A 99,365-nucleotide genomic window follows, 5' to 3' on the forward strand; every position below is an offset into this window, starting at 1 on the left:
TCGACGAGGCGGTGATCCTCCCAGAACTCGCCGCCGCCTAAGCTAGAACAACTGACCCGCACGGTGTTGAGAAACTCCACCACTCAGCGGGACGTGACCAACCAAGGCCCACTCTGCACTGTGGTGGTCCCTTCTCCTCGCAGGGGTGGGGCTCCGGTTCGGTGTGAATGCTGGGGCCGGGGGCGTCTCGCGCCGGCTTCAGTGGGCGACATCGGGGCGCTGGGGGTCCGGCGCGGAGTTGCGCCCGCGCATAAATGAGCGTAGTCATTAATGAGTCAACTCATTGGAGGCGTCATGGCCGGTCTGCCGGAGTACACGGACGCGAAACGCACCCCTTTCCGAGGCCGCCGCGAACGAAGCATGCAGGACAAGCAGTTGCGGATCTTCGCGGCCGCAGCCGCTCTCTTCGCCGAGCGCGGGTTCGACGCGGTGGGGACGCAGGAGATCGCCGAACGCGCCGACGTGGCTGTCGGCACGGTGTTCCGGTACGCCTCGTCCAAGGCTGAGCTGCTGCTCATGGTCTACAACGGCGAACTGCGCGATGCGATCAACACCGGCGTGCGGGCCGCGGCCGTGGCCGCAGACCCGGTCGAATCGGTGAACGCGCTCGTCCAGGCCGTGCTGGAGAGCTCGGCGTGCAACCCTGCCACCGTCGTCGCCTACCAGCGTGAGCTGCTGTTCGGTTCGGCCACCGACGAGCACCGGACCGCGGGCCTCGCGCTCGTCGGCGAGCTCGAGGACGCGATCGCGTCCCGCCTCGCTACGGCGGCCCGGTCAGCCGGGGTCGATGGCGAGCCGGTCCTGCGCGAGGGACAGCGCGCCGCCCGCACAGTCTTCGCGGCGCTGTCGCTCCTGCTCGCTGGGCCGTCCACGGGCGCGCATCCCGGAGCGGACCCCATCGAAGAGCTTCGCGGGCAGGTCACGCAGATCGTGCGCGGCTTCCTCGCCACGTTGCCATCAACCATCGAAACATACTAAGGAGACTGACTATGTATTACAGCAGCGGCACTATGGAGGCGTTCGCGCGTCCCCGCAAGCCTGAAGGGGTCGAGAACAAGACCGCGTGGTTCGTCGGCGCCGGCCTGGCGTCGATGGCCTCGGCGGCGTTCATGATCCGCGACGGACAGATGGACGGGTCGAAGATCACCATCCTCGAACGGCTGAAGCTGCCCGGCGGGGCTCTGGACGGGATCGATGAGCCCAAGAAGGGCTTCGTGATCCGCGGCGGCCGTGAGGTGGACGACCACTACGAGTGCCTGTGGGACCTGTACCGCTCGATCCCCTCGATCGAGGTCGACGGCGCTTCTGTGCTCGACGAGTTCTACTGGCTGAACAAGGACGACCCGAACTTCTCGCTGCAGCGGGCCACCGTCGAGCAGGGCAAGGACGCCGGCACCGGCACCCTCTTCACTCTCTCGAAGCAGGCGCAGAAGGAGCTCACCGGGCTCTTCCTGGCCACCCGTGAGTCGCTGGAGAACAAGCGGATCAACGAGGTCTTCGGCACGGAGTTCTTCGCCAGCAACTTCTGGATGTACTGGCGCACCATGTTCGCCTTCGAGGAGTGGCACTCTGCGCTGGAGATGAAGTTGTACGTGCACCGCTTCGTCCACCACATCAGCGGCATGCCGGACTTCGCCAACGTGCGGTTCTTCAAGTACAACCAGTACGAGTCGATGGTGCTGCCGCTGTACCGATGGCTGCTCGACCAGGGAGTGACGTTCCAGTTCGACACCGAGGTCACCGACATCGACTTCGCGATCACGGCCGACCGAAAGCAGGCCACCGCGATCCACTGGATCCGCGAGGGTGTCGTCGGTGGCGTCGAGCTCGGCGAGAACGACCTGGTGCTCGCCACCATCGGCTCTCTCACCGAGAACTCCGACAACGGCGACCAGCACACCGCGGCGAAGCTCGACGAGGGACCGGCCCCGGCCTGGGACCTCTGGCGGCGGTTGGCCGCCAAGGACCCGTCATTCGGGCACCCGGACGTGTTCGGCGCACACATCCAGGAGAGCAAGTGGCAGTCGGCCACCGTCACCACGCTCGACACGCGCATCCCCGCCTACATCGAGAAGATCGCCAAGCGTTCGCCGTTCGGCGGCAAGACCGTCACCGGAGGGATCGTCACGGCCCAGGACTCCGCCTGGCTGCTCAGCTGGACAGTCAACCGCCAGCCGCACTTCAAGAAGCAACCCGAGGACCAGATCGTGGTCTGGGTGTACTCGCTGTTGGTCGACGTCCCCGGCGACTACGTGAAGAAGTCGATGCAGGAGTGCACCGGCGAGGAGATCACCCAGGAGTGGCTTTACCACATGGGTGTCCCCGTGGCCGACATCCCCGAGCTCGCGGCGAATGGTGCCACCTGCGTGCCGGTGATGATGCCCTACGTCACGGCGTTCTTCATGCCCCGGCAGGCGGGTGACCGGCCCGACGTGGTCCCGGCCGGCGCCGTCAACTTCGCGTTCCTCGGCCAGTTCGCCGAGACACCCTCCCGGGACACGATCTTCACCATCGAGTACTCGGTGCGCACCGCGATGGAGGCGACCTACCAACTGCTCGGCATCGACAGAGGCGTGCCGGAGGTCTTCAACTCCACCTACGACGTGCGTACGCTGCTCGCCGCCGCCAGCCTGCTGCGTGACGGTAAGGAGATCGAGGTGCCCGGCCCAGCCATGGTCCGTGATCTGCTGATGAAGCAGATCAAGAACACCGAGATCGGCGAGCTGCTGAAGGAGTACGGCCTGCTGACCTGACCGAGCCGGCGAACCATGCGCGGGGCCCGGGACACGACGTCCCGGGCCCCGTCGCGTTGGCCGATCTGGGGCTCATTGACGAGCACGAGTTCGTTGTTCAGCCGGTCCGTGCGCACCCAAGATACACAACTGGGAATGTATTTGGCGGATGAGCGGTTACAGTCATCGTTACGCAGAACATACATAACCAGTCATGCAGTCAAGCCGCTCGGCTCCCCGGGCAGAGGAAAGGAACCGACGATGCAGTTCGGCATCTTCGCGGTCAGCGATATCACCCAGGATCCCACCACCGGATACACGCCCAGCGAGGCCGAGCGCATCGATGCGTCGGTGAAGATCGCCGTCAAGGCTGAGGAAGTCGGCCTCGACGTCTTCGCGATGGGCGAGCACCACAACGCCCCGTTCTTCTCCTCATCGCCCGTGACCCTGCTCGCTCACATCGCGGCGCTCACCCACCGGATCATCCTGTCGACGTCGACGACCCTGATCACGACCAACGACCCGGTGCGCATCGCCGAGGAATACGCGATGGCCCAGCATCTGGCCAAGGGCCGTCTGGACATCACCCTCGGCCGCGGCAACACCGTCCCCGTCTACCCGTGGTTCGGCAAGGACATTCGTCAGGGATTGCCGCTTGCCCTGGAAAACTACAACCTGTTGCACCGCCTGTGGTCCGAGGACGTCGTCGACTGGGAGGGAACGTTCCGCACTCCGCTCCAGGGATTCACCTCGACCCCGCGGCCTCTGGATGACGTGGCCCCGTTCGTCTGGCACGGCTCCATTCGCACCCCCGAGATCGCGGAGCAGGCGGCGTACTACGGCAATGGCTTCTTCGCGAACAACCTGTTCGCGCCCAACGGCCATTTCAAGCCGCTCGTCGACTTCTACCGCAAGCGCTTCGCCCACTACGGCCACGGCACGGAGGAACAGGCCATCGTCGGTCTCGGCGGTCAGGCCTTCATCGCCCACCGCTCCCAGGACGCCTTCGACGCCTACCGTCCCTACTTCAACAGCGCTCCCGTCTACGATCACAGCAACTCCCTCGAGCAGTGGGCCGAGGCTTCACCGCTCAGTGTCGGCAGCCCGCAGCAGATCATCGACAAGACGCTCGAGTTCCGTGACATGTTCGGCGACTACCAGCGCCAGTTGTGGCTGATGGACCACGCCGGGCTCCCGTTGGGGATGGTGCTCGACCAGCTCGAACTCCTCGGTTCCGAAGTCGTCCCCGTGCTCCGCAAGGAAATGGCCGCACGCCGGTCTCCCGGCGCCGCAGAGGCGCCCACCCACGAGAGCCGGGTCCGGGCGAAGTACGGCGATGCCGAACCGCGCCAGCCCCGCCCGAACGCCAACCGCGGCGACAACGTCACCGGCACGTCGCCCTACCAGGACAGCGACCCCGAGCGTCCCGCCAACTACCCTGTGCTGCTGTGAGCAGCGAGACCCGGTTGGCCAACGAAGCCTGGGAAGCGATGTTTCGGGCCCAGGTGGCGCTCCTCCGCACATTCGGCGCAGACGACGTCTGGATCGAGGTCTCCCAGAACGAATACGACGTGCTCTATACCCTGTCCAAGTCGGCCAACGGGATGAGCATGGTCGAGATCAACCGCGGCATCCTGATGACCCAGGCCGGCATCTCCCGCCTCGTCGCCCGACTCGAGACACGCGGACTTCTCGAACGCTGCGCGGACGATCACGATCGCCGGGCCGTCCGGATGATCCTCACACCCGAAGGCGCCCGCATTCAGAAAGTCGTCGGCCGTCGCCACGCGTCGGCCATCACATCAACCATGACCCGAGCCCTCAGCCGCGAGCAGCTGGAGCAGCTGCGCGACATCTCGCGCACGATCACGTCCGTGATCCACCCCACGCACACCGACCACGAAAGCCCGCGAATCCACGCATGAGCACCACAGCCCAGAACCTCTCCGATACCCCTGATGAGCCGCGGCGCATCGTCATCGTCAACGCAGGCACCAGCGACCCTTCCTCGTCACGGATGCTCGCAGATCGGATTGCGCAGAAGACCATCGATCAACTTGGTGCCCAGGGCATCCCGGCATCGGTCAGGCTGATCGATCTCGGCCCACTCGCCGGGGAGGTCGCGCACGCCATCGTGTCCGGGTTTCCCGAGGGCAAGCTCCTCGACGCCGTGCACCAGCTCGCCGCTGCCGACGGAGTGATCGTGGCCACGCCTGTCTACAAGGCCGGGATGAGTGGCCTGCTCAAGTCGTTCGTTGACATCCTCGACAACGACCTCCTGATCGCCAAGCCCCTCGTGCTCTCCGCAACAGCGGGCACGGCGCGCCACGCCCTCGTCATCGACGACCAGCTGCGCTCCCTGTTCGCGTTCATGCGATCGCTCACGACGCCGACCTCGGTCTTCGCAGCACCGGAGGACTGGGCAGACCCCTCTCTGCTCGGCAGGATCGAACGGGCGGCGAACGAACTGTCCGCCATGATCGCGACCGGCATCAGCGCCGCCATCACCGGCAAGATCTGGGACAAGTATCAGCATTCCTTCGGCAGCAATGCCCGCCCCGATGGAGCTGCTGCCGAGTTCAATTTCGACACCGACCTGATGCGCCTCGCGACCGGCGGCAGCTCAATCGCGGCACGCAGCTGACGGCGTGCGCCCGTGACGCGCGCCGAGAGCACTACGCGGCACCGGCGCACGGATAGGGTCAGGGCGAGGAATCACTCTCGTTGGTCAACGAGCGTCTTTGTGACCATTCTTGAGGTCGGATGCGGCGGGCCCCTGGTACGCGTTGTTCGGGCCCGCCGAGGGCTCTGCCTGCAGTTGCGCCGTTGCCGGGCGGACGCCTTGACGCAGCCACTCGTTGAAGAAGGTGGTGAGCGATTGGCCTGACGTCTTCTCCATCACGGCTTCGAAGTCTGCCGTGGTCGCCGTGGAGCCCTTGTACCGGTTCAACCACAAGCGGGCGCCCGCGAAGAACGCCTTGTCGCCGACCTTCGCGCGCAACGCCTGCAGTGCGGCCGCTCCCCGCAGGTACACCGGTGCCGCGAAGAGTTCGTCGCGACCGGGGTCTGCGATGTTGAGCGTCCAGCCGTTGTTCGCGTCCAGGTATGACACCGCGTCGGCAAACTGCGCAGGAATCGTTGCGGTGCCTTGATGTTCAGCCCACAGCCATTCGATGTAGGTGGCCCAGCCTTCGTTGAGCCAGATGTCCTTCCAATCGGAGGGCGTCACCGAATCGCCGAACCATTGGTGTCCGAGTTCATGGACCACTGTGGATTCGTCCGCGACCTGTGAGTAGACGGGCCGGGTTTGAGTCTCCAGGGCGTAGTCGACTGAATCGTCGTCGACAATCGCGCCGAACGACTCGAACGGGTACCGCCCGAACGTGCCCTCGAGGAAGGCGATCATCTGGGGCTGAAGCGCGAGTGACGCCTTCGTCTCCGCGAGGCCCGGGCCCGTTACGCCGGTGTCGATGGCATTGACGATCGGGAGTCCGTGTGGGCCCTTATCGGTGGCCAGGGTGAAGTCGCCGACCGTTGCCGTCGACAGGTAGCTGGACATCGGGTCCGTAGCTTCCCACGACCAGGTGGTCCACCCGGCTTTGGTCCGTGGCCGGCCGTCGGTCAGACCATTCGCAATGGCCGTCTTTCCGGCCGGCACCGTGATGTGGAACGAATACGTGGCCTTGTCTTGAGGGTCGTCGTTCACGGGATACCAGGTCGAGGCTCCATCGGGCTCGTTGACCACCATCGCGCCATCCGCAGTCGTGACCCACCCATAGAGTGCCCCGGTCGTGTCGAGCGGACGCCCCGTGCTTCCCCCGTACTCGACGATGATCGTTGTGGACTGTCCCTCCCTGAGCTTCGGCAGCAGACCGACGGTGAGCTCCCAGTACCGATTCGCGTCGTCCTGCTTCTGTGACCACTCGGCGCTGCCGGTGCCCGGCGATTTCCCGTGCGCCGCCGCCTTGCCGTCCACGCGGACCGACGTGACGTCGAGACCGCGCAAATCGAAGTTGAGCGACTGCAGGTTCTGCTTCGCGCGGAGTGTGATGGTCGCGACGCCACTGAGCTTTCCCACGAGTGCAGCGGGGTCCGTCGGCGGCGCATAGCGCAGGGCGAGGTCGTAGTGCAGCACGTCGTAGCCGCCGTTGCCGTCGTAAGGAAAGTACGGGTCGCCGCTCCCGGGAGCCCCGGCCGTGTAGGCGACGCCGTCTGTGCTTGCTGTGCCCGGGTGCGTACTGAGGGCCGCAGCGCTTCCCGCCCCGATGGAAGTGAGTGCCAGCACGGACAGCCCCGCGACGGCGGCGGTGTGGAGCCTTCTGAATGACTGCACGGAACATCTCCTTTGATGGACGGACCAGCGGCGCTCACGTGTCAACCTACTTCGGTCGCGCACAAGCGGCTAGCGTGATTCACCGGAATGGCCGGTCGCTCCGGCTGTGCATCGTCAGGCGCGCTGTGGAATATCAGGCGAGAGCCCTCCTGCGGCGTCGGACGAAGCCGAGGATGATGGCGGGCAGCATTCCGACGCCGAGCGCAAGCAGGAGGCCGAGAACCAGTAGCAGGGAAGTGCGTGCTTGCGCGATCAGCGGTGCCCTCTCCTGTCTGACCCGATCGAGGGGGTACTCGATCATCTTGGACACGGACTGGACGACCGACGAACTGCTGCTCCTCGACAGTTGTTCGAAGGCGGCGTCGAAGCCCTGCGGGCTTCCTGGTGCACCGAGTTCGCCGGCAACCACCGTGCTCGTCGCGCCATCGAGAACCGAGGTCTTCACGACGAGGCCGTGCTTGGTCGTGACGAACCCTTTCGCCGACAGGGCGGAGGTGGTGGCACCTTGCGAGTAGCCATAGACCTCGAAGAGTGCAGCAGCATCGATCTCCTCGACGCCGTCTTTCAGCTCGACGGCAACCCTCGGTCGCCCCCACGGGAAGGCCGTGTTCATGAGGAAGGCAGCGTCTTCGAACCCAAAATTCTTGACGGGCATCTCCGTCGGGCCACCCAATTTCCAGCCTGGGTAGCCGATGGATTCGCCGACCCGGTTGGCTTCCGTGTCACCTGCCATGTCGGCGATGACTTTGAGAGAGCCGGGGATGCCGGAGGTCACGCCACCGGTAGTGGTCACGCGGCCGTCCTGGACGTAGCGCTGTCCGGTGACCCAGGAAACTTCGGGGTTCGAAGTCCTGAGCGCGGCGATTCGGGACCAATGGGACGTCGCGCGAAGCCCATCGAGGACTCCGGAGGCGGCGAGCAGCCGGGAGCCCGCACAAATTCCGAGGATGCGGGCGCCCGCGTTGTACTGGTTGACGATGAACTCGCGCGCCGCGGCCTCCTCGGGCCCGGCAGGACTATTCACGGCCGGCACCACGACCAGGTCAGGCGTGGGTGCGGCACCCGCCGCCACCTCGCCAAAAGTGTGGGTCGGCACGACCCATATACCGCCGTCGACGACCGCCGGGGCGGCGGAGGCGGCAATCGTGTAGACGAAGAAGTCGGGTGAACTGGCCAGAACGTCATAGGGCGCGAGAACGTCGGCAGTGTCGGATCCGGACCGGCCGAGAACGACCGCAACGACGAACTGACCAGGGAGCGGCACGGCGCCAGGCCCAGGGGGTGGCGCCCCGATGCTTGCCGCGGAGGCCGTCTCAGCGCCCGATTGGGACAACCCGGTGACCGCGATGGCCGCGAAGGCGGTGATAGTGAGGGTGGTGGCGAGTGTGATGCTGCCGATTCGGCGGGCGATTCGTGACACGACGATCTCCTGGTGAGCGGGGGTTAGCGGCTGAGGTGGGAAAGGAACTCGGAGATGATCCGGGCAAGCGCCGGGGACTGTGTCCAATGCAAGTAGTGGCTTCCTTCGAGCACGGTGATTTCGTGTGTGGTGACGTTCTCGAGTTCGGCCTCGTGGTTCGGCAACCACTGGGGCATCGTCCGAACGCTGTCGCTCGAGAGGATCTCGAGCACCGGCAGGTCCGTGGCGAACGGCTGCATCGCGGCTTTGGTCGAGTTGGCGCCGATGCGGCTCCATTCGTCGGAGACCGACGCGTTGCCGTAGTTCCAGTTGGTCATCACGGCGATGCGGTGCCGCTCCTCCGCCGTATAGGCAGACCCTGGAGGCTGAACCAGGTCGGGGGCGATCGTCGTGACGAGGCGGAAGAGCCCGGTCGCGGCCTGCATGCTCTCGACGGTCGAGGGTGCACCCTCATCAAGAGACGACGACAGGGCGGGGGTGGGGTCGACGCCAACGATCGCCATCACCTCGTCCGGGTAGGCGTTCGCGTAGAAGCGGGCGTAGATGCCGCCGACTGAATGGCCGACCAGGATCACCGGCTCATCTACCCGAAGCTTGGCCAGGACCTCGTGCAGCTCGCGGGTGATGTTCTCGACGGTGCGATCGCTGACGTTGAGGTCGCTGTAGCTGTAGCCGTAGCCGAAGCCCTCGACCACGATGACGTTGAACGCGTTCAGCTGGCGGATGAGCGGGGCGAAGTCGATTGCCGGTGCCGGCGTCCCATACCCGCTGAGGAGCACCATCGTCGGCCCGGTCCCGCCGTTGCGGTAGACATTGATGTCGCCGGCGTCGATGGCGACCTTTTCCCCATACGGCACGAGGTCGGCGTGTTCCGAGGTATTGAGTGCCCCATTGACGGTCGTCGAGACGGCCGTGAGAGCCAGGACGACAGCGAGGCCGATGCCGGCGGCGCGTGCGATTCTGGGGAAGTTCATGTCAGGCTCCATTCGGATTCGGGAGGTAGGGGAGTCGCGGATTCGCCGCGCCCACGTCGTGTTTGTGGGTATGACTTCACGGTAGGGTTCGGTTGTCGGCCCACCTAGGACACGCTGTTGACGATCTCGGCCACGGAGGAAGACAGTGAGCGAACCACGCATCGTGATCGTCGGGTTCCCGTCCGTGCAGATCCTCGACGTGACCGGGCCTCTTGAGGTGTTTTCCACCGCCTCACGATTCCTGCCGATCGCTCGGTACGCCACGGAACTCGTGAGTACCGATGGCGGGCCGGTGCTATCGACGAGCGGCCTCGAATTCGCGACGGGACCGATCGATGCAGTGGCCGGAAACATCGACACTCTCGTGGTCGCCGGAGGCCGGGACATGGAGGAAGCCGCAGGTGATCCGAGGCTGGTCGACAGCATCCGGCGGCTGGCGTTGGTCTCGCGGCGGGTCGCATCCATGTGCTCAGGCGCGTTTCTGCTCGGTGCCGCGGGCCTTCTGGACGGTCGCCGCGCGACCACCCACTGGGCCGAGTGCGAGGTGCTTGGGCGGGCCTACCCGGAGGTCACGGTCGACCCCGATGCCATCTATGTGCAGGACGGCAACGTCTGGACCTCGGCCGGCGTCACGGCCGGAATCGACCTGGCCTTGGCGTTGGTTGCCGACGACCATGGCCGCAAGGCCGCTGCGACCGTAGCGCGGCGCCTTGTCGTGTACCTCCGCCGCTCGGGCGGCCAGGCGCAGTTCTCAGCGCTGCTGGCCGCACAATCCGCGAACGACGAGCCCATCCGTGACGTGTTGGCCTGGCTCCCTGACAACCTCACCGCCGATCTCTCCATCTCCGGTATGGCTACTCGCGCCCACCTCTCGGAGCGCCAGTTCAGTCGTGTGTTCAAGTCCGAGGTAGGCGTCACGCCGGCCGAGCATGTCGAGGCGGTACGGATGGAGGCAGCGTGCAGCCTTCTCGAGACGACGACGCTGACAGTGGAGGAGATCGCGCGAGCATGCGGATTCGGCACCCCTGAAACCATGAATCGAGCGTTCCGGCGCCGCCTCAACATCACCCCCACCAACCATCGAGATCACTTCGGGTCAGACTGACCGTGCCAGGTCGCTTACGTTGACCGAGTGGTCATTGACCGCGCGATCAATGTAGAGTCGGAGCATCGCTTCTCCCTGGCCTCTCCCGACGAAAGCCGCAGCATGAACCTTCTCGCACCTCAGAAAAAGCGCACGACCGTGCTTCGCACCATCTTCAGGATGACGCTGGGAGCCTTCCTCCTGCTCGCGGGCATCAGCCATCTCACCGTGAACCGGGAGGCCTTCCTCGCCCAGGTGCCCACCTGGCTGCCGATCGCAGGGGACTTCGTCGTCCTGGCTTCTGGCGTCGTCGAGATCGTCCTCGGCGCTTCCCTGCTGGCCCTCGGCCGGTACCGGGTGCAGGTCGGTTGGATCGTAGCGGCGTTCTTCGTCGTCATCTTCCCGGGAAACATCTCGCAGCTAACGACGCACACCGATTCCTTCGGGCTGAACACCGATCTCGAGCGCAGCGTCCGGCTGCTGTTCCAGCCCGTGCTGGTGTTGTGGGCGCTCTGGTCCTCTGGCGCCTGGCTCGCGTTGCGTCGGTATCGCGCCTCCCGGCGCACCGGGGAAGACGCCTGATCGATGGGCGGCCCCAAGAAGCCCGAACAGGAGCGCTGCGACGCGATCCTTGCCGCGGCGTATGAGATCGCCCTCGCCGAGGGTCTCGATGCCGTCACCGCACGTCGGGTGGCCACCGCGGCCGGCATCTCGACGGGCCTCGTGTTCTTCCACTTCCAGTCGAAAGACGGTCTGCTGGAGGCGTTGCTCGGCGTGCTGCTCGACGGCACGCTCGACGCCCTGTCCGACTCCGGCCTGGCCCGGCTGGAGCCGTGGGACCGCCTGGAGCGGATGATCCGGGTCGAGCTGGAGCGACTGGTGGAGTACCACGATGCGGTCGAACTGATCTTCGCTTTCTACTTCTCCCGACGTGACGACTTGTTCCGCGCCCGCATCGAATCAAGCTTCGGACGCTACCTCGCGGCGTTCTCGCCGGTCTGTCGTGAGGTCGCCGCCGGGACCCGTATCCAGGGTGACGAGCTCGCGGCGACGGTGGTCGCCCTGGTCCAGGGTGCCTCGATCCAGGCGATCCGCAACCCGGAGACCTTCAACCCGGAGTCGATCCTCGCGACGCTCCGCGCGGTGCGCCCGGCCTGATCGGACCGGCCAGAGCGCGTGATCCGGGCTGGTGGGCTGCGCCGCCCTTAACGAACGGATCGCCTGACCGCAAGCGGCCAGGCGATCCGTTCTCAGGTTCCTAGGTTCAGAGGCCCTGGGCCAGACGGTAGTACGCCGCGTTCCAGCGGATCCCCTGTTCGAAGCTCCGCAGGTCGGTCGTCTCGTCGATGACGAGAAGCTCCGTCTTCGCGATGTCAGCGAAGTCAGTGAAGGCCTCGAGGCCGACCGCGGTCGACATCACGGTGTGGTGCGCCGCACCGGCGGTGAGCCAGGCGGCCGCCGAGACAGCGAAGGACGGTGCGGGCTTCCAGACGGCGCGGCCGACCGGCAGCTTCGGCAGCGGCTCTGTGGGCTCGACAACTTCGACGACGTTGGCGACGAGGCGGAACCGGTCGCGCATGTCGCTCATCGCGACCACGACGGCGGGTCCAGGATCGGCCGTGAACACGAGGCGCACGGGGTCTTCCCGGCCGCCGATACCGAGCGGGTGGATCTCCAGTGTCGGCTTCGCGGTCGTCAGGGCCGGGTTGACCTCGAGCATGTGGGCACCCAGGATGACTTCCGCCCCGGGGGTCAGGTCGTAGGTGTAGTCCTCCATCAGGGAGGCGCCTCCGGGGAGCCCTGAGCCCATGACGTTGGCGGCGTGCACGAGGATGGCCGTCTTCCAGTCGCCTTCGGCGCCGAAGCCGTAGCCGTCGGCCATCAGGCGCTGCACGGCGAGGCCGGGGAGCTGGCGGAGGGCTCCGAGGTCTTCGAAGCTCGTGGTGAACGCACCGAATCCGCCGGCTTCGAGGAAGGACCGGAGTCCGATCTCGATCGCTGCGCCGTAGCGCAGCGACTCGTGACGCTCGGCGCCCGCCCGCAGCTCCGGAGCGACGTCATAGAGTTCCTCGTACTCGGCGACGAGGGCGTCGATCTGGTCCTCCGTGGCCGCGGCGACGGCCTCCGCGAGTTCGTTGACGCCCCACGTGTTGACCTGAACGCCGAACCGCAGCTCGGCCTCGGTCTTGTCACCCTCGGTGACGGCGACGTAACGCATGTTGTCGCCGAACCGGGCGAGCTTGAGGCTCTTGGTCGCAGCCCAGCCGGCGGCGGCACGGGTCCAGGTGCCGATCTGCGCGGTGACGGCGGGGCTCGAGGCGTGGCCGACGACGGTCTTCCTGGCGACGCCCAGGCGGGTCTGGATGTAACCGAACTCCCGGTCGCCGTGTGCGGCCTGGTTGAGATTCATGAAGTCCATGTCGATGTCCGCCCACGGCAGTTCGACGTTCGCCTGGGTGTGGAAGTGCAGCAGGGGCTTCTGGAGGGCGTCGAGCCCGGAGATCCACATCTTCGCGGGAGAGAACGTGTGCATCCACGCGATCAGGCCGATCACGTTGTCGGCGGCGTTCGCGTCGAGGATCGCGCGCTTGATCGACTCCGAATCCTTCAGCACCGGCTTCCACACGATCGTGACCGGAATGTCGGATGCTGCTGCTAGCGTGTCCGAGATGGCGCGCGACTGCTCCGCCACCTGACGGAGGGTCTCCTCGCCGTACAGGTTCTGGCTTCCGGTGAGGAACCAGACCTCGTAGGAGCGAAGGTCGGGAGTGATGCGGTTGCTCATAGGGTGCTTTCCTTCAGTGAGAGTGCTTCAATGGCGATGCGTTCGACGGCGAGGCCGTCGGAATAGCGCGCAAGGTAGGTCGTGAATCCGGCGACGTCTGTCGGATCGGGCTGGGCAGTGTCGAACGCGGTGTTCGCGAAGACCCGTTCGGCGAGGTAGTCGTCGAGGTGCTGGCCGTGCTCGGCGGCCCGCAGGTAGGACGCCAGTACTGCGATGCCCCAGGCGCCGCCTTCCGATGCCGTTTCGGTCACGGTGACGGGGGTGCCGAGCGCCCCGGCGAGGAATCGCTGGGCGACCCCTGCGGTGCGGAACATGCCGCCGTGGGCGAACATCTCCTCCATCACGACGCCCTCGTCGGCAAGGACGCGCATCCCGAGGCTGAGCGTGCCGAAGACCCCGTAAAGCTGGGCCCGCATGAAGTTCGCGAGCGTCAGTCGGCTGTCCGGCGTGCGCACGACGAGGGGTCTGCCCTCGCTGAGGCCGGCGATCGGCTCGCCCGCGAGGTGGTTGTAGGCCAACAGCCCACCGGCGTCCGCCTCGCCCTCGAGTGCTTCGCGGAACAGCGCGCCGAAGACCGCGTCGCTGGCGAGCGGCTGGCCGGCGACCGTGGCGAACCGGGCGAAGAGGCCGACCCAGGTCGCGAGTTCGCTCGCACCGTTGTTGCAGTGGACCATCGCGACGGGGTCCCCGGCGGGAGTCGTGACAACGTCGAGCTCGTGGTGCACATTCTCGAGCGGCCGTTCGAGCACGACCATGGTGAAGATGCTCGTGCCCGCACTGACATTGCCCGAGCGGGGGGCGACGGACCGGGTCGCGACCATTCCCGTTCCGGCATCACCCTCGGGCGGGCAGAGGGCCGCGCCGGGCTTGAGCGTGCCGGTCGGGTCGAGAAGCCGGGCACCCTGTTCTGTCAGGGCCCCTGCGGGCTGCCCCGCCACGAGCACCTCCGGCAGCAGGTCGACGAGGCGGGAACCGGGGGTGCCGGCCGCGGAGAGCCCGTCGTATCGCGCCAGGAGCTCAGTGTCGTAGGTCTTCGTGAGCGCATCGATCGGGAACATGCCCGAAGCGTCGCCGACTCCCAGGACTTTCCGACCCGTGAGCCGCCAGTGCACATAACCGGCAAGGGTGGTGAGAAAAGCGATCTCGGGGACGTGCGGTTCGTCGTCGAGGACCGCCTGACGGAGATGTGCAATGGACCAGCGCAGCGGGATGTTCACGCCGAACAGGTCGGTGAGTTCCGCGGCAGCAGGGCCGGTCGTCGTGTTCCGCCAGGTTCTGAAGGGTGCGAGGAGGTCGCCGGCCGCATCGAACGCGAGGTATCCGTGCATCATGGCCGAGACGCCGATCGCCGCGAAGCTGTCCGGGCGTACGCCGTAGCGTGATTCGGCATTGTCGATGAGGTCGGCGTAGGCCGCCTGCAAGCCAGACCACACGTTCTCGAGCGAATAGGTCCAGACCTGTCCGACGAACTCGTTGTCCCACTCGTGACTGCCGACCGCGATCACCTCGGACGGGTCGTCGCCGATCAGGCACGCCTTGATCCGGGTCGACCCCAGTTCGATCCCGAGCGAGAGGCGCCCAGCACGGAGGTCGTCTCGTGCGGAATCACCGGGGGAAACGGTACTCGATGTCGACACAAGACTCCTTTGACTTACGCATGTGATCGATCACATTGACGATCGTATGAAGTCTACGACATCGGCATCCCGTATGTCGACCGTCAGTATTCGGGTCGCGGCCGCTCCGGCGGGGCTCCGGTGGACGCCCGCTCGATGAGCTCAGGGCCGACGGCAGGACGCACGTCCGCTTCTCCGAGGAGAAGGGCCACGGCGCGCCGCCCGGCTTCGGCCAGGTCCTGCCGAACGGTCGTCAGCGCGGGCTGGTAGTACGCGGCCTCGGGAACGTCATCGAAGCCGACGATGCTGAGATCCCCCGGCACGGTCAACCCCAGGGAGACCGCGGCGCTCAGGGCGCCGAGCGCCATCTGGTCGTTACCGGAGAAAATGGCCGTCACGCCGTGTTCGATCAGCGCACGGGCGGCACGATGACCTGACGCGGCGCTCCAGTCGCCGATCTCCACGAATCGCGGATCCAGCTGGCGCGATCGAAGCTCCTCCTGGAAGCCGGTCAGGCGCTGTTGCGCGTCGAGCCACTCTGGCGGGCCGGCGATGTGGCCCACGCGCTGATGGCCGAGATCCAGGAGATGTGAGGTCGCCAGCCGGGCCCCCCGGATCTGGTCCAGCATCCCGCCGTGCAGCCCGCTCGCCGCTGCCGTCTGCAGCGTCACATACGGCACCGGGATCGTCAGGCCTTCGAGAGCGACGAGCACCTGGGTCTGCGGGGCCACCACGATCAGCCCCTCTGCCGAGAGGTCGGCCAGATGGCTGAGAGCGTCATCCACTGATCTCCGGTCGAGTCCGTCCGCGTTCGCGATCGTCACGCTGTAGCCGCGACTTCGCGCTGCCGCCCCGATGGCGGCGACGATGGTCGCAGGGCCGTACTCTCCACTCGAGGTCGACAGAATTCCGATCAGTCGTGATCGGCTCGAGGACAACGCGCGGGCGGCGGCGTTCGGCCGGTAGTTCAACTCCCGCATGGCATCGAGCACCTTCTGGCGCGTGGCCGCGCGGAGGCTCGGGTGATCATTCAGGACGCGGGAAACCGTCTGGTGCGACACTCCAGCGACCCGGGCCACATCGAACACGCTGGCGGCACGCGGTCTGGCCTCCTCGTTGTCTCGATCTGCGTCCATGGTCTGATTATCGCCGTGCGTGGGGGTCGCGCTGGTCACGGGGCCGCTATCCTCCGCCCGGATGACTAGGTCGGGGCCCGCCCGGGCAGAGGTGTACAGTTCGGCGAGTCGGCCACCGCGGTGAAAGGTTGGGACATGACGATCAATTTCGGCGCTCGCGGACACGACGTGACGTGGGCGTCAACGCCCGAGGAGCTGGCGCGTGGCCTGGCGGGATACGGGGTGCACAACGTGCAACTGGCCCTGGGCCGGTCCTTCCCCGAACTGAGCGGCGCCCGCGCCATCAACCCCGGCCTGGGCGCATACTTCCGCCGCGTGATGGCCGCCCAGGGCGTGGATATCGCCGTGCTCGGCTGCTACGACAACATCATTCATCCGGATGCCGATCGCCGGGAGGCGATCCTGCGGAAGTTCGAGGCCTACCTGCGCAACGCCCGGCATTTCGGTGCCCCGATGGTGGCGACCGAGACGGGGAGTGTCAATGCGGACGGTTTTGCCTATACCCGGGCGAACTTCACGGATGAGGCGTACCGGGAGGCCGCAACGGTGATTCGGCGGCTCGCGGAATTCGGCGAACGCGTGGGGACCATCGTCGCCATTGAGCCGGGCATCAACCACCCGATCTACAACCTCGATCGGGTCGAGCAGCTCCTCGACGACGTCGACTCACCCTTCCTCGGCATCGTGTTCGACGCCACGGCGCTGCTCGACCCGAACGAACCCGTCGACCTTGCGGCATTGACGAACGACGCCTTCGAACGGTTCGGGGGACGCATCGTCGCGGCCCACCTCGACGACTACCGCCTCTCGGACGGTCGCGTCGTCCGCTGCGACATCGACGACGGGGTCCTCCCGGTCGCCCGGATTCTGGCCACGATCGGCGCGCACGCTCCCGGTCTCGCCGTCATCATGGAGGAAACCGTCAACGACGCGATTGCCAGGACCGTGGATCGCTACACGGAATCGGGATTCTCGAAGTGAATGCCTTCGGGGTTGCGACTCCGGCGGATGAATTCCTTGGTCGTCATGCCGAACTCATCCTTGAAGCAGCGGAGGAAGTGCGTGTACGACGAGAACCCGGCGATCCGATAGACGTCCAGGGCGTTCCCGTGCGTGCTCAGGAGGTCCTTGCTGTGCAGTAGCCGCTTCTTCAGCGTGTACTGGTGGAAATTGAGTCCGGTGTTCGTCTTGAACTGGCGCGACAGATAGTACTTACTGATGAAGAACCTGCCCGCGACGGCATCGAGTGACAGATCCTCGTCCAGGTTGTCGGCGACGTAGCCCATGACCGCCGAGATGAGGGCTGACACGGGAAGGTCGTGGGGAACGACGGCGTTCTCGGAGCCGAAGACCGCCTTGTTGAGTTCGATCAGGAACTCGATCAGCCGGTTCTCCCGCACGAGGTCCGCGCCGAAGCCCTCCTGATCGGGCTCGTCCAGGCGAGAGATCTGTGCGCGCAACCAGTCGGCATCCACCCGGATGACCTGGCTGGTCGGGGTGCCGTCCTTGGCGAACAGGAGGTTGAGGTTGGTGCTCTCAGAGGAACGGCTCGTGAGGAATTCCTCGCGAATGTGGATGTACGCACGTTCGTAGTACTCGCTGGACTGCCTGACGATGTTGTGCAGGTCGTTCCTCCGCACGAAGGTCACGGTTCCCGGTTCCGTGGAGTACTCGGTTCCGCCGAGCCGGAAGACACCCGTGCCGCTCAGTACGCAATTGATTTCGTGGAAGTCGTGATAGTGCAGGTTTGCGTGCTCACGGACGGCATTGTCGACGTGGTAGAGCTCGAAATGCCCGGACACCATCGTGTTCACGATCACTGCGCGGCGAGGCTCCATAGGCGCCTCCTCTCCGTGAGCTCAGGCGACAGTCTGGCACGCAGCCTCCCCTGCAAGAAACGGCAGTTTTTGAGCAACGGTCGACAACGCGGGGCCTATATGGACGGATTCCTGGGTTGTAACGTTTCAAATACAAGGAATCAAAGAAGATTGTGAAGAGAAACCATGCATCTAGACACTGCCGTCAGCAGAGAGCAGATCGTTCAAAAGATCGATGCCATGATCTCCAACCTGACCACAATCAGGGACGAGTCAGGTAAGTTTTTACTCCATTTCAGTGATGTCGTCGTCGACGACAAGAGCTGGAATGTCTGGAATTGGCCCCAGGGTGTCGGTCTCTACGGGATCTACAAGAACTACCGGATCACCGGAAACCCCCTGGCAGCGGATGTCGTCCGCGAGTGGTTCGACACCGCGCTCGCCGCGGGCGCTCCGCCGAAAAACGTCAACACGATGGCACCGCTGCTCGCCATGGCCTGCCTGTATGAGGACACCAAGGACAGCAGGTACATCCCGTACCTCAACCAGTGGGCGCAATGGGCCATGCACGACATGCCGCGCACGCACGGTGGTGGCATGCAGCACATGACCTATGCCGGGCCGAACTCCCAGCAGCTCTGGGACGACACCTTGATGATGACGGTGCTGCCCCTCGCGAAGATCGGTCGCCTCCTGGACCGGCCGGAATACATCGAGGAAGCCAAGTACCAGTTCCTCATCCACGCCCAGTACCTCATGGACAAGAAGACGGGCCTCTGGTTCCACGGCTGGTCGTTCGAGCGCCGTGACAACTACGCAGACGCGCTCTGGGCTCGTGGCAACTGCTGGATCACCATCGCCATTCCGGAACTCATCGGCACCCTGGGACTCAAGCCCGGAGACCCGATCCGGGAGTGGTTGCTCGAAATTCTGAACAGCCAGGTCTCCGCACTCGCGGAGCTGCAGGACGAGTCCGGCATGTGGCACACGCTGCTCGATGACCCGACCTCCTACCTCGAGTCGTCCGCGACCGCCGGTATCGCCTACGGGCTGCTCAAAGCGGTGCATGAGCGTTACATCGACAAGAGTTATGCGGCCGTGGCAGAGAAGGCCGTCGCCGCACTGTACGACCGGATCACCGACGAGGGCGAAGTCCAGAACGTCTCGGTCGGAACCGGGATGGGTGACGACCTGGACTTCTACAAGAACATCGACCAGACGGCGATGCCGTACGGCCAATCGCTCACGGTGCTGTGCTTCGCCGAATATCTCGTCTCCTTCTGCTGAGACGACCATGCCTTCCACGAAAAGAGTAAGAAAATGACCGAAAAGTTTGACACGGAGAGCTTCTCCCTGAGCGGAAAAGTCGCCCTGATCACCGGCGCGAGCTACGGCATCGGGCTCGCAATCGCCTCGGCGTATGCCGCAGCCGGCGCCCGGATCGCCTTCAACGATCGCGACCAGGCTGCCGTGGACCGGGGGCTCGCCGCCTACAAGGAAGCCGGGATCGAGGCTCACGGATATGTCGCGGACGTCACAGACGAAGACGCGATCGTCGCGATGGTCAAGCAGATCGAGGACGAGGTCGGCACCATCGACATCCTCGTCAACAACGCCGGCATCATCAAGCGCGTCCCGATGCTCGAGATGAGCGTCGCCGACTTCCGCCAGGTGATCGACGTCGACCTGAACGGGCCGTTCATCGTCGCCAAGGCCGTGCTGCCGGGAATGATCAAGAGCGGCCACGGAAAGATCATCAACATGTGCTCGATGATGTCCGAGCTCGGCCGCGAAACCGTGTCGGCCTATGCCGCAGCCAAGGGTGGCCTGAAGATGCTCACCCGCAACATCTGCTCCGAATTCGCCGAGGCCAACATCCAGTGCAACGCCATCGGCCCTGGCTACATCGCGACGCCGCAGACGGCCCCGCTCCGTGAGCTCCAGGACGATGGCTCCCGGCATCCCTTCGACCAGTTCATCATCGCAAGGACCCCGGCCGCGCGCTGGGGAACCCCCAAGGACCTGATGGGGCCGGCCGTGTTCCTGGCCTCCGGCGCGAGCGACTTCGTCAACGGGCTGGTCCTCTATGTCGACGGCGGCATCCTCGCCTACATCGGCAAAACCCCTCAGTAACGCGGGACTGCCCGCACCATTTCGTGAGCACCATCAATGAAAAAGGTCGAAGAACCAATGAAGATTGCTTTGATAAACGAGAACTCCCAGGCTTCCAAGAACGCCGTCATCTACACGGCGCTCAAGGATGTGGCCGACGAGAAAGGCTACGAGTCCTTTAACTACGGGATGACCGGGAAAGAGGGCGAGAGCCAGCTGACCTACGTTCAGAACGGTCTCCTCGCCTCGATCCTGTTGGGCACAAAGGCCGTGGACTTCGTCGTCACCGGCTGCGGCACCGGCGTGGGGGCCATGCTCGCCTGTAACAGCTTCCCCGGCGTGGTCTGCGGCATCGCCATCGAACCGACGGATGCCTACCTCTTCTCCCAGATCAACGGAGGCAACGCGCTCTCCATCCCTTATGCGAAGGGCTTCGGCTGGGGAGCCGAGCTCAACCTCACGCTCATCTTCGAGCGCCTGTTCGCCGAGCCGATGGGTGGCGGGTACCCCAAGGAGCGGGTGGTCCCTGAGCAGCGCAATGCACGCATCCTCAACGAGGTGAAGGCGGTCGTGTACAAGCCCCTCATCCAGGTGCTCAAGGAAATCGATCAGGACTTCCTGAAGGAGACCATCGCCACCGAGAACTTCACGGAGTATTTCACCGCAAACGCCGAGCCGGGGGAGGTGCGGGACTACATCCTCGCGTCACTCGCCTGACCGGCGAACTGCACTCTGCACCACGAACGATCACACTAGAACCACTTATCAAGGAAGATCAAGGGTTTCGTCATGAGCGAAAACACGGCAACGTCACAGAGGACGCCGTCGAACGACAAACAGGTTTCATCCCGCAATCTCAAGCGCGCCGCCTTCAGTGGGTGGATCGGAAGCGCACTGGAGTACTACGACTTCACGTTGTACTCCCAGGCAGCAGCACTCGTTTTCCCGACGGTGTTCTTCCCCACCTCGAGCCCGGCCGTCGCCATCGTCGCCTCGCTGGCCACGTACGGCGTCGGCTATGTCGCGCGGCCCATCGGCGCCATCGTCCTGGGCAACCTGGCCGACCGCCACGGGCGGAAGCACGTCCTCGTCATCGCGATGATGATGATGGGCCTGGCCACGCTCCTCGTGGGCGTTCTGCCGACGTACTCCCAGGTCGGCATTCTCGCGCCGATCCTGCTGGTGGTGCTCCGGCTCGTCCAGGGCTTCGCCGTCGCCGGCGAGCTGGGCGCCTCGAACGCCCTCATCGTCGAGCACTCGCCCGACTCGAAGCGCGGCTTCTTCGCGAGCTTCAGCCTGCAGGGATCCCAGATCGGCAGCATCCTCGCCCTCGCGTTCATGCTTCCGCTGGCATCCGCGCTTCCCGCCGAGGCCTTCCAGACCTGGGGCTGGAGAATTCCGTTCCTGCTCAGCGCGGTCGTCATCCTCGCCGGCTACCTGATCCGCCGCAACATCGAAGAGCCGCCCGCCTACCTGAAGCAGTCCCAGGTCAAGGAGTTCAAGACCCCGGCGATCGAACTGTTCCGTCGCTACCCGCGCATGCTCCTCATCTGCGTGATCAGCACCCTCGCCAACGTGATCGGCACGGCGACCCTGGTCTTCGGTGTCACCTACGGAAAGCAGGAGAGTTACGGTGTCGGCTTCACGACGAGTGAGTTCCTCTGGATCATCCTCATCATCAACACGGTCTCGGCCCTGACGATCCCGCTGTTCGGGAAACTGTCCGACGTCTTCGGCAGGAAGGCGCTCATGATCACGGGAGCCCTCGGCGGTGGCCTCACCTCGATCCCGTTCCTCTTCGCGGTGCAGGAGAAGAATTTCGCCCTGGTGCTCATCCTCGGAGTGCTCGCCATGTCGATCTTCTTCCAGATGTGGAACGCCACCTTCGCTACGGCCTACCAGGAACAGTTCCCCACCCGGCTGCGCGTCACCGGCTTCGCCGTCTCGCAGAACGTCGGCCTGATGCTTGCCGCGTTCGCGCCGGCGATCTTCACCCTGATGGCTCCTCCCGGAACGAGCAACATCCCGATCGTGATCGGCATCACCACCCTGGTGGTCACCGTGATCGCAGCGGGCGCCACCCTGCTCCTCCGCAACGGAGCCGGCGAGAGCCTGGCTGAGTAACGGGCACGACAAAGCCCCCTGCCTCCCGTATTTGACCGGGAGGCAGGGGGTTTTGTCGTGAGCCGCCCCGGCACCCGCCCGGCCGGCCGAGAGCCGAGCGGACGGATGATGGCGGTTGCGAGAGCAGGGCGCAAGCGGGATGAACGCGTGTTGCGCACATGACCGTTCGTGTCGACATCCGCTCGTCCACGAGCACATCGAAACTAGCCTCAGGGACATGACGACAGACACGATTTCCCCGGCCATCGATCCCACAGGCTTCGTTTCGGACTGGGAGGACTGGCATGCGGCGCACGAGACCCAGCGCGCGGCCGCGGACGGTTTCCTGGCCATCACGGGCCTGCACTTCCTGACGACCGAACCGGAGCGCTTCGGAGACGCACCCGGCGCCTGGTCGGTCGACGAGGTCGGCCCGGTCGTTGAACTCGCCGCCGACGAACAGCTGAGCCTCGACGGCGTCGAGCTGACGGGTCGGCACTCCTTCGGCGCGATCGCTGAACGCGACGGCGTGAACGCGCGGGCCGGTGACGCGGTCATTGAGATCGCCCGGCGCGGCGGCGAGCTGATCGTGCGCCCGCGGCACCCGGACACCCAGTTCCGTGCTGCCTACTCCGGCACGCCGACGTACCTGCCGAACCCGGGCTGGCGCGTCGAGGCGCGCTTCCTGCCCTTCGATCCGCCGCGCGACGTCACGGTCGGTGCCGCAGTCGAAGGATTGCAGCATGTCTACTCCGCGCCCGGCGAACTGGAATTCGCCCACGATGGCGCGCCCTACCACCTGACTGCGTTCAGCGGCCACGCGCCGGGCTCCCTCCTGGTGGTCTTCACGGATGCGACGAGCGGCCTCACGACCTACGCCGCGAACCGGGCGCTGACGGTCGCCGCCCCTGACGCCGAGGGACGCACAACCCTCGACTTCACCCGCGCCGTCAACCTGCCCTGCGCGTACACCGACTACGCGACCTGCCCGCTTCCGCCCGCGGAAAACCGGATTCCATTCGCCGTCGAAGCCGGCGAGAAGATTCCCGTGGCCCGCGTGGCCGTCACCCTCTAGCCTCGCCGTCCCTGGCCGCCGCCGAATCGGTTCGGGGCATGCGGCAGGCTGCCGCACGTGTTGTGCACAAAGAGTTTGTGTGCAAAGGTTATGAGATGACCAGTCCTCTGAGTGAGATGCCGTGCTTCGCCCTGTACGCGGCCTCCCGCGCCGTGACCCAGGCGTACCGTGCCGTGCTGGCCGACGAGGACCTCACCTACCCCCAGTTCCTGGTGCTCGTCGTGCTGGCGTCCGAGGGCGAGTCCTCGGTGAGTGCGCTCGCGAGCGCCATGTTCCTCGACTCGGGCACCCTGTCCCCGCTCCTGCAGCGGCTCGAGGCGCGCCAGATCCTGACCCGGGAACGTCGGAAGGGTGACGAGCGCACGGTGATCGTGGCGCTGACCCCCGAGGGTCGGCTACTGCACGACCGGGTCACCTCAGTCGTACGCTGCCTGGATCCTGCCTACGGGATCACGACCGTCGAGGAACTGCGCGACCTGCTCGGGAGCCTGCACGGCATCACCTCGGGTATGTCCGCCCTCACCGACACCCTGCGCTCGTCGTCGCGAAGCGAGCTCACGCGCTAGCTGCGCTCGTCACCGAGCGGTCGTGCTACTTCTGGCCGGGCAGCCGCCATCCGCGACCCACCGTTCCGCCACCAACGTTCCGTCACCCACTGTCCCTTCACCCACTGTCCCGTCACCCAGCATCCGCGTACGACCCAACCGGAGGAATCACATGCCAATCGAAATCGGCTCCACCCTGAACTTGCAGCTTCGGGAGGCTGGCGGGGGAGACCTGAACCTCGCCGACTACCGAGGAACCTCGAATGTCTTCGTCTACTTCATGCGCGCACTGTCCTGCGCCCAGTGCAACGCAGCAGTTCGCACCCTCACCACGCAGCAGGATGAGCTGGCGGCAACGGGCGTTCAGGTCATCGTGGCTGTGCCGGAAGACGAGGCCTCGGCGACAGCGTGGAAGGCGAAGCGCGGTGTGCCGTTCCCAGTCGTGATCGGCAGGGACGGAACGGCACACGCCGAGGCGGGATTGCTCCGCAAGGTCTTCGGCGCCATCCAGCAGTCCGGCGGCGTTCTGCTCGACAAGGAGGGCACGGTCCGCTACTCCCACATATCGACCAATCCCGGCGCCAGCTACAACAAGGCCGACCTGGCTGCGGCGATCGCTGCGCTGACGGCGAGTACGTCCGCCTAGTACTTCTTGTTTGCGGGGGTCGTGGCCACGTGGTCACGGCCCCTTTTTTTCATGTCTCTGCGGACTCAATTTCAGAATGGTATTCCGTGGAACGGAATCAAACGGTCACAGTGAGCCTCGGCAGACCTGAAGAATGCTTGCGATTGGCTGAGAATTCCCACTAGTATGGCAGTGACTGATGGAAGTCTGTTCCGCCACGCGGACACTCCCCACAAATCAGCAATGACGCTCAGAGTGGAAAGAGGAAAGCGACCATGACCATCCAAGAGAACGCGGAGGTTGTCTCCGCCGAGGAGCCCACCCCGGCCATCTTCGGTTCCGAAGCCCGGCTCAATTCCAAGGAGAAGGTCGCCTACGGATTCGGCGACCTGGGCAACGGGTTCATGTTCGACCTCGGCCAGGCCTACCTGACCAAGTTCTGGATCGACACCGCGGGCATCGGCCCGGCAGTCGTCGCCCTGATCTTCGTGCTCGTCAAACTTTTCGACGCCGTGATGGACCCGCTCGCCGCGATCTTCATCGACAGCCGCAAGATCGGCAAGCGCGGCAAGTTCCGCCCGGTGATGATGGTTAGTGCGTTCCTCCTCGCGATCATGACCGTCGTCACCTTCACCATGCCCGACGTGGAAATGGGCTGGAAAATCGCTTTCGCCGCCGGGTCCTACGCGATCTGGGGCGGGGTCTACTCCTTCGTCAACGGCCCGTACGGTTCGCTCGCCTCCGTGATGACACGCAACATCAAGGAACGCGCCCAGCTGGCCACCTCTCGCCAGGCGGGTTCGCTCGGCGCCCAGTGGATCTGCGGATTCGCCTTCATCCCGATCATGATGATGCTCGGCGGAATGACCGCAGAGAACTACATGTGGGCCTCCCTCGCGATGGCACTCCTCGGCATGGTCTCATTCGTGCTCTGCTACCGGGGCACGAAAGAGAACGTCGTCATCAACCGGGCAGCCAGCTCGAGCAAGAACGGCATCAAGGACTACGCCAGGGCAGTTCTCACCAACCGCCCGCTGCTCGGACTCGTGTTGATGTCCCTCTTCACGATCTCGTCGATGAACGTCAACAACATGATGATGATCTTCTTCGCCCAGTACAACCTCGGCAACATCGCCCTCCAGGCCGTACTGAACCTCGTCATGATCGGTGCGTCCATCGTCGGCATCATGTTCATCCCGAAGCTCGTCATGCGCTTCGGTAAGAAGCGCACCGTGATGGGCAGCTTCATTATCGCGATCGTCGCCAACGGGCTGAACTTCATCATCCCGACCAACCTGTGGACGTTCATGATCCTCGTCACCATCGGCTACGCCGCACTGGCCATCCCGAACGGCATCACCTGGGCGTTCGTCTCCGACACGATCGACTACGGCGAATGGCACACCGGGGTGCGCAAGGAAGGCATGACCTATGCCGCCTTCAGCTTCTCCCGCAAGCTCGCCCAGTCCCTCGCCGCGGTCGTCGGTGCCGGCATGCTCGCCGTCACCGGATACGTGGCCAAGGCCACCAGCCAGTCTGGTGAGACCCTCGAAGGAATCAAGGCGGTCATGACGCTGTACCCGGCCCTCGCGCTGGCCATCGCCGCCATCATCATCTACTTCATCTACAACGTGTCCGACGACAAGTACCGCAGGATCGCCAACGACCTCGACGAGGGGCGTTGGGAGCACGGCATTATCGGCGAGAGCACGAACGCAACCCTCCGCAAGCAGTAACGGGGCCCTCGGGGCGTCCGCAGGCATCCGCCGGCGGGCGCCCTTCGGAGTTTCGGCAGTCGCGAAGAGGGTGCGGGACGACGGGTGACTAGATCAGCTGGCGCTTCTCGATCTGTTCGAAGGTGCTCGTCGCATCCCGGAGTCCACCCCACAGGACCACCTCTCCGGCGGTCAGGGACGCGGGGACGTCGATGATCCGCTGGTTGCTGCTGCCCCGGAACTGCAGTTTCAGGTCACGTTTCGCGAGCTCGAACCGACCGTCGACCAGAACGTCGATTCCGCGGAGCATGGCGAGCTTGTCCGGGCTCTCGAGCAACAGCTCCTCGAAGGTGTATCCGGTCCAGGACCACACGTCCTTCGACGAGCCGAACTCCCGGCGCACCCGGTCGATCAGCCCGAGGCAGACCCCGGTGTTGAGGAACGGTTCGCCGCCGAGCAGGGTCAGGCCCTGGACGTACTCCTGGCCGAGGTCGGCCAGGATCTGGTCTTCGAGCTCCTGGCTGTATTCCTGGCCGTAGCGGAAGCTCCAGGTGGCTTCGTTGAAACAGCCCTCGCAGGCGAACAGGCATCCGGACAGGTACAGGCTGCACCGCACGCCTTCGCCGTCAACGAAGACGAAGGGCTTGTAGTCCCCGACGTAGTGCTGGCTCAGCTTCTCAGACAGCCACTCGCCGGGCCGGGGGTTACGCATCCTCGGAGACCGGTGCTGGGGCATCCTCCCCGCTGATGCCGGTGGCGCCCGCCATGTGCTTGACCCGGGAGGTGATCTCCATATGCCGGCCGTGCACCATCGGACGGGCCTGCGGGTTGCCGAGGTAGCCGCACGTGCGCTTGACGACGTCGCAGGTCATCGGGTCGGCGTTGCCGCACTCGGGGCACTCGAAGCCGCGCTCCGTCGCGTCGAAGTCGCCCGAGAAGCCGCAGGCGTAACAACGATCGATCGGGGTGTTGGTTCCGAGGTAGCCGATCCGGTCGTAGGAGTAGTCCCAGACCGCCTCGAGTGCCTTGGGGTTCTGCTGCAGGATCGGGTATTCGCAGTAGTGGATGAACCCACCGGAGGCGAACTGGGGATAGACCGTCTCGAAGTCGAGCTTCTCGAACGGCGTCGGGCTCTTGCGAACGTCGTAGTGGAAGCTGTTGGTGTAATAGTCCTTGTCGGTGATGTTGGCGACCGAACCGAACTTCGCGGTGTCGAGCCGGCAGAACCGGTCGGTCAGGCTCTCGCTCGGGGTCGAATACACGCTGAACTGGTAGCCGTACTCATTGCTCCACTCCTGGGTGCGGTCGTGGAGCGTGCGGAGGATGTCGACGGTGAAGTCTTTCGCCTCGGGGTTCGATTCCCAGGCTCCGCCGTAGAAAGCCGCGGCCACCTCGTAGAGGCCGATGAAGCCGAGCGACACGGTGGCGCGCTTGTTCTTGAACAGGGTGTCGACGGACTGGCCGGCCTCCAGGTGCTGGCCGAAGGCGCCGTAGACATAGAGGATCGGTGCGTTCTCCGGGGTCGCTTCCTTGCAGCGCTCGATCCGGAAGAGCAGGGCGTCGCGGGCGATGCTCACACGTTCGGCGAGGATGCTCCAGAACTTGTCCTTATCGCCGGCGGCCTCGAGGGCGATCCGCGGCAGGTTGAGCGTCACGACTCCGAGGTTCATCCTGCCCTCTGAGACATCGTTGCCGTCTTCGTCCCTCCAGCCCTGGAGGAAGGACCTGCAGCCCATCGGCACCTTGAAACTGCCGGTGAGTTCCACGATCTTGTCGTAGTTCAGGATGTCGGGGTACATGCGCTTGGTGGAACACTCGAGCGCGAGCTGCTTGATGTCGTAGTTCGGGTCGGTCGGGTCGAGGTTGAGACCGCGCTTGACCGTGAAGATCAGCTTCGGGAAGATCGCGGTGCGCTTCTCGCGGCCCAGACCCTCGATGCGGATCTGCAGGATCGCCTTCTGGATCTCGCGTTCGAACCAGCTGGTGCCGAGGCCGAAGCCGAGCGAGGTGAACGGGGTCTGCCCGTTCGAGGTGAACAGGGTGTTGATCTCGTATTCGAGGCTCTGCATCGCGTCGTAGATGTCCTTGAGGGTCTTCTCCTCCGCGAACTGCTGGTGCTGGGACTCGTCCGCTATCCACGTCCGGGCGTCGGCGAGGTGCTTCTGGAGGTTCTTCTCCGCGTAGGGGGCGAGCACCTCGTCGATCCGGTTGCCCGAGCATCCGCCGTACTGGCTCGACGACACGTTCGCGATGATCTGCGAGATCTGCGCGGTGGCCGTCTGGATCGAGCGGGGCGGGTCGACGTCGGCGTTGCCGATCCGGAAACCGGTGCTGAGCATCGTCTTGAAGTCGATGAGGCAGCAGTTCGTCATCGGGGCATAGGGGTGATAGTCGAGGTCGTGGTAGTGCAGGTCGCCCTTCTGGTGGGCGTTGGCGACGTGCGGCGGCAGCATCTTCAGGCCGATCGCCTTGCCCACCGCGCCGGCGGTCAGGTCGCGCTGGGTGTTGAAGACATCGCTGTCCTTGTTGGCGTTCTCGTTGACGACCGTTTCGTCTTTGCTGATCAGTTTGATGATCGAGTGGTTGATATCGGTGGACTTGCTGCGCGCGAAGTCGCGCTGGATCCGGTAATTGATGTACGCCTCTGCGGCGTCGTATTCCTTGCTGTCCAGCAGGGCGTGTTCCACGATGTTCTGGACCTCGTAGATCTTGATGTCGACCGCGAAGCGCGAGGCTATCTCGCGATCGACACGAGCGACCAGGTCGCGGATGATCCGGTGCGTGAGCGGGGTCAGTTCGCCGTTCACTTCCGTGAAGCTCTTGGCCAGCGCGGCATAGATCCGGGCATCGTCGAAGGCGAGTCGTCGACCGTCGCGTTTTGCGACCATAAGCGTGCTGAGACTGCTGCCAGCCGTAAGCGTTCCTGTGCCGGGGGTTTCCATCTTCAACACGCGCTGCCGTCTCCTTGATTAATACTCCCCACGACAATCGAGCGGGACAGTAAGTCGGGCGAAAGACCATATCTAGTGGTTGGGGCGTGAGATTGATACTACCTGTTGTGGTCAGACCACAGGGGCATATTTTGCTCCGCGCCACGCGAATGGTGTCGGAATTGGCCAGATTCTGGATCGAAATCTGGATCGGAATCTGGATGAGCGGGCAGTGCGGTGCTTGACTGTCCGCCATGACGACACCTCACAATCGTAGCCACACGTGATTGCCGACATCGTGGCCGGGGTGGCGCTTCTCGGGGCCACGATCACGACCGGGTTGACGGCCGGCGTCTTCGCGCTGTACGCGCACACGATCATGCCCGGCCTGAAGACCGCGGACGACCGCACCTTTGTGGTCGCGTTCCAGTCGCTGGACCGTGGGATCATCAATCCCTGGTTCATGCTCGGCGCATTCTTCGGGTCCCTGGTGCTGGCCGGCGCCGCCGTGTTGAAGAATCTGGGACGTCCGGGCGCGCCCTGGATCATTGCCGCCTTTCTCCTTATCCTGAGTGACGTTGTGGTCACGATCGCGATTCACCTGCCCCTCAATAACGCGATCAAAGCGGCCGGGGTGCCCGATGGCATTCAGGATCTGGCTCAAGTGCGGAGGCAATTCAACGAGGCCAGATGGGCGACCTGGAATCGGGTGCGGACGGCGACGGCGACGGCAGCATTCGTCTCCCTGGCCTGGTCGCTGATCCTCTACGGCCAGGCAACGGCCTGATTCGGGTCAGCGCGCGGGTCAGCACGGTTCGGCAGGACGGGCCTGCGACGAGGCGGCTGCGCGGTGCGGAGGCCTGTGGGCAGCTCCGCACCACGCGCACGGCGACGCCCCACTGTCGCCCATGAATCCGCGTCGTGCCTGGTTCGAACATGCCGGTTACGGCGTTCCCCCCGGAACTGTAACCTAGACATGTCCAACCGAAGGCAAGCGTAGCAGACGTTAGACATGTCCAAAGTTACGTTCCAGAATCGGTCGAACGTGGCATCGACCGGGGGAAAGACTATGGATCACCAAGAACGCCAGAAGCGCGCGCACGAGCTTGTCGCGGCACTCGATCTGCCGCGGCCGCTCACGCCCGAGCGGCTCCACGCGCATATGGAGAGCGTCCGGAAAAAGCAGATTGTGATCCGTGAGGGCAGCGAAACGATGCTGCACGCTGGTGTCTGCGGACTCTGGATCGAGGTCGCCGGCGAAGCCTTCGAGCGCATCCACCATGCCCCGACGATCTCGGCGGTGCATCGGCAGCAGCTCATCAACCATGAATACGGCCATATGATCCTCAGCGACGACAAGGAATTGCTCTCGGCCGATCAAGTTGCGCGATTCGCGCCCCTGATCCCCTACGACGCCATCGTGCACGCACTTTTGCGAAGCAGTTTGACCGACGAGCTGGAAGCACTCGCCGAAGCGATCGGCGACCGGCTCGCCTTGACTATGCTGAGTGACCGCGCGGAGGCCCGGGACGGTGCCCGGACCGGATTCGGGCGGGTGCTGTAATGGCCTCCCTCATCGCTGGTGGCGTGAGCGCGCTCCTCTGGCTGGCCACCCTGTTCTGCCTCCCATCCGTCGTGCGGGGCCGTCGGCGCCTGCTGTTCTCGTTTCTTGCGGTGTTCGCGCTGACGATGTCGCTGCAGACCGATCTTGTCTTCGACGTGCTCGATGCCGCTCTCGGCGGCGTGAACGTGACGTATTACCTTTTCCACGTCACTGCGGTCATCGCTGTAGCGCTTCTCAACGAACTCGTGCGGGCCGCATCGTCGGTGCAACCCGGTGGGTGGCGGATCAAACCGATCTCTGCGATCTTCCCGGGGGTGGTCATTCTCATTCAGTCAGTGTTGTTCTTCGGGGCCGATTGGCGACTGATGCCGGACATCCGCTTTCTTGATCGGTGGGACTACACGGCGTATGCGGCGACCACTTGGGTAGCCCTGGCGTATTTCTCGGTCACGGTGGCGGCAGCATGTCTCTCGGACCGGCGAAGGCAGCGACGACGACTGACCCGGGTCTCACTCGGCTTCGTCGTTGTCGGCTGCGCCGGTGTGATCGTGTACGCCGTCGTCAGCCTCCTCAATGCGGTCATGGCGAACGTCAGCCACAATGCTGACTTCGCGACCGGGACTGGCGGCGTCTACTATGCGGCGCTATTGATCGCGCCCTCGTGCCTGGCCGTTGGATTCGGCCTCACGGCGGCGGTTGACGGCGTCATGCGAGTCCAACGGGAAGTCCAGGTTCGCGTACTCCTGGTGCGGCTCGCACCTCTCTGGGAGCGGCTGTTATCCGAGTCGCCTGAACTCAGCCTCGACGTTCCTGAAACGAAGATCCACTTGGTTCTGACCCGCGGCGCCGCTGCGCGACTCTACCGTCGCTATGTCGAGGTCCGTGATTGCCTCCTGCTGTATCCTCAGGAAATATCGCAGTCGGACCAGGCGCTGTTGGCTACGGCGGAGCACCTCGCTTCCCCGGCTGGTCCTCGAGTGTTGCCCATTGTGACTGTGGAGGGTCAGCCGTGATGCGACGAGACGTAGCAGGGGCGGCGCGCCGATGAAGAGGGGAACGCCTGACGTGAACGGCAAGACTCCCCCGACCGCCCAGCGTCTCAGTGCGCAAATGGAACTGGCGAGGAAGCTCAACCTCTTGCTCGACGTCGTCGTCGCCGAGGGGAATACCCCGTATACCTACCGCGAGATAGCCGAGGGCCTGCGGGACAGGTCGCTTTCCCTCTCCCGAGCCCGGTGGGCATATATGATCGCGGGGACCGGCCCGCTCGTGACCGACGAGAAACTCCTGACCGGAATTGCCGAATTCTTCCGGATCCCACCGGCCTACCTCCTGGGTTCCGACGACGATATCCCCGTCCGCGTGGACGCCCAACTCGCCTTTGTCAAGAGGCTCCGCGCACAACGCGTCGTGAATTTCGCCGCGAGGACTCTGGGCGATGTCTCCCCGGAAACTCTGCGCACCATCACCCAACTTCTGGAAGAGGACACACTCGAATGATTCCGAACGCACTTGTGGCTCCCGCCGATCTGACTGCAGCGCTTGATCGGTTCCGGGCCGCGCACGGCCGCGCCCCGCGTCTCGGGGTTGACCTTGATGCGACGACCGCTGACACGGTCGGTGGTCTCCGAACCTGGATGGGGGAGAAGCTCTCGATCCCCCTGGCTGAACGGTCCACGCGATTCCCCGACCTCGACCAGTACGCCATGTGGATCGGCGACGACGCGTGGTTCGTCGATATGCCGGACTTCCTCAGTCATTTTGGTCATGCCGAACGCCACGGCTTCTACCTGGGCCTCGCCGTGTTCGACGAGGCTCTCGTGACGCTTCTCGCCCTTGAGGCTGCCGGATGCGAGCTTGTCGCCGTCACGGCCAGGAGCGACGAGTTCAACTCCGATACGCGGGAGTGGATCGCGTCGAACGGACTGCCCCTGGCCACGGTCGTGCATTCGGGCTTCGACAAGCACGCGCTCGAGGGGATCGACCTGTTCGTCGACGACGCCCCGCCCGTCGTGACCGGTCTGCTGAAGGCCGGACGTAGCGTTGTCGTTTTCGACCAGAGTTATAACCGTGCGATTCCGGAGCACGACCGCGGAACCCGGGCGACCGGCTGGGGCGCACCCATGCTCGCGGCCGTGACCCGCCTGCTGACCGCGCAGGCCGCGGTCGACTAGCATCCATCCGGCCCGGCCGATCGGTACCGGCGCCGGAGGTCGGCGTGCGCGCCGAGCGTGGTCGCCACGCGGGAGGCGGTGTTCGTGGGCTCAGCTGAGGCTGGCCAGGACGAGGGCGAGGGCGGCGGGGAAGAACTGGAGTGCGGCCGCGCGTCGGTAGGAGGGTCCCGTTGAAGCGAGGACGACGCCGGCAACCGACATGCAGGCGGTTCCGAAGATGACGGCCGTCTTGCCCGCGGTGAACGCGGAACCGGACTGCGCGAGCAGCACGACGCCGACGAGCACCCCGACCGCGAGGGCGAGGTTGTAGAAGCCCTGGTTGTACGCCATCGTGCGGATCGTCGCCGCTTCGTCCCTGGATGCGATCCCGAACCGCCCGTAGACAGAGGGGCGCATCCAGAGCACGCTCTCGAAGAGGAAGAAGACCACGTGCAGGAGTGCGGCGATGGTGGCGACGATTTGGGCGGCGATGAGCATGGGTTCCTCCGGAATATTGTGAACCAATCGGTACGGAATCCATCTTGCCGTATCCGGGGCTCGGGCGCGACCACAGCAAACGACGGCCACCGGGGCGCTGAACAGACGGCAAACAGCGCCAGTTTTGACGTCCACGAGCCGTCGACGCCGTCATGATCAATCATGCGATCACTTTTCGACTCCTGGACCGGCCCCCATGCGGGTGATCGTGTGGTCTGCCTCACCGACCTCGCCACGGATGCGCAGCTCGTCTCCGCGAGCACCCCGGTGTCCGAGATCGACAGGATCTTCCGGTCCGAACGGCAGCTTCGATCCGTCGTCGTCCAGGAGGGTGAGCTCTTCTCTCTGCTCTCCCGCGATCAGGTCGAGTACACCCTGACCGGTCGGCTGGGTTACGGCCGCGGGCTGCACAGCAGGTCGACAGCGGCCCAGCTCGTTCCGGAGCGGTCGCTTGCACTCGACGGGGGCATGAACCTCGCCCAGGCGGCTCAACGCATCCTGGCCCTGCCCGAAGACGTCCGCTACCGCGACGTGCTCGTGCTCACCGACAACGGCCCGAGGGTCGTGTCGGTGTCCCAGATCTTTCAGCAGCTCTCCGCCGACTTCCGTTACGCCGCCCTGCACGATTCCCTGACCGGGCTGCCCAATCGCCGCCAGCTCGAGGAACGCGCGGGTGCGATCCTCGAGGGCAACGGGGACGTCGCCGGCGTGGCCGCGCTGTACATCGACCTTGACGGTTTCAAGGCCGTCAATGACAGTTATGGCCACCGGGTGGGCGACCAGGTGCTCGTCGGCTTCGCCGCTCGCCTGCGGGAGCATTCTCGTCCCGAAGACATCCTCGGTCGCCTGGGCGGGGATGAATTCGTCGTGCTCCTCGACAGCGTCACGAAGGCCCAGGCCGCTTCGTTCGCTGAACGCATCCAATTGAGTGCAGCCAGTCCCTTCGTGTGCGAGGGGCGGCGCCTGCGCGTCTCCGCGACGATCGGGATCGCGATGGCGGAGGACACGGGGGAGTCCAGCGATCTGACCCGCCTCGAGGTGCTCCTCAGGAATGCCGACGACGCCATGCGGGCACAGAAACAGGCGGGCACCCGGCCGGCGAGGTCAGCCATTCGCGGTGGTCCGGCCTCGCCGAAGAGGTCCTGACCGCGCAAACAACCCTGACCACGCAAACAACGGGGGATCGCCGGCAGTCAGCCGATGCGGGCGACCGTGACCGCGATCTCGGAGATGACCGGGTCTCCGGCGTGACGGAAGTGCTCGGCGATGGCATCGTGAACGCGGCGGCAGACATCCGGTGCCGCATGATCGGGGGCGACGCCGATGTTCGCGGCGATCGAGAGTCCGCCGGACCGCTCGACGACGACGATCGGATTCGGCGCAGCCACGCTCGGGATCAGCGCGGCGACGACTGAGGCCACGACCGTGGTCAGGAGCGGGCCGGCCGGGTAGAGGGCGTCGACGCCCGGGACCGCGAGAATGTAGTCGTCGAGTTCTCCGGCAGCGACAGCGGACTCACTCATCGGCTTCTCCTTCGGAGCTCGGCGGGGGTGTCGTGAGGTACAGGTCGGTGACCGTGATGTCGACGGCGGCGATCGACAGTTCCGTCTGCTGCACGAGCACGGCGTGGACCGCCGCGCGCAGGCGTGAGGTGAGGGCCGTGATGCTCTCGCCGGTATTCATCCCGTCGGCCCCGACCGACACCTCGAGGCGCACCGTGATCTGCGCTCCCGGCTCGGTGACGTCGCCGTCGAGACGGCAGCGACTGATCAGGATGCCGTCTATCCCGTCCCCCGCCGTGCGCAGGACACCGATGACCGCGCCTTCGGTCAGCGCCAGCCGGGCGACCGGCGAGTCGGACGTGAGCGGGATCCGCCGACCCGCCCGGGTCTCGAGCCGGATGCTGTCGATGATGGTCGCGACCCAGCCGTCAGTCCCAGCCGACTCCCGGTCCACGGCGGCCGAGTCGACCCGGCGCAACGCCGCACGGAGCCGCTCGAGGCGGGTGAGTGCCGTTGTGCACGCCGGGGAGTCGTCGATGCTCGAGTCGCTCGGGGTGCGGCCGCGGTCGAGGTAGTCGTTGAGGTCCTCGATCGTGTGCCCGGACAGGCGGGCCTGCTCCTCGGCCAGCTCTTCGGGGTCGAAAGCCACAAAGGGGATGTCTGGGGCGTTCATCGCCAGTCCTCCAATTCCCGCAGCAGGGTTTTTCGGGCGCGTGCCAACAAGCCTCGCACGGTCGACACGGGCAGGTCGAGTTCTTCGGCGATATCGGTGTAGCTGTATTCGCCGAGTTCCCGCAGGGTCCAGCAGCGCCGCTGGTCGTCCGGCAGCTCCGCGAGGCACCGCGCGAGCGCCTCGGCTTGTTCCTGCGTCTCGGCGACGTGGTGCGGTGTGAGCGCCGCCGGAGCTGCGGCATCCGTTTCGGTGATGTCGGCGTGGTCGCGGCGGGCGCGAACCCGGTCGATGCTCTTGCGACCGCAGATCCGCATCAGCCAGCTCTTCACCGCGGCGCCGTTTTCGAGGGTCGGCAGTTGCCGCCAGGCCGTGATGAACGACTCCTGCACCACATCGTCGGTCTCGTCGTTCGAACCCAGGATCCGGGTCGCGTGCACGCGCATCAGCGGGCCGTGGCGACGGACGAGAACCTCGAAGGCGCGAACATCTCCGTCGGCCGCGCGGTCGGCGAGCAGGGCGTCGGATGCCGCGTCGAGAGCGGACGGGACGGCGAGCCTCGTAACGGTGGTCATCACGTCCTTCCCGAATCGCCCGGTGGTGCGCCAAATAAATTTTCGATCTCCGCGTGACGAACCTGTGGCGGCCTACGTCATATCAGTGACGATCATCACGATCATCGCCCATCGACAACGAAAGAATACCCATCATGCCGCTTTCCCGTGCTCTCCGCGGTATTTCCGATCGCGACTCGTCCGGCGGTGTCTCCGGCGGCGATTCGCCCGGCGGACAGACCGTCATCAGCGACAGCGTTGTCGCCAAGGTCGCGGGCGTCGCCGCCCGTGGCGTGACCGGGGTGCACTCCCTCGGCAGCGCTCCCGTCCGGGCCTTCGGCGCCATTCGCGAGGCCCTGAGCGGAACGGACCTGAGCCAAGGCGTGAGCGTCACGGTGGGTGACACGGACGTGGTCGTCGACATCGTGATAGTGGCCGAGTACCCGGTTCCGGTGCACCAGATCGCCGCCGAGGTGCGGGCGAGCATCACGCGGGCGATCGAGGACTTCGTCGGCCTCGGCGTGTCGGCGGTGAACGTCACGATCAATGACGTGTATCACCCCTCAGAAGACGACCAGACTTCCCGCGCAACCGCGTCGGGCATCCCCAGAGAAACACCGACAGAAAGTGAAAACACGATGAGCGCATCGGACAAGATCAAGAACGCGGCCGAAGACCTCAAGGGCAAGGCCAACGAGGCCGTCGGCAAGGCTACCAACGACGACTCCAAGGTCGCGGAGGGGCGTGCGGAGCAGGCATCCGCGAGCGCCAAGAAGGCCGGCGAGAACATCAAGGACGTCTTCAAGGACTAGACCTCTCCCGGCGCGGCGGGCCCCGGCCTGCCGCGCCGACGTCGTTTCACCGCCAGACCGTTTCAAAATCCGCAACCACGCGTGACCAATACAGAAAAGAGCACCCCATGGGCTTCTTCGGCTTCCTTCTCCTCGGCCTGATCGCCGGGGCCATCGCCAAACTCATCCTCCCCGGCCAGCAGGGCGGCGGATGGTTCGTGACACTGCTCCTCGGCGTCGTCGGCGCACTCCTCGGTGGGTTCCTCGGCGGCATCCTGTTCAACGCTCCGCTGCAGGACTTCTTCTCACTGCAGACCTGGCTTCTCGCCATCGGCGGCTCCATCGTCGTCCTCCTGATCTACGGACTCGCAACGGGTCGCCGCCGCGCAGCCTAGGCATCCGGTCTACCCCCCATTCTGGTGGGGCGCCGCGCATTGACAGGGCCGAGAGGTCACCCCTTAATGGGATTCCGGCGCCCTAACCCGACTGTCTTCCGCGCCATCCCGGCGCGGAAGACAGGGGCCCAGAATGGAGCTCAGCGACATGGACGTTCAGCCAGGCAATCCTGAGGCCGCCAAACACCGGCTGACCGGTGCTTACCGTCGGAACCGCCCGCGCTGGCTCGCCTGGGTCTCGACCTTTGTGCTCGCACTCGTCTCCGTCGGAGTCGCCGACGGATTCGCTGCCTTTCCTGCAAGCGCTGCCGTTTCCGCCGTCATCACGCTCACCTTCGACGACGCGAACGCGGACCAGCTGACCGCAGCCTCGATCCTCAAGGCGAACGGGCTGCACGGCACCTTCTACACGCCGTCCGGGTATATCAACCAGCCGGGCTACATGACGCTTGCCCAGGTGCAGAGCCTTGCCGCGGATGGCAACGAGATCGGCGGCCACACCGTGACGCACCCCGACCTCGCCACCCTCCCGACGGACGAGGCGACGCGCCAGGTCTGCAACGACCGAGTCAACCTCACCAACTGGGGATTCCGGGTGACGAGTTTCGCCTATCCCTTCGCCTCGCTGCTGACCCCTGCGACCGAAACCATCGTCAAGAACTGCGGGTTCAACAGCGCCCGTGGCCTCGGAGACATCCAAACCCGGTTCGGCTGCACGGGATGCGCGCTCACCGAGAGCATCCCGCCGGCCGACCCGTACCTGACCCAGGCTGCCGACGAGGTCGACAACACCTGGAGCCTGACCGACCTCCAGAACACCGTCACCCAGGCCGAGACTGCGGGCGGCTGGCAGCAGCTGACCTTCCACCACATCGCGACGGGGCTCACCGACCCGCTCACGATCAGCCCGACCCTGTTCACCCAGTTCGTGCAGTGGCTGAAGACCCGCCCCGCGACGACGACGGTCAAGACGGTCGACCAGGTCATCGGCGGCACCGTCAAAGCCGTCGTCTCCGGCCCGGCCGTCACACCGAAGCCCGCCGGCAGCAACCTGGTTTCCAACCCCGGCTTCGAAACCCTCACCGCAGGGGTGCCGCAGTGCTGGCAGGGCGCCTCATACGGCACGAACACCCCCGCCTTCACCACGGTCACTCCGGGCCACAGCGGCAACCGGGCGGCCCGCCTGACGATGACGGGCTACTCCAACGGCGACGCGAAATGGCTGCCGACCCCCGACCTGGGCGGATGCGCCCCCGCGGCCACCCCGGGCACGGCGTACGCGCTCTCGGCCTGGTACAAGTCCACGGCAGCGACCCAGATCGAGGTCTACTACCGGACCGGACTCGGCTCCTGGGCCTACTGGACCGCGAGCCCGCTCTTCGCCGCGTCCGCGACCTACCAGAAGGCGAGCTGGACGACCCCGGCACTGCCCGCCGGGGCGAGCTCGATCACCTTCGGCCTCAACCTCCTGAGCAACGGCACCCTGACCACGGACGACTACACGGCCTTCGACGCCGCAACCCTGCCCGTACCCCCGCCGCCTGCCCCCGGCACCAACTTGGTCCAGAACTCGGGCCTGGAAGCCGCCGGAGTCGCCGCCCTTCCGCAGTGCTACCAGATCGGCGGTTACGGCACCAACACCGCCGCGTTCACGACCGTCGCGACGGCGCACACCGGCACCAAGGCGGAGAAGCTCGTCGTGACGAACTACGCCAACGGCGACGCGAAGCTGCTGCCGAGCCTGGACAGCGGGGCCTGCGCGCCGCCCGCGATCGCCGGGCACACCTATTCGCTCCGGGCCTGGTACACGTCGACGACGTCCACCCAGTTCGCGATCTACTACCGGGATGCGAGCGGGACCTGGCAGTACTGGACGTCGAGCCCTTGGCTCGCGACGGCATCCGCATACACCCAGGCGAGCTTCACGACCACGGCGCTCCCGGCCGGTGCCACCGCGATCAGTTTCGGGCTGAACCTGTTCAGTAACGGAACCCTCGTGACCGACGACTACGCGATGTTCGACACGGTCGGGGCACCGGCCTTGTAGTGGCAGGGGATGCCGGGCGCGCCTCCCTGGGCCGCGCCAGGCATCCCCTGTCGCGCCTGTCGTGCGTGTCTGCCGGTCTCAGATCCAGTCGTTGCGCTTGAAGAGCAGGTAGAGCAGGGCGGACAGGCCGACGATGAGCGCGATGGAGCTGTAGAAGCCGCCCAGTTCGCTGAAGCCCGGGTACGGAACATTCTGGCCGTAGAAACCGGTGATCGCCGTGGGCACCGCGATGATCGCCGCGTAGCCGGTGACCTTCTTCGTGATCACGTTGAGCCGGTTGCCCTGGATCGCGAGGTTCGCCTCGAGCACGCTCGTGGCGAGGTCCCTGAGGCTCTCCGTCCACTCCATCGCGCGCAGCACGTGGTCGTAGACGTCCTGGAAGTACGGCGCCATGTCGTTCTGCAGAAGGTGCACGTCGCGGCGTAACAGGGTGTTGACGACCTCACGCATCGGCAGGATCACCCGGCGCATCAGCACGAGGCTCTTCCGGAGATCGAAGGAGCGGCGCTGCACAGCCTCCTGGTCGCTCCTCGGTTCGAAGAGCTGGCTCTCGAGCTCCTCGACTTGTTCATCAAGGGCCTCGACGGCCTCGAAGTAGCCGTCGACGAGGAAGTCGAGGAGGCCGTGCAGGAGGAACGCGACACCGTTCGAGGCGAGGTCGGGGGAGGAATCCCAGCGGGCGACGACGGCATCGACGTCGAAGTCAGGGTCCTTGTGCACGGTGACGAAGGCCCGCTCGGTGATGAATGCTGCGATCTCCGAGGTCTCCACCGAGGCGGACTCGGGCGAAAACGTGATCGAATACGCCGACAGGAACAGATGGTCGGAGTATCGGTCGAGTTTGGGACGCTGGTGCAGCTTCATGGCGTCCTCGACGGCGAGGGCATGCAGGCCGAGTTCCTCGGCGAGCAGGTCGAGGTCGGCTTCCTCGGGCGAACACAGGTCGACCCAGACAACACAACCCGCGTCGGCGAGGTGTTCGGAGACGTCGGCGAGCGGGAAGCCCTCGTCGACGAGGTCCCCGTTCCGGTAGCAGCGGGTTTTCGGTGTGCGCACACCTCAGTCAAGCAGCATCCGCGGAGCAGCGGGGTCAATGCCCTTGCCGAGTCTCATCGACGCCGTGCCGGGCTCGTCGATGCTGTGTGACGTTGCGCTACGTTTCGTGACCGGGCGTGACCGGCCGGAATGTCGCTCAGGTCGTTCGGTGAATAACGTCGTCTCGAGACCATCCCAGGTCTCGTGACCAGCCCGGGTGCCGCAGCGTACGCCGTCCACCGAATGGAAGTGAAGCCCATGTCCGCCAAGACCCACACCACTGCTCGTCGCACGGGGATGCGCCTCGCCCTCGGCGCGGCATCCGTCGCCTTGCTCGCCACCACCCTGAGCGGATGCGCCGCCTCGGCCGATGCCGCCTCCGGCGCCACCGCGGCCGGACCGGCCGCAGAGCTCCGGCTCGGCTACTTCGACAACGTCACGCACGCCCCCGCCCTCGTCGGACTCGAGAACGGCCTGCTGCAGGATTCCCTCGGCAGCACCAAGCTCAGCACCCAGATCTTCAACGCAGGCCCCGCGACGATCGAGGCGCTCAGCGCCGGCGCGATCGACGCGGCATACATCGGCCCGAGCCCGGCCGTGAACAGCTACATCAAGAGCAAGGGCGAGTCGGTCAAGATCGTCGCAGGCGCGACGAGCGGCGGAGCAGCCCTCGTCGTGCGCGACGGGATCAACTCCGCCGCCGACCTGAAGGGCAAGACCCTCGCCTCCCCGCAGCTCGGCAACACCCAGGACGTCGCCCTGCGCGCCTGGCTCAGCAGCAAAGGCTTCACGACGGATACCTCCGGCGGTGGCGAGGTGAAGATCACGCCGACCGAGAACGCGCAGACCCTCACCCTGTTCCAGAGCGGCGCCATCGACGGCGCCTGGCTGCCGGAGCCCTGGGTCTCCCGCCTCGTCGTCGACGCCGGCGCCAAGGTGCTCGTCGACGAGTCCTCGCTGTGGCCGGACGGCGCCTTCCCGACGACCGTACTCCTGGTGCGGAAGGGATTCCTGGCCGAGCACCCTGAGACGGTCGAGGCCCTCGTGGCCGGCAACGCGGCATCCGTCGACTGGCTCACGAAGAACCCGACGGACGCGGCAACCGTGATCAACAAGAAGCTCACGGCCGACAGCGGGAAGGCGCTCTCCGATGCCGTGATCACGCGAGCATTGACCAAGGTGACGTTCTCGACCGACCCGCTCGCCTCGACGTTCGCGGTGAGCCTCGAGAACGGCGTGACGGCCGGCACCACCAAGACCGGCGACCTGAACGGCCTGTTCGACCTGACCGCGCTCAACAAGGTGCGCACGGCGGCCGGCGAGAAGCCGGTTTCGGCCTCCGGTCTCGGCACCGAATAGCCCCGCCGCAGCCGCCGCGCGAGTCCCCGATCCCCGTGAGGTGTCGCAGATCGACGTTCCGGACTTCCGTGAACAGCGATCTGCGACACCTCACGGCCGTGATGCGGCTGCGGGACCCTGCGGGCGCGGGGCGAGCGATTCGACGTCGCGGCGAGTGATCGCGAGGTAGGCGACGAACGCGAGAATCGCCACGCCGAGCACGAGGCTCACCGGCCCCGTGCCGAGGTCGAGGCCGCCGCGTTCGGTCGAGACGGCGGCCCAGTCGGCGAAGGATGCCCCGAGCGGCCGGGTCAGGATGTACGCGAACCAGAATGCGAGCGTCGCATTCATGCCGAAGCGGCGATACGCCAGCGCGGGGATCGCGATGAGCACAGCGAAGACGATTCCGGACGCGAGGTAGCCGAGGCCGAAGGTCATGGCGGTGAGGTCGCCGGCGGCCGTGCCGAGCGCGAAGGTCGTGAGCACCGTCGCCCAGTAGAAGAACTCGCGGCGCGGGGTCACGATGCTGTGGATGGAGAGCGACTTCTCGGTCGTCCGCCACGCCAGGAAGATCGCAGCGAGTGCGAGGACGAAAGCGACCGTGGACACGAGGTAGGGGATTCCGAGTCCGACGTGCAGGGCATCCGCGGCCATCGTGCCGAAGATGCTCACCATGACGACGGCGAGCCAGTAGACCCACGCGACGTAACGGCGGACGCCGAACTGCAGGAGCAGGGCGGCGACCAGGCCGAGTCCCGCGAGGCCGACGGCGACAGGCGGATCGATCTGGTGCACGAGGTAGTCGGCGGTCGTCTCGCCCATCCCGGTCGTGAGCACCTTGGTGACCCAGAACGCTGCCGTGACCTTGGGGACCTTGCTGAGCATCGGCCGGGCGCGGAACCACGGGGCACGCAACCGGGGGCTGCGCGGAGTCGTCTCCGCGGCCGTGCCCCGAACCGACGCCGGCCCAGCAGCCGGTGCCCGGTCAGTCATCGGGAGGGGATTCTGATCGATCTCTGCCACGTGTGCTCCGCTCATCCGCTCCTCAACCTACGGAGAGGAGGTCCAGGAACGATGACGGATCGGGTGCGCGGTCAGGTTGCGGTCAGGCGCGCTCGACCTGATCCTCGCCGCGGGCCGCGAACAGGTCAGGGACGCCCAGGGCCTCCAGCGTCTCCTGTTCGGCGATGCCATCGGCCGCCCGCTTCCGGTCACTGTGCTCCGGGGCGCTGCGATGGTCGACGTGATCGCCGAGCCGGAGGAGCTCGCCGCGCTGCGCTGAGCCGCTGAACCCGCCATGCGCCAGGCGTTCGGGTGCGCAGGAGACCGCGCGATTCCGTGCTATTTTCACGACTGATGTCCGTTTCCGCAGCAGAGGCCTCCGGCCAGCCCCGTCCGGCCCGCACCCGCTCCCGCTCCCGCGTCGAGGTGGCCGACATCGCCGTGCGCCTGTTCCGCACCGACGGCTACGAGGCCACGACCGCGACCGACATCGCCAGGGCCGCCGGCGTCTCGCGCAGCACCTTCTTCCGTCAGTTCCGATCCAAGGAAGACGTGATCTTCGCCGACCACGACGAACTCGCCGTGCAGATCGCCGCGTACTTCGCCGTGCAGCACGACGACCCCTGGCGCGCGATCCGTGATGCCGCGACGATGGTCTTCGAACGATTCCGCGAACGGCTCGACAGCGTCCGGGTGCGCGATCTCATCGTGCGCGACACCCCGACCCTCCGGGACCGCGAGACCATCATGGCCATCCGTTACGAGCAGATGTTCGCCGCCTACCTCCGCTCCGTCCGTCCCGACGTGCCGCCGCTCACGGCCATCCGCTACGCCGCCGCGATCACCGCAACGCACAACTACGAACTCCGCCGCCTGATCCGCGGACCGGTCCCGTCCCCGTCCGAAACGGATGCCGCGTCGAACGCCGAGCCGGTCTCAGCGACCGGCGCCGACCTGGATGCCGCGCGGGACGCCGAGCATGCCGCGCAGCTCTCAGAGGAACTCGCCGCGGAGCTCCGCAAAGTGGGGCGCCTCTTTCACCCCGACGCGGCACCTGACCACGCGGGGCAGCCTGCGGACGGGCACCAGCCGGCGGGGGAGGCCTCAGCCGAGCTCGTCGTAGCGGTGTTCCCCGGAACGATTTCCCCGGACGAGCTCTCCCGAGAGGTCGCACGCGCCCTCGGCGGACGCCGCGCCGCGAGCACGTCGGGGCCCGCAACTTGACACTCAGTGTCATTTGACCCGACACTGAGTGTCACACCAGCCGAACCCAATGAAGGGGAACCGTGCCCGACTACGACGTATCCGTGCCGCTCGACACCGACTACTACGAACTCTTCCGGGATGTGCCCGCCGCCGACCGCGCCTTCTGGGACCGGGCCCGCGCCTTTGCGATCGAGACGCTCGACGAGGTCACCGAGGCCTGGGACAAGGCCGAGTATCCGCTGCACCTCGTCCGCAGGCTCGGCGAACTCGACCTGCTCACCGATGGCGTCGTCGGCCCCGGCCTCACCCCGATGTCCCCGCTCGCCGCCGGCCTCGTCAACATGGAGATCTCCCGCGGCGACGGCTCGATGGGCACCGTGGTGGCTGTGCAGGGCGGGCTCGCGCTCCGCAGCATCGCCCTCTACGGGAGCGACGCCCAGAAGGCCGAGTGGCTCATCCCCCTTGCCCGCGCCGAGAAGCTCGGCGCCTTCGCCCTCACCGAACCCGACCACGGCTCCGACTCCGTCGCGCTCGAGACGACCGCGACCCGCGAGGGCGACGAGTGGGTGATCACCGGCGAGAAGAAGTGGATCGGCAACGGCTCCGTCGGCGACGTGACCGTGGTCTGGGCCCGCGACGACGATGGCAACGTGCGCGGGTTCCTCGTGCCGCAGGACACCCCCGGCTACCAGGCCCAGACGATCACCGGCAAGGGCTCCCTTCGCGGCATCCACCAGGCCCGCATCGTGCTCGACAACGTGCGCGTGCCCCTCGATGCCCTCCTGCCGGGCACCCGCACCTTCAAGGACACCGCGACCGTGCTCTTCGCCACCCGCCTCGGTGTGGCCTGGTCGGCGCTCGGCCACGCGACCGCGGTCTTCGAGGCCGCCCTCAGCTACTCGAACCAGCGCATCCAGTTCGGCAAGCCGCTCGCCGGCTTCCAGCTCGTGCAGGAACGACTCACGCGGATGCTGTCCCAGCTCACCGCGATGCAGCTCTACTGCCTGCGCCTCGCCGAACTCGACGCCGCCGGAACCATGCGTCCGATCCAGGCGTCCCTCGCGAAGTACCACAACACCCGCGCCGCCCGCGAGATCGCGGCGACGGCGCGCGACGTGCTCGGGGGCAACGGCATCCTGCTCGAGAACCACGTGATCCGGCACCTCGCCGACCTCGAGTCTCTGCACACCTACGAGGGCACCGAGAGCGTGCAGTCCCTCCTGATCGGCCGCGATCTGACCGGCGTGAGCGCCTTCCGCTGACCCGCCCGCCCCCGCCTCCCTCCCGCCACCCCAGGCATCCGCTCACCCTGCGAGGCGTGGGGCTCCTGGCCGATACACTCCGATTCATGGTTCTGTCCCTCATCGGCGCCGGTCTGCTCCTGCTCGGCACCGTCGCCGCGGTCACCGGCCTGCTTCCGCTCCCCGAACTGCTGGTTCTCGTGGACCGGGTGGCGCCGATCCTCGTGTTCGTCGTGGCCATGACCGTCGTAACCGAGCTCTGCAGTGAGGCGGGGGTGTTCCGCTGGATCGCCCGCCGGCTTCGGCACTGGGGTGGCGGCCGGGCCTGGTTGCTCTGGTTGTGGGTGGCCGGCATCGCGATCGTCACGACGGTGTTCCTCTCCCTCGACACCACGGCCGTGCTCCTGACGCCGGTCGTTGTCGTGGTCGCGCGGCAGGCGGGTCTGCCGCCGCTGCCGTTCGCCCTGACGACGGTGTGGCTCGCGAACACCGGCAGCCTGCTGCTCCCGATCAGCAACCTGACCAACCTGCTCGCCCAGAACCGCCTCGGCGGCATCTCCCCGATCGCCTTCGCCGGGCTGACCGCGGCCCCGGCGCTCGTCGCCGTGATCGTGCCGATGGCCATGGTTGCGATCGTCTTCCGGAAAGACCTCTGCAAACGGTATTCGAGCGTCCCCGTGCAGCGGATGCGCGTCGCGGGAACGTCGGGAGCGGTGGCATCCGTCGACCGGGTGCTGCTCGGGACGAGCGCGCTCGTGCTCGCTGCCCTCTTGCCCGCCCTCGTCGTCGGCCTGCCGGTATGGCTGCCGTCGAGCATCGCCGCCCTCGTGCTGGCCGTCGTGTTCTTCGTCAGGCGCCGGAGCGTTCTCCGGATCACCATCATTCCGTGGTCGCTCCTGCTGTTCAGTGCCGGGCTGTTCCTCGCGATGGAGGCCGTGCAAAACCTCGGGCTGCCCGTGCTGCTCACCGCGCTCGCCGGGGCGGGGAACGCGCCGGGGGACCTGTTCCGCCTGGCCGGCACAAGCCTGGTCGGCTCGAACCTGATCAACAACCTGCCCGCCTACCTCGCGCTCGAACCGGTCGCCGACTCGACCCCGCGGCTGCTCGCCGTCCTGATCGGTGCGAACGTCGGCCCGTTGATCACCCCGTGGGCGTCCCTCGCGACGTTGCTCTGGCACAGCAGGCTCGAAAAGATGAACGTGCTGATCCCCTGGCGCGGGTACGCGCTCTTCGGCCTCGTGCTCGCCCCGGTGACGGTCGGGTTGAGCGTGCTCACGATGATCCTGGTCACCGCGTGACGCCCGGGCGGCCGCACCGGGCGGTGCGAGAATACAGGAACCTGTCCGTGCCTCCAGCGCGTTTTTCCGGGGAAGGAATGACCGAATGATCACCCTCGAAGGTATCGACGACATCGTCGTCAACGGCGGCTTCGTCGTGACGAGCGACGGTGCGAAGCTCGGCTCGGTCGAACAGGTCTTCCTGAGCAAGGACTCCGGTGAGCCGGCCTTCGTCACGGTGCGCACGGGCCTGTTCGGCATGCTCGAATCGTTCGTTCCGCTCGCCGGCGCGACCATCGACGGCCCGCGTGTGGTCGTGGCCTTCGACCGCGACCGCATCCGCAACGGCCCCCGCATCGAGAGCGACCGTGGATCGATCACCGCGGACGAGGAGAACGAACTCTACGGCTACTACGGCACCTCGGCGCCCGAGTCGCCCGTTTCGCCCGAGTCGAGCGTTTCCGTTGAACCGACCGAAATGGCAGCGGATGCCACGGGCGCCCCGGCGCGGCAGGTGCAGTCTCCGGGTGCGCCGCCCACCCCGGACCATCCGCATCCCCACCCGCTTGACGGTCCGCATCCGCCCCCTCCGCATGCTCCGAACGGGCCGCATGACGGCGCGCCACCGCCCCCGCCGCACTTGCTCAAGCACGAGGCCGCCGGTCGCCCGCATCCGCACGACGGCCCGCCACCGCCCCCGCATTCGCACCCGCACCCGCGCGATGCCGGCCCGGTGACACGCCCGTAACACAGTGACGTTTATGTGACGATTCATCAGTTTTACAGGGCTTCCTTCGACCCCAGCCCTACTCTGGTCAGCAGCAGAACACCGTGCTTGGGGTGTTGATCCGTCGGCACCCCACGCCAGAGTGACGACCGGCTCGATGCCCGCAGTGGGTGTCGCTCACCACCATCCGAAGCAGGTGAACCACCAGGCACCGTTGCCGGCGCACGACGCAGGCCGGCGGTGTCGTGAACCACGAAACAGTGCTGTGAACCAGAAATACACCACCATGACCGATAATGAACTCCTGCTCGAGACGGATTACACGAGTTACGCCAACTCCTGCCGCGACCCGCACATCACATCGACCCAGGACCTCGTCGAGTGCCGCCGCCAGAACGGCCACGACGACACCCACGCTACCCGCGCGGGCATCCGCGCCATCCGCTGGCACCGCGGGACCGAAGACCTGCCGCTCGCGGGCTGAGCCTGCGGGCTGAACAGGCGAACGGAGTTCGCCGATAGCGGATGCCCGGCTCGGCATCTCCGCACACGGCTCCGGCCATCCGCGCACGCGCCTCGCGTCTGCGACCTTCCGCGCGCGCGATCATCGCCGAGAGTCGCCGTTGCCGTCGAGTGGCCCCGGTGTGGCAGGGACAGTGGGCGCGAACGGCGACTCTCACGAGCTTGAGTGCGCTCAGTCAGGGGTGCGTTCGGCCCGTCGCAGGGTGGTCAACCAGGGCGCAGCTGAGGAAGATCACGCCCAAACGAGGGGTAATCACTCCCGCCCGTTAGGCTGGTCTGTGGCGCGGTCCAGTTATTCCGGAGCGCACCAAAGAACGAAGAGCTGAGCTCGACGGAAAAAAGGCTGACCATGAAACACGAAGTATCCGTACCTCCTCGCATCCAGGCAACGATTCGTAGCAACGGAACCGGCGAACTGATCATCGACGGGGTGGGCCAGCAGGTGACGGCCGGCGACGAGGCCGGTGTTCGTGAAGAGATCATCAACCGCGTGACGGATGCCGCCCGTGCACTCGGTCGCCCGGTGCGGCTGACCGCCGACGACGAGCAGGGCCAATGGCCCCTCGTCGTGCACCCGGACGGCGAAGTGGAGGCCGCCGGCGACTTCATCCCGGCAGCCGCGCGCGCCGAAGCCGAAGCCGAGGCCGAGGCTCCCGCAGCGTCTCAGGGCACGGCCGCCAAGCGCGCCATGGCGCACACCGGAGACCGCAGCGCAGCGGCATTCATGGCCGAACCGATGGAACCGATCGGCGCCCTCGAGGAATTGGCCGAGCTCGCGGCCCTGGGTGACCCCCTCGATGCCGCGGCGCAGACTTCCGTCGACAAGGCGGACGCCGAGTCCGCGTTGGAGCGTGAGGCCGAAGCCGAAGCGGAAGTCGAAGCTGAAGCGGATGCCGCTGCGCTCGCAGGCGCGGACGGCGCGGACCGCGCGGACGAGCCCGCATCCGGGCCCGACGCCTCGCAGGCCGCCGAGTCCCTGCCCGCCGGACCCCGCCGCACGCCAGCACCGCCGCCCGGACTCTTCGAGGACATCATCTTCGAACACCGCGCTCTCGACGCCGACGATGACGATGAGGAGATCGCGGCCGGCCCGTTGGCAGCCCTCCGGTCCACGCCGATCTCCGCGTCCTCCGCCCTGCTCGTCCCTTCACCGCACCCGACCCTCGTCGCAGCGGAAGACGGCCCGAATCTCGCCGACTTCATGAGCTCCCGCCCCGCGATCGTGGCCGGCCCGGCCCTCCTCGGCTGGCAGGGCACCGTGCGTAGGGTCACCGGCGGACTCGTGAACCCCTCGCCCGGCCGGAGCGAACTCGCCCGCCGCGCCGCGATCGCGGCCGTGCAGCGCAGCCTGAGCGGTCCTCGCACGATCGTGGTGCTCAACCCCAAGGGTGGCGCGCACAAAACCACTGCGACCCTGTTGATCGCCGCGACCTTCGGCATCCACCGTGGCGGGTACACCCTCGCCTGGGACAACAACGAGACGATGGGTACCCTCGGCGTGCGGGCTCAGGGCGCCCAGCACACGAACACGGCCGTCGACCTGCTGCGCGACCTCGAGGACTTCGCCTATTCGACGTCGGCCAGGGTCGGCGACCTCGACAAGTACGTGCGCAACCAGGGCGACGCCCGCTTCGACGCGCTCGCCTCCGACCTGGACCCCGCCGGAGCCGCGAGCATCGACGACGTCGCGTTCGGCAAGCTGCACGCCGCGCTCAGCCGCTTCTACCGGATCCTGATCATCGACACCGGCAACAACATGCGCGCCTCCAACTGGGAGGCGGCCGTCGAGACCGCCGACCAGCTCGTGGTCGTGTCGACGATCCGCGAGGACACCGCGTACGGCGCGGCGTCCCTCCTCGACGGGCTGCGACTCAAGGGTCACGGCGACAAGGTCGCCCAGGCCGTGACCGTTCTCGCGTCCCCGGCGAAGACCGCCGACCGCGCCCTGTCCGCCCGGCTGCACGACCACTTCAGCCAGCTCACCCGAACCGTCGTCGACGTGCCGTACGATCCGGCGCTCGTCGCCGGCGGACCACTCAACATCGACGCCCTCGCCCCGCGCACCCGCGAGGCCTGGCTCTACGCGACCGCGGCGATCGCCGAAGGGCTGTAGACCGCGTCCGGCGCGGGGGACGTGAAACTTCCCGTTCGCCTCGATACGCCATAATGCACGGCGGGCGCGCCAATCGGGGCCGCCCGCCGACAAGAAGGCCACCCGTGCGCAGCTACCCCGCCCTTATCTCCCTCGGAGCCTCCGCCGGTCTCGTCGCGGTATGCGTTGTGCTCGCGCTCGCCGGATGCAGCCCGGCAGCGACCCGGTCGCCCGCCGCCCCGGCCGGCTGCGCCCAGCCGGGGGCCGCCTCCGACGCCGTGGTCGCGCCGGGGGCCATCGGCAGTGCGCCGGAGGTCACGTTCACCACGCCGCTGACCGCCGCGGACACCGAGCGCACCGTCATGACCGTCGGCACCGGCGTCCCGGTTCAGACCGGCGATTATGTGGAACTCGGCGTCGCGTTCTACAACGGCAGGACCGGGGCGAAGATCGATGCCCGCGGATTCGGGCCCGGCACCTCTGGCCTCGACACCGGGGCCCCTGTCGGCGTGAACCTCGCCGCGCCGAACGGCACCCTGCCCGCGATCGTCAAGGGCGTCACCTGCGCGACGGTGGGTTCCCGGGTTGCCGTCGTCGCGAGCCCGGCGGATGCCTGGGGAGCGAAGGAGAACATCGACCTCGACCTCCACGCGAACGACAACGTCGTCATCGTTGTCGACGTGCTGGCGGCGGCGGCGACCGCGCCCGTCACGACCGATGTGCCCGCGACCGGGGCTCCCGACACAAACGTCGGTTAGCGACTTCCATCGGGCGTCCGCTTCCGGGTGCCCGACTCAGGTTCCTCATAGATGCATGGTCCATACTGGCGGAGGCCCATCATCGAAGACACCACTCTCGAAAAAGAAAGATCAGCGTGCGCAAACTTCCTGCCCTCCTCGCCGTCGCAACCGTCGCGGTGCTCGCCCTCACCGGGTGCAGCGGATCCCCGTCGTCGACGCCGACGGCATCCGCCGCCGCAGCACTGACCTGCACCGACCCCGGCACGAGCTCCGACGCCGTCACCGTCGCCGGTGACGCCGGTGTCGAGCCCACCGTCACCTTCACGGCGCCGCTCACGACCACCGCGACCGAGCGCACCGTGATCACCAAGGGCGACGGCGAAGCCGTCAACACCGGTGACGCCGTCGAGATCGCGTACACCGCGTACAACGCCACTTCGGGCGCCAAGCTCAACGCCGGCGGTTACGGCACCGCGGCCGGCCTCACCGTCACCGTCGCCGAGACCGGCTCCGTCATCCCCGGCATCCTCAAGGGCATCGCGTGCTCCAACATCGGCTCGCGCGTCGCCGTCGTCGTGCCGCCGGTCGACGCGTTCGGCACCACGGGCAACACGAACCTTAAGGTGTCCGCGACCGACAACATCATCTTCGTGATCGACGTCAAGGGCAAGGTTCCCACCCGCTCGAGCGGCACGGACCAGGCCCCGCAGGACGGTTTCCCCACCGTCGTGCTCGCCGACGACGGCGCCCCGACGATCACCGTCCCGAAGGCCGACGCGCCGACCGAGCTCAAGACCGAGGTCCTCAAGAAGGGCGACGGTGCGACCGTCGCTGACGGTGCGACCGTGACCGTGCAGTACGCGGGCGTCGTCTGGGCCACCGGAACCGTCTTCGACCAGAGCTGGGGCAAGGGCGGCCCGGCCACCTTCGCGACGGCCAACGTCGTCCCCGGCTTCGCCCAGGGCCTGATCGGCCAGACTGTCGGCTCGCAGGTCGTCATCGTCATCCCGCCGGCGCTCGGCTACGGCAGCACCGGCAACACGACTGCAGGCATCTCGGCAACGGACACCCTCGTGTTCGTCGTCGATATCCTCGCGACCGCGTGATCGCCTAGCAACGTAACCGCGTAACCAGACACCCGCACCAGGCGGCGGCCTGCGGGCCGCCGCCGGAAGGCCCATTTCCACCATGCAGCGCACGATGTTCAAATCCAAGATCCACCGCGCCACCGTGACGCAGTCCGACCTGCACTACGTCGGTTCGCTGACGGTCGACCAGGACCTGATGGAGGCAGGCGACCTGCTCGCCGGTGAGCGCGTCAGCATCGTCGACGTGAACAACGGCAGCCGCTTCGAGACCTACCTCATCGCCGGCAAGCGCGGCAGTGGGGTCATCGGCCTGAACGGCGCCGCGGCCCGCCTCGGTATGCAGGGCGACCTCATCATCATCATCTCCTACGCGCAGATGAGCAACGAAGAGTCCCGCAGCTATGTGCCCGTCGTCGTACACGTCGACGCGGACAACCGCATTGTCGCGGTCGACTCTGACCCCTCAGGTGTACATGTGGCTGGACTCAGCCGCCCGCCGCTCACGGCCTGACGTCGAGCGTTCCTCGAACCGGCCGGTCTTCTCGGTCAGCCGGATCCGGTAGATCACCGGGTCCTGACCGGACGCGTTCACCCGGCCCGCCGAGGGCGGCACCGGCTCCGACGCGGTCGTCCTGATCCCGTGAAACGTGCCGTCGGGACCGGAGACCGGCTGCGCCGTCGTCGAGGTCACGTACGGTGCAAGCCGGGCGAGGAGCTTGCGCAGGCCGTCGTCGGCATCCGCGCCATGGAGCTCCTCGAACTCGCCCCGGGCGACGACGGTGCGCCAGTTCGCGAGATCGTCGAGCTGCTCGACCTCGAAGCAGACGTCGGGGTTGGCCCGCATCATGTCGACCTTTGTGCCGGCGGCGCTGTGGGCGTACACGGTGTCGCCATCGTAGGCGTAGGTGATCGGCACGATATAGGTGCGGCCGTCGCTGTGGCATCCGATCCGGCCGACCACGCTGGTGTGCAGGACTGCGTCGATTTCACGATTGTTCAATTCCCCGAGCATGCTCCCAGCATGGACCCGCCCGGCGCGGTGCACCAGTGCCCGGAGCGCGCCGCACGGCGTGTCCTCGTCGGGTCTGCGGCATCGATGCGACGCACTGGCGAGAGCGGTACCGCGACGCGCCGGGCGCATGTCATCATCGTGGGATGGAACGTAATGCATCCGCTCGCCTCGCCCTCGACGTGCGGACGCCCGCCCGTTTGGTCCTGTCGATCGGCGTCGCCGACGACCCGGCCGTCTCGGTCGTTGAGACCTTCACGGCGGCGAAGGACGGCACGCCGCTCGAGTCGCGGATCGTCTTCGACCAGCACGGCACCCGGCTGCACGTCGTCGAGACGGGGGCCGGTTCGGTCGACATCGACTACGCCGTGACCGCGACGGGGCAGGCGAGCGACGCCGCTTACTCGGAGATCGACCTCGTGCGCTACCTGCGCCCGAGCCGGTACTGCGAATCCGACCGGCTCTGGGGCACGGCCGCTGCCGAATTCGCCGGGCTCTCCGGCACCGTGCTCATGAACGCGGTCGCCGCCTGGGTGGGCGGGAAGCTGCGCTACGAGCCGGGGTCGAGCCTGCCGACCGACGGCGCCGTGCGTACCCTGATCGACCGGCAGGGCGTCTGCCGGGACTTCGCCCACCTCGTCGTCGCGCTTCTGCGCGCGCGGGACGTGCCGGCCCGGGTCGTCTCGGTCTACGCACCGGGGCTTTCGCCGATGGACTTCCACGCGGTCGCCGAGGTCTTCGTCGATGACGCCTGGCACGTCGTGGACGCCACCGGCCTCGCCCCTCGGCAGACGCTCCTCCGCATCGCGACCGGCCGTGACGCCGCGGACACCGCGTTCCTGACGACGATCGGCGGAGCAGTGTTCCTCCGCGACCTGACCGTCAGCGCGACCGTGGACACCCTGCCGCGCGACGACCGGTACTCCCTGGTGCGCCTGCACTGAGCGGATGCCCCCACACGCATCCGCCGCCGCGCCGGTTTCGGCAGGCCGTGCCCGCCGTTTCGGTAGCGGGCTGCGGATTCGGTAGCGGCGGCGGGGCGCGGGGACCTCAGTCGGCGAGCTGCATCACTTGTCGGCACCCTGGTCGCGGGTGAGATCGGCGACGCGGTCGACGATCCACGAGGCGAGGGTCGCCGTGACGACACCGACGAGGGCGATCCCGCCGAGCATGAGGGCAACGGCGATCAGCCGGCCTTCGATCGTCACGGGGGTGAAGTCGCCGTAGCCGACCGTCGCGATCGTGACGAAGGTCCACCAGAGCGCGTTGCCGAACGAGGTGATGTTCGCGCCGGGAGCGCGCCGCTCGGCATCGAGCACCGCGAGGGAGGCCAGGAACACGAGAAGGACGGTCGCGGTCGTGACGTAGATGCCGACGCGGGACCGCACCGCTGTCCCCGCGAGCGGGGGAAGGCGGAGAGGGCCGTCACGAGGCGGAGCAGGCGCAGTGAACGCAGCACCGGAAGCACGACCACGAGCAGGTCGAAGAGGTGCGTGCTGAACCACAGCCAGCGCTGCCGAGCGAGCGCGAGGTTCATGCAGTAGTCGAGGAGGAACACCGTCCAGGCCGCCTCGAGCACGAGGGTCAGGATCAGCCCGGGTTCGCCCTGGACATCGGCGAGGACCTTCCAGGCATAGTCGAGCAGGAAGATCGCGGCGGCCCCGAGGAGCGGCCATTGCACAAGCTGCTGCCAGCGTTCTGGAGTCATGCCGACACTCAAGGAGGACGGTGGCTCGCCCGGCAGGGGCGACCCCGGCGTCCGCGTGCCTGCTCTCCTGGCGGCAGCGGATGCCGCGGCGGGCGACCGGGGTCAGCCGCCGGCGCCGGGCACGAGGAGTCCGCTCTCGTATGCGATGACGACGAGCTGCGCCCGGTCGTGCGCGTAGAGCTTGGCCATGGTCCGGTTGATGTGGGTCTTCGCGGTCAGCGGCGAGATGAACAGGCCGACCGCGATCTCCTCGTTCGACTGCCCGCGCGCGACGAGCGTGAGGACCTCCCGCTCCCGATCGGTCAGGTGCGCGAGGCTCGGCGGCACCGCAGCAGCGCGCCCGGGCGCGGCCGGCAGCACGTAGCGGCGGATCAGGCTCTGCGTCGCCGTGGGGGAGAGCAGGGCATCGCCCTGGTGGATCGTGCGGATCGCCCGCATCAGGTCGGCGGCCTCCGTGCCCTTGCCGACGAAGCCGCCGGCCCCTGCGCGGAGGGCCTGCACGACGTATTCGTCCTCCTCGAAGGTCGTCAGGATCAGGATGCGCACGGTCGAGAGCCCGGGATCCGCGCAGATCGCGCGGGTCGCTTCGATGCCGTCGAGCACGGGCATGCGGATGTCCATCAGCACGACATCGGGCAGCAGCAGCCGGGACTGTGCGAGCGCTTCGGCCCCGTCAGCGGCTTCGCCGACGACCTCGAGGTCGGGCTCGTGCCTGACCAGTTCGCGCACGGCCGTGCGGATCAGGGTCTGGTCGTCCGCGATCAGGACCCTGATCACGAGGGCGCTCCTGCTGCAGGGTCCGGAACCGAGGTCGGGGCCGAGATGCGGGCAGGGGCCGGCGGCCCGGTGTCCGGGATGTCGGCGGGGGCATCCGTCCCGGCGCTCGAGATCGGCAGGCTCACGGCGAGGCGGAACGTGTCCGGGGGACGCACGCCGAACTCGACCGTGCCGCCGATGGTGCCCGCGCGCTCGGCGACACCGACGAGGCCGTGGCCTGCCGGGGCATCCGTTGCGGGGTCGAACACGTGGAAGGCGACCGGATTCAGGGCCTCGATGTCGACGCTGTCGCTGCCGTAGCTGATGCGGAGCTCTGCGGTGTGGCCGGCGCCGTGCTTGTGCGCGTTGGTGAGCGCCTCCTGCACGATCCGGTAGGCGATGGTGTCGACGGGGGCCGGCAGCCGGGTGCCCGCACCGCGTGCGCTCACCGTCACAGCGAGGCCGTCGCGGGCGAAGTCGGCCAGGAGCGCGTCGACCCGGCCGAGGCCGATCTCGGCGGCCGGGGGGCGGGGGCGGCCGGCGGAGTCGTCCCTGAGCACGGCGAGCAGGGTGCCGATCTCGCGCAGCACCGCCTGCGCGGCCTGGCGGATCGTCGTGAGCGAGTCCTGCGCATCGGTCGGGCGGTCGGGAAGAGCCTGGGCGGCGACCCCGGCGTGCAGGTTGATCACGGCCATCTGGTGGGCGACCGCGTCGTGCAGTTCGCGGGCGATACGCAGGCGGTCTTCGGCGACCCGGCGCAGCGCCTCAGACTCCCGGGTCTCTTCGGCGTTCCTGGCGCGTTCGGTGATCGCCACGATGTACTCGCGCCGCGACCGCATCGCGTCCCCGGCCGCGCCGGCGAATGCGATGACCGCCGCGTACTGCACGATGCGGGCGTCGAGCAGCTCGGTGGCGGTCACGGCGATGCCCGTGCCGACGAGCACGAAGGCGGCGAGAGCCGTCGCCACGAGCGTCGTACGGCGGTCGGTGCGGATGGCGACGTTCCAGACCGCGATCGCCGTCGCGAGGGAGAACGCGGGATTGAGCACGCCGAGGGCGCCGGCGAGCACGAACAGGGCGACGCAGGCCGCGAGGACCGGCAGCGGCCAGCGTCGGCGCGGCAGCAGCACCAGGGTCGCGGCGACGGCGATCAGCACGCCGGCGGGGTTCGACGCGACCCTGGCGTACTCGCCGGCCGGCACGAATGCGCTGCCGAGGACGGCGAGGCTGACCAGCACGTCGGCCGCCCAGCGCGGAATGTGCGCATGGCTGTACATCGAGGTCATCTTCCAAGGATGCCCCCTGCGCGGAGCTGCGGCATCCTCCCGTGGGTGGAGAGGCCGTACCGCGCCTGCGGTACGCGAGGTTGCTGCCGCAGGAGGATGCCTCGCGCAGCGGATGCCGCGACGCTGGAACAGTGCCGGCCCGCGGCATCCACCACCCACAGCACACGGAGGAAAACACGATGTCCCACCCCATCCTCGCCGCCTACGACCTGAAGAAGTCGTATGGTCGCGGCCAGAACCGATTCGACGCGCTCAAGGGGGTCACCCTGGAGATCTTCGCCGGCGAATCGGTCGCCATTGTCGGGAAGAGCGGCTCGGGCAAGTCCACCCTGATGCACTTGCTCGCCCTGCTCGACAAGCCGAGCACCGGCACCGTGCAGCTCGGCGGCAGCGACACCGCGACTCTGAGGGGCAAGCGGCTCAACGAGACGCGCAACAAGACCTTCGGGTTCGTCTTCCAGCAGTTCTTCCTCACGCCGGGGGCGTCCGTGCTCGAAAACGTCGTGTTGCCGCTCAAGATCGCCGGGGTCGGTTCCCGAGGCCGCAAACAGCGCGGCCACGCGGCGCTCGAACGCCTCGAGCTCGACGACAAGGCCAGGAGCAAGGCCAACGCGCTCTCCGGCGGGCAGAAGCAGCGGGCCGTGATCGCCCGCGCCCTCGTCAACGACCCGCGGATCATCTTCGCCGACGAACCCACCGGCAACCTCGACAGCGCCACCGGCGCGATCGTCGAGGACATCCTGTTCGGGCTCAACCGGGACCAGGGCATCACCCTGATCATTGTGACCCACGACGAGGACCTCGCCGAACGCTGCGACCGACGGATATACATTCGCGACGGCCTCGTCGTCTCCGAGGAAGCACGGGTCGCAGCATGAGGGCCATCGACGTCGTCGGCTCGGCCATCGGCAACAGCTTCCGCAGCCGCCTCCGCACCACGCTCACCGTGCTCGCGATCTTCATCGGCGCGTTCACGCTCACCATCACCAACGGTCTTGGCACCGGGATCAACGCCTACATCACCGACACCGTCGCATCCATCGGGGCGAGCGACGTGATGACTGTCACGAAGGTGTCGGCGGATGCGAAGGCAACCGGCCCGCAGGAATACTCGCCGGACCAGATCACCAGCCGCGCCGCGGCCGGACCGGGCAGCACGACTGTCGCCGCGATCACCCCGGCGGACCTCACCACGATCGCCGCCATCGACGGGGTCACGTCGGTGGAGCCGAGCCTCTCGGTGACCCCGGACTACGTGACGACGGGCACCAGCAAGAAGTATCGGCTCGGGCTCGGCAGTGCCGTGGCCGGTGTCCATCTGCAGCTCGCGGCGGGCAGCCAGCTCGACCAGAAGGCTGCCCAGCTCCAGATCGCGCTGCCGGTTTCCTTTGTCACGCCGCTCGGTTTCACGAGCAGCGCGGATGCGATCGGTACGACCGTGCAGATCGGCGTAAGCAATCCGGCCGGAACGGTGAACGTTCTCAACGCGACCGTCGTCGCTGTCTCCGAGGCCAGCCTGGGTTCCAGCGGAAACGCGACTGCGAATACGGCCCTGACCCAGGCGCTCTACGACGCCTCGACGAGCGGACTGAGCACAGCCCAGAAGGAAAGCTACTCGGAAGCCGTTGTCCGGTTCGACCCTTCGAGCACTGACGCCCAGGTCACAGCGCTCAAGGACCACCTCACGAGTGCCGGGTTCACCGGGCAGACGGTGGCCGACGAGATCGGCACCTTCAAGTCGGTGATCGACGCGATCGTGCTCGTGCTCAACGCCTTCGCCGTGATCGCCCTGCTCGCCGCGAGCTTCGGCATCGTCAACACGCTGCTGATGAGCGTGCAGGAGCGCACCCGCGAGATCGGCCTGATGAAGGCGATGGGAATGGGCGCGGGCCGGATCTTCGGCCTGTTCAGCATCGAGGCGGCATTCATCGGCTTCCTCGGCAGTGCGATCGGCGCCGGCATTGCGATGATCGTCGGGTCGGTCGTGAGTACTGCGCTCTCGGGCGCGCTGTTCGCGAACCTGCCCGGCCTGACCTTGATCGCGTTCACACCGGTCTCGATCATCACGATCATCCTGATCGTGATGGCGATCGCGTTCCTCGCCGGCACCCTGCCGGCCTGGCGCGCGGCACGCCAGGACCCGATTGAGTCGCTCCGCTACGAGTAGCGCGCTCGCGGCTACAGGCCTTGCTCGACCATGGTGACGACGCGGCCGATAAGCGCCTCGGTCGCGGCGGCGGGCAGGGCTCGGAGGGGGCCGTCGATCAAGAGCGAGGCGAGGCCGTGTACCGCAGACCAGGCCAGGAACTCGGCGCCCGGCCGGCGCTCGGCGGGGAGGACGCCCGTAGTCACGAGGTCGTCGAGCGCCTCGCCGAGCAGCTGGAACGGGGTCAGCCCGCGCGCACCGGCCCGTGCAGCGCTCGTCGCACTCTCGAGGTCGGACGAGGCCGTGAACGCGGTGCGGAACAGTCCCGGTTCGGACAGGGCGAAACGCAGGTAACCGGTGCCGACGGCGCGGAACCGGAGCCGGGCCGTGGTTGCGTCCATCGTCGTTCCCGAGTCTGATGCGGCGACATCCGCCACTGGCAGTGCCGCCTGCTCGTCCTCGATCGCGCGGGCGACGCCGGACTGGCACTCCGAGCAGACCGCCTCGAGGAGCGCACTCCGGTCGGCGAAGTGCCGGTAGGCGGCGTTCGGGGCGACCCCGGCGCGGCGAGTCGCCTCGCGGAGCACGACGGCGGACGGGCCGCCGGACCGGGCGAGTTCGAGGCCGGCGTCGATCAGGGCACGCCTCAGGTCGCCGTGCCGGTAGGTCGAGCGACCATGGCCTTCGGTGGCTGAATCGGTGTTCGTGGTTGTCAAAGTGAGGCCGCCTCGTTACGCTGGATCCATAATGTGTACAACGTCCACAATACCGCGGGGATGAACACGATGACGATCATCGAGGCCACGGGCCTGACCAAGACGTACCGCTCCAAGAGCGGGCCGGTGCACGCGCTCGCCGGGCTCGACCTGTCGGTGCCGCGGGGCAGCGTCAAGGCCCTGCTCGGTCCGAACGGAGCAGGCAAGACCACCGTCGTGAAAATGCTCACGACGCTGATCCGGCCGGACTCCGGCCGAGCGGTCGTCGACGGCATCGACGTCGTTGCCGACCCGAAGGCCGTGCGTCGGATCATCGGGGTATCCGGCCAGTACGCGGCCGTCGACGAGAACCTGACCGGCTTCGAGAACCTCGAGATGGTCGGCAGGCTCTACCACCTCGGTGCGAGCGAGTCCCGGCGTCGCGCCCAGGAACTCATCGATCTCTTCGAGCTCACCGCGGCGGGCAACCGCCCGGTAAAGGGGTTCTCCGGCGGTATGCGCCGACGGATCGACCTCGCGGGCGCGCTCGTGATCAACCCCAAGGTGCTCTTCCTCGACGAGCCGACCACCGGGCTCGACCCGCGCAGCCGCATCGCGCTCTGGAACGTGATCAAGCGGCTCGTCGCCGACGGCACGACAGTGCTGCTCACGACCCAGTACCTCGAAGAGGCCGACCAGCTCGCCGACGACATCGTCGTGGTCGACGACGGCCGGGTCATCGCCGAGGGCACCTCGGACCGGCTCAAGGCGCAGATCGGCGGCCATCGCCTCGAAGTCGCGCTCGTCGACGCCGGCGCCGGCGCGAGCGAGGCGGCCCGCGGCATCCTCGCCCGCTTCGGCGATGGCGAACCGACCGTCACGAGCGACGGCCGCGGCCTCGAGGTCGCGGTGACCGACGGCCCGCGCGCACTGCAGCTCGTGCTCGCGGCGCTCGGTGACGCCGGCATCGAGCTGCACGACGCAGGCATGCGCCGGCCGACGCTCGACGACGTGTTCCTCACGCTCACCGGGCACAAGGCCGACAAGGCGCACGGGGCAGCGGATGACGACACCCTCGACTCGAAGGAAGCGGTGAAGACCCGATGAGCGCGATTTCCACGACCCTGCCGAGCTGGAACCCGTTCTCGCTCTGGTACTCCGACGGCTGGACCGTCACCAAGCGCAACCTCATCAAGATCAAGCGCTCCCCGGACATGCTCGTCTTCGCGGTGATCCAGCCGGTCATGTTCGTGCTGCTCTTCAGCCAGGTCTACGGCGGGGCGATCCAGGTGCAGGGCACCGACTACACCCAGTTCCTGATGGCGGGCATCTTCGCCCAGACCGTCGTGTTCGGGTCGACGTTCTCCGGTTCTGCGATGGCGCTCGACCTCAAGGAGGGCATCATCGACCGGTTCCGCAGTCTGCCGATGAGTTCGTCCGCGGTGCTGATCGGCCGGACGAACAGCGACCTCGTGCTCAACACCATTTCGATGGTCATCATGATGGCCACCGGCCTCGCGGTCGGCTGGCGGGTGCACTCCTCGCCGGCCGAGTTCCTGGCCGGCGTCGGGCTGTTGCTCCTGTTCAGCTACGCGTTCAGCTGGGTGATGGCGCTCCTCGGAATGAGCGTGAAGAGCCCCGAGGTGATCAACAACGCCTCGTTCCTCATCCTGTTCCCGCTCACCTTCGTCTCGAACGCCTTCGTGCCGAGCGACACCCTGCCGACCCCGCTGCGGATCTTCGCGGAGTGGAACCCGGTCTCCTCGCTCGTGCAGGCGGCCAGGCAGCTCTTCGGCAACGAGGGCACCGCGCCCGTGCCCGACATCTGGACCATGCAGCACCCGATCCAGACGGTGCTGATCGGCATCACCGTCATGCTCGTGGTGTTCGTGCCGCTCTGCATCCGCAAGTTCGCGTCGATCAGTTCGCGGTAACGTGACACGACCGGCGTGTTCCACCGACTGACCTGTTCCATCCGCTCGAGCAAGGGAGTTCGACATGACTGACTCAGAGACCGGAACGGCGACGACCGACCGGGGCATCGGCATCCTCGACGTCTTCAGCGGTTTCGCCGTCCCCGACATCGAGGCCGCCCGCGCCTTCTACGGCGGCACGCTCGGACTCGAGGTGACCGACGGCGGGATGGGCCTGCTGCGCATCGAGCTGCCCGGAGGCGGGCACGTGATCGTCTATCCGAAGGCCGACCACGTGCCGGCGACGTACACGATGCTCAACCTCGCGGTCGGCGACGTCGACGCCGCCGTCGACACCCTCACAGCCCGCGGGGTGGTCTTCGAACGGTACGAGGGCTCGCCCCAGGACGAGAAGGGCATCATGCGCGGGTACGGACCGACGATCGCCTGGTTCACTGACCCGGCCGGCAACATCCTCTCGGTGCTCGAAGATTCGGCGCTCGAGGAGTCGGCACAGCCCGATGAGTAACGAGGTGCCGTTCACGACCGACCGGCGCACCGGCCAGTTGCGTGCGCCGCGGAACACCGCGCCGCGCGCGACGGGACCGTACGACGTGAAGCGGGAGGACAAAGCTCTGTATGCGCCGACGAACCGCGACTGGGAGCTGATCGAGGTTCCCGTGCAGCGGTTCATCGCGGTCGACGGGCGCGGCGACCCGAACGTCGCGCCCGCATACACCGCGGCCATCGAGGCGCTCTATGCCGTCGCGTATGCGATCAAGTTCGCGGCCAAGCGCGGCCTCGGGCGTGACCTCGTCGTCGCCCCGCTCGAAGGGCTCTGGTATGCCGACGATCCGGCCGGCTATGCTGCGTTCGCGGGCGGCGACAAGGCGTCCTGGAGCTGGACGATGCTGATCAGCCAGCCCGACTGGGTGACGGATGCCTTCATCACTGAGGCCGTGGCGTTGACGAAAGCAAAGAAGAAGCTTCCGGCCCTCGCGAGCATGCGCATCGAGTCCCTCGACGAGGGCTTCAGCGCGCAACTACTGCACGTCGGACCCTACGACGACGAGGCGCCCGCACTCGCGCGGCTGCACGGGGAGTTCCTGGCCGAGCACGGTCTGCGCCTGAACGGCCTGCACCACGAGGTCTACCTCGGGGACCCGCGGAGAAGTGCCCCGGAGAAACTCAAGACGGTCCTCCGGCAACCGGTCGCGCGCGCCTGAGCCGCGGCTCCGCGGCTCAGCGGCCGGTGCGCTTACCGAGCTTGAGGTTCGCGGTACTGCGGGTGCGGCCGGGCGCGGACTGGGTCTTCTTGGCCACGGCCGGCTTCGCCTTCGCGGCGGCGACGCGCAATGCCTTCGCGGCGGCCTTGGCCTTGTCGGTCTTCTTTTCCTTCTTGATCTTTTCGCCGCCGGCGGGCACCGAGTCGACGCGGGAACTCGCCTTCGTGCGGCCGCGCACGATGCCGATGAACTCTTCGATGTCCTCGGTCGTCTCTGCCGCGAGCCAGGCGAGGGAGACCTGGCTCTCGGCGACGTCCTCGACGGGCCGGGAGACGAGGTCCTTGCGGCTGTGCAGGCGGGCGATCGAATGCGGCACGATCACGATGCCGACGCCTGCGGCGACGAGCTCCATGGTCTCGTCCATGTCGCGCACGGCGGCGAGCGGGCGGCGGATGCCGTCGCGCACCTCGGTCGCGACGTCGCGCCACTCGGGAACGGCGTCGGGGTCCTGCAGCAGGTGCTCGTCGGCGAGGTCGGCGACGAGGAGACTGTCCGCGTCGGCGATGAAGTGGTCCTTCGCGGCGACGACGACCGGGATTTCCCGGTAGAGCGCGATCAGGCTCAGGTCGTGTTCGTCGATCGGGAGGCGCACGATGCTGACCTGGGCGCGGCCGTCGCGGAGCACGGCGGACTGCTCGTCCGGCGTGGTGCGGAAGACCTCGAGGGGCTGGTCGGGGCGCCGTTCTGCCCAGGCGCGGGTCCACTTGGTCGGCGTGACGCCGGCGGCGAAGGCGATGGAAAAGGTCACCGGCATCCTCTCTTTTGTGGCGCGCGGGGCGGCGCACCGTTATGATCCGCCGAAGCGGTGGTGCTCTCAGGCTATACGCTGGACTGATGAGCGAGAAGAAGACCCAGACCATGAAGCCCGCAACGGCGGCCCAGAAGCTCGGGATTCTGCTCGAGGCAGCCCCCGAGGAATTCCAGAACACCCTGATCTCGCGCACCGAGCTCACCGAACTCGACACGAACCCGCCGGAGTGGCTCGCTCTGCTGCGCGCCAACGGCCCGCACCCCAAGCAGGTTGTCGCCGCGAAGCTCGGCGTCTCGATCTCCGGGCTCGCGCGCGGCAAGGTCACCGAGCCGCTCACGAGCGCCGAGATCCTCGCGTTGCTGCAGCAGCCGCCGGCATGGCTCGTCACCGAGCGCGCCACCCAATTCGAGGTGCGCGAGGAGCAGATCCGCGTCAAGGACCGCGACGCCGAGCGCGCCCGCAAGGCCGCGCACGCCGCCCGGTTCGCCGCCCAGAACGAGAAGGCCGCCGCGAAGAAGCGCTAGCCCTGGCTCCGGGTCAGGCCACGTCCGCGGGCGCGTCCGCGTACTGCGCGCGGAGGAATCCGACGATGTCGGAGAGTTCGCCCTGCGAGATCGAGTGGCCCATGCCCTCGTAGATGCGCTCGGTGAGCACGGAGTGGCCGGGCAGCCAGTCCTGAGTGCGGCCGACGGCATCCGCCTGGATCACCGGGTCGGCCGTGCCGCGGCCCCAGAACACCGGAACGGGTCGCTCGGCGAGGTCGGCGTCGCCGGGCTGCGGCGCCGCGGCGACGAAACCCGAGAGCTGCACCGCGAAGGCGAACCGGTCGGGCGCCTGGCGCAGCAGCTGCAGCGCCATCGCGCCGCCCTGGGAGAAGCCGAGCAGCCCGACGGATGCCGGCGGCACGACGAGCGCGTCGAGCCAGGCGAGCACGCCGTCCGCTGCCGCCTCGATAGCGGACGCGCTCGGGGCGCTCGGGTTGACGAGGCCGCCGGGCATGCCGACCGGGAACCAGGCCCAGCCGTCGCCGACCGGGAGGGGCGCCCGGAGTGCCGCGAGGACCGGCTTGAGCGGCAGGTGCGGTGCGAGCGAGAACAGGTCGCCCTCGTGGGAGCCGTAGCCGTGCAGGATGAGGAGCAGCGGACGCCCGACCCGGTCGGCTTCGGACGCCGACCAGAGCACTGCGCCGGGATCGATCACGAGGGTGCCGGAGTCGGCTGCGCCGTCACCGGTGCTGCCGGTGCTCTCCAGATTGTTGTCGTCCATGTCGGTCCTCCTGCCGGGCGTCGAGGCCGGAACGCGTCGACAGTCAATACTTTCACTGCCCCGGACCTTTCACTGCCCAGGACCCGAATGCGCCTCCCGCACCGTCGGGTCCGGCTCGCCGGCGGCGACGGGCGCGACCCACCCCGGGAAGCGGGCATGGCGCATCCGCTCGCCGGGTAGGAGAGAATGAAGGCATGAGCGTGCGCACCCCTGACCCCGACCCGGACTGGACGCCTGGCCCCGAGAACATCCAGCCACCCAATCAGAACCAGGGCTGGCTGAGCGATGTCGAGCTCGCGGACATCCGCCGTCGCCTGCCGATCCTGTACATCGAGGCCGTCCCCGTGCGGGTCGATGGGCTCGGCCAGGTCGTCGAGCTCGGCGTGCTGCTGCGCGCCCGGCCGACCGGCGAGATGACGCGCACCCTCGTCTCCGGGCGCGTGCTGTACGGCGAGACCCTGCGCGATGCGCTGTTCCGGCACCTCGAGAAGGACCTCGGGCCGATGGCCTTCCCGCAGCTGCCCGCGAGCCCGGTGCCGTTCTCGGTCGCCGAGTATTTCCCGCTGCCCGGCATCACCGCCTTCACGGATGAGCGCCAGCACGCCGTCTCGCTGGCCTACGTCGTTCCCGTCACCGGTACCTGCGACCCCCGCCAGGACGCCCTCGAACTCACCTGGATGACGCCGCTCGAGGCGGCATCCGAGGCCGTGTCCGCCGAGATGGAGGGCGGCCGCGGCTCCCTGCTGCGGATGGCCCTCGCTTCGGTCGGCCAGCTCCGCTGACGGGTCCGGCGGGCGAGCCGCCCGCCGCACCCGCCGCGGCCGCCACGCCCTCCGCTACGAACCGGCTGTCGGAGTGGGGGCCGGCGTGGACGTGCCTGGGGCGATTTGCCGGTGTGCCCGTACGTCGGCGCGTACAAGGTGGCGCAGGGCGTGGCGCCACTTCTTCGGCACGTCGGCCTTCGACGTGTCGGCGGCAGCGGCCTCGATCTTCGTGAGGTACTGGCTGGCCGGCGCGCCGTATGCGCCGGCGAGGACGTCCGTGCGAATGGCGGCGAGGGCCGCGGGGCGTGCGGCCACGTCGAGCTTGATCGCCGCGCGCAGGTCCGCGCGCAACTGGGCAACGGTCTTCACGGTCTCGTCCGCGGCGACAGCGGTGTTGGCGGATGCCGCCACTGCGGTCGCGAGTGAACCGGCGAGGGTGGACCCCGTGACGGAGGACGCTGCAACGGTCGTGGGCATCTCGGCCGCGGTCGCCGCGCCGACCGCGAACGTGCCGCCCACAACCAGGCCGAGGCTGAGCGTCCCCGCAGCGACAACGGTCGTGGCTCGCTTCGTGAATGCATTCATATCTTTCTGCCTTTCGCTGGACCGGGAGGGTCCCGGCGGTGAAGCCACACTGGCAGGCGCACGCAAACGCCGTGTTCGGGAAATGTACGGAAAATGTAAGGCGAGTTCGGCATCCGCCCGCGCGGTTCGCAGCAACCGGCGTCTACTGGCTTAATGGATGCTGTGGGCGACGACAGAGGGCTGGTGCTGGTCGTCGAAGACGACCCCGCAATCGCAGACATCGAACGCCTGTACCTCGTGCGCGCCGGTTTCACCGTGCATCTGGAGTCCGACGGGCGCGCGGGTCTCGACCAGGTGCGCCGGTTGCGGCCGGCCGCGGTGATCCTTGATGTCGGCCTGCCCGGGCTCGACGGGATCGAAGTGTGCCGGGCCATGCGCGAGGCGGGGGACTGGACACCCGTGCTCTTCGTCACGGCACGCGACGACGAGGTCGACCGGGTGCTCGGCATCGAACTGGGTGCGGACGACTACGTGACCAAGCCATTCTCGCCGAGGGAACTCGTCGCGCGGGTGAAGGGAATCGTGCGCCGCTCCTCGGGTCTCATCGGCGACGCGGTGCTGCGGGTGGAGGATGTGACGCTCGACCCGGCGACGCGCCTGGTCGCGCTCGGCGGCATCCGCGTGGACCTGACCGCGACCGAATTCGACCTGCTCGCCCAGCTGATGGCCCGGCCCGGACGGGTGTATTCGCGGGAAGAACTGCTCTCCCTGGTCTGGGGAATCGCCGACTACAGTGCGAGCAGGACGGTCGACGTGCACGTCGCCCAGCTGCGTGCCAAGCTCGGCGAGGGAAATCCGATCCGCACGGTGCGCGGCGTCGGGTATTCCGTCGCCGGCCTGGAGGGCTGAGCGGTGCGGCGTTGGTTCGCGTCACTCGGCGGCAGGATCCTGCTCGTCACGGTAGGTGTGGCGTTCGTTGCGGTTCTCGTCACGGCCGTCGTGTCCCTGCAACTCGTGCAGACCCTCGTCACGACGCAGGCCCAGGCGGACCTCGGCGCCCGGACGACCGCGTTGAGCCAACGGCCGCTCGCGACCCTGCGCATCCTGCTCGAGGACGACACCCTCCTCGGCGCGCGCGGCGAGCGCTTTGTGTTGGTCGGCGCCGACGGGACGGTACCGGAAACAGGTCCGGGCGCGCTCACGGTCACGCAGGACGTCAAGAGCCGCATCACCCGGGTACTGGATGCCGGCCGCTCGGTGTCGACGTCGCTGCAGATCCGGGGTGAGTCGTACGTGGTGGAAGCGCGGCCGCTTGCGGGAGGTGGTGGGCTCGTGGGCTTCGTGCGCGTTGCGGACATCACCGACTCGGGCAGGCTCGTCGCCGGGCGCATCCTGCTGGCCGTGCTCGTCGGGCTCGTCGTGGCCGTGCTCGCCGGACTGTTCCTGTCCCGGCGGCTGGCGCGACCACTGGAGCGGACCGCAGGAGCCGCCCGGCGGCTCGCCGACGGCGAACGCGGCGTACTCCTCGCGGCCCAGGGCATTCCGGAGATCGACGATGTGTCTCGCTCGCTCCGTGCCCTCGACCACGCGCTGGGTACGAGCGAGACCCGCCAGCGGGAGTTCCTGCTCTCGGTGTCGCACGAGATCCGCACGCCGTTGACCGCGATCCGCGGGTATGCGGAGGCCCTCGCCGAGGGCGTGATTCCAGCAAGCGGCAGCGCGGCGGTCGGTGACGTCCTGGTTGCGGAGACGAAACGCGTTGACCGATTCGTGAGCGACCTGCTCGAACTCGCCCGCCTCGAAGCCGATGACTTCACCGTGCACCTGCAGCCGATCGACGTCGGCGGAGTGCTCGCGCAGGCTGCGCTCGCCTGGCAGGGTCAATGCACCCAGCTCGGCGTCGCGCTGCGCGTCGACGAGCCGGGGGACGGTGCGGGTGCGGGCGCAGTGCCGGGTGTCCTCACGATCGTGACCGACGGCATGCGCCTGCGCCAGATCGTCGACGGCCTGCTCGAGAACGCGTTGCGCGCAACGCCGGCCGGCGGCGAGGTCGTACTCGCGGCTCGCCGGGTCGACGGCCGGCACGTGCGGGTCGAGGTGCGTGACAGCGGCCCTGGATTGAGCACCTCGGATGCCGCCGTCGCGTTCGAGCGCGGAGTCCTGCGAGCCAAATACCGCGACATCCGCCCGGTCAACACGGGCCTGGGCCTGTCGATCGCCGCCCGGCTGGTGACCAGGATGGGCGGCACGATCACGGTACAGTCCGCGGCCGAGGGCGGCGCGTGTTTCGCCGTGGTGCTGCCGGTCGGCGACGGGCCCGTCGCACACTGACGCGAGCGGCGCGCGCCGGTGCATCGGCCTGCGGGGAGACCTACCGGACCAGCCGAACCTCGTGCAGCTGCTCGCCGAGCACTTCCTGCACCTGCTCGTGACCGTCGGCGGCGTAGCCGTTGCGGGTGTAGAAGGCGTGGGCACGCGGGTTGACCGCGGCGACCCAGAGGTAGGAGGGCCCGGGGTCGACGACCGCGTCGAAGAGTTTCTGGCCGATGCCGCTGCCGTGCTTGTCCTCGAGCAGGTACATGAAGTACAGCTCGTGGGCGGCGGGGGCGTTCTCGTCGCGGGCGGGGCCGCTGCCGGCGAAGCCGACGACCTCTCCGTCGACGAGTGCGACGACCTGGCGGTATTCCGCTCCCTGGGTGGTGAACCGGCGCCACATGGCGGCGAGGCGCTGCGGCCGCAGCTGGGAGAGGGCCGCCTGGCTCAGCAGGTGGTCGTAGGTTTCGTGCCAGCAGAGGGCGTGTACGCGGCCCAGACTCTCGGCGTCCGCTTCTTCGACGGGCCGAACAACGACGGTGGTGGTGTCCATAATCTGACCCTAACCCAGCCGGGGGACGCCGGTTTACCGCGCCCGGTCCGGGCAGACAAACGGGCCGGACTCCTGGTGGAGTCCGGCCCGTTTGTGTCGTGCTGGTGCTGCTTAGCCCTGCGCGCGGCGCGGCGCCGAGCGACGGGCACCGCCGGCGCCGGCTCCCGAGCCGGATCCGCGGACGAGTCCGCCGACCTGGATGCCGCCGGAGCGACCGGAGCCCTGCGGGGCGTGGCTGCGACCGGATGCCGCGGGGCGGCCAGAGTGCTCCTGGCGTGCTCCGCCGGCCGAGGCGGCGTCGTTGCTGCGGCTGCCGCGGTTGCCGCGAACGGGCGCGGTGCTGGCGCCGTCGCGGTCGTCACGGCCGCGCGAGCGCTGCCCGTCGGACGAGCGCGAGGTGTCGGATGACGACGAGGAGGCGTAGGAACGGCTGCCGCCCTGCGAGCGTCCGCCGTCTGAGGACGAGGAACGACCGCCCTGCGAGCGACCCCCCTCGGAACGGCCGCCCTGCGAGCGACCGCCTTCGGAACGGCCGCCCTGCGAGCGACCGCCCTGCGAGCGTCCGCCCTGGGACTGGCGCTGCTGCTGCGGCTGCTCGGTGCGCGGCGCCGGCTTGACGTATGCGGCGACCTCGCCGACGAGGGCGGCGACGGCGGGGGAGTCCGCGGTCACGCGCTGCGGGGTTACCTTGATGGCGGCCTTGCGCAGCAGGTCTGCGGTGTCGCGACGCTGCTCCGGGAGCACGAGGGTGACGACGTCACCGGCGTGCCCGGCGCGGGCGGTGCGGCCGGAGCGGTGCGTGTACGCCTTGTGCTCTGCCGGCGGGTCGACGTGGATGACGAGTTCGATGTCGTCGACGTGCACACCGCGAGCGGCGACATCCGTTGCGACGAGCACGCTGACGTCACCATTGCTGAACGCGGCGAGGTTGCGGTCACGGGCGACCTGCGAGAGGTTGCCGTGCAGGTCGACCGAGGGGATGCCCGCCTCGGTGAGCGCCTTGGCGAGCTTCTTCGCGTGGTGTTTGGTGCGCATGAAGAGGATGCGGCGTCCGGTTCCGGAGGCCAGCTTCTCGATCAGGGCCTTCTTCTGTTCGGCGTTGTCGATCTCGAAGACGTGGTGCGTCATCGCGGAGACGATGCTGTTCGAGTCGTCGACCGAGTGCAGGACCTCGTTGTGGAGGAACTTGCGGACGATCTTGTCGACGCCGTTGTCCAGGGTGGCCGAGAACAGCAGGCGCTGGCCGCCGTTCGGCGTCTTGTCGAGGATGCGGGTGACGACGGGGAGGAAGCCGAGGTCGGCCATGTGGTCGGCCTCGTCGAGCACGGTGATCTCGACGGAGTCGAGGTTGACGTAACCCTGCTTCATCAGGTCTTCGAGGCGTCCGGGGCAGGCGACGACGATGTCGACGCCGGCCTTGAGCGCGGAGACCTGACGGCCCTGGGAGACGCCGCCGAAGATGGTGGTCGTGTTGAGGCCGTACGCCTCGGCGAAGGGGGTCAGTGCGGTGGTGATCTGGGTGGCGAGCTCGCGGGTCGGCGCGAGGATCAGGCCGAGCGGGCGGCCCGGGCGACGCTTGCCGCCGGCGAGCTTGCCGCCGAGGCGCGCGGCCATCGGGATGGCGAACGCGAGGGTCTTGCCGGAGCCGGTCTTGCCGCGACCGAGCACGTCCCGGCCCTTGAGGGTGTCGGGGAGGGTGTCGACCTGGATCGGGAAGGGGCTGTCGATTCCCTGCGCCGTGAGGACGGCAACGAGGGGAGCCGGCACGCCAAGCGCGCCGAAGGAAGTTTCAGACAAAGTGGTGCCTTTCAGGCATCAGAGCCCTCCATCGAACCGTGTGCGCACCCCGAGTGAGGGAATGCAGGCTTCGGAGCCAGGAGGATTCACATGGCGAAGGTGCCAATGGGCACATCCGTTCGCCGTAAGAATGTTCATTCGCAATATGCGCTCGGCCCACCAGGCAGGTGTGCCGCCGCAACAAGAAGAGGGCGTTCTACGACGCAGCGAGCGCAGCGATGCATTCGCAAGTGGTTTCAGTCTAGCGGATGCTGTCAAGCACCCTCCCAGGACCCCCGCTCGGTGTGTTCTAGTCGCGGTCGCCGGTGTAGAACTCGCCGACGGGAACGTCCACCGCGACCGTGTTGCCGGCTTGCGCGAGCGGGCAGGCCCACATCGGGTCGTAGGCGCAGGACGGGTTGTATGCGAAATTGAAGTCGAGGATCAGGGTGTCGTCGCCGACCCCCGGTCCGAGGTCTGCACCCTTGATCGTGTCGAGCAGGTAGCGCCCGCCGCCGTAGGTACCGCCCGGGCGTCCGGCGAGACCGTCCTTGAGCGGCAGGAACAGGCCGCCGCCGTAGCTGCCCAGTCGCCACAGGTCGATCGGGCCGAGGTAGGGCAGCCGCACGATGCCGACCAGGTCGAACGGCACGGTGCCGTCCGTCCCGGTCTCGACCGCGATCCGGTGCGGCTCCGGCGCCCGGTGCACCTCGACCTCGAAACGCCAGTCCGGGTCGTACGGCGCGACCGTGAGCCCCGTGAACGCGGACCGATCGTCGGGCAGCAGGGGCGACGACGGATGCCCCGCGAACAGGTCGTCGCGCCCGCTCCGCCAGAGCTCGTGCCCCGCCGCAGGATTCTGCACGCTCAGCTGGCGCACGCCCGCATACAGTCCGGTCACGCGGCGGCGCCAGTCGGCGAGCTGCAGGGCGCCCAGCGTCGAACTCATGCCGACACCTCCGTCGGCGCAGAATCCCCGTCGGATTCGTCAGGGTCAGCGGATGCGGCGTCGACCGCGTCGATGCCCACGTCGAAACGCCAGGTCGGGGCCAGCCGCTTGAGCTGAAGCATCCGCCACTGCCACATCGCCCAGAACACCGGCCAGCTCGGCAGGGTGAGCGCGCCGGTGCGGAAGATGAGCTGGTCGCGGTAGAGCGTCTTGCCGGTGCCGGCCGGGTCTGCCGACACCGCCATCCGGTGGTCCCAGAGAGTCACGGCCTCGAGGGCGCCGGAGACGCCCCGGCCGGTGTCGCGCACGATGCGCACGCCGTCGCGCCGCTCGGTAGACATCTGCAGCCGGATCACCTGCTTGCCCATCGGCAGGAGGCCGAGCGCGCTCAGCTCGACAGGGTGCTCGCCGGGCTCCCAGATCGAGGGGAAGCCGTCGGCCTCGAGCGACTCCACGCTGATGAGGGGCGAACTCACCTCGCCGAAGACGGCGGGGCTCTGCAGGGCGCGCCACGCGGCATCCGGCGGGCAATCGAGGATTTCTTTCAGGAGAACACGCATGCCCCCAGTCTGTGGCGCTGGGGCATGCAGTACAACTGAGGAGTGGCAATTCGGTACTGGCTCGGGGTCGCGCAGCGCGATAACGTGCAGCGGGGCGTCGCCATGGGCTTCGCGCAGGCCGGCTACCGGCTGCGCACCACGCTCGAGGGCATGCGGGAGAGCGACGGGGTCGTGTACTACTCGCCGAAGACCGCCGTCGAGGGCGAGCTGCTGCGCGAGTTCACTGCGATCGGGTTCGTCGCCGAGGGGAACGCGTACGAATTCCGGAGCCCGGAGACGCCCTCCGGCACCTATGTGCCGTGGCGGCGGCGCATCGACTACGATACGGATGCCGTCAGCACGTCGATCCGCCCGCTCCTGAACGTGCTCGAGTTCACCCGGGAGGATCCCGACTGGGGCTATCAGCTCCGCCGGGGGCTGCTCGAGATCTCCCGGCACGACTACGACGTGATCCGGCGGCAGATGCGCCGCTTGTAGACGCCGGCACGGCATGTTCGCGGGTGCTCCCGCTCGCCCCAGCCGCGTTGATTAGACTCGCGGCTATGACTGGCGATCTCTGGTGGGTGCCCTCGGCCATACTTCTCGCGTTCGTGGTCCTCGGGGTGACCCTCGTCGTCGCATCCGCTCGTCGTCGTCGCCGCGACCGCGAACAGGCCGAAGCTGCGGTGGTCGCAGAACGCGCACGCGCCGCGGCGATCTCCCTGGTGCGGGCCGATGACCAGGTCGGCGCCGCGACCGACGAACTCGGGTTCGCGGTCGCCCAGTTCGGCGAGGCGGCGACCCGGGACTTCGCCGCGGCCCTCGAACTCTCCCGCCGCCAGCTGCGCGATGCCTTCGCCCTGCAGCAGAAGCTCGACGACAGTGTTCCGGACACCGAGTCCGAACGCCGACGCTGGACCGAGCAGATCATCGCGCTCGCCGCTGAGGCGACGACCCGCCTCGCCGAACAGGACCGCGCCTTCACCGCCCGCCGAGGCCGCGAGCGCGACGCCCCGCTCCTCCTCGAGCAGCTCACCCGGCGCGTGGATCGGGTGACCGATCGGGTCGCAGCGGGCGCGGCGAGTATCGACAGGCTCCGGCTCAGTTACGCCCCCACCGCGCTCGCCGCGTTCAGCGGCAACGTGGCCGAGGCCCGCACTGCCCTCGGGCAGGCGAAACAGGCCACGGATGCCGCCGCCGCTCATCTCGCGGCCGTCCCCGGCTACCCGATCGGCGATGAGCTCTCGGCAGCGGAGCTCGGGCTCTTCCACGCCGGCAAGCTCCTCGACGCGATCGAGACCGGAGAGGACCAGCTCCACATCGGCTATGCGACCCTCAGCGCCGCACTCGACTCCGCGGACGCCGAGATATCCGAGGCGCGCACCCTGCGCGACGGGCACGAGGAGTCCGTCGCGGCAGCCGACCTGAACCGGGTGATCACGGCCGCCGATGCGATCGTGGCCGAGTTGCGGCATCCGTCGCGGGTGAGCGACCCGGCCGCCGACCTCGCCCGGCTGCGCGAGGTGCTCGACGGGCTCGACGTCACCCGGTCGGAGGCTCGCAACCAGCAGCTGCGACTCGACAACGCGCGGGCCGCGCTCGCCGGCGCGCTTTTGGCCGCGCGCAGCCAGGGCACTGTGACCCGCGGCTTCATCTCGGCCAACCCCGGCCGGGTCGGTGCGGAGGCCCGCACCCGCCTCGCCGAATCCGAGCGGCTCGTCGCCCTCGCCGAGGCCGAGGCTGACCCCGTGACCGCGCTCGACGCCGCGCGCCGGGCGATGACCCTCGCAACGGATGCCGACGCCCTCGCCCGCTACGACGCTCGCTTCGCCCGCCCGACGGGTAGCCTTTTCCGGTGAGTGAATTCCTGCCCCAGCAGAAGTACCAGGTCCGCTTCGACGTCGGTCTCGCCGGGTTCCAGGCGCTCGCCGGGGACGCGGACGTGATCATCCTCGCGGATGCCCTGCCCACCGTCGGCGACACGGCACCGGCCACGCCCCTGGGCGGGCCCCGCGTGATCGTGGCCGACCTCGGCAACCCGGCGCGCGTCGCCGAGTGGGTGCTCGCGCGTCAGTCCGAGAAGGCCGACCGGTTCTCCGTCGCCGTGATCGCCGTCGGCGAGCAGCGCCGGGACGGTTCCCCGCGCCCGGCAGTCGAAGACTTCCTCCTGGCCGGGGAAGTGATCGACGAACTCGCCCGCCTCGGAATCGACCACTGCTCGCCGGAGGCTGCCGCCCCCTCCGCCGGGTTCCTCGGACTCCATCGCGCCCTCCGCCACCTCGTGAGCGCGTCCGAGACCGCCGTGGCCCTCGGCGCGGCCGGTCGGGGCGACGAGGTTCGCTCCGCCATCGACCTCGCCCGGCCGCACACGGCCACGGATGCCGCCCGGCAATCCGCCGAGATTCGCCGTGTCCGGGAATTCCGGTTTCCGGCCTGACGTTTCATCATCCGCAACCGCCTCGCACGACCCCGATCCACCGACCGAACCAGGAGCACCCCATGAAGGCAGTATTCAACGGCACCACGATCGCCGAAGCCCCCCAGTCCGACCTCGTCAAGATCGAGGGCAACTGGTATTTCCCGCCGGAGAGCGTCAAGCCCGGTTTCCTCGTGGAGAGCGCGACGCCGTACACCTGCCCGTGGAAGGGCGAATGCCAGTACTTCAGCCTCAAAGACGGCGATGCCCTCCTGCAGGACCGCGCCTGGAGCTACCCGACGCCGTACCCCGCATCGTTCGACCGGGTCGGCCAGGACTACAGCGGCTACGTCGCCTTCTGGAAGGAAATCTCCGTCACCGCATAGGGCAGACGCGCGCCTGCGGTGCGTGCGTCGAACGGGCGTGTGCCCGCACGAGGTACCCGACCGAGCGCACGGCGATACTGCCGATCACGAGGGTCACGGTGGCGAGGATGCCGGTTCCGGCGACCGCGGACACCCAGTCCCCCGACGCCCACAGGTTCACGGCCGACCCGGTCCCGGCACCCGGCGCTGCGGCACCTCCGATCCAGTGCAGGGCGTAGGTCCCGCTCGCCGCGGCCGTGAACGTGAACGCCCAGAAGCCGAGGTCGAACCCGAGCCGCCAATAGGCGGCGAGCATCATCACCTGCACGAGGATCAGCAGCACGAACGTCCCGAGCAGGACGGTCTCGAGGGTGTCGAGCCGGCCGCCGTTGGAGGCGAACCAGGCGTTCCCCGCGACCGCGGGCGGGGCGGAGAAGATCGCGAACGTCGGCAGCAGGCGGGCAGGAAGCGCGGGACGGAATGCCATCCTGCCGAGGATGAGCGCACCCAGCAGCACCCAGAACAGCAGCCCGACCCCGATACACGCGACGCTCAGCGTCGTCCAGCCGAACGTTCCCGCCGACTGCCCGGCGATGAAGGCGGCGGCGACCGTCGGAAGAAAGTACCCGGCATGGAGTGTGTCGATGTCGCGCATCCGGAGAGCCAGTTGCGCGACCGACCACGCCCCGAAGGCGAGCGCCACGACCAGGAACCCGACGACGACCCCCTGCACCAGCGCGACCAGGAGCCCGGCGGGCGATCCCTGCAGTGGCCCCGTAAGCGGATGCCCTGAACCGGAACCCGCGGACAGGGACACAGCGACATGGGTGCCCACCAGCATCCCGGTTGTGGGCGCGAGGGCGGCGAACGGTGCCTGCACCGGGTCGGCGAGGTCCCCCCGGATCGTCCCCCCGTTGTTCCGGCTGCGCACGAGGTAATTGGCGAGGACCGCAACCCAGGCGACGAGCGCGAACACCCACAGGGCCTCACCGATCCCAGCGGGCGTGCCGAGGACTCCCGCGGCCATCGTCCAGGTGCCGGCAAGGCCCGACAGCCCGAAGGGGATGCCGAAGCTCGTCAGCGGGGCCCGCCCGGTCCGCAGGACTCTCCGGAACGCGCGAGGGGAAGCCGGCATGATCGTTCCCCTCGGGCCGCTGTTGAACGGACAGTTGTCCTCTCAATAGAATACCGGAGTCGGAGTGACCTGCCGCAAGAGGGCAGCGCGGGGCCGTCAGGCGCGTGCGTTTCGGTCGTTCCGGCCCAGCGCCGGCGTGCCCAGGAGAGGTACGTGAGGGGGCTGACCGAACCGCATAATCCCGTTGAGTAAGGACACGCCCTTGTTCGGGGGGACAATTGGCTGACAGGATTTGCGATCGCGCGTAGTAAAAGTATCGGACCGACAGACATGGTGAGGCTCAGCGGCGGCGGCATGTACAGGCGGCGGATGGCGGAATCCGTGATCGACAAGCTGCTGCGCGAGCAGACCGGAACGCCGGTGCGTTCACCGTGGCACCGTTTCCGCGGGCGTTCCCCGCTCGGCAAACGCTGCGAGGGCTGGTACCTGGCCGCACTCGGCGAGATCGCTGTCGGGAAGAGCCTCGAGGCGCTCAGCTCCGACTGGACGATCTTCCACGCGCTTCCGATCGGCCTCGAAGGCTGGGATATCGACCACCTGATCGTCGGCCCCGGTGGTGTGATCACGGTCAACGCGAAACAGCACCGCTCGGCACGCATCCTCGTCGACAAGGCCGTGCTGACCGTCAACGGACGCACGGTGCCCTACTTGCGCCACGCCGAGTTCGAGGCGAACCATATCACCGACCTGATGAGCGACCGGCGCGCCCAGACCGCACCGGTCCGGCCGACCGTGGTCTTCGTCGGCGCCCGCGAGGTCAAGGTCAGGGCTCGCCCGCCCTTCGTCACGGTGCTCGGCGTCGACGACCTCGTCGGCTGGCTCGAGGCGCTCCCGGTCGTCCTCGACCAGAACGAGTGCGGCCGGCTCACCGGCCTGTTCGACAACCCGGCGATGTGGGCGAACGTGCCCGTCGAGACCGGCGACGACCTGATCGAACGCTTCCAGGCCCTCGACGCGGAGGTCCGCGCCGCCAGCCGACAGCGCCGCATTTACCTTCCGCTCGCGATCTTCATCGGCGGCGGCGCAGCCTTCTTCGGCATCATCGGGCTCGTGTCCGAGGCCATGGGCCTCTCCGGCTGACATTCCGGCGGCCGCGTAAGCCAGCGGGTGCCGTCGGCCGGGCCGTCCCTGTCGCCCCGGCTGCCCGATGCTGTCGGTGTCCGCCGGGATCGCAGGCAGGCCGAGCAGCACCCGCAGCTGGGCGTCGATGAGCGCCACCCAGGGGAGGCGTCCGGATTCTCGGCCGCCGCATCCGGGCTGTCGCCCTGGGTCCACCACTTCGCCTCGAAGGCGCCGGTGTCGAAGGGCACTCGCTGGCCGTTGCTGTATATCGTCGTGCCGGACCACTCCGGGAAGCTGCCGGCCGGGAGCGTCAGAGTTGGCACCGGCGTCTCACCGGATCGGCGTGCGCCAGGCATTCACCGCCCGTCGGGCAGGCGCCTGCTCCGGTCACGCCCGCTCCTGTCACGCCCGGCCGGTGGCCGGTCTCCCGGCCCGGCCTAGAGTCCGGCCGACGCCGCGGCGCGCCGCCGAGCCGCCGCAGTGATCTCCCGGCTCGTCCAGGTGACGAGGTGGTCACTGTTGAAGCCGCGCCCGCACAGCCCGCAGGCGAGGGCGCGCGTCGGCCTCCGGTACCGGTAGTGGATGTGGCCGGCCGGGCAGACGCCCACCCACGGGGCGAGCTCGTTGGCGATCTCGCCGTCGTGCGTGCGCTTGCCGTCGTAGCCCAGGTCGCGGGCGATGGACTTCCACTTCGGGCCGTGGCCGGCGCGCGGGCCGGCGAGCGCGTGCCCGACCTCGTGCAGCAGGATCTGGTGCACGTCGTCGTCCTCGTACCGGGAGGCGAGGTAACGCGAGATCGTGATGCGTTTCGCCGTGAAGTTGCACAGCCCGGCGCGTTTCTTGGCGTTGTCGAACGCGAAGGTCCAGCCGGCGTCGAGGTGCAGGTCGATGAGCGCTTCGGCCCAGCGCCGCACGCGGGTGAGGTCCGCCATCAGGGCGCCGCCGCAAATCCGGCGGGTTCATTCGCTCGCTGCGCCACCCGAATGCCTCGCGCCAGGGGCGTGGTCTGCTCCACTCGAACCGAGTAGAGCTTGTCGTCGCCGGCGGCTCGGATGCCGCGGCCGTCCGTGTTGTTCATCACAAACCACAGTGTGCCATCCGGGCCGGGCACCACGTCACGCAGCCGGCCGCAGGTGTTGACGAACCACGCGCTCGCCGCGCCTGTTGAGGAGTCGACCCGCCAGAGTCGTTCGCCCCGCAGTGCCGCGAGGAACAGAGTGTCCCCGACGATCGCGAGCCCGCTCGGACTGGCCTCGGGCGTGCGCCACTGCACGACCGGGTCGGTGTACCGCGGGTCGTGCGCGATGCCCTCGGCGTCCGGCCAGCCATAGTCGGCTCCCGGCGTGATCAGGTTGAGTTCGCCCCACGTCGACTGCCCGAACTCGCTCGCCCACAGCCGGCCGCGCGAATCCCAGGCGATGCCCTGCGGATTCCGGTGCCCATATGAGTAGACGAGCGTCCCGAACGGATTGTCCGGCGGCACGGCGCCGGTCGGCGTCATCCGGAGAATCTTCCCACCGAGCGACCCGAGGTCCTGCGCGGCCGCGGTGTTCCCGGCGTCGCCGGTCGTCGCATAGAGCATTCCGTCCGGCCCGAAGCGGATGCGCCCGCCATCGTGATTGCCTGCCCGCGGGATCCTCGAGAGCACCGGTTCGGGGCTCCCGAGCGTGAGGCTTCCGAGGGTGCCGGTGAGCGGCATCCGCACGATCTGGTTGGAGGTGGTGCCGGTGAAATACGCGTACACCCAGCCCCCGGGTCCCGCGCTGGGGGCCCCGACGGCCGCGGCCGGGTCGGCGAGGTAGGCGAGGCCGAGCAGCCCGCCCTCGCCGCGCGCGACGACACCGGGAACCGTGCCCGCGTCGCGGAGTCCGCCGGACAGCAGCTCACGCACGCGTGCGGTGCCCCGCTCACTGATCAGGGTGCCGCCGCCGGGCAGGCGAAGGATCGACCACGGCACCTCGAGGCCCGAGGCGAGGACGACGGGGTCCCCGACCGGCTCGACGGGCCCCACGCCCTCACCGGGGCCCTGGCCGGGTCCGGTGTTCGGGTCGCCCGGTTGCGCCCCGTGGTCAGGACTCGGCACACCGGTCGAACCCGGGGATGGCGTCGCGGGTGACGGCCCCGACGATGCGGATGCCGCTGCGGGCGTTTCTGGCGCGTCGGAGGTGCACGCCACCAGTACCGGGGCGATCAGCGTGATTACTGCGAGCACGGCCAGGTGCCGGACCACCCGGCCGGCATGGTGCGCCGAACGCCGGGCATGCCGCACTCCACGCGGCTGCGTCGGCGGGAGTGCGCACCCCTGTGCCGGCTCGTGCGGCGGCATCCACTCGTCCACTGCGACCTCCCGACTCCTCCTGCACCGGCCCGCTGCCGCGGGGCCTGCCCTACCGTGTGCCCGCGCATCCGGAACAGTGGGGGAACCGGCTACGCCCGTTCCCCCAGAATGCCCCCGTCCACCGACATCGACCACCGGGTTGCCGCAGCGTCCTCCGCGTGGTCCGTTCCCGCGACTGCCGTCGCGACTGTTTGCGCAGCCCGCTCCCACATCGGAGGGCGCGGCTTGCGGAAACCGGCGCGGGCGCGAGCACGCGCCAGGGGGGTTAGCGGCCCTGGCCCCGCTCGGCGATGATGGACTCGACGACTGCGACGGCGACGAGGGACCCTTCGAGCTGCTCGACGGATGCCCCGGCCTTCTCCCGCAGGAACACGGCGGCGGTGAGGTCGGTGAGGGCCCCCTCGAGGTCGCCCTGCTCGAACAGGACCTTCCCGCGGTTCTCCCGCGCGAACGCCGCAACCGCGCTCCACTCGTGCGTCTCGGCCTCGAGAACGCAGTGGGTGAGCTCGCTCCCGGCTTCATCGAGCTTGCCCTGGAACTGCATCACCTGGGCCCGGCGGATGCGGCTGGCCGCGAGTTCCTCCCGGGATCCGGTGAACCGGGCCTGGCGCAGGGCGGCGTTGGCCATGTCGAAGGCCTCGTCGAGGCGTCCGATCAGGCGCAGCAGCGCGATCTTCTCGTTGAGCGCGGACAGGCTGCGCAACTCGCCGAGTTCGTCGAGGCGCTGCCCGGCGGCGAGCAGGTCGACTTTTTCACGGAGAGTGACGGCGTCGTAACCAATGATGATGGGCAGGGTGTAGTCCAGAGGCAAGGGCGGCCGGGTGTGCCGCGGACGATCGGGTTCCCTAACAGGATATCCCGACCATGCCGCGGCGACACCCGTACGGGGGTGTGCCGGCGAACTTTCCGGCCCGGCCCCGGTCCGCTCGCCGCACTCCGCTAGTACCCCGTGTACGTGTCCTTGACGTAGGAGTCGACTCCCTCGGCCATGCACGCCTTCATCGACGCCTCGTAGCTGCTCCAGTTCGTCTTTGCGTCCGAGCCGTACATGCTGAGGTTCTCGCCGAACGATCCGACGACATTCATGAACGTTCCCACGTCACTCGTCACCGCCCCGATCGGCACCGCGCCGCTGTACCCCGTTTTCGCGGCGATCCGGGTCTGGAGGTCGGCCTTGGCGGCGTTGAAGATGTCCTCGGCCGTCGCGTTCGGGCCGAGCCCCGCGCCGGCGCCCAGCGTGGGTGTCGCGCTGTTCGAGGACGGCAGGGTGAGGATCTCGCCCTTGCCGTTCGCCCAGTCGTTGAGGCACTTCGTCGCGAGCATCGCGAGGTCGACCTGTGCTTGGATGACCGTTCCGGCCTTGTCGATCGCGTCGGCGACCGCACCACCGGCTCCCGCGGCCCTGAGGCCGGCTGCCGCGAGTTTCAGCCCGACGGCGGCGACCTTGGCGACCATCAACTGGGCGAGGGACACCCCCGTCGCGACGGTGATCACGGCGGCGAGCATGCGTTGGCTGATCGAACTGAACCAGTTGCCGACCTTCTCGCGGGTGCTGTAGCGGTGAATCTTGGCCTCGACGTAGCGGTCCCTGTCCATGATCACCCACGCGGTCTGGTCCCTCGACGCGTCGGCGTAGTCCCAGCCGTCGAAGCGGTTGCCTTCGATGTCCTCGGCCTGCAGCTGCACCGTGGTGCCGCGCGTGTACCGGTTGCCGGTCCCTCCCGGGCAGTTGCCGGGCGTGGTCGCCGACAGGTCCTTCCCGGAGATCGTGTAGCAGATGATCGTCAGGTCGAGGGTGTTCGGGCCGGAGACGTTGCCCTGGGCATCCACCACGCGTGTCGGGCCGGTGCCGTCGGTGCTTCCCCCCACCGAGTAGGTGTACTGCCCGGCAACGGTCACGGCGGTGGTCACGGTGCGGCCGGGGCGCGAATAGAGAGGCGGGCATCCGCCGTCGTCGACGACGATCTTCTTGGCGGTCTCCGGGTCGAGGGCGGATGCCTGGCCCGAATCGTCGATGACCCGAACGTTCAGCCCGATGGGCGCGCAGTACTCGAGGCGATAGCTGCCGCCGCCATAGACCTTGGCGCGACCTTCGAAGAAGCCCTGGGAGGTGCCGAACTCCGCCATTTCGTCCAGGCCCGAGGCGTTGACCATGCTCGTGATCGGCACGAGATTGGGGGACCCGGCGATGGCGGCAGGCAGCAGGTAGCCGGCCTGGCCCCGGGGCAGTTCGCCGGCGCGTTCGCAATAGCTCTCGTCGGCTGACAGGGGAGCGATCATGTAGGAGCCGCCCTGCGGAAGGTTCACGATGGGTGGCTTGCAGCTCGTGTTGTACCAGCCGGCGGTCAGCGTGATGGCGCTGTTGACCCGCGCGAGGTCGATCTCCGTTCCCCCGGATGTCCCCTGGTTGCCGTTCCAGACGACACCCTGTTGGGTGCTGCTGCTCCAGCGCACCGAGGCGGTGTTACCGGTGTAGCCGCGCCAGCCCATGATGGCGTATTCCGGTTCCGTCGTGGTCAGGTGCAGGCGTCCCGTGGCGACCATCGAGTCCGTGGTGGTGACCACGTGGTAGCCGCCGAGTGCGCTGTTGCTGGTCGTGGTCGTGGATGCGACGTCGCCGCACTGCGTGAGGGGGCCGTCGTGTGCCCACGAGGCGCCGGCGGGCTCGCCCGTGCGCGCGGCGAAGTAGTCGCGGATCGCTTTCGAGACGACGGTGACCGTCACGCACTTGACCATGCTGAACTGGGCTCCGACCTGGAACCTGTCAGCCCAGGGCACGGTGAGTTGTGTCGTCGCGGTGGTGGCACCGCTTTTGAGCAGCTGTCCGGTCGGAGCCGCCAGCAGCGTCGTCGGGGTGTTGTCGCGTGACGAGCCGCCGAGCCACGAACCGAACGTTGCGGTGGGCTTAGCGGTGGCCACGACGGTGATCTTCGTTCCGGGAACGTATCCGGCCTCGCCGCCGACGGTGCAGGCTCCAGACGAGGGCTTCAGGCCCCAGCTGGTGGACGGCCGATCGGCGGCTGTCACCGCGACGCTGCCGCCCTCGGTGACGGGGAGGTCGACCACCGTGCAGGCCTTGACGCGGAACGTGGCGGCGACCGCGCGATCGGCGGTCATCGCCACCTGGGCGGAGTACGGGCCGGTGAGGGTCGCTCCGGTGAGGGCGTCGAGCTCCAATTCGGATTGGGTGTGTTCTTCGGAGAGGTTGGCGGGAACGAGCGTCAGGTCCACGATGGTGCCCGCTGCGTAGCGGGAGAAGCCGGCCTTCTGGTCGGCCAGCTCCTGCGCGGTGGACCCGTACGGACTGGCGCAGTTCGGCCGGGTATTCGCGCGCGCCCAGCCTTGCGCGTAGGGGTCGAGCAGGCCCCAGTCCACCGTGGGGGTCAGCTTCAGGGTGAAGCAGGTCGGCGCGTAGTGCTCGGTGTAGCCGACGCGGATGAATCCGGTCACGACGAACAGGAAGGACCGTCCCTGCGAAAGACGCATCGAGCCGTCGATCGTCCAGCTGTCGACGGCGTAGTCGGAATGTGCGTATGCCGTGGCGCGCAGCAGGCTGCCGGTGACGACGCCGAGCTTGTCGTCACCGCAGCGCACGGAGTCGCCGTAGTCGATGGTTCCGAAGACGATCGGGTATGCGCACAGCCTGGCGTCGGCCGTTCCGCTCACGACGGCGCCGGGGGCGTCGTCTCGAGAGACGAAGGTGACTCTGTACTCGGTGCTGACGGGGGCGAACTGGGCGGTCGTCACCGGGGTGAGCGTGCAGCTGCCCGCGAGCGCGGGCCCGTTGCATCCGACGCCGGGGAGGTCGAAGTACACCCGGCCGACGGCGGCGGCACCGGTCGTCGTCGTGGTCCAGCTGGCGGTGATCGGGTCGCCGTATACCCACTCGTCGGGGGTCGGGGAGAACGTCACCGCGAGGTCCGTGCCCCGGGCTGACGCGGTGAATTGCGTCACGCTGTGCGACGCTTCGTTGTCGGCGTCGCCGTCGTAGTGCGCGTACAGGGTGTTCTCGCCCATCCGCACGGATGCCCCGGGCAGGGTGCATGCGCCGGTCCCGTCTGCGGCGCAGAGGGTGTCGTTCGAACCGGTGAGGATGATCGTGCCGGTGGGCGCAGGGCTGGTCTGGGAGCCGGCCTGCAGCACCCGGGCGGAGACCGGGAGGGCGTCGCCCGCGCGAGCCCCGTCCGGGACGACCACCGCGACGCTCGTGGCGCGTTTGTCCACGGTGGCCGTCAGGTCCGCGGTCGCGGCGCTCGTGTCGACACCGTCACCCGGTGTGGACGCGGACAGGGTGAGGGACCCTGCGTGCAGGGTGGGGACCGCGACCGTGCCGCGGAAGAACCCGGTGGCGCCGCTGCGGGTCAGGCTCAGGGGGTAGTCGGTGCCCAGCACGGTGACCGTGGCCGGCACCGAACGGGAGGACCCCGTCAGGGTGCCGCTCGGCTCGGCCGTGACCGTGACCGTGAGGCTGTCGCCGACCGTGACCGGCTGAACGGCCAGGGACAGGTCGGTCGTGGGCGCGCTGACCGCGAGGTCGAGGACCGGGCTCGACGTGGAGGCCCGCAACGGCCCGTACTCGACGCTCGCGTGCACGGCCAGGGTGCCTCCGCGGAGGTTGGCGACGGTCACCGTTCCGCTCAGTCCCTCAGGGGACCCGAACAGTTGCGTGGTGCCGATGGCCGTGCCGGTGGCGTCCAGGAGATCCGCTCGTGTGCCGGCGGCGAGTCCCGTCGACGAGAAGGAGAGCCAGGCGGCCGTGATGGTCAGCTCGACGGACGCGCCGGCGACGAGCGCTGCGCCGGGGTCGGTCCGGGAGACCGTGAGCTGGGGGACGGGAACCGGCTGCACGGTCGTGACGGCAGGGTCCGAAGCGGCAGGCGCCAGTTCGCTCGCCGCGGTGAAGGTGACCACCGCACGGATGCCGTGGGCCCCGGCGACGAGCAGGGTGGGGGCCGCGGTGCCGTGGCCTGCCGTGTCGAGGGTGATCGTGCCGAGGTCGCTGACCGTCGCATCCGGGGCCGTCGCCGTGAGGTTCACCTGGGTCACGAGGTCGAGCGGAACGCCGCTGAGGTCGACCGTCACCGGGAAGGCGGTGCCGAGCGGCGCCGAGGCGGGGGCGCCGACGGTGACCGAGGGGGTGTAGTTCCGCAGCGCGGAGACCGGCACCACGTCGGTGCGCGTGGCATAGAGGCCGTCGCCGGTGTACTCGGCGCGGAGCACGGGGTGCGCACCGGGTGCGGACAGCCGCAGGGTGACCGAGCCGTCTGCCAGGTTGCCCGTGGCGAGGATGCCGCCGGAGGCATCCAGGATGCGGATGCCGCCGGTCGGCACGGCGCGGTTCGGTGCCGCCGCATAGCTGAGGGTGAGGGTGCGGTCGCTCGGGGTGAGGTCGCCCGTCCAGACGGCGACGGGGGTCGAGGCGATTGCCAACGCGACCGTCAGCGCATCGGTCGCGTTCGACGGCTCGTACTGAGACGTCGTGTCGAAGTAGGAGGCCTGCACGGCGGCAGTGCTCGCCTGGGTCGGAGTGAACTTGTAGCGCGCCGTGCCGTCGGCGGCGAGGTCTACTCGTGCAGAGGAGCGGTCGGGCAGGGTGAAGGTCACGGCACCGGGCAGGGTCGTCTCGCCGGCGGCTGCCGTCGTCGTGGCGACGAGGGTGACGGGGGTGCCGATCTCCACCGTGTCGACCGTCGCGGCGCCGGCCGAGATGGTGAGCGTGGTGCTCGTGAGGCCGGCGCCGATCGAGACGGTCTGGCCGGCGGATGTGGCCGGGGCGTGGTCCGCGTCGCCGACCACGGTCGCCGCCAGCGTGTAGCTGCCGATCGGCAGGAGTCCCGTGAGAACCACGCTTCCGGTGCCGTGCTGGTCGGTGACGGTGACGCTGCCGGTGGCCACGAGGGCGGAGGTGCGGGTGTTGCGCACCTCGACCGTGCGCGGTCCGTCCAGGTCCGAGGTGACGTCGACGGTCATCGCGTGGGCGCTTCCGCGCGGCACCAGGGTCGGTGAGGAGGCCGGCTGCAGGGCGGCGGAGACGCTCGTTCGGGCCGGGGCGATGGTGATCGTCGACGTGGTCTCGGAGGCCTCGAATCCGGTGGCCGGAACGAAGGCGAAGCGCAGGTCGGTGCTTCCCGCGTGGAGGGCGGTTGTGGGGATGCTGAGCGTCTGGGTCAGCTTGGACGACTCGGTGAGCAGGGTCTGGCCCGCCCAGACCTGGATCGTCCCCTTCACCACGGTGCCGTAGTCGGCGTTCGGCGCCGTCACGACGGCGGAGGCGTTGATCACCGTACCGAGGGTGAATGGCGGGTTGTAGACGGTGGCGACGATCTGGGTCGGGTCAGGGACGATGACCGCGCCGACCTGGTAGTGGCCGGAGCTGGGCTTGAACAGGGCGGATCCCGCGTAGTCGGCGGTGATGTACGGATCGGAAAGGAGGGTGACCTGCTTCTCCGCCGAGCCGTCCACGAGGGTGAGGGTCTCGGTGGTCCCGTCGATCGTGACGTCGACGGTTCCGTCCGGCTTCATCGACGTGGCGTAGGTCGGGGCGACCGTCACGGTCACGGTCGCCGGTCCGTTCACCGCGGCGGCGGCATCCGTGCTGATGGTGACCTCGGTGTCGGCGAGGAACGACCAGATGCGCACGTTCGAGGTGCCGGCGGCGACGGCGGTGCCGGCCGGTTCGAAGCTGAAGCTGAGCGGATGCGAGCCCGGATCGAGCGGAGCCATGCCGCTCAGGGAGGCGCGGGCGACGTGCGGGTCGCCGGGCGCGAGGGCCAGGGCGACCCGGGCGCCGAGGGGGACGGCGCCGTCGAGGAACTGCACGGTGCCCATCGGGTCGCCGTCCGGAACGGTGACCTCGGCCGAGAGGATGGGTGTCGCACCGAAGCCGTCGAATCCGATGCTGAGCACGGGCTCGATCAGTGCGGGCGCGACCGCCGTCGACGGGGTGACGCCCGCCGCCTGGGCGGGTGCCGCAACGGTGACGGCCGGAACGACGCCGGCGACGAGGGCGACGACCACGAGCATGGCGACCCGCCCGCCGGCGGCGGTCAGGGGCAGGGTGCGCTGCCACGGGCGGCGCGGCGCGCTCGTGCCCGCGGTCGTTGCGGCGGATGCGCTGGGCACGGCCGCGACGATGACGGCGAGGGCCATCCCGGTGAGGGCGAGGAGTGCCGCGAGGATCGCCGCGAGCACGAGCAGCCCGGTGGCGCTGGTGCCGTCGCCGTCGATCGCGCGTGATGCAGCGGTGCCGGCCCAGGTGAGGCCGGCGGACACACCGGCGCCCACGACGACGAAGAGAAGCAGGGGGACCAGGCGCTGGCGCAGGCCGATGATCGCGATGCGGACAAGTGCTCGGAGGGAGCGGGGAGCGTCGAGCGTGGCCGCGAGCAGGGCGGGCAGGAGGAGGAGCAGGGCCAGCGTCGGAACGGACGGGACGGCGGCCACGAGGGCGATGCGGGTGCCGCGAGTGAATCGCGTCCCCTCGGGCTCGCGCACGCGGGCGTTCCGCACGAACAGGACAACGGCCACGATCAGGGCCGCAGCGCTCGCGGGAAGCGTCAGGATCGTGGCGAGCACCAGGGCGACGAGCGTCAGCAGCAGGGCGAGCGCGAGCCGGGGAAAGGTGCGCGCCGCGCCGAGCAGGGAGCGGCCGACCCGGGGCGCGCTCGCGCGAACGCCCTGGGGGAGGTGGGCCCGGCGGTGCAGGACCCCGACCGCGACGATTCCGAAGACCAGGAGCGCGGCACTGACGACGGTGATGAGCGTGGTGACGATCGTGGCCCAGACGAGTGCGCCGTCGGCCGTTTCGGCCAGCCGACCGCCGACGAAGGTGCCACCGAGAAGGAGGAAGACCATCAGCACGAGGGGGCCGGCGGCCACGGAGGCGGCGGCAACGCCCGCAGTGCGCAGCAGCATCATCGGCGACACGCTGCGGCGTAGTCGCTCGGAAAAGGACACACGTTCGAACTCGACAGCAGACATCGCTTGGACCCCCGGAGATCAGCGCGCTACCGTGCACGACAGTGTCTCGGAGCCTAGTGGTTTTTTCCAGCCTCGATCGGGTTTTTTATTGCAACGATTTGTCTTCGTCGCCGGGGGCCCCTTCGCGGGGCCGCAACGTCACCAAACGTTCATGTTCTGCTCCGGCTCAGTTGCCGATCTGGAACACCGTGCGGCCGGGCAGCGGGGACGGCGTCGCCGTCGCATCCGTGGTCACGAGTGCGGTCGCCATGAACTGGCGCAGCTCCGCGCCCTCGACGACTTTGGCCGGGTGCGGGCCGCCGGCGAGCAGCCGCGGCACCCAGGTCAGGTCGACCGGCGAGAGCGTCGCGACGAGCACGATGTTGCCGAACCGGCGCCCCTTGAGCACCTGGGTCTCGGCGAGGCCGATCACGTGCGGGAACACCGCGGAGAGCGTCGCCGCCTGCGCGCGCGCGAAGGCGAGCCCCGGCCCGTCGGCGACGTTCACGACGAGCACCCCGCGCGGGCTCAGCAGCGGCCGGGCGAGCTCGTAGAATTCGCGGCTCGTCACGTGGGCGGGGGTGCGCGCCCCCGAGAAGATGTCGACGACGACGAGGTCGGTCGTGCCGTGCAGCCCGGCGGGCAGCTTGGCGAGCACCTCGCGGGCGTCGCCGTGCCGCACCCGCAGGTTCGCGCGCTTGTCCCAGGGCAGCTCGGCCCGCACGAAGTCGATCAGGTCGCTCTCGATCTCGACGACCTGCTGCCGCGAGCCGGGCCGCGTCGCCTCGACGTACCGGGGGAGGGTGAGCGCACCCGCGCCGAGGTGCACGGCCGTGATGGCTTCGCCCACGTCCCCGAGCAGGTCGATGACGTGCCCGATCCGCTGCACGTACTCGAAGAACAACTCACCGGGGTTGTCGATGTTCACGTGCGACTGCGGCGTGCCGTCGACGATGAGCTCGAAGCTCCCCGGAACGAACCGGTCCGGCTGTATTTCCGCGGTCATCCCGCTCAGCTTCAACGTGACCGACGGATGCTGCACTTCTGACCTGCTCATCCCCCCAGTCTCCCCCACGCACCCCCACCACCACTCCGCGAGAGTACGAAATAGGCCCCTTCAGCGGCGCCGAAAGGGCCATTTCTCCGCTCTCGCGGAAGGTGGGCGGCGGGGCGGGGGGAGCGGATGCGGCGGGTTATACCTGAGAAAATGGTGAAGGTCAAGATTGGGGTGGACATAGGGGGAAAGACAGCCTATAGTTGATCTTTGCGCTCCCAGACAAATCTATGCCTTCATATTGCGGTCGGCTTTGCGTGCTCAAGCCACCTTGAGGCATACCTCGTTCAAACTGAGGGTCTGGGGAGCGTACTCGGAATTCATTACTAACAGTGACTAGACCTGACGGGGTCTACGGAGGTTATTTCCTTGGCTGCTGCGCGCAACGCAACCACCAACTCACCCAAGAACGGCCGCGCTGCAGGGCGTCTGTCGTTCGCAAAGATCACAGACAATCTGACGGTCCCGGACCTGCTCGCCTTGCAGACGGAGTCCTTCGATTGGCTTGTCGGAAACGACAAGTGGAAGAAGCGTGTCGAAGAAGGTCAGGCGCAAGGTCGCCAGGACCTCCCGACCCGCACCGGGCTCGACGAGATCTTCGAAGAGATCTCCCCGATCGAGGATCTCGGCGAAACGATGCAGCTGTCGTTCACCAACCCCGAGCTCGAGCCTGAGAAGTACACCATTGACGAGTGCAAGGAAAAGGGCAAGACCTATTCCGCACCCCTCTATGTGAACGCTGAGTTCATGAACCACCTCACCGGTGAGATCAAGACCCAGACCGTGTTCATGGGTGACTTCCCGCTGATGACCCCCAAGGGCACCTTCGTGATCAACGGCACCGAGCGTGTCGTCGTTTCACAGCTCGTGCGCTCGCCCGGTGTGTACTTCAACCGTGAGCAGGAGAAGACCTCCGACAAGGACATCTACTCCGCCCGCGTCATCCCGAGCCGTGGAGCCTGGCTCGAATTCGAGATCGACAAGCGCGACCAGGTCGGCGTTCGCATCGACCGCAAGCGCAAGCAGTCCGTAACCGTGTTCCTCAAGGCACTCGGCCTCACGAGCGAGCAGATCCTCGAAGAGTTCAAGGGCTTCGCGTCCATCGAGCTCACCCTTGAGAAGGACAACATCCTCACCAAGGAAGAAGCCCTCAAGGACATCTACCGCAAGCTGCGCCCGGGAGAGCAGGTCGCCGCCGAGGCAGCCCGCGCGCTCCTCGACAACTTCTTCTTCAACTCCAAGCGTTACGACCTGGCCAAGGTTGGTCGTTACAAGATCAACCGCAAGCTCGGCATCGAAGCGCCGCTCAGCTCTTCCGTGCTGACGCTCGAGGACATCCTCGCCACGATCAAGTACCTGGTTGCCCTTCACGACAACCAGACCACGATCTCCGGCATCCGTGAGGGCGTCCCCACCGACATCCGCATCGACATCGACGACATCGACCACTTCGGCAACCGTCGTATCCGCGCCGTCGGCGAGCTCATCCAGAACCAGGTCCGCACCGGCCTGTCCCGCATGGAGCGCGTCGTCCGCGAGCGCATGACCACGCAGGACATCGAAGCGATCACCCCGCAGACCCTGATCAACGTGCGCCCCGTCGTCGCCGCGATCAAGGAGTTCTTCGGAACCAGCCAGCTGTCGCAGTTCATGGACCAGAACAACCCGCTCGCCGGCCTCACGCACAAGCGCCGCTTGTCCGCGCTCGGCCCGGGTGGTCTGTCCCGTGACCGCGCCGGCGTCGAGGTGCGAGACGTTCACCCCTCGCACTACGGCCGCATGTGCCCGATTGAAACCCCAGAAGGCCCGAACATCGGCCTGATCGGTTCGCTCGCCTCGTTCGCGCGGATCAACGCCTTCGGATTCATCGAGACCCCGTACCGTCGTGTCGTCGACGGCGTCATCACGACGACCATCGACTACCTGACCGCGAGCGAAGAAGACGAGTTCATCGTCGCCCAGGCCAACGCGCCGCTGACCAAGGACGCCCGGTTCGCCGAGCCCCGGGTCCTCGCACGTAAGAAGGGTGGCGAGGTCGACCTCTTCCCCGCAGAAGACATCGGCTACATGGATGTCTCCCCGCGCCAGATGGTGTCCGTCGCGACCTCCCTCATCCCGTTCCTCGAGCACGACGATGCGAACCGCGCCCTCATGGGTGCGAACATGCAGCGCCAGGCCGTTCCTCTCCTCATGAGTGACAGCCCGCTCGTCGGTACCGGCATGGAGGTCTTCGCGGCCATCGACGCCGGCGACGTCATCACCGCCGACAAGTCGGGTGTGGTGATGGAGGTTTCGGCCGACGTCGTCACCATCCAGCTTGACGAGGGTGGCACGCAGGACTACTACATGCGTAAGTTCGCGCGCTCCAACCAGGGCACGAGCTACAACAACCGCGTCATGGTCACCGCAGGTGAGCGGATCGAAGCCGGCGAGGTCATCGCCGACGGTCCCGCCACCGACAACGGAGAGCTCGCCCTCGGTAAGAACCTCCTCGTGGCATTCATGCCGTGGGAAGGCTACAACTACGAGGACGCGATCATCCTGAGCCAGAACCTGGTCAAGGACGACACCCTCTCCTCGATTCACATCGAGGAATACGAGGTCGACGCCCGCGACACCAAGCTCGGCAAGGAAGAGATCACCCGCGACCTGCCGAACGTCTCCCCGGACCTGCTTGCAGACTTGGACGAGCGTGGCATCATCCGCATCGGCGCCGAGGTTCGCCCCGGCGACATCCTGGTCGGAAAGGTCACGCCGAAGGGCGAGACCGAGCTTTCCGCCGAGGAACGCCTGCTGCGCGCCATCTTCAACGAGAAGAGCCGCGAAGTTCGCGACACCTCGCTCAAGGTGCCCCACGGTGAGCGCGGAACGATCATCGGCGTCAAGGTGTTCGACTCGCAGGATGGCGACGACGAGCTCGGCTCTGGCGTCAACCAGCGTGTTGCCGTCTTCATCGCCCAGAAGCGCAAGATCACCGAGGGTGACAAGCTCGCCGGCCGTCACGGCAACAAGGGTGTTATTTCCCGCATCCTGCCGATCGAGGACATGCCGTTCCTCGCAGACGGTACCCCGGTCGACATCATCCTCAACCCGCTCGGTATCCCCGGTCGCATGAACTTCGGCCAGGTGCTCGAAACGCACCTCGGCTGGATTGCGAAGCAGGGCTGGGACGTGGAAGGCAAGCCCAAGTGGGCCGCCAACCTGCCCGAGCAGGCGCACCACGCCACACCGAACACCAAGGTCTCCACCCCGGTGTTCGACGGTGCGTTCGAGATCGAGATCGAGGGTCTCCTCGACTCGACGACGAAGACCCGCGACGGCGTGCGACTGATCGACTCCACCGGAAAGACGCAGCTGTTCGACGGCCGCTCCGGCGAGCCGTTCCCGAACCCGATCTCGGTCGGCTACATGTACATCCTGAAGCTGCACCACCTCGTCGACGACAAGATCCACGCTCGTTCGACCGGTCCGTACTCCATGATCACGCAGCAGCCGCTGGGTGGTAAGGCGCAGTTCGGTGGACAGCGATTCGGTGAGATGGAGGTCTGGGCGCTCGAGGCATACGGTGCCGCGTACGCCCTGCAGGAGCTCCTGACCATCAAGAGCGACGATATCCTCGGCCGCGTCAAGGTGTACGAGGCCATCGTCAAGGGTGAGAACATCCAGGAGCCCGGCATCCCCGAGAGCTTCAAGGTCCTCATCAAGGAAATGCAGTCGCTGTGCCTGAACGTCGAGGTGCTGTCCTCGGACGGAACCGCCGTCAGCCTGCGCGACACGGATGACGAGGTGTTCCGCGCTGCGGAAGAGCTCGGCATCAACATTTCCACCCGCTTCGAATCATCCTCGATCGACGACATCTAGGGCCGGGCAGAATGACAAATACTCCGAACACTCTTCAAGGAGAGAAATTGCTCGACGTAACCACGTTTGACGAGCTTCGAATTGGCCTGGCGACCGCAGACGACATCCGTCGCTGGTCGCACGGTGAGGTCAAGAAGCCCGAAACCATCAACTACCGCACGCTCAAGCCGGAAAAAGACGGCCTGTTCGGCGAGCAGATCTTCGGACCGTCCCGGGACTGGGAATGCTCATGCGGTAAGTACAAGCGAGTTCGCTTCAAAGGCATCGTCTGCGAGCGTTGTGGCGTAGAGGTCACCAAGTCGTCGGTGCGTCGTGAGCGGATGGGCCACATCGAGCTCGCCGCCCCCGTCACTCACATCTGGTACTTCAAGGGAGTCCCCTCCCGTCTCGGCTACCTGCTGGACATGGCACCGAAGGACCTCGAAAAGGTCATCTACTTCGCTGCGTACATGGTCATCACGGTCGACGAAGACGGCCGTCACCAGGACATGCCGGGCCTTGAGAACGAGCTTCGCCTCGAGATCAAGACCCTCGAAGGCCAGCGCGATTCCCGGATCGCCGACCGCCTCGTCCGCCTCGAAACCGACCTCGCCGCACTTGAGGCCGAGGGCGCCAAGAGCGACCAGAAGAAGCGCACCAAGGACGCCGCCGAGAAGGAAATGGGGCAGGTCCGCAAGTCCCTCGACGAGCAGATCGCGCACCTCGAGCGCGTGTGGGAAGACTTCCGCACCCTCAAGGTCGGCGACCTCAAGCCCGAGGACAGCGTCTTCCACGAGCTCCAGGACCGTTTCGGCATGTACTTCGAGGCCTACATGGGCGCCGAAGCCATCAAGAAGCGCCTGCTGGCCTTCGACCTGGTCACCGAGAGCGAAAACCTGCACCTGCAGATCGCCGAGGGCAAGGGTCAGAAGAAGATCCGCGCCATCAAGCGTCTCCGCGTGGTCAACGCCTTCATCATGACCGGCAACTCGCCGGCCGCGATGGTGCTCGACGTCGTCCCGGTCATCCCGCCCGAACTGCGCCCGATGGTGCAGCTCGACGGTGGCCGTTTCGCCACGAGCGACCTCAACGACCTCTACCGTCGTGTGATCAACCGCAACAACCGCCTGCGTCGCCTCCTTGACCTCGGTGCCCCCGAGATCATCGTGAACAACGAGAAGCGGATGCTGCAGGAAGCTGTCGACGCACTGTTCGACAACGGTCGTCGCGGCCGTCCCGTCACGGGTACTGGCAACCGTGCCCTCAAGTCCCTGAGCGACATGCTCAAGGGCAAGCAGGGTCGTTTCCGCCAGAACCTCCTCGGCAAGCGCGTCGACTACTCCGGCCGTTCGGTCATCGTCGTCGGCCCGCAGCTCAAGCTGCATCAGTGTGGTCTGCCCAAGCAGATGGCACTCGAGCTGTTCAAGCCGTTCGTGATCAAGCGCCTGATCGACCTGAGCCACGCTCAGAACATCAAGGCCGCCAAGCGCATGGTCGAACGTTCACGCCCGCAGGTCTGGGACGTGCTCGAGGAGATCATCCGCGAGCGCCCCGTGCTGCTGAACCGTGCGCCCACCCTGCACCGCCTGGGCATCCAGGCCTTCGAGCCTCAGCTCGTCGAGGGTAAGGCCATCCAGCTGCACCCGCTCGTGTGTGCGGCGTTCAACGCCGACTTCGACGGTGACCAGATGGCAGTGCACCTGCCGCTGTCCATGGAGGCCCAGGCCGAAGCGCGCATCCTGATGCTCGCCTCGAACAACATCCTGAAGCCGTCCGACGGCCGCCCGGTGACCCTGCCCACCCAGGACATGATCATCGGTCTGCACCACCTCACGACGCTCAAGGAAGGCGTGATCGGCGAAGGCCGCTCGTTCTCCTCGATCGCCGAGGCGATCCTGGCCTTCGACCAGAAGAAGGGCGAAAACCAGGGCCTCGACCTCAACGCCAAGGTACGCATCCGTCTGACGGACAAGTACTTCGAAGAGGGCACCCAGCCGGAAGGCGTGGAACTCGTCAACGGCCAGGCCGTCGGTACCGTGCTGGTGAACACCACGCTCGGCCGCGCGATCTTCAACGAGGCCATGCCGGTCGACTACCCGTACTTCGAAAAGGTGGCCGACAAGGGCAGCCTCTCGGCGATCGTCAACGACCTCGCCGAGCGGTACCCGAAGGTGGAAGTTGCCGCGACGCTTGACCGCGTCAAGGACGCCGGTTTCTACTGGGCCACCCGGTCCGGTGTGACCGTCGCGCTCAGCGACATCCTCACCCCGCCGGACAAGCCCGAGATCGTGGCTCGCTACGAGAAGCTCGCCGCCAAGGTGCAGTCGCAGTTCGAGAAGGGTCTCACGACCGACCTCGAGCGCCGTCAGGAACTCATTCAGATCTGGACGAAGGCGACGGAAGACGTCGCCGAGGCCATGCAGAAGAACTTCCCGAAGGACAACACCATCAACCGCATGGTCACGTCCGGTGCTCGTGGTAACTGGCTGCAGGTGCGTAACATCGCCGGCATGCGAGGCCTCGTGAACAACCCGAAGGGTGAGATCATCCCTCGCCCGATCATCTCGAGCTACCGCGAAGGCCTGTCCGTCGCCGAGTACTTCATTGCTACTCACGGTGCCCGTAAGGGTCTGGCCGACACCGCCCTCCGTACCGCCGACTCCGGGTACCTCACCCGTCGTCTCGTGGACGTCTCGCAGGATGTCATCATCCGCGAAGACAACTGTGGAACGACCAAGGGCCTCGAGTTGCCGATCGCGATCGTCGACCCGCTCGGTAACCTGGTTCGCCACCCCAACGTGGAGAACGCGGTCTACGCCCGCAGCCTGGCCGCAGCCGCGGTCAACGCCGCAGGCGAGGTCGTCGCCGAAGCCGGAGACGACGTCGGAGACGTGCTGATCGAGAAGCTGGTCGAGGCCGGCATCGAGACCATCAAGGTGCGTTCCGTGCTGACGTGTGAGTCTGCCGTCGGTGTGTGTGCGGTCTGCTACGGCCGTTCGCTCGCGACCGGCCTGCTCGTGGACATCGGAGAGGCCGTCGGCATCATCGCCGCACAGTCGATCGGTGAGCCCGGCACGCAGCTGACCATGCGTACCTTCCACACCGGTGGTTCGGCATCCGCTGACGACATCACCCAGGGTCTGCCGCGCGTCCAGGAGCTCTTCGAAGCACGTACCCCCAAGGGTGCGTCGCCCATCGTCGACACTGCCGGACGCATCACGATCGAGGACACCGACCGCAGCCGGAAGGTCATCCTGACCCCCGACAACGGCGACGAGCCGATCGCGTACCCGGTGCTCAAGCGCTCCACCCTCCTCGTCGAGGATGGCCAGCACGTCGAGCTCGGCACGCAGATCATCATCGGCGCCGTCGACCCGAAGGAAGTTCTTCGCGTCAAGGGTGTCCGGGCCGTGCAGAAGCACATCGTCGGTGGCGTCCAGGACGTCTACCGTTCGCAGGGTGTGCCGATCCACGACAAGCACATCGAGGTCATCGTCCGCCAGATGCTCCGCAAGGTCACCGTCGTCGAACACGGCGACACCGGCCTGCTCCCCGGCGAGCTCGTCGACCGGTTGAAGTACAACGAACTCAACCGTGCGGCACTCACCGAGGGCAAGAAGACGGCATCCGCTCGTCAGGAAGTCATGGGTATCACCAAGGCGTCCCTGGCGACCGAGTCCTGGCTGTCGGCCGCTTCCTTCCAGGAAACCACCCGGGTTCTCACCCAGGCGGCAATGGAAGGCAAGAGCGACCCGCTGATGGGCCTCAAGGAGAACGTCATCATCGGAAAGCTGATCCCGGCGGGCACCGGACTGCCCCGTTACCGCGACGTCACCGTCGAGGCAACGGAGGAGGCCAAGGCCGAGCGTTACCCGAACCGCATCTTCACCGATGATGCCGCGTTCAACGAGGGTGACCTGAGCTTCGTCGACTTCGACAGCTTCTCGTCCGACGACTTCACGCCCGGTACCTACAAGTAGCGTGTAGTCCTCACCAACGGATGCCCCTCTCGCCTCGGCGAGGGGGGCATCCGTCGTTAACGCCCCGTCGCTGGAGCGCCGACGACACTCGGCGCGCAGGGCGGTTCTCGAGGGAAGCGGTGGTGTGCCGCGCTGGGCCGCGCCGGGTACCCTGTGAGGGGGGCGCAGGTATTTCCGTGTCTCGCGAGCACGAGGGCAGCATGCAACTACTACTGGCACGCATCAGCGCGGCCGTCACCGGGGCGATGGGACTCGTCGTGCTCGCAGGCTGGTATCTCGGCGCGAGCACCCTGCCGGCCCCTGGGCGATGAAGCCGACGCCGGCCCTGGCTCTCATCATGCTGTCGCTGGCCCTGTTCCTGCTCGAGCGGCGTCGGGTGGCACTGGTCCTGGGGCTCGCCGTCGCTCTGCTCGGCGCCCTCACCCTTTCCGAAGACATTCTGGGCGTGACGCTCGGCGTCGACCGGCTGCTGCCGGGCATCGCCTTCGGCGGTCAGGATCCGCGCATGGCGCCGGCGACGGCCGTTTTACTGATTCTTCTGGGCCTCGCCGTCTGCGCGAGCCTGCTGCCGCGGGCGTCCTGGATGCTCGGCCTCGCCTTAGGCTCGCTGACCGTGAGCCTGCTCGCATTGCTCGGTTACGCCTATGGGGTGTCCTCGCTCTACTCCGTGGGCGGGTACACGAGCATGGCTCTCATCACCGCTCTCGCGGTGGCGTTCGAGTCGGTCTCGATCCTTCTCACCCGGCCCGACAACGGCCTCGTCGGATTGCTGCGCGACCCGGGTAGCTCAGGGCGGCTGCTCCGACCCGTCGTTCCGCTCCTCCTGCTCGGCCCCTTCGTGCTGGGCTGGCTGCGACTCTGGGGCCAGCGACAGGGCTGGTTCGACACGGTGCTCGGTGTCGCCTTCCTGATCGCCACGATGACGGTGGTCGGCATCGGCCTGAGCTGGGTGGCCGCCCGGAGGCTCCGCGACCTCGACCGGCAGCGCGACGCCGCCATGGTCGCGATGGACGCGGCCAACCACGCCCTCGAGACGGCGGTGGACAGGCGCACCCGCGAGCTCGCGAAGGTCGCAGACACGCTGCACACGCTCGTCGCGATCGCCCCGGTGGGCATCGTGCAGATGGACGCGGCCGGCGGACTTCTCAGCGCCAACGACCAGTGGCACGCCCTGAGCGGCCTCACCAGGGTTCAGTTCCAGCGCGGCGGTATGGCCACAGCCATCCACCCCGACGATACCGAACGCGTGCAACGCGACTGGGCTGCCGCGATTGCCGCCGGGGCTGCGTACGAGACGATGATGCGCTTCCGCACCCCCGGCGGTCAGGTCAACTGGGTACAGGTGAGCACCGCGCCGATCCGGGACGCCGGTCAGGTCACCGGGCACATGGCCACCGTCACAGACGTGACCGCGCTCCACGCTGCGGAACAGGCGGTCTCGGCCGCGCGGGCGCGATTCGAGGCGGCGTTCGCGTCGTCACCGCTCGGCACGGCGATCGTGGATCTCGACGGCAGGGTGGTGGCAGCCAACCCGCGGCTGTTCGAGCTCGCCGGGCCGGCATCCGTTGTCGTCGGCCAGCACATCGAGGCCATCTTCATGCCGCTCGATGCCGGAGCGCGCGGCGCTCGCACGTCGGAGGTGTTCGACGGGCCCTCCACGCGGCAGCGCATGGACCGCCGGATGCTCCGGGTCGACGACGAGGAAACGTGGGTCAAGGTGAGCATCGCCGAGATCCCCGCGGGGGAGCAGGCTGGCGCGCTGCTGTACCAGGTGGAGGACATCACCGCCCGCCGCCTCGCCGAGGCCCGAGTGGAGCACCTCGCATTCCACGACCCGCTGACCAACCTGCCCAATCGCCTGCTGCTTCTCGACCGGCTCAACCAGGCCCTGTTGCAGTCATCACGGCACGGGCACGGCGTGGCCGTGCTGTTCATCGACCTGGACCGGTTCAAGTTCGTCAACGACAGCCTTGGCCACCACATCGGGGACGCCGTGCTGGCTGAGGTCGGGGTGCGGCTCCGGCAGCAGGCGCGGGCCACCGATACGGTATCCCGGATCGGCGGAGATGAATTCGTGATCATCTGTCCGGGCGTCGACAGCAGCCAGGACGTGCACACACTGGCCCACAACCTGCAGCGCTCAATCGCCGAACCGATCCGGATCGGCGACCTCGTCGCATCCGTCGACGCGAGTATCGGCATCGCCTTCGGCCTCGGCCACGACGACGCGGAGGCGCTACTCCGCAACGCGGACCAGGCCATGTACTCGGCCAAGGGTCGGGGCCGGGCCCGCTACGAGGTCTTCGACGACGACCTGCGCGGCCGCATCGACCGGCGGCTGGACACCGAGCTCGCCCTCCGCGACGCCGTCGAGCTCGGCGAGATCGAGACCTGGTACTAGCCGATCGTCGATCTCCAGGAGAACACGGTCGTCGCCACCGAGGCTCTCGCCCGATGGCGCCGCCCCGAGCGCGGCATCGTCTACCCTGGCGAGTTCATCGCGATCGCAGAAGAAGTCGGGTTGATCAAGGGCATCGGCGTGACCGTTCTCGGTCAGGCCTGCCGGGCGGCCGTGACCCTCGACGGCGGCCTCGCGGTGAGTGTCAATGTCTCTCCACGACAGTTCGCGCAGGACGACTTCGGCGTCGTTGTCAGACGTGCGCTGGCGGAGAGCGGGTTGCCTCCCGAGCGCCTCTGGATCGAACTGACGGAGAGCGCCGTGCTCGAGGCGATCGACTCCGCGGCCCGGACCTTCCAGGAGCTGAGGGAACTGGGTGTCAAACTGGCGATCGACGACTTCGGCACCGGCTATTCCTCCTTCACGCACCTCCGCGCCTTCACCGTCGACCTGCTCAAGATCGACCTCACCTTCGTGCGCGACCTCGAACGCTCCGAACACGACCGGGCGATCGTCGAGGGCATCCTGCGCCTTGCCGATTCGCTCGGACTCGACGTCGTCGCCGAGGGCATCGAGACGGCAGGCCAACGCGACCTGCTCCGGTCCATGGGCTGCCGCTACGGGCAGGGCTACCTCTTCTCCAGGCCGGACCCGTCACCGCTGCCCGTCGTGAGCTTCGACAGCTGACCGACGGGCGCCAGCGGAGGATCGTCCGCACCGGTCCGGCAATCTGTAGCGGTCAGCCGCGCGATCTTCCTGAGTTAGCCACCGGAAGGCCGCGCTCAGGCGGCCGGCGGGGTGGGGACGGCGCCTGGCCACGTGCCCAGGTATGCGGGACTGTCGAGCTAGACGCTGTTCACCCCGGTCTGGGCCGGGTACTCGACCCCGGCGAGCAGGTTGGCCTGCGGCTGCAGGTCGAGGGTCCTGCCGTGGTTGCGCACGGTCAGGGTCAGCTCGGCGGGCTGGCTGTCGAACGAGGTCGCCCAGCCAACCCTGAGGACGTAGTCGAGCACGCCGGGGGCCGCTAGCTGTACTGAGTTATGACGTTGGTGACACTCGGCTGATGGGGGTTGTTCCGATGCCGGAGTGGATGCGTTCAGTGTTGTAGTAGTTGAGCCAGGGTGCAAGCGCTGCTGCGC

92 protein-coding genes and 1 pseudogene are annotated in these 99,365 nt (G+C 67.6%); 58 read left to right on the forward strand and 35 right to left on the reverse strand.

The window, feature by feature from the left end:
- Positions 1 to 294: 294 nt before the first annotated feature.
- The 5 genes from E3O50_RS07810 (at position 295) to E3O50_RS07830 (ending at position 5,376) form a co-directional block, all read left to right on the forward strand.
- Positions 295 to 978 carry a TetR/AcrR family transcriptional regulator gene (locus E3O50_RS07810; protein ID WP_134560812.1) on the forward strand — a complete coding sequence of 228 codons (684 nt, stop codon included), beginning with the start codon at positions 295 to 297 and terminating at the stop codon, positions 976 to 978.
- An 11-nt stretch (positions 979 to 989) separates the two neighbouring features.
- The gene (locus E3O50_RS07815; protein WP_134560813.1) at positions 990 to 2,753 is read left to right on the forward strand and encodes an oleate hydratase; all 1,764 of its coding nucleotides are present in this window, start codon (positions 990 to 992) and stop codon (positions 2,751 to 2,753) included.
- 240 nt (positions 2,754 to 2,993) lie between these two features.
- Positions 2,994 to 4,184 (forward strand): CE1758 family FMN-dependent luciferase-like monooxygenase, encoded by a 1,191-nt coding sequence (locus E3O50_RS07820; protein ID WP_134446312.1) that lies wholly within the window; start codon positions 2,994 to 2,996, stop codon positions 4,182 to 4,184.
- Entirely contained in the window at positions 4,181 to 4,657 is a 477-nt protein-coding gene (locus tag E3O50_RS07825) for a MarR family transcriptional regulator (RefSeq protein ID WP_241975547.1), read from the forward strand. Before E3O50_RS07820 ends, E3O50_RS07825 begins: the two co-directional genes overlap by 4 nt.
- The gene (locus E3O50_RS07830; RefSeq protein WP_134446313.1) at positions 4,654 to 5,376 is read left to right on the forward strand and encodes a CE1759 family FMN reductase; all 723 of its coding nucleotides are present in this window, start codon (positions 4,654 to 4,656) and stop codon (positions 5,374 to 5,376) included. Before E3O50_RS07825 ends, E3O50_RS07830 begins: the two co-directional genes overlap by 4 nt.
- An 84-nt stretch (positions 5,377 to 5,460) precedes the next feature.
- On the opposite strand, the gene E3O50_RS07835 is transcribed toward E3O50_RS07830, so the two are convergent.
- The 3 genes from E3O50_RS07835 to E3O50_RS07845 form a co-directional block, all read right to left on the reverse strand.
- Complete coding sequence (locus E3O50_RS07835) at positions 5,461 to 7,065, reverse strand: M1 family metallopeptidase (protein ID WP_134446314.1); 1,605 nt, start codon at positions 7,063 to 7,065, stop codon at positions 5,461 to 5,463.
- A 133-nt stretch (positions 7,066 to 7,198) separates the two neighbouring features.
- Positions 7,199 to 8,485, reverse strand: coding sequence for a DJ-1/PfpI family protein (locus tag E3O50_RS07840; protein ID WP_166787251.1), 1,287 nt, complete (start codon positions 8,483 to 8,485; stop codon positions 7,199 to 7,201).
- Between the two features lie 23 nt (positions 8,486 to 8,508).
- Entirely contained in the window at positions 8,509 to 9,459 is a 951-nt protein-coding gene (locus tag E3O50_RS07845; RefSeq protein ID WP_166790720.1) for an alpha/beta hydrolase, read from the reverse strand.
- A 163-nt stretch (positions 9,460 to 9,622) separates the two neighbouring features.
- Between E3O50_RS07845 and E3O50_RS07850 the strand changes: the two genes are divergently transcribed.
- The 3 genes from E3O50_RS07850 to E3O50_RS07860 all read left to right on the forward strand — a co-directional run bounded on the left by E3O50_RS07850 (position 9,623) and on the right by E3O50_RS07860 (position 11,701).
- Complete coding sequence (locus E3O50_RS07850) at positions 9,623 to 10,564, forward strand: GlxA family transcriptional regulator (RefSeq protein ID WP_198417055.1); 942 nt, start codon at positions 9,623 to 9,625, stop codon at positions 10,562 to 10,564.
- A gap of 159 nt (positions 10,565 to 10,723) precedes the next feature.
- Complete coding sequence (locus E3O50_RS07855) at positions 10,724 to 11,125, forward strand: hypothetical protein (protein WP_347233246.1); 402 nt, start codon at positions 10,724 to 10,726, stop codon at positions 11,123 to 11,125.
- Between the two features lie 3 nt (positions 11,126 to 11,128).
- Positions 11,129 to 11,701, forward strand: a complete 573-nt coding sequence (locus tag E3O50_RS07860; RefSeq protein WP_134446318.1) for a TetR/AcrR family transcriptional regulator — start codon at positions 11,129 to 11,131, stop codon at positions 11,699 to 11,701.
- Between the two features lie 106 nt (positions 11,702 to 11,807).
- Here the strand turns inward: E3O50_RS07860 and araA are convergent, their stop codons facing one another.
- From araA to E3O50_RS07875, 3 genes are all read right to left on the reverse strand, one after another.
- A complete protein-coding gene (araA, locus tag E3O50_RS07865) occupies positions 11,808 to 13,328 on the reverse strand; it encodes an L-arabinose isomerase (protein ID WP_134446319.1) in 1,521 nt (506 codons plus the stop codon).
- Positions 13,325 to 14,965: an FGGY-family carbohydrate kinase gene (locus E3O50_RS07870; RefSeq protein WP_134560815.1), complete on the reverse strand. Its 1,641-nt coding sequence runs from the start codon at positions 14,963 to 14,965 to the stop codon at positions 13,325 to 13,327. The genes araA and E3O50_RS07870 overlap by 4 nt, the downstream gene beginning before the upstream one ends.
- 83 nt (positions 14,966 to 15,048) lie before the next feature.
- The gene (locus E3O50_RS07875) at positions 15,049 to 16,080 is read right to left on the reverse strand and encodes a LacI family DNA-binding transcriptional regulator (RefSeq protein ID WP_134446321.1); all 1,032 of its coding nucleotides are present in this window, start codon (positions 16,078 to 16,080) and stop codon (positions 15,049 to 15,051) included.
- Between the two features lie 135 nt (positions 16,081 to 16,215).
- Between E3O50_RS07875 and E3O50_RS07880 the strand changes: the two genes are divergently transcribed.
- Entirely contained in the window at positions 16,216 to 17,061 is an 846-nt protein-coding gene (locus E3O50_RS07880) for a sugar phosphate isomerase/epimerase (RefSeq protein WP_134446322.1), read from the forward strand.
- On the opposite strand, the gene E3O50_RS07885 is transcribed toward E3O50_RS07880, so the two are convergent.
- The gene (locus tag E3O50_RS07885) at positions 17,034 to 17,918 is read right to left on the reverse strand and encodes an AraC family transcriptional regulator (protein WP_134446323.1); all 885 of its coding nucleotides are present in this window, start codon (positions 17,916 to 17,918) and stop codon (positions 17,034 to 17,036) included. The two genes, E3O50_RS07880 and E3O50_RS07885, sit on opposite strands and share 28 nt — an antisense overlap.
- Before the next feature lie 165 nt (positions 17,919 to 18,083).
- Here E3O50_RS07885 and E3O50_RS07890 point away from each other — a divergent pair, with 165 nt between their 5' ends.
- From E3O50_RS07890 to E3O50_RS07925, 8 genes are all read left to right on the forward strand, one after another.
- Entirely contained in the window at positions 18,084 to 19,184 is a 1,101-nt protein-coding gene (locus E3O50_RS07890) for a glycoside hydrolase family 88 protein (RefSeq protein ID WP_134560816.1), read from the forward strand.
- 33 nt (positions 19,185 to 19,217) lie between these two features.
- Positions 19,218 to 20,030, forward strand: coding sequence for a gluconate 5-dehydrogenase (locus E3O50_RS07895; RefSeq protein ID WP_134446325.1), 813 nt, complete (start codon positions 19,218 to 19,220; stop codon positions 20,028 to 20,030).
- 57 nt (positions 20,031 to 20,087) lie between these two features.
- Positions 20,088 to 20,726 (forward strand): RpiB/LacA/LacB family sugar-phosphate isomerase, encoded by a 639-nt coding sequence (locus E3O50_RS07900; protein ID WP_134446326.1) that lies wholly within the window; start codon positions 20,088 to 20,090, stop codon positions 20,724 to 20,726.
- 72 nt (positions 20,727 to 20,798) lie between these two features.
- Entirely contained in the window at positions 20,799 to 22,133 is a 1,335-nt protein-coding gene (locus E3O50_RS07905; protein ID WP_134446327.1) for an MFS transporter, read from the forward strand.
- 217 nt (positions 22,134 to 22,350) lie between these two features.
- Complete coding sequence (locus tag E3O50_RS07910) at positions 22,351 to 23,187, forward strand: DUF1684 domain-containing protein (protein WP_134446328.1); 837 nt, start codon at positions 22,351 to 22,353, stop codon at positions 23,185 to 23,187.
- A 95-nt stretch (positions 23,188 to 23,282) separates the two neighbouring features.
- A complete protein-coding gene (locus tag E3O50_RS07915) occupies positions 23,283 to 23,753 on the forward strand; it encodes a MarR family transcriptional regulator (RefSeq protein WP_134446329.1) in 471 nt (156 codons plus the stop codon).
- A 151-nt stretch (positions 23,754 to 23,904) separates the two neighbouring features.
- Positions 23,905 to 24,378 carry a redoxin domain-containing protein gene (locus E3O50_RS07920; RefSeq protein WP_134446330.1) on the forward strand — a complete coding sequence of 158 codons (474 nt, stop codon included), beginning with the start codon at positions 23,905 to 23,907 and terminating at the stop codon, positions 24,376 to 24,378.
- A 254-nt stretch (positions 24,379 to 24,632) separates the two neighbouring features.
- Entirely contained in the window at positions 24,633 to 26,093 is a 1,461-nt protein-coding gene (locus E3O50_RS07925; protein ID WP_134446331.1) for a glycoside-pentoside-hexuronide (GPH):cation symporter, read from the forward strand.
- Positions 26,094 to 26,181: 88 nt separating this feature from the next.
- On the opposite strand, the gene nrdG is transcribed toward E3O50_RS07925, so the two are convergent.
- Positions 26,182 to 26,784, reverse strand: a complete 603-nt coding sequence (nrdG, locus tag E3O50_RS07930) for an anaerobic ribonucleoside-triphosphate reductase activating protein (RefSeq protein WP_134446332.1) — start codon at positions 26,782 to 26,784, stop codon at positions 26,182 to 26,184.
- The gene (gene nrdD, locus E3O50_RS07935; RefSeq protein ID WP_241975548.1) at positions 26,777 to 28,960 is read right to left on the reverse strand and encodes an anaerobic ribonucleoside-triphosphate reductase; all 2,184 of its coding nucleotides are present in this window, start codon (positions 28,958 to 28,960) and stop codon (positions 26,777 to 26,779) included. Before nrdD ends, nrdG begins: the two co-directional genes overlap by 8 nt.
- 325 nt (positions 28,961 to 29,285) lie before the next feature.
- Between nrdD and E3O50_RS07940 the strand changes: the two genes are divergently transcribed.
- From E3O50_RS07940 to E3O50_RS07960, 5 genes are all read left to right on the forward strand, one after another.
- On the forward strand, positions 29,286 to 29,789 hold the full coding sequence (locus E3O50_RS07940; protein ID WP_198413380.1) for a DUF1772 domain-containing protein: 504 nt from the start codon (positions 29,286 to 29,288) through the stop codon (positions 29,787 to 29,789).
- A 282-nt stretch (positions 29,790 to 30,071) separates the two neighbouring features.
- Complete coding sequence (locus E3O50_RS07945) at positions 30,072 to 30,566, forward strand: hypothetical protein (RefSeq protein ID WP_134446333.1); 495 nt, start codon at positions 30,072 to 30,074, stop codon at positions 30,564 to 30,566.
- Positions 30,566 to 31,579: an MAB_1171c family putative transporter gene (locus E3O50_RS07950; protein ID WP_134446334.1), complete on the forward strand. Its 1,014-nt coding sequence runs from the start codon at positions 30,566 to 30,568 to the stop codon at positions 31,577 to 31,579. Before E3O50_RS07945 ends, E3O50_RS07950 begins: the two co-directional genes overlap by 1 nt.
- 31 nt (positions 31,580 to 31,610) lie before the next feature.
- Positions 31,611 to 32,066 carry a hypothetical protein gene (locus tag E3O50_RS07955; RefSeq protein ID WP_241975549.1) on the forward strand — a complete coding sequence of 152 codons (456 nt, stop codon included), beginning with the start codon at positions 31,611 to 31,613 and terminating at the stop codon, positions 32,064 to 32,066.
- On the forward strand, positions 32,063 to 32,740 hold the full coding sequence (locus E3O50_RS07960) for a hypothetical protein (protein ID WP_134446335.1): 678 nt from the start codon (positions 32,063 to 32,065) through the stop codon (positions 32,738 to 32,740). Before E3O50_RS07955 ends, E3O50_RS07960 begins: the two co-directional genes overlap by 4 nt.
- A gap of 90 nt (positions 32,741 to 32,830) precedes the next feature.
- On the opposite strand, the gene E3O50_RS07965 is transcribed toward E3O50_RS07960, so the two are convergent.
- The gene (locus tag E3O50_RS07965) at positions 32,831 to 33,217 is read right to left on the reverse strand and encodes a DUF1304 domain-containing protein (RefSeq protein ID WP_134446336.1); all 387 of its coding nucleotides are present in this window, start codon (positions 33,215 to 33,217) and stop codon (positions 32,831 to 32,833) included.
- Positions 33,218 to 33,379: 162 nt separating this feature from the next.
- Between E3O50_RS07965 and E3O50_RS07970 the strand changes: the two genes are divergently transcribed.
- On the forward strand, positions 33,380 to 34,363 hold the full coding sequence (locus tag E3O50_RS07970; protein WP_134446337.1) for a GGDEF domain-containing protein: 984 nt from the start codon (positions 33,380 to 33,382) through the stop codon (positions 34,361 to 34,363).
- 47 nt (positions 34,364 to 34,410) lie between these two features.
- Here the strand turns inward: E3O50_RS07970 and E3O50_RS07975 are convergent, their stop codons facing one another.
- From E3O50_RS07975 to E3O50_RS07985, 3 genes are read right to left on the reverse strand one after another with little or no spacing between them, the layout of a single operon-like run.
- Entirely contained in the window at positions 34,411 to 34,740 is a 330-nt protein-coding gene (locus E3O50_RS07975) for a hypothetical protein (RefSeq protein WP_134446338.1), read from the reverse strand.
- A complete protein-coding gene (locus E3O50_RS07980) occupies positions 34,733 to 35,392 on the reverse strand; it encodes an Asp23/Gls24 family envelope stress response protein (protein ID WP_134446339.1) in 660 nt (219 codons plus the stop codon). The genes E3O50_RS07975 and E3O50_RS07980 overlap by 8 nt, the downstream gene beginning before the upstream one ends.
- On the reverse strand, positions 35,389 to 35,964 hold the full coding sequence (locus tag E3O50_RS07985; RefSeq protein WP_134446340.1) for an RNA polymerase sigma factor: 576 nt from the start codon (positions 35,962 to 35,964) through the stop codon (positions 35,389 to 35,391). The genes E3O50_RS07980 and E3O50_RS07985 overlap by 4 nt, the downstream gene beginning before the upstream one ends.
- A 134-nt stretch (positions 35,965 to 36,098) precedes the next feature.
- On the opposite strand from E3O50_RS07985, the gene E3O50_RS19390 reads away from it, so the two are divergent.
- The 3 genes from E3O50_RS19390 to E3O50_RS08000 all read left to right on the forward strand — a co-directional run bounded on the left by E3O50_RS19390 (position 36,099) and on the right by E3O50_RS08000 (position 39,176).
- Positions 36,099 to 36,755 carry an Asp23/Gls24 family envelope stress response protein gene (locus tag E3O50_RS19390; protein WP_134446341.1) on the forward strand — a complete coding sequence of 219 codons (657 nt, stop codon included), beginning with the start codon at positions 36,099 to 36,101 and terminating at the stop codon, positions 36,753 to 36,755.
- Positions 36,756 to 36,862: 107 nt separating this feature from the next.
- Positions 36,863 to 37,129: a GlsB/YeaQ/YmgE family stress response membrane protein gene (locus E3O50_RS07995; RefSeq protein ID WP_134446342.1), complete on the forward strand. Its 267-nt coding sequence runs from the start codon at positions 36,863 to 36,865 to the stop codon at positions 37,127 to 37,129.
- A gap of 148 nt (positions 37,130 to 37,277) precedes the next feature.
- Entirely contained in the window at positions 37,278 to 39,176 is a 1,899-nt protein-coding gene (locus E3O50_RS08000; protein ID WP_134560817.1) for a polysaccharide deacetylase family protein, read from the forward strand.
- Between the two features lie 78 nt (positions 39,177 to 39,254).
- Here the strand turns inward: E3O50_RS08000 and E3O50_RS08005 are convergent, their stop codons facing one another.
- The gene (locus E3O50_RS08005) at positions 39,255 to 40,232 is read right to left on the reverse strand and encodes a magnesium transporter CorA family protein (RefSeq protein WP_134446344.1); all 978 of its coding nucleotides are present in this window, start codon (positions 40,230 to 40,232) and stop codon (positions 39,255 to 39,257) included.
- 237 nt (positions 40,233 to 40,469) lie between these two features.
- Here E3O50_RS08005 and E3O50_RS08010 point away from each other — a divergent pair, with 237 nt between their 5' ends.
- Positions 40,470 to 41,570 carry an ABC transporter substrate-binding protein gene (locus E3O50_RS08010; protein WP_241975550.1) on the forward strand — a complete coding sequence of 367 codons (1,101 nt, stop codon included), beginning with the start codon at positions 40,470 to 40,472 and terminating at the stop codon, positions 41,568 to 41,570.
- Positions 41,571 to 41,660: 90 nt separating this feature from the next.
- On the opposite strand, the gene E3O50_RS08015 is transcribed toward E3O50_RS08010, so the two are convergent.
- Complete coding sequence (locus tag E3O50_RS08015) at positions 41,661 to 42,542, reverse strand: hypothetical protein (protein WP_241975551.1); 882 nt, start codon at positions 42,540 to 42,542, stop codon at positions 41,661 to 41,663.
- A 106-nt stretch (positions 42,543 to 42,648) separates the two neighbouring features.
- On the opposite strand from E3O50_RS08015, the gene E3O50_RS08020 reads away from it, so the two are divergent.
- From E3O50_RS08020 to panD, 10 genes are all read left to right on the forward strand, one after another.
- Positions 42,649 to 42,831, forward strand: coding sequence for a hypothetical protein (locus E3O50_RS08020; RefSeq protein WP_174774666.1), 183 nt, complete (start codon positions 42,649 to 42,651; stop codon positions 42,829 to 42,831).
- A gap of 74 nt (positions 42,832 to 42,905) precedes the next feature.
- Positions 42,906 to 43,775 (forward strand): TetR/AcrR family transcriptional regulator, encoded by an 870-nt coding sequence (locus E3O50_RS08025; protein WP_134446345.1) that lies wholly within the window; start codon positions 42,906 to 42,908, stop codon positions 43,773 to 43,775.
- A gap of 62 nt (positions 43,776 to 43,837) precedes the next feature.
- Positions 43,838 to 45,019, forward strand: a complete 1,182-nt coding sequence (locus E3O50_RS08030; protein ID WP_134446346.1) for an acyl-CoA dehydrogenase family protein — start codon at positions 43,838 to 43,840, stop codon at positions 45,017 to 45,019.
- 86 nt (positions 45,020 to 45,105) lie between these two features.
- Positions 45,106 to 46,296, forward strand: coding sequence for an SLC13 family permease (locus E3O50_RS08035; RefSeq protein ID WP_134560818.1), 1,191 nt, complete (start codon positions 45,106 to 45,108; stop codon positions 46,294 to 46,296).
- A gap of 85 nt (positions 46,297 to 46,381) precedes the next feature.
- Entirely contained in the window at positions 46,382 to 47,023 is a 642-nt protein-coding gene (locus E3O50_RS08040) for a PRC-barrel domain-containing protein (RefSeq protein ID WP_134560819.1), read from the forward strand.
- Positions 47,024 to 47,288: 265 nt separating this feature from the next.
- Complete coding sequence (locus E3O50_RS08045; protein ID WP_134446349.1) at positions 47,289 to 47,486, forward strand: hypothetical protein; 198 nt, start codon at positions 47,289 to 47,291, stop codon at positions 47,484 to 47,486.
- A 387-nt stretch (positions 47,487 to 47,873) separates the two neighbouring features.
- A complete protein-coding gene (locus E3O50_RS08050) occupies positions 47,874 to 49,637 on the forward strand; it encodes a chromosome partitioning protein (RefSeq protein WP_134446350.1) in 1,764 nt (587 codons plus the stop codon).
- Positions 49,638 to 49,741: 104 nt separating this feature from the next.
- Positions 49,742 to 50,374 carry a hypothetical protein gene (locus E3O50_RS19615; RefSeq protein WP_241975552.1) on the forward strand — a complete coding sequence of 211 codons (633 nt, stop codon included), beginning with the start codon at positions 49,742 to 49,744 and terminating at the stop codon, positions 50,372 to 50,374.
- Between the two features lie 116 nt (positions 50,375 to 50,490).
- On the forward strand, positions 50,491 to 51,462 hold the full coding sequence (locus tag E3O50_RS19620; protein WP_241975553.1) for an FKBP-type peptidyl-prolyl cis-trans isomerase: 972 nt from the start codon (positions 50,491 to 50,493) through the stop codon (positions 51,460 to 51,462).
- A gap of 82 nt (positions 51,463 to 51,544) precedes the next feature.
- Positions 51,545 to 51,955, forward strand: coding sequence for an aspartate 1-decarboxylase (panD, locus tag E3O50_RS08060; protein WP_134446352.1), 411 nt, complete (start codon positions 51,545 to 51,547; stop codon positions 51,953 to 51,955).
- Here the strand turns inward: panD and E3O50_RS08065 are convergent.
- Positions 51,908 to 52,444: a pyridoxamine 5'-phosphate oxidase family protein gene (locus tag E3O50_RS08065; protein ID WP_198413671.1), complete on the reverse strand. Its 537-nt coding sequence runs from the start codon at positions 52,442 to 52,444 to the stop codon at positions 51,908 to 51,910. The two genes, panD and E3O50_RS08065, sit on opposite strands and share 48 nt — an antisense overlap.
- Positions 52,445 to 52,599: 155 nt before the next feature.
- Here E3O50_RS08065 and E3O50_RS08070 point away from each other — a divergent pair, with 155 nt between their 5' ends.
- Positions 52,600 to 53,397, forward strand: coding sequence for a transglutaminase family protein (locus tag E3O50_RS08070; RefSeq protein ID WP_134560820.1), 798 nt, complete (start codon positions 52,600 to 52,602; stop codon positions 53,395 to 53,397).
- 123 nt (positions 53,398 to 53,520) lie between these two features.
- Here the strand turns inward: E3O50_RS08070 and E3O50_RS19455 are convergent, their stop codons facing one another.
- The 3 genes from E3O50_RS19455 to E3O50_RS08085 all read right to left on the reverse strand — a co-directional run bounded on the left by E3O50_RS19455 (position 53,521) and on the right by E3O50_RS08085 (position 56,203).
- Entirely contained in the window at positions 53,521 to 53,841 is a 321-nt protein-coding gene (locus E3O50_RS19455; protein WP_198413379.1) for a potassium channel family protein, read from the reverse strand.
- Positions 53,842 to 54,263: 422 nt separating this feature from the next.
- Positions 54,264 to 54,938: a response regulator transcription factor gene (locus E3O50_RS08080; protein WP_134446355.1), complete on the reverse strand. Its 675-nt coding sequence runs from the start codon at positions 54,936 to 54,938 to the stop codon at positions 54,264 to 54,266.
- Positions 54,935 to 56,203, reverse strand: a complete 1,269-nt coding sequence (locus tag E3O50_RS08085) for a histidine kinase (RefSeq protein WP_134446356.1) — start codon at positions 56,201 to 56,203, stop codon at positions 54,935 to 54,937. The genes E3O50_RS08080 and E3O50_RS08085 overlap by 4 nt, the downstream gene beginning before the upstream one ends.
- A gap of 179 nt (positions 56,204 to 56,382) precedes the next feature.
- On the opposite strand from E3O50_RS08085, the gene E3O50_RS08090 reads away from it, so the two are divergent.
- Positions 56,383 to 57,081 carry an ABC transporter ATP-binding protein gene (locus E3O50_RS08090; RefSeq protein WP_134446357.1) on the forward strand — a complete coding sequence of 233 codons (699 nt, stop codon included), beginning with the start codon at positions 56,383 to 56,385 and terminating at the stop codon, positions 57,079 to 57,081.
- Positions 57,078 to 58,370, forward strand: a complete 1,293-nt coding sequence (locus E3O50_RS08095; protein WP_134446358.1) for an ABC transporter permease — start codon at positions 57,078 to 57,080, stop codon at positions 58,368 to 58,370. The genes E3O50_RS08090 and E3O50_RS08095 overlap by 4 nt, the downstream gene beginning before the upstream one ends.
- 11 nt (positions 58,371 to 58,381) lie before the next feature.
- Here E3O50_RS08095 and E3O50_RS08100 read toward each other — a convergent pair whose 3' ends face one another.
- The gene (locus tag E3O50_RS08100) at positions 58,382 to 59,065 is read right to left on the reverse strand and encodes a TetR/AcrR family transcriptional regulator (protein WP_134446359.1); all 684 of its coding nucleotides are present in this window, start codon (positions 59,063 to 59,065) and stop codon (positions 58,382 to 58,384) included.
- A 69-nt stretch (positions 59,066 to 59,134) separates the two neighbouring features.
- On the opposite strand from E3O50_RS08100, the gene E3O50_RS08105 reads away from it, so the two are divergent.
- The 4 genes from E3O50_RS08105 to E3O50_RS08120 all read left to right on the forward strand — a co-directional run bounded on the left by E3O50_RS08105 (position 59,135) and on the right by E3O50_RS08120 (position 62,183).
- Positions 59,135 to 60,151, forward strand: a complete 1,017-nt coding sequence (locus tag E3O50_RS08105; RefSeq protein ID WP_134446399.1) for an ATP-binding cassette domain-containing protein — start codon at positions 59,135 to 59,137, stop codon at positions 60,149 to 60,151.
- Complete coding sequence (locus E3O50_RS08110; RefSeq protein ID WP_134560821.1) at positions 60,148 to 60,978, forward strand: ABC transporter permease; 831 nt, start codon at positions 60,148 to 60,150, stop codon at positions 60,976 to 60,978. Before E3O50_RS08105 ends, E3O50_RS08110 begins: the two co-directional genes overlap by 4 nt.
- A 64-nt stretch (positions 60,979 to 61,042) precedes the next feature.
- Entirely contained in the window at positions 61,043 to 61,486 is a 444-nt protein-coding gene (locus E3O50_RS08115) for a VOC family protein (RefSeq protein WP_134446361.1), read from the forward strand.
- Positions 61,479 to 62,183, forward strand: coding sequence for a GyrI-like domain-containing protein (locus E3O50_RS08120; RefSeq protein ID WP_134446362.1), 705 nt, complete (start codon positions 61,479 to 61,481; stop codon positions 62,181 to 62,183). The genes E3O50_RS08115 and E3O50_RS08120 overlap by 8 nt, the downstream gene beginning before the upstream one ends.
- A 16-nt stretch (positions 62,184 to 62,199) precedes the next feature.
- Here E3O50_RS08120 and E3O50_RS08125 read toward each other — a convergent pair whose 3' ends face one another.
- Positions 62,200 to 62,991 carry a LysR family substrate-binding domain-containing protein gene (locus E3O50_RS08125; protein WP_166787253.1) on the reverse strand — a complete coding sequence of 264 codons (792 nt, stop codon included), beginning with the start codon at positions 62,989 to 62,991 and terminating at the stop codon, positions 62,200 to 62,202.
- An 86-nt stretch (positions 62,992 to 63,077) separates the two neighbouring features.
- Between E3O50_RS08125 and E3O50_RS08130 the strand changes: the two genes are divergently transcribed.
- On the forward strand, positions 63,078 to 63,518 hold the full coding sequence (locus tag E3O50_RS08130) for a DUF5997 family protein (RefSeq protein WP_134558379.1): 441 nt from the start codon (positions 63,078 to 63,080) through the stop codon (positions 63,516 to 63,518).
- Between the two features lie 13 nt (positions 63,519 to 63,531).
- Here the strand turns inward: E3O50_RS08130 and E3O50_RS08135 are convergent, their stop codons facing one another.
- Entirely contained in the window at positions 63,532 to 64,260 is a 729-nt protein-coding gene (locus E3O50_RS08135; protein ID WP_134560822.1) for an alpha/beta hydrolase-fold protein, read from the reverse strand.
- A gap of 194 nt (positions 64,261 to 64,454) precedes the next feature.
- Here E3O50_RS08135 and E3O50_RS08140 point away from each other — a divergent pair, with 194 nt between their 5' ends.
- A complete protein-coding gene (locus E3O50_RS08140; RefSeq protein WP_134446366.1) occupies positions 64,455 to 65,042 on the forward strand; it encodes an NUDIX hydrolase family protein in 588 nt (195 codons plus the stop codon).
- Between the two features lie 54 nt (positions 65,043 to 65,096).
- Here E3O50_RS08140 and E3O50_RS08145 read toward each other — a convergent pair whose 3' ends face one another.
- On the reverse strand, positions 65,097 to 65,609 hold the full coding sequence (locus E3O50_RS08145; RefSeq protein ID WP_134446367.1) for a hypothetical protein: 513 nt from the start codon (positions 65,607 to 65,609) through the stop codon (positions 65,097 to 65,099).
- A gap of 153 nt (positions 65,610 to 65,762) precedes the next feature.
- On the opposite strand from E3O50_RS08145, the gene E3O50_RS08150 reads away from it, so the two are divergent.
- Both E3O50_RS08150 and E3O50_RS08155 read left to right on the forward strand, forming a co-directional pair.
- On the forward strand, positions 65,763 to 66,458 hold the full coding sequence (locus tag E3O50_RS08150; RefSeq protein WP_134449720.1) for a response regulator transcription factor: 696 nt from the start codon (positions 65,763 to 65,765) through the stop codon (positions 66,456 to 66,458).
- A gap of 3 nt (positions 66,459 to 66,461) precedes the next feature.
- Complete coding sequence (locus tag E3O50_RS08155; RefSeq protein WP_134449719.1) at positions 66,462 to 67,880, forward strand: HAMP domain-containing sensor histidine kinase; 1,419 nt, start codon at positions 66,462 to 66,464, stop codon at positions 67,878 to 67,880.
- Positions 67,881 to 67,920: 40 nt separating this feature from the next.
- Here the strand turns inward: E3O50_RS08155 and E3O50_RS08160 are convergent, their stop codons facing one another.
- The 4 genes from E3O50_RS08160 to E3O50_RS08175 form a co-directional block, all read right to left on the reverse strand.
- On the reverse strand, positions 67,921 to 68,415 hold the full coding sequence (locus E3O50_RS08160; RefSeq protein ID WP_134449718.1) for a GNAT family N-acetyltransferase: 495 nt from the start codon (positions 68,413 to 68,415) through the stop codon (positions 67,921 to 67,923).
- 111 nt (positions 68,416 to 68,526) lie between these two features.
- Positions 68,527 to 70,212, reverse strand: coding sequence for a DEAD/DEAH box helicase (locus E3O50_RS08165; RefSeq protein WP_134449717.1), 1,686 nt, complete (start codon positions 70,210 to 70,212; stop codon positions 68,527 to 68,529).
- A gap of 289 nt (positions 70,213 to 70,501) precedes the next feature.
- Positions 70,502 to 71,140: a DUF1684 domain-containing protein gene (locus E3O50_RS08170; RefSeq protein ID WP_134560823.1), complete on the reverse strand. Its 639-nt coding sequence runs from the start codon at positions 71,138 to 71,140 to the stop codon at positions 70,502 to 70,504.
- Complete coding sequence (locus E3O50_RS08175) at positions 71,137 to 71,700, reverse strand: hypothetical protein (RefSeq protein ID WP_174774667.1); 564 nt, start codon at positions 71,698 to 71,700, stop codon at positions 71,137 to 71,139. The genes E3O50_RS08170 and E3O50_RS08175 overlap by 4 nt, the downstream gene beginning before the upstream one ends.
- Positions 71,701 to 71,742: 42 nt before the next feature.
- Here E3O50_RS08175 and E3O50_RS08180 point away from each other — a divergent pair, with 42 nt between their 5' ends.
- From E3O50_RS08180 to E3O50_RS08195, 4 genes are all read left to right on the forward strand, one after another.
- Positions 71,743 to 72,177 carry an EVE domain-containing protein gene (locus E3O50_RS08180; RefSeq protein ID WP_241975554.1) on the forward strand — a complete coding sequence of 145 codons (435 nt, stop codon included), beginning with the start codon at positions 71,743 to 71,745 and terminating at the stop codon, positions 72,175 to 72,177.
- Positions 72,178 to 72,242: 65 nt separating this feature from the next.
- Positions 72,243 to 73,538 carry a hypothetical protein gene (locus E3O50_RS08185; RefSeq protein WP_134560824.1) on the forward strand — a complete coding sequence of 432 codons (1,296 nt, stop codon included), beginning with the start codon at positions 72,243 to 72,245 and terminating at the stop codon, positions 73,536 to 73,538.
- The gene (locus tag E3O50_RS08190; RefSeq protein WP_134449714.1) at positions 73,535 to 74,116 is read left to right on the forward strand and encodes a hypothetical protein; all 582 of its coding nucleotides are present in this window, start codon (positions 73,535 to 73,537) and stop codon (positions 74,114 to 74,116) included. Before E3O50_RS08185 ends, E3O50_RS08190 begins: the two co-directional genes overlap by 4 nt.
- A 62-nt stretch (positions 74,117 to 74,178) precedes the next feature.
- Positions 74,179 to 74,481: a DUF427 domain-containing protein gene (locus E3O50_RS08195; protein ID WP_134560825.1), complete on the forward strand. Its 303-nt coding sequence runs from the start codon at positions 74,179 to 74,181 to the stop codon at positions 74,479 to 74,481.
- Here E3O50_RS08195 and E3O50_RS08200 read toward each other — a convergent pair.
- Positions 74,471 to 75,595, reverse strand: coding sequence for a C4-dicarboxylate transporter (locus tag E3O50_RS08200; RefSeq protein WP_134560826.1), 1,125 nt, complete (start codon positions 75,593 to 75,595; stop codon positions 74,471 to 74,473). The genes E3O50_RS08195 and E3O50_RS08200 overlap by 11 nt on opposite strands.
- Positions 75,596 to 75,865: 270 nt before the next feature.
- Between E3O50_RS08200 and E3O50_RS08205 the strand changes: the two genes are divergently transcribed.
- A complete protein-coding gene (locus E3O50_RS08205; protein ID WP_134449711.1) occupies positions 75,866 to 76,675 on the forward strand; it encodes a nuclease-related domain-containing protein in 810 nt (269 codons plus the stop codon).
- 419 nt (positions 76,676 to 77,094) lie between these two features.
- Here E3O50_RS08205 and E3O50_RS08215 read toward each other — a convergent pair whose 3' ends face one another.
- The 5 genes from E3O50_RS08215 to E3O50_RS08235 form a co-directional block, all read right to left on the reverse strand.
- Positions 77,095 to 77,589, reverse strand: a complete 495-nt coding sequence (locus E3O50_RS08215) for a SprT-like domain-containing protein (RefSeq protein ID WP_134449709.1) — start codon at positions 77,587 to 77,589, stop codon at positions 77,095 to 77,097.
- Positions 77,589 to 78,887 (reverse strand): PQQ-dependent sugar dehydrogenase, encoded by a 1,299-nt coding sequence (locus E3O50_RS08220; RefSeq protein ID WP_241975555.1) that lies wholly within the window; start codon positions 78,885 to 78,887, stop codon positions 77,589 to 77,591. Before E3O50_RS08220 ends, E3O50_RS08215 begins: the two co-directional genes overlap by 1 nt.
- Positions 78,888 to 79,260: 373 nt before the next feature.
- Entirely contained in the window at positions 79,261 to 79,806 is a 546-nt protein-coding gene (locus tag E3O50_RS08225; RefSeq protein ID WP_241975556.1) for a hypothetical protein, read from the reverse strand.
- Positions 79,807 to 79,934: 128 nt separating this feature from the next.
- Positions 79,935 to 86,912: a hypothetical protein gene (locus E3O50_RS08230; RefSeq protein ID WP_134560827.1), complete on the reverse strand. Its 6,978-nt coding sequence runs from the start codon at positions 86,910 to 86,912 to the stop codon at positions 79,935 to 79,937.
- 229 nt (positions 86,913 to 87,141) lie between these two features.
- Entirely contained in the window at positions 87,142 to 88,011 is an 870-nt protein-coding gene (locus tag E3O50_RS08235; protein ID WP_134560828.1) for a fused MFS/spermidine synthase, read from the reverse strand.
- A 366-nt stretch (positions 88,012 to 88,377) separates the two neighbouring features.
- On the opposite strand from E3O50_RS08235, the gene rpoB reads away from it, so the two are divergent.
- The 5 genes from rpoB (at position 88,378) to E3O50_RS08255 (ending at position 98,913) form a co-directional block, all read left to right on the forward strand.
- Positions 88,378 to 91,869: a DNA-directed RNA polymerase subunit beta gene (gene rpoB / locus E3O50_RS08240; RefSeq protein ID WP_134560829.1), complete on the forward strand. Its 3,492-nt coding sequence runs from the start codon at positions 88,378 to 88,380 to the stop codon at positions 91,867 to 91,869.
- A 47-nt stretch (positions 91,870 to 91,916) separates the two neighbouring features.
- Complete coding sequence (locus E3O50_RS08245; RefSeq protein ID WP_134449705.1) at positions 91,917 to 95,828, forward strand: DNA-directed RNA polymerase subunit beta'; 3,912 nt, start codon at positions 91,917 to 91,919, stop codon at positions 95,826 to 95,828.
- Between the two features lie 176 nt (positions 95,829 to 96,004).
- Positions 96,005 to 96,139 (forward strand): hypothetical protein, encoded by a 135-nt coding sequence (locus tag E3O50_RS19800; RefSeq protein ID WP_277870867.1) that lies wholly within the window; start codon positions 96,005 to 96,007, stop codon positions 96,137 to 96,139.
- On the forward strand, positions 96,136 to 98,229 hold the full coding sequence (locus E3O50_RS08250) for a diguanylate cyclase (protein ID WP_134560830.1): 2,094 nt from the start codon (positions 96,136 to 96,138) through the stop codon (positions 98,227 to 98,229). The genes E3O50_RS19800 and E3O50_RS08250 overlap by 4 nt, the downstream gene beginning before the upstream one ends.
- Positions 98,230 to 98,232: 3 nt before the next feature.
- Positions 98,233 to 98,913 (forward strand): EAL domain-containing protein, encoded by a 681-nt coding sequence (locus tag E3O50_RS08255; RefSeq protein ID WP_134560831.1) that lies wholly within the window; start codon positions 98,233 to 98,235, stop codon positions 98,911 to 98,913.
- A 158-nt stretch (positions 98,914 to 99,071) separates the two neighbouring features.
- On the opposite strand, the gene E3O50_RS19115 is transcribed toward E3O50_RS08255, so the two are convergent.
- Together E3O50_RS19115 and E3O50_RS08260 are read right to left on the reverse strand one after the other, a co-directional pair.
- Complete coding sequence (locus E3O50_RS19115) at positions 99,072 to 99,239, reverse strand: hypothetical protein (protein WP_166790721.1); 168 nt, start codon at positions 99,237 to 99,239, stop codon at positions 99,072 to 99,074.
- 25 nt (positions 99,240 to 99,264) lie between these two features.
- A pseudogene (locus E3O50_RS08260) lies at positions 99,265 to 99,365 on the reverse strand (IS481 family transposase); the annotation flags it as partial.

Origin of the sequence: Cryobacterium sp. MDB1-18-1 (assembly GCF_004402735.1) — a bacterium.
In the GTDB taxonomy this organism is placed as follows: domain Bacteria; phylum Actinomycetota; class Actinomycetes; order Actinomycetales; family Microbacteriaceae; genus Cryobacterium; species Cryobacterium glucosi.

What these genes read in the sequence shown, in the direction of transcription:
- E3O50_RS07810 (WP_134560812.1), top strand. Translation starts at nt 295, where the DNA reads ATGGCCGGTCTGCCGGAGTACACGGACGCGAAACGCACCCCTTTCCGA.
- E3O50_RS07815 (WP_134560813.1), top strand. Translation starts at nt 990, where the DNA reads ATGTATTACAGCAGCGGCACTATGGAGGCGTTCGCGCGTCCCCGCAAG.
- E3O50_RS07820 (WP_134446312.1), top strand. Translation starts at nt 2,994, where the DNA reads ATGCAGTTCGGCATCTTCGCGGTCAGCGATATCACCCAGGATCCCACC.
- E3O50_RS07830 (WP_134446313.1), top strand. Translation starts at nt 4,654, where the DNA reads ATGAGCACCACAGCCCAGAACCTCTCCGATACCCCTGATGAGCCGCGG.
- E3O50_RS07845 (WP_166790720.1), bottom strand. Translation starts at nt 9,459, where the DNA reads ATGAACTTCCCCAGAATCGCACGCGCCGCCGGCATCGGCCTCGCTGTC.
- E3O50_RS07855 (WP_347233246.1), top strand. Translation starts at nt 10,724, where the DNA reads ATGACGCTGGGAGCCTTCCTCCTGCTCGCGGGCATCAGCCATCTCACC.
- E3O50_RS07860 (WP_134446318.1), top strand. Translation starts at nt 11,129, where the DNA reads ATGGGCGGCCCCAAGAAGCCCGAACAGGAGCGCTGCGACGCGATCCTT.
- araA (WP_134446319.1), bottom strand. Translation starts at nt 13,328, where the DNA reads ATGAGCAACCGCATCACTCCCGACCTTCGCTCCTACGAGGTCTGGTTC.
- E3O50_RS07875 (WP_134446321.1), bottom strand. Translation starts at nt 16,080, where the DNA reads ATGGACGCAGATCGAGACAACGAGGAGGCCAGACCGCGTGCCGCCAGC.
- E3O50_RS07880 (WP_134446322.1), top strand. Translation starts at nt 16,216, where the DNA reads ATGACGATCAATTTCGGCGCTCGCGGACACGACGTGACGTGGGCGTCA.
- E3O50_RS07885 (WP_134446323.1), bottom strand. Translation starts at nt 17,918, where the DNA reads ATGGAGCCTCGCCGCGCAGTGATCGTGAACACGATGGTGTCCGGGCAT.
- E3O50_RS07890 (WP_134560816.1), top strand. Translation starts at nt 18,084, where the DNA reads ATGCATCTAGACACTGCCGTCAGCAGAGAGCAGATCGTTCAAAAGATC.
- E3O50_RS07895 (WP_134446325.1), top strand. Translation starts at nt 19,218, where the DNA reads ATGACCGAAAAGTTTGACACGGAGAGCTTCTCCCTGAGCGGAAAAGTC.
- E3O50_RS07900 (WP_134446326.1), top strand. Translation starts at nt 20,088, where the DNA reads ATGAAGATTGCTTTGATAAACGAGAACTCCCAGGCTTCCAAGAACGCC.
- E3O50_RS07905 (WP_134446327.1), top strand. Translation starts at nt 20,799, where the DNA reads ATGAGCGAAAACACGGCAACGTCACAGAGGACGCCGTCGAACGACAAA.
- E3O50_RS07910 (WP_134446328.1), top strand. Translation starts at nt 22,351, where the DNA reads ATGACGACAGACACGATTTCCCCGGCCATCGATCCCACAGGCTTCGTT.
- E3O50_RS07915 (WP_134446329.1), top strand. Translation starts at nt 23,283, where the DNA reads ATGACCAGTCCTCTGAGTGAGATGCCGTGCTTCGCCCTGTACGCGGCC.
- E3O50_RS07920 (WP_134446330.1), top strand. Translation starts at nt 23,905, where the DNA reads ATGCCAATCGAAATCGGCTCCACCCTGAACTTGCAGCTTCGGGAGGCT.
- E3O50_RS07925 (WP_134446331.1), top strand. Translation starts at nt 24,633, where the DNA reads ATGACCATCCAAGAGAACGCGGAGGTTGTCTCCGCCGAGGAGCCCACC.
- nrdG (WP_134446332.1), bottom strand. Translation starts at nt 26,784, where the DNA reads ATGCGTAACCCCCGGCCCGGCGAGTGGCTGTCTGAGAAGCTGAGCCAG.
- nrdD (WP_241975548.1), bottom strand. Translation starts at nt 28,960, where the DNA reads ATGGTCGCAAAACGCGACGGTCGACGACTCGCCTTCGACGATGCCCGG.
- E3O50_RS07945 (WP_134446333.1), top strand. Translation starts at nt 30,072, where the DNA reads ATGGATCACCAAGAACGCCAGAAGCGCGCGCACGAGCTTGTCGCGGCA.
- E3O50_RS07950 (WP_134446334.1), top strand. Translation starts at nt 30,566, where the DNA reads ATGGCCTCCCTCATCGCTGGTGGCGTGAGCGCGCTCCTCTGGCTGGCC.
- E3O50_RS07955 (WP_241975549.1), top strand. Translation starts at nt 31,611, where the DNA reads ATGAAGAGGGGAACGCCTGACGTGAACGGCAAGACTCCCCCGACCGCC.
- E3O50_RS07960 (WP_134446335.1), top strand. Translation starts at nt 32,063, where the DNA reads ATGATTCCGAACGCACTTGTGGCTCCCGCCGATCTGACTGCAGCGCTT.
- E3O50_RS07965 (WP_134446336.1), bottom strand. Translation starts at nt 33,217, where the DNA reads ATGCTCATCGCCGCCCAAATCGTCGCCACCATCGCCGCACTCCTGCAC.
- E3O50_RS07970 (WP_134446337.1), top strand. Translation starts at nt 33,380, where the DNA reads ATGCGATCACTTTTCGACTCCTGGACCGGCCCCCATGCGGGTGATCGT.
- E3O50_RS07975 (WP_134446338.1), bottom strand. Translation starts at nt 34,740, where the DNA reads ATGAGTGAGTCCGCTGTCGCTGCCGGAGAACTCGACGACTACATTCTC.
- E3O50_RS07980 (WP_134446339.1), bottom strand. Translation starts at nt 35,392, where the DNA reads ATGAACGCCCCAGACATCCCCTTTGTGGCTTTCGACCCCGAAGAGCTG.
- E3O50_RS07985 (WP_134446340.1), bottom strand. Translation starts at nt 35,964, where the DNA reads ATGACCACCGTTACGAGGCTCGCCGTCCCGTCCGCTCTCGACGCGGCA.
- E3O50_RS19390 (WP_134446341.1), top strand. Translation starts at nt 36,099, where the DNA reads ATGCCGCTTTCCCGTGCTCTCCGCGGTATTTCCGATCGCGACTCGTCC.
- E3O50_RS07995 (WP_134446342.1), top strand. Translation starts at nt 36,863, where the DNA reads ATGGGCTTCTTCGGCTTCCTTCTCCTCGGCCTGATCGCCGGGGCCATC.
- E3O50_RS08000 (WP_134560817.1), top strand. Translation starts at nt 37,278, where the DNA reads ATGGACGTTCAGCCAGGCAATCCTGAGGCCGCCAAACACCGGCTGACC.
- E3O50_RS08010 (WP_241975550.1), top strand. Translation starts at nt 40,470, where the DNA reads ATGTCCGCCAAGACCCACACCACTGCTCGTCGCACGGGGATGCGCCTC.
- E3O50_RS08015 (WP_241975551.1), bottom strand. Translation starts at nt 42,542, where the DNA reads ATGACTGACCGGGCACCGGCTGCTGGGCCGGCGTCGGTTCGGGGCACG.
- E3O50_RS08025 (WP_134446345.1), top strand. Translation starts at nt 42,906, where the DNA reads ATGTCCGTTTCCGCAGCAGAGGCCTCCGGCCAGCCCCGTCCGGCCCGC.
- E3O50_RS08035 (WP_134560818.1), top strand. Translation starts at nt 45,106, where the DNA reads ATGGTTCTGTCCCTCATCGGCGCCGGTCTGCTCCTGCTCGGCACCGTC.
- E3O50_RS08040 (WP_134560819.1), top strand. Translation starts at nt 46,382, where the DNA reads ATGATCACCCTCGAAGGTATCGACGACATCGTCGTCAACGGCGGCTTC.
- E3O50_RS08045 (WP_134446349.1), top strand. Translation starts at nt 47,289, where the DNA reads ATGACCGATAATGAACTCCTGCTCGAGACGGATTACACGAGTTACGCC.
- E3O50_RS08050 (WP_134446350.1), top strand. Translation starts at nt 47,874, where the DNA reads ATGAAACACGAAGTATCCGTACCTCCTCGCATCCAGGCAACGATTCGT.
- panD (WP_134446352.1), top strand. Translation starts at nt 51,545, where the DNA reads ATGCAGCGCACGATGTTCAAATCCAAGATCCACCGCGCCACCGTGACG.
- E3O50_RS08070 (WP_134560820.1), top strand. Translation starts at nt 52,600, where the DNA reads ATGGAACGTAATGCATCCGCTCGCCTCGCCCTCGACGTGCGGACGCCC.
- E3O50_RS08085 (WP_134446356.1), bottom strand. Translation starts at nt 56,203, where the DNA reads ATGACCTCGATGTACAGCCATGCGCACATTCCGCGCTGGGCGGCCGAC.
- E3O50_RS08090 (WP_134446357.1), top strand. Translation starts at nt 56,383, where the DNA reads ATGTCCCACCCCATCCTCGCCGCCTACGACCTGAAGAAGTCGTATGGT.
- E3O50_RS08095 (WP_134446358.1), top strand. Translation starts at nt 57,078, where the DNA reads ATGAGGGCCATCGACGTCGTCGGCTCGGCCATCGGCAACAGCTTCCGC.
- E3O50_RS08105 (WP_134446399.1), top strand. Translation starts at nt 59,135, where the DNA reads ATGACGATCATCGAGGCCACGGGCCTGACCAAGACGTACCGCTCCAAG.
- E3O50_RS08110 (WP_134560821.1), top strand. Translation starts at nt 60,148, where the DNA reads ATGAGCGCGATTTCCACGACCCTGCCGAGCTGGAACCCGTTCTCGCTC.
- E3O50_RS08115 (WP_134446361.1), top strand. Translation starts at nt 61,043, where the DNA reads ATGACTGACTCAGAGACCGGAACGGCGACGACCGACCGGGGCATCGGC.
- E3O50_RS08120 (WP_134446362.1), top strand. Translation starts at nt 61,479, where the DNA reads ATGAGTAACGAGGTGCCGTTCACGACCGACCGGCGCACCGGCCAGTTG.
- E3O50_RS08130 (WP_134558379.1), top strand. Translation starts at nt 63,078, where the DNA reads ATGAGCGAGAAGAAGACCCAGACCATGAAGCCCGCAACGGCGGCCCAG.
- E3O50_RS08135 (WP_134560822.1), bottom strand. Translation starts at nt 64,260, where the DNA reads ATGGACGACAACAATCTGGAGAGCACCGGCAGCACCGGTGACGGCGCA.
- E3O50_RS08140 (WP_134446366.1), top strand. Translation starts at nt 64,455, where the DNA reads ATGAGCGTGCGCACCCCTGACCCCGACCCGGACTGGACGCCTGGCCCC.
- E3O50_RS08145 (WP_134446367.1), bottom strand. Translation starts at nt 65,609, where the DNA reads ATGAATGCATTCACGAAGCGAGCCACGACCGTTGTCGCTGCGGGGACG.
- E3O50_RS08150 (WP_134449720.1), top strand. Translation starts at nt 65,763, where the DNA reads ATGGATGCTGTGGGCGACGACAGAGGGCTGGTGCTGGTCGTCGAAGAC.
- E3O50_RS08160 (WP_134449718.1), bottom strand. Translation starts at nt 68,415, where the DNA reads ATGGACACCACCACCGTCGTTGTTCGGCCCGTCGAAGAAGCGGACGCC.
- E3O50_RS08170 (WP_134560823.1), bottom strand. Translation starts at nt 71,140, where the DNA reads ATGAGTTCGACGCTGGGCGCCCTGCAGCTCGCCGACTGGCGCCGCCGC.
- E3O50_RS08175 (WP_174774667.1), bottom strand. Translation starts at nt 71,700, where the DNA reads ATGCGTGTTCTCCTGAAAGAAATCCTCGATTGCCCGCCGGATGCCGCG.
- E3O50_RS08185 (WP_134560824.1), top strand. Translation starts at nt 72,243, where the DNA reads ATGACTGGCGATCTCTGGTGGGTGCCCTCGGCCATACTTCTCGCGTTC.
- E3O50_RS08195 (WP_134560825.1), top strand. Translation starts at nt 74,179, where the DNA reads ATGAAGGCAGTATTCAACGGCACCACGATCGCCGAAGCCCCCCAGTCC.
- E3O50_RS08200 (WP_134560826.1), bottom strand. Translation starts at nt 75,595, where the DNA reads ATGCCGGCTTCCCCTCGCGCGTTCCGGAGAGTCCTGCGGACCGGGCGG.
- E3O50_RS08205 (WP_134449711.1), top strand. Translation starts at nt 75,866, where the DNA reads ATGGTGAGGCTCAGCGGCGGCGGCATGTACAGGCGGCGGATGGCGGAA.
- E3O50_RS08215 (WP_134449709.1), bottom strand. Translation starts at nt 77,589, where the DNA reads ATGGCGGACCTCACCCGCGTGCGGCGCTGGGCCGAAGCGCTCATCGAC.
- E3O50_RS08230 (WP_134560827.1), bottom strand. Translation starts at nt 86,912, where the DNA reads ATGATGCTGCTGCGCACTGCGGGCGTTGCCGCCGCCTCCGTGGCCGCC.
- E3O50_RS08235 (WP_134560828.1), bottom strand. Translation starts at nt 88,011, where the DNA reads ATGAGCAGGTCAGAAGTGCAGCATCCGTCGGTCACGTTGAAGCTGAGC.
- E3O50_RS08250 (WP_134560830.1), top strand. Translation starts at nt 96,136, where the DNA reads ATGAAGCCGACGCCGGCCCTGGCTCTCATCATGCTGTCGCTGGCCCTG.